This is a genomic window from Streptomyces sp. NPDC001796, assembly GCF_042892355.1.
GTDB lineage: Bacteria > Actinomycetota > Actinomycetes > Streptomycetales > Streptomycetaceae > Streptomyces.
The window spans coordinates 57,672-173,014 of the sequence record NZ_JBIAUC010000001.1; the positions used below are offsets into that span (position 1 = coordinate 57,672).

A 115,343-nucleotide genomic window follows, 5' to 3' on the forward strand; every position below is an offset into this window, starting at 1 on the left:
CCTCGACGAGCGCGTTCGACAGCGTGTCGGACTCCACGACCTGCGCCCACGCCTGCGCCTTGACCGCGGCCGAGGGACGCGCGGCCAGGCAGCGGACCTGATGGCGCTTGCCGGAGGCCGTGTCGTCGCGGGCCAGTTCGGCGGCGAGCACCGACTCGTCGGCGGCCCCGTGCGCGGCCAGCGGCTTCAGGAAGGCCCAGCGCAGCTCCTGGTCCACCTCCAGCCCCTCGATATCGTCCGTGCCGTCCAGCAGACCCCGCAGCAGCCGCAGATCGGTCTCCTGAGAAGCCACCGCGGCGAAGAACCGCGCCCAGGTCAGCTGGTGCTGGCTGCCCGGCTCGGCCTCCCGCAGCTCGCGCAGCGCTCCCTCGGCGAGCAGCCGCCCGCCCGTCTCCCGCCACGCGGGCGCCGCGTAGTACGTCAGCGCGGAGCCGGCCCAGGTGTGCAGCATCTGCAGCACGCCGATGTCGGACTCCCGGCCGGCGAACCGCAGCACCAGGTCGATGAAGTCCCGCGCCGGCAGCAGCGCGTCCCGGGTCAGGTTCCACAGCGCCGACCAGCACAGGGCACGGGCGAGCGGGTCGGTGATGTCGCCGAGACGGTCCTTCAGGGTCTCCAGCGAGGTCTCGTCGAAGCGGATCTTGCAGTACGTGAGGTCGTCGTCGTTGACCAGGACCAGCTCGGGTGCCTCCGACCCCGCGAGCTCACCGATCACCGTCCGCGGGCCGTGCACGTCCGCCTCGGCGCGCGCGTACCGCACGAGCGCGCCGCCCTCGGTGCGGTACAGGCCCACCGCCACCCGGTGCGGCCGCAGCTCGGGATGGGACTCCGCGGCCTCCTGGAGCACCGACAACTCCGTGATCCGCCCGTCCTCGCCCAGCAGCACCTGCGGAGTGAGGGAGTTGACCCCCGCCGTCTGCAGCCAGGAGCGCGCCCAGGACGTCATGTCCCGGCCGCTCGTCTCCTCCAGCACCGACAGCAGGTCGGTCAGGCGCGTGTTGCCGTACGCGTTCCGCTTGAAGTAGCGGCGCGCGCCCTCCAGGAACGCGTCCCGCCCGACGTACGCCACCAGCTGCTTCAGTACGGACGCGCCCTTGGCGTAGGTGATGCCGTCGAAGTTGAGCTTCGCGTCCTGGAGGTCGCGGATGTCCGCGGTGATCGGGTGCGTGGAGGGCAGCTGGTCGGCGCGGTACGCCCACGCCTTGCGGTTGTTGGCGAAGGTGATCCAGCCGCTCGTGAACCGGGTCGCCTCCACCAGCGAGAACGAGCCCATGAAGTCCGCGAAGGACTCCTTCAGCCACAGGTCGTCCCACCAGGCCATGGTCACCAGGTCGCCGAACCACATGTGGGCCATCTCGTGCAGGACCACATTGGCCCGGCGCTCGTACGACGCCTGGGTGACCTTGCCGCGGAAGACGAACTCCTCGGTGAAGGTCACGAGCCCCGGGTTCTCCATCGCGCCGAGGTTGTACTCGGGCACGAAGGCCTGGTCGTACTTGCCGAACGGGTACGGGTAGTCGAAGTGGTCGTGGAAGAAGTCCAGGCCCTGTTTGGTGACCAGGAAGACGTCGTCCGCGTCGAAGTGCCGGGCCAGACCCTTGCGGCACATCGCGCCGAGCGGGATCTCGAGGGTCGTGCCGTCGTCGAGGGTGCGGGTGTAGGTGTCGGTGACGTAGTGGTACGGGCCCGCCACGACGCAGGTGATGTACGTCGAGATCGGCTTGGTCTCCGCGAACCGCCACACCCCGTCGTGCTTCTCGCCGGCGCCGTTGCTCCACACCGTCCAGCCCTCGGGGGCGCGGACCTCGAGGCGGAAGGGGGCCTTGAGGTCGGGCTGCTCGAAGTTCGCGAAGACACGGCGGGCGTCGGCGGGCTCGTACTGGGTGTACAGGTAGACCTCGCCGTCCTCCGGGTCGACGAAGCGATGCAGGCCCTCACCGGTGCGGGAGTAGGCGCACTGGGCGTCGACCACGAGCTCGTTCTCGGCGGCCAGGTCCTCCAGCAGGATGCGGGTGCCGTCGAAGACCTCGCCGGGGTCGAGGTCCTTGCCGTTGAGGGACAGCGCGGTGACGCTCGGGGCGATCAGGTCGGCGAAGCTCGACGTGCCCGGCTCGGCGCAGCGGAAGCGGATCGCGGTGACCGAGCGGAAGGTGCGCGGCTCGGCTTCCGCGCCGTCGGGTGCCTCGCCCACTGCGGAGCGCAGGTCGAGCGACACGTCGTACCCGTCGACGGACAGCAGGGCGGCCCTCTCCTGGGCCTCGTCGCGGGACAGGTTCTCACCGGGCACGGGCGGCACTCCTTGGCGGCTGCTGGGTGGCACGGACAGGACCGATCCTGCCATGCGCCCCTGACCTGGGGCAGCAGGGAATACGGCCGGTGCGCGGGGGAATGACGTGGGCGGCTCACAGGTTGTTGAGGAATGAACGTCCATGTTTCCGAGGAGAGCCATGTCCGAGACCGCGCCCGCTTCCGGCAAGACCCCCGTCGACTTCTGGTTCGACCCGCTGTGCCCCTGGGCCTGGATGGCCTCCCGCTGGGTGCTGGAGGTCGGGAAGGTCCGTGACCTCGAGGTCCGCTGGCACATCATGAGCCTGGCGGTGCTCAACGAGGACAGGATCGACCAACTGCCCGAGGACTACCGGGAGATGCTGGCGACCAAGGCGTGGAAGCCGGTGCGCGTGGTGACGGCGGCGTGGCAGAAGCACGGTGCGGACGTCCTCGGGCCGCTGTACACCGCGCTCGGTACGCGCTTCCACAACCAGGACGAGGGCCCGACGCTCGAGGCGATCGCGGCGGCGCTGGAGGAGGTCGGTCTGCCCGCCGACCTGATCGACTACGCCGAGCAGGAGGACTTCGAGTTCGACGCGCAGCTGCGGGCCTCGCACAAGGAGGGCATCGAGAAGGTGGGCCAGGAGGTGGGCACGCCGGTGATCGCGGTGCCGGGGCCGGACGGGGAGCAGATCGCCTTCTTCGGGCCCGTGGTGACGCCGGCACCGATGGGCGAGGACGCGGTGAGGCTCTGGGACGGGACGCTGGCGGTCGCGTCGGTGCCGGGCTTCTACGAGATCAAGCGGACGCGGACGAAGGGCCCGGACTTCAGCAACCTGTAGTCCTCACGCCGGGTGCCGCCGGGGCCCGGTGGACAGGGCGCCGCAGCCACGTCCGGTGCGGCGCCCTGTCCTGTGTCTAGGACCCCTCCGGCAACGTCGCCCCCGTCCTCCAGTGGTCCTTGCGCTGGATGCGCCGGCAGCCGGGGCGGGCGCAGCGGTGGTAGTCCTTCGCGACGAAGGGGTGCCCCTCCAGGGTCGGCCGGAGGGCCTCCTCGGCCGCCGCCTTCTCCGCGTCCGACTCCAGCTCCCGGAAGTCCTGCATGGTGTCCCCGCAGTTGGGACACCGCCGGTATGCCCGGTAGGTCATGGCTGTCTCCTAGTTGTGCCCGATCACGCCAGTGAGTGCGCCGGGGGCTCCCCGCGCACCCAGCGGCCCACCTCCGCCGCCGCGATCCCGGCCGCCTTCTCGGCCGCCGCGCGGCTCGACCCGCCTAGGTGCGGGGTCAGCACCAGCTGTTGTGCCAGAGCGAGGAGCCGGGAGTCCGGCGGCAGCGGCTCGTGCGCGCACGTGTCGAGGGCCGCCGCCGACAGCTGCCCGCTCTCCAGCGCGTCGCACAGCGCGTCCTCGTCCAGCAGCTCCCCGTCCGCCGCGTTCACCACCACCGCGCCGCGCGGCAGCAGGGCCAGCTCGCGGGCCCCGATCAGGCCCCGGGTCCCGGAGGTGAGCGGGGTGTGCAGGGTGATCACCCGGGAGCGGCGCAGCAGGTCGTCGAGCGAGCCGATCCGCAGCCCGTGCACCTCGCCGCGCACATACGGGTCGTAGACCATCACCCGCGCCCCGAACGCGCACAGCACGCGCGCGACCCGGCTGCCCACCGCGCCATGACCGATCAGGCCCACCGGCAGGTCCTCCAGCTCCGGGCCGGCGTGCTCGTACGTGGGGGACGCGGGGCCCTGCCACCTCCCTTGCCGGGTCAGGAATGCGTGGGCCCGGGGGATGCCGCGCAGGGCGGCCAGCATCAGGCCGAGCGTGAACTCGGCGGTGGCCGCCGCCTCGCCGCCGGGCGCGCGGCACACGCGGACGCCGTGCGCCTTCGCCGCATCGAGGTCGACGTTCACCGGGCCGCCCCGGCACACCACCACCAGCCGCAGCTCCGGCGCGGCGGCCAGCACCCGCTCGGTGACCGGACCGCCGCGGGTGACGAGGACCTGGGCGTCCGCCAGTGCCTTGATCAGCTCCTCGTCGGGGTCGTCCGCGCCCTCTGCGAGCGCCAACTCCCTTACCTCGCAGGGCCGTTCGTTCATCTCGTGGTGTATGGCCGCCGTGATCAGCGACGGCAGGACGAAGCGGTCACCCGCGGCCACCACACGTACCGGGTCGGTCGACTCCATCGGCTCCCCTTCCCGTCCCCGTCCCCTCCTGGGAACGGCTTGTCGACCGAGGGTGATCCCGAGGTGGCGGACCGTCAATCCCACGTGCGACGGAAAGTGGGGCGCAGCGGGATCGCGACGCGCCGGTCCCGGCGTCAGCGCTTGGCGCGCGCCCTCTGCCAGGCGTAGCCGACGGCCGCCAGGAACAGGGTCATCCCGCCCGTCGAGTACAGCTGGACGCGGGTGTCCGGCTGCCGCGCCATCAGCACGAAGATCGCCGCCATACCGGCCAGCGCGAGCCACGTCAGCACGGGGAACGCCCACATCCGCACGACCAGCTTTCCGGGCGTCTCCCGCTCCAGACGGCGGCGCAGACGCAGCTGCGAGACCGCGATGAAGACCCAGACGACCAGGATCACCGCCCCGATCATGTTCAGCAGCCACGGGAAGACGTCGTCCGGCCGCCAGTAGCTCAGCACCACGCACACGAACCCGAAGACCGAGGACGCCAGCACCGCGATCCGCGGGACGCCACCGGAGACCCGGCCCAGCGCCTTCGGGCCCTGGCCGCGCTCCACCAGCGAGTACGCGATGCGCGAGGAGCCGTAGATGTTGGCGTTCATCGCGGACAGCAGCGCGACCAGCACCACCACGTTCATCAGCTGCCCGGCGCCCGGGATGCCCAGGTGGTCGAGGGCGGCCACGTACGGGCCCTTCTCGACGACCTCCTTCGCGTTCCACGGGACCAGCGTGACGATGACCGCCATGGAACCGACGTAGAACACCGCGATGCGCCACATCGCCGTACGCACCGCGCTCGCCACACCCCTGACCGGGTCCTGCGACTCGGCCGCCGCGATGGTGACGGTCTCCAGGCCGCCGTACGCGAACACCGACGCGAGCAGGCCGATGACCAGTCCCTCGCTGCCGTGCGGCAGGAAGTCGGTCAGGTGCGAGGCGCCGGGCGAGTCGGTGCCGGGCAGTACGCCCGCGATCGCCAGCACGCCGAGCACCAGGAACAGCGTGATCGCGCCGACCTTCAGCGCGGCGAACCAGAACTCGAACTCTCCGAAGTTCTTCACGGCGGCCAGGTTCGCCCCGCAGAAGACCACCATGAACAGCGCCACCCACGCCCACTCCGGGGTGCCGGGCAGCCAGCCGGTGACGATCTTCGCGGCGCCGATGCCCTCCAGGCCGACCGCCGTGCACAGCAGCACCCAGAACGACCAGCCCGCGGTGAAGCCCGCCCAGGGGCCGATGGCCCGCTCGGCGTGCGCGGAGAAGGAGCCCGACGAGGGGTAGGCGGCCGACATCTCGCCGAGCATCCGCATCACCAGCATGACGATCAGGCCGGAGACGGCGTACGCGATCACGATCGACGGCCCGGCGGCGGCGATGCCCGCGCCGGACCCGACGAACAGGCCGGCGCCGATCACCCCGCCGAGGGCGATCATCGACAGATGGCGCTGCTTGAGGCCGTGGGAGAGGGAGACGTCGTCGGTCGGCGGCGTCTTCACGGTGGTGCTGCTGGGCATGGGCGCGGCTCGTCCCGTACGTGAGAGGGGCAAAACGCCCACAGTGTGGGCAGCCTCCCCGATCGGACGCAGAGGCTGCCCACTATCCGGACACCGGGTGTACGGCAGGTGACCTGCCGGTTACGCGGCGACCGGTGTGTAGTGCGAGGCGTCACCCTCGATCGAGTAGCTCTCCTTGCCCTCGATGCCGACCGGGACGTCACCGGCGACGGTCACCCGGTGCAGCCGGCGCGGCCGGCCGTCGTAGTTGTCGACGGCGTAGTGCTGGGTGATCCGGTTGTCGAAGAGCACCAGCTCGTTCTCCGCCCAGCGGTGGCGCAGGATGTTCTCCGGGCGGGTGACGTACGCCTGCAGCAGCTCCAGGATCTTGCGGGACTCGCCGATCGACAGGCCCACGATCCGCTGCGCGAACCCGCCGATGAACAGCCCGCGCTCCCCGGTCAGCGGATGGACGCGGACGACGGGATGGGCGGTGCGGTACTTGATCGAGGTGAACTGGGCCCGCTGGGCGGCCCTGTCCTCGTCGATCTCCTCCTCCGGCACCGCGTAGTCGTAGTCGTTGGTGTGCTCGGCCCACAGGGTGTCGGCCAGGCGGCGCAGCGGCTCCGGCAGGTCGCGGTAGGCCGCCGCCGCGTTGGCGATCAGGGTCTCGCCGCCGTAGGGCGGGATCGTGATCGAGCGCAGGGTGCTGGCCTGCGGCGGGTTGAGGACGAAGGTGACGTCGGTGTGCCAGTGGTTGGCGCGGCCCCGCTCGCTGTCCACGGGCAGCACGTTCGGGGCGCCCTCGACGGCGCCGACCGTCGGGTGGGCGGTGGTGAGGTCGCCCAGTCGGCGGGCGAAGGCCTGCTGGCCCTCGTCGTCCAGGTCCCCGGCGTCGAAGACGAGCGCCTTGTGGGCGTTCAGGGCCTCGCGGATCGCGGTGACCTGCTCCTGGTCGAGCGGCTTGGTGATGTCGACTCCGGAGACCCGGGCGCCGATGCGTGCGGTGACCTTGGTGATCTCGATGGACATGGCGGGTCCTTTCAGGCGGTGGCGAGTGCGGGGGACGGGGGTCCCCCCTGTTCGAGCGAAGCCGAGAACTTGGGGGAGTACTGGTTGGCGGGGCGGGGCAGGCCGTAGCGCTCCCGCAGGGTCTGGCGGGGGCCGTACTCCGTGCGCAGCAGGCCGCGGGTGCGCAGGAGGGGTACGACGTGCTCGACGAACGCCTCCAGACCGGAGGGCAGCACGGCGGGCATGATGTTGAAGCCGTCGGCGGCTCCTTGCGTGAACCAGGTCTCGATCTGGTCGGCGACCTGCTCCGGCGTCCCGGCGAAGGTGAGGTGCCCGCGTCCGCCGCCGAGCCGCCCGATCAGCTGCCGTACGGTCAGACGTTCGCGCCGGGCCAGCTCCACGACGAGCGTGTAGCGGCTCTTGGCGCCCTCGATGGCGGACTCCGGCGGCAGGTCGGCGGGGAGCAGGGCGTCCAGCTCGAGCGTCCCGGGCTCCAGGTGAAGCAGGCTCTCCAGGCGGCCCACCCCGTGGTCGTACACGATGTGGTCCTCGAGGAGCTGCTCGGCGGCTCTGGCCTCGGCCTCGGTCGAGCCGAGCACGGGCACGATGCCGGGCAGCACCTTGATGTGGTCGGGGTTCCTCCCCTCCCGCTCGGTGCGGGACTTGAGGTCGGCGTAGAAGGCCTGCGCGTCCTCGATGGTCTGCTGGGCGGTGAACACCGCCTCCGCGTACCGGGCCGCGAACCGCTTTCCGTCCTCGGAGGAGCCCGCCTGCACCAGCAGCGGGTAACCCTGCGGGGTGCGCGGCACGTTGAGGGCGCCGGCGACGCTGAAGTACCTCCCCTTGTGCCGGGGCGGGTGGATCTTGCTGTCGTCGCCCCATACTCCGGCCGCCTTGTCGGCGACGATGGCGTCGTCCTCCCAGCTGTCCCAGAGCTTGAGGGCCACGTCGAGGAACTCGGCGGCTCGGGCGTACCGCTCTGCGTGCGTGGGCTCGGCGTCCAGGCCGAAGTTGCGGGCGGCCTCGGCGCCCGCGGTGGTGACGATGTTCCAGCCCGCCCGGCCGCCGCTGATGATGTCCAGCGAGGCGAACTTGCGGGCCAGGTTGTAGGGGGAGTTGTAGGAGGTGGAGGCGGTGGCGATCAGACCGATGTGCTCGGTGGCCGTCGCCAGCGCGGTCAGCAGGGTGAGCGGTTCCAGGGCGCCGGCCGGCCGCTGGGCGAGGTTGTTCCACAGCTGTGGGCCGTCGGCGAGGAAGAGGGAGTCGAAGGTGCCGCGTTCGGCGATCCGCGCGAGCTCGACGTAGTGCGCGAGGTCGACGTGCGCGTAGGGGTCGCTCTCCGGGAGCCGCCACGAGGCCTCGTGGTGACCGGTGTTCATCAGGAACGCGTTGAGGTGCAGCCGGCGGGTCATGCGTGGTCCTCCGTGACACCGAGGGCGGCCAGCAGCCGCTCGCGGTATTCGCCCAGGACCGGCTCGCGGTAGGAGCGCGGATGCGGGCGGTCGATGGTCAGGTCGAGGCCGATACGGCCCTGGTCCAGGACGAGGACGCGGTCGGCGAGCACGATCGCCTCGTCCACGTCGTGGGTCACGAGCAGTACGGAGGGCCGATGGCGCATCCACAGCTCGCGCAGCAGGTTGTGCATCCTGATCCGGGTGAGTGCGTCCAGTGCCCCGAACGGCTCGTCGGCCAGCAGCAGTTCGGGCTCGCGGACCAGGGAGCGGGCCAGCGCGGCCCGCTGGGCCTCACCGCCGGACAGCTCGCCCGGCCAGGCCCGCTCGCGGCCCTTCAGGCCGACCTCCGCGAGGGCGGTCCGGCCGCGCTCCTCGGCGTCCCTGCCGTCCAGGCCCAGCAGGACGTTGTCCAGTACGCGGCGCCAGGGCAGCAGCCGGGAGTCCTGGAAGACCACCGAGACCCGCTCGGGCGCGGTGAGCTCACCCCATCCGGCCACCCCGTGGTCGAGTCCGGCGACGGCCCGCAGCAGGGTGGACTTGCCCGAGCCGCTGTGGCCGAGGAGCGCCGTGAACTGTCCGGCGGGCAGATCGAGGTCGATGCCGTCGAGGACCGTACGGCCTTCGAACGACCGGGTCAGGCCACGCAGTTGGACGGCGGGCCGGGTCAGCTGCTCAGTGTGCGGCGCCACGACAGCACCCTCCGTTCGACGAGACGGACCACGCTGTCGGAGACCAGGCCGAAGACGCCGTAGATCAGCAGGCCGACCAGGATGACGTCGCTCTGGCCGTAGTTCTGCGCCTGGAACATCATGTAGCCGAGGCCGCTGGTGGCGTTGATCTGCTCCAGGACCACCAGGCCGAGCCAGGAGCCGGTCACGCCGAGCCGGAGCCCCACGAAGAATCCGGGCAGCGCGCCTGGGATCACCACCTGCCGGATGAAGGCGAACCTCGACAGGCCCTGCACTTCGGCGAGTTCGACGTACCGGCTGTCGATGCCGGACAGCGCGGAGTGCGTGTTCAGGTAGATGGGGATGTAGACGACGATCGCGATGATGGCGATCTTGAAGGTCTCGCCGATGCCCAGCCAGAGGATGAACAGCGGGATCAGACCGAGGGTCGGGATCGCCCGGTTGAGCTGCACGGTCCCGTCGATCAGCGCTCCCCCGGCCCGGCTGAGCCCCGAGGCGAGCGCCAGCAGCACGCCCGCGGTCAGGCCGATCGCGAAGCCGTACGCGGCCCGCTGCAGCGAGGTCAGCACGTCCGTGGCCAGCGTGCCGCCCGTCCACAGGTGGCCGGCCGTCCTCAGCACCGTCCAGGGCGCCGGGACGGCACCCGGGTCGAGCGTTCCCGCGGCCGAGGCGGCGGACCACAGGGCGAGCACCACCAGCGGGCCGATGAGCCGGGCGGCGGGCAGGGGACGCCCGGGGGAGAGCCGGCGGCGCCGGCGGATCTGGGGCAGTTCGCCGGCGGCCGTCGCCGCCAAGGCAGTCGTCGTCGTGGTCACGGCGCTCACCTCCGGTACTCCGCAGGTACGGCCTTGGCGGCGATGGACTCGAAGCGGTGGTCGAAGAGCGAGGACACGTCGAACTTCTTCACGAAGCCGCCATCGGCGAGCAGATCGGCGGTCTCCTGCTCCCACTTGATCGCCTCGTCCCAAGCGGGCGGGAACAGCGGCTTGTTGGCGAGCGCGCTGATGGACTTCGCCTGCTCCGGGGTGAGGTTCTGCGTCTTGACGTAGAACTCCTCGTCCCAGACGTCCGGGTGCTCGTACTGCCACACCTGGCCCTGGGCCCACTGGGGGATGTACGCGGCGATCGCGGCGGCCTTGGCCGGGTCGTTGAGCACGGACTGCGGCGCCCACAGCAGGTTCAGCAGGTCGACCACGCCGGTGGTGATGGTGTGGGCGCCCTTGGACCCGTACTGTTTCAGATAGGCGGGTGCCTGGTTGTTGGCGAGCGGAGCCACGTCCACCTGCCCGGACTGCAGGGCGGTGAGGAACTGGTTGCTGGTCAGCGGGACCAGCTTCACGTCGTCGTACTTCAGGCCCGCCTTCTTCAGCGCCCGCAGCAGTACGACGCCCTGCGCCTGGCCCTGGGAGAAGGCCAGCCTCTTGCCCTTGAAGTCCTCGACGGTGCGGATGTCGCTGCCGGGTTTGGTGGCGAAGAGGTAGTTGGGCTTGCGGGTGATGTCAATCGCCACGATCTTCGCGGCGAAGCCCTGGTAGTGCGCCTGGATCGGCGGGATGCCCGCGTTGTTGGCGAGGTCCAGCGACTTGGCGCGGAACGCGTTGATCACGTCGGGGCCGGCCCCGATGTTCACCCAACTCGACACCGTGAACGGCAGCTTGGGCAGCTTCGCCAGCCTGAACTGCAACTGCTGCTGGTTCTGGTACGAGGCGATCTTCAGGCTGGTCCCCGCCGGGACCTTGTCGGCGAGCGGCTTGGTGGCGGCGCCCGTGGTGTCGGCGGCGGCACTGCCGCCCGCGCAGCCGCTGAGCCCGGCCACGGCGGCGGACGCGCCGAGCAGGGAGGTGAGGAACAGGCGGCGGTCGAGACCGGAAACGGATGGAGAAGGCATGGGAGGACTCCCTGGATGCGCGGAGCGGAACAGAGCAGAAAGGCAGGAGGAATCCGGGCGGGCCGCAATGCCGGAAGTGGGGAATCCCGGGCGGGAAAGGTGCCGGAAGAAGTGAACTCACGCAGACGGAAACACGCGCTTCATGCGCGGCAACGTGTCAGCAACAGAGGGTGCGACAGCTCGTGAGCGGGTTCATGAGCAGGATGTTCCCGGCCATGGACGACCCCTGTCAACATTCCGAGTTTCTGAATTAAATAGCCTCAGGTGACGCGCCCAGTGGGTCCCGGAACAGCACGTCGAGAACCACGGAGCCGCCCGCGACCGCAAGCACGGAATCCGGGAAACTGGTCGGCACTACGGCCGCCGCCCGGCGTATTCCGGCCGCTTCCCGCAGCGCGTGCAGGCAGTCCTCGAAGTGCATGACACCCACCTCGGTCACCACCACCGTCTCCGGGTTCAGGACGTCCAGCAGCAGCCCGGCCGCGCGCCCGGTCGTCCGGGCCCGTTCCCTCAGCAGCCGCCGCGCCACCGCGTCCCCGGCGGCCGCCGCGGCCACCACGTGCATCGGGTTCGCCCCGTCGATCACCCCGGCCGCCCGGGCACGTCGGCACAACGTCCGCTCGCTCAGCTCCACTTGCAGGCAGCCGGTACGGCCGCACGCGCACGGCTCGGTGCCGCCCGGCACCGGAAGGTGGGCGATCGCCCCCGCCTGGGAGCGGGGCCCGTGGTGCACCTCGTCGTTGGTGGCGAAGGCCGCGTCGACCACGTTGCCCACGAACAGGTGCAGCACGCTGCGGCTGCCCCGGGCCCGCCCGAACAGCCGCTCGCCGTTGACCAACGCCCGCGCGTGCCCGTCCACATGGACCGGCAGCCCGGTACGGGCCTCGAGCAGCTCCCGCACCGGCACCTCGCGCCAGCCCAGCAGCTCGTGCTCGACCACGGTGCCCGTCTCCCGGTCCACCCAGCCGCCGGCCGCGACCCCGACTCCGAGCGGCGCGCGGCCCGGCGCCTCGGCGAGCAGTGCCGCGAGTCCCTCCGCGGCCCGGGCCAGCACCCAGCCGGGGTCCGTCCGCTCGTGCTTCACCTCCCGCCTGGCCACGACGCGGCCGCGCAGATCGAGCAGCGCGACCGTCGTGTACGGCACGGCCACATGCACCCCGCCGACCACGAACCGCTCGGTGTCGAGATCGACGGGCACATGCGGCCGGCCCACCCCGTTCGAGCGGCGCGGGGCCGCCTCCTCACGGATCAGCCCGAGCCCGGTCAGCCGGGCACAGTGCTCGGTCACGGACGCGGGCGACAGCCCGGTCAGCCGGGCGACGGTGCTGCGCGCCACCGGCCCGTGCTCCAGCACGGACCGCAGTACGACGCTGGCACTGGTGCGCCGCCGGTCGCTGTCGGCGGCACGGGGAACGGGGGAGGCAAGAGTGGATGCCGCGGTACGGGGCATGGAGAACCGTCCTCGGGAACGGGGCCGACACGTCTCGGAAGGCTCGAGGCGCGCCGGAGCCCGCCCCTACACCGGGCGGCGACAGGTGGCCGTGCCCTGGCGTCGCAGGTCGACATAGCGACGCGACGTGAAGTTCCGGGCCTGGGCAACCATGCGTTCGAAGCTAGCAAAACGGCCCACCGCTGCCCAGACGGCGACCGACGGGCGAGACGAGCCCCACGGGGGCTTTGGCGGGACCCTACAGTCACCGGTCGCCACCGGAGCCTGAGCGGAACGCCTTCATCTCAGTGACCGGTCTCACGCCTGACCATGTGTAAGGAGCACCCTTTGTTCGAAACCCACGAAGGCGCCGTTCCACCCTTTGTCGACCGCCGATGGTGATCGGCTCGAGGGAGCTGGGATAGCGTCACGCTGTCCCGACATGTCCACACCACCCCGCGGAGTCCCCATGAGCACCGCCACCGCCACCGCCCGCCCCGGCGCAGTCCTCGCCGACCTGCTGCCGGCGTCCCGCGTCCGTGACGCGGCCCTCGTCGTCGGCGGCGCCGTGCTCACCGGCCTCGCGGCCCAGCTGTCGGTCCCGGTTCCCGGGTCCCCGGTGCCGGTGACCGGCCAGACCTTCGCCGCGCTGCTCGTCGGCACCGCGCTCGGCGCCCGCCGCGGCTTCCTCTCCCTCGCCCTGTACGCGCTCGCCGGTGTGGCCGGCGTGCCGTGGTTCGCGGGCGGCGCCTCCGGCGCGGGAGCCGTCTCCTTCGGCTATGTCATCGGCATGCTGCTCGCCTCGGCGGCCGTGGGCGCCCTGGCCCGCCGCGGCGCCGACCGCTCCCCGCTGCGCATGGCGGGCACGATGATCCTCGGCGAGGCGATCATCTACGCGGTCGGCGTCCCCTACCTGGCCCTGGCGGCCCACCTCTCCTTCTCCCAGGCGGTCGCGGCCGGCCTCACCCCGTTCCTGATCGGTGACGCCCTCAAGGCCGCCCTGGCGATGGGCGCGCTGCCCACCGCCTGGAAGTTCGTCAGCAAGCGCTGACGCCGTGGTTCCTGCGGAAGAGGTTCGCCGGGTCGTACGCCTCCTTCAGCCCGGCGAGCCTCTTCCGCGTCTCCGGGTCGTACAGTCCGGCACCCCGGTCACCGGACCCGAAGGCGAAGTTGAGCGAGCGGCCCAGGCGATCGTCCGCCAGGAGGGCGAACGCCGGGTCCAGTACGGCCCGCGCCCGCTCACGGTCCCCCACGGTCAACAGCCGCAGCAGGAACTGCGCGTCGCGATACGGCACCGCGTTCGGCGCCGGCCGGGACAGCGCCCCGCCCAGGTGATTGACCTGTACGACACACATCAGGCCCGCCTCGGGTCCGGTCCGCTTCAGCAGTTCACCGGCCCGTTCGACGTCCAGCTCCCGCAGCACCGCGCTGTCCCCGTAATAGGTGTGCGGGAAGTCCGGGTCGCTGTGGATGGTGTGGCTCTCGGCGTACGGCATCTCGCACAGCGAGTCCGACAGCACCGGCCCGATCTCCCGCAGGGGGGCCGTGAGCCGTTCGCCGTCGGCGCCCGTGTGGGCGACCCTGATCGACACGAGGTACCGGCCACGCAGGTGCGGCGGCAGCGCGGGCAGGTCCGGGTACGGTACGGCGGCGAAGGACGAGGTCAGCCCGTCCGGCACGGTCCGCGTCCACGCCTCGTACGCGCGCAGCACGGCCGCGGGGTCCACCTCGCGCCCGTCGAAGGCGAGCGAGCCGCCGTACAGCGTCCGCACCGGGACCAGGCCGATCTCCAGCTCGGTCACGATGCCGAAGTTCTGCCCGGCACCGAGCAGCGCCCAGTACAGGTCGGGGTCGGACTCCGGGGTGACATGACGGAGTACGCCGTCGGCGGTGACGATCCGCAGCCACCGCACATGGTCGGCCGCGTACCCGAACTCACGTGCGAGGATGCCGAGTCCGCCGCCCAGGGTGTACGACACCGCGCCCACGCCCGGAGCCGAGCCGTTGAGCGGCGCGAGTCCGTACGGCGCTGCTGCCGCGACCACCTGCCCCCAGCGCACCCCCGCCTGTACGCGGACCGTACGCGCCTCGGGGTCGATGGTGAGCCCGTCCAGCCGCCGGGTCGTGACGAGCAGGCCGCCCTCGTAGCCTCCGGGCAGCCCGTGTCCGGTGGCCTGCACGCCCACCGGCAGGTCTTCGGCGGCCGCGTAGCGTACGGCGGCCACCACGTCCGCGGCCGACCGGACGGCCGCGATCACGGTCGGCCGTTGGGTGAACCCGGTCTGGAATCCGGCGAGTTCGTCGTCGTAACCGGCGTCGCCGGGACGGAGCAGGGGCAGGTCCGCGCGGTTGTCCGTGTAGGTCATGCCACGCATGATGGCCGCATAACCTGACAGGTTCCGTCAGGTTATGCGGCCATGTTCCGAGGGGTTCCGGATCAGCCGATGGAGACCTTGTCGGCCGGCGCCTGGGCGGGGGCGGCCGTGCGGTTGCCCGCGATCCGCTCCTTCACCACGGCGATCACCAGCACCACCGCGGCGACGAGCAGCGACAGCAGCACCGTCTCACGTCCGTCGTGCTCGGTGTCGGTCAGCATGTAGCCGAGGACGAACACGATCAGCGCGGCCGTCGCCCAGGTCAGGTACGGGTACAGCCACATTTTGACGAGCAGCTTTTCCGGCGCCTCGCGCTGGATGATCTTCCGCATCCGCAGCTGCGAGAAGCAGATGACCAGCCACACGAACAGGGCCACCGCGCCACTGGAGTTGACCAGGAAGAGGAAGACCGAGTCGGGGAACTTGTAGTTGAAGAAGACGGCGACGAAACCGAAGACGACCGACGCGACGATCGCGGCCATCGGCACGCCCCGGGACGTGGTCCGCGCGAACGCCTTCGGCGCGTCACCCCGCTGGCCCAGCGAGAAGGCCATCCGGGAGGCGGTGTAGAGCCCGGAATTCAGACAGGACAGCACCGACGTCAGCACGATGACGTTCATGATCTGGCCGGCGTGCGCGATGCCGAGGGAGTCCAGGGCGGCGACGTAGGAGCCCTTGTCCTTGATCGACGGGTCGTTCCACGGCAGCAGCGAGACGACCACGAAGATCGAGCCCAGGTAGAAGACGGCGATACGCCAGATGATGCTGTTCGTCGACTTGGTGACCGCCCGCTGCGGGTCCTCCGACTCGCCGGCCGCCAGCGTGGCGATCTCGCTGCCCATGAAGGAGAACACGACCAGCAGCACACCGGTGAGGATGGCGCCGGGTCCGTGGGGCAGGAAGCCGCCGTGATCGGTGAGGTTGCCCAGGCTCGCCTTGTCGCTGTGGACGCCCGGCAGCACCCCGAAGATGGCGAGGGCGCCGACGACGATGAACGCGCCGATCGCCACGACCTTGATCCCGGCGAACCAGAACTCGAACTCACCGTAGGAGCCGACGGAGACCAGGTTGGTCGCGGTCAGCACGATCATGACGATGAGCGCCCAGCCCCACTGCGGCACGGCCGGGACCCAACCGGAGAGGATCTTGGCGCCCGCGGTGGCCTCCACGGCGAGCACGACGACCCAGAAGAACCAGTACAGCCAGCCGATCGAGAAACCGGCCCAGCGGCCGAGCGCCCGGTCCGCGTGGGCGGAGAAGGAGCCCGAGGTGGGGTTCGCGGCGGACATCTCGCCCAGCATCCGCATCACCAGCACCACAAGCGCGCCGACGAGAGCGTACGAGAGCAGGATGCCGGGGCCGGCGGTGGCGATGCCGGAGCTGGAACCGACGAACAGGCCGGCACCGATGACACCACCGATGGCGATCATCGACAGATGACGGTTCTTGAGTCCTGCCTGGAGACCGCCGCCGGGTTCTCCGGGGCGGCCGGATGCGTTTCCGGCCTGGGTGGGGGTCGGCTGCGAAGTCATAAAGGGTGATTCCTTTGTGCCGGGTGTACGAGAAACAAGAGGGGACACACGTACGGACGGACACCTTCTGCCCCGTACGAGCGGAAGTACGGGGGCTCATACGAGCGGTGTACGAGCCGGTCCAGTGAATCCGAGGCGAACAAATTCGGGAACCTTTGAATCCAGATTGTTACTTGAGGTTTTCTTGAGGTTCTATGGTGTAGCTCACACCTATTCCTGGCCGTCACCCCGCGAGGCCGAGCCGCGACGGACATGACAGACTCGGACCATGCGCGTGTACCTCGGCTCCGACCATGCCGGTTTCGAACTGAAGAACCACCTCGTCGAGTGGCTCAAGGCCGCCGGGCACGAGCCCGTCGACTGCGGGCCCCACATCTACGACGCCCAGGACGACTACCCGCCGTTCTGCCTCCGTGCCGCGGAGCGCACCGCCGCGGACCCGGACGCCCTCGGCATCGTGATCGGCGGCTCCGGCAACGGGGAGCAGATCGCCGCGAACAAGGTGAAGGGCGTGCGGGCGGCCCTCGCCTGGAGCGAGGAGACGGCCTCCCTGGGCCGGCAGCACAACAACGCGAACGTCGTCGCCGTGGGTGCCCGGATGCATACGGTGGAGGAGGCGACCAAGTTCGTCGAGACGTTCCTGAACACGCCGTTCTCGGGCGACGAGCGGCATGAGCGACGCATCGACATGCTGTCCTCGTACGAGACCACCGGCGAGCTGCCGCCGATCCCCCCGCACCACCCGCAGGGCTGAGAACCGGCAGGTCAGGGGCAGGGGCAGGCCAGGGAGCGGTGGTGCTCCCCGGCGGCCCGGTGTTGTGAGAGGTTGAGGGAAGCCGTGCCAGAGGGGCACACCATCCACCGGCTGGCCCGGGACTACGCGGCACGGTTCGCCGGCGGCGCGGTCGCCGTCACCAGCCCCCAGGGAAAGTTCGCCGACGCCGCCGCCCTCCTCGACGGGGTCGAGCTGCACAGCGCCGACGCCCACGGCAAGCACCTCTTCCTCGGCTTCCGCGGCGCCGACTGGGTGCACATCCACCTCGGCCTGTTCGGCAAGGTCACCTTCGGCGACGCCCCCGCGCCCCCGCCCACCGACACGGTCCGGCTGCGTCTGGCGAATCCGACCGCCTACGTCGACCTGCGCGGCCCCACCACCTGCGCGCTGGTCACCGGCGAGGAGAAGGCCGCGGTCCACGGCCGCCTCGGTCCCGACCCGCTGCGCGCCGACGCCGACCCGGAGGCCGCCCACCGGCGTGTCCGCCGCAGTCGCACGAGCATCGCCGCCCTGCTCATGGACCAGAAGGTCATCGCGGGAGTGGGCAACGTCTATCGCGCCGAGGTCCTCTTCCGGCACGGCATCGACCCCTACCGGCCGGGCAGGGACATCACGTCCGCCGAGTGGGGCGCGATCTGGGCCGACCTCGTCGCCCTGATGCGTGAGGGCGTCCGCACCAACCGCATCGACACCGTGCGGCCCGAACACACCCCCGAGGCGATGGGCCGCCCGCCGCGCGTCGACGACCACGGCGGCGAGGTGTACGTGTACCGCAGGGCCGGCCTGCCCTGCCACCTCTGTGGCGGCGAGATCCGCACCGCCGGTCTCGCCGCCCGCAACCTGTTCTGGTGCCCCGGCTGCCAGAGGTCATAGGCCCTCGCAGAGCTCACAGAGCCCTTCGCGACCCGGGCACTAGAACCCGTGCGGCAGCCACGGCGCCACCACCGAGCCGAACGCCAGGGACGCCTCCGCCAGCGCGCCCTGCCGCAGCTCCCGTACCCGCCCGGCCGCGGCCAGCGACGTCAGCGACACCCCGCCCAGATACGCCGCCCCCAGCTCCCGCACGGACAGGGCGAGATCGGCCGCGTCCGTCGTACGCGCGCACGAGGCGCCCTTCGCGTCGCCCGTCAGCCGCCAACGCCCCTCGTTCCAGGGGCAGAAGGCGTCCTCGACCTCGAACACCACGTCCACGGGGGCCTGGTACGTCCGGGCCTCCAGGGCCGCACCGACCTCGACGGGACGCAGATGGAGGGCATCCCTCAGCCGCGGCCGGCACCGCCGGATGTCGGACACCAGGTGCTGCCAGGCGTCGTCGACCGGCCGCGACCGCACGAGCAGCGTCGTCGTCAGGTCCACGCCGAACAGGAAGCGCCACAGCGCCGCGTCCGTCGCCGGGTCGAGCGCGGCCAGGTCCACCAGGGTCACCGTCCCGTCGTGCCCGGCGACCCCCCAGCCGAGCTTGGTGCGGAAGCGGGCGTACCCCGTGATCTCGCCCTCGCGCTCGGCGACCACGCACTGCAGCGCGGACGCCCCGTCCCGCTCGCTCGCCGGGTCCAGCAGCCCCGCCCGCTCCCAGCCGGGCCGCCGCTCCAGCATGCCGGGACGGCCGGGCACCAACCGTGCGTACACCGCCTCACAGGCGTCGAGCACGTCGGCGGGGGCCGCGTACCGCAGCCGTACGTCATCCGTGCCGGCCGGAACGGACAGCTCGACGCGGCTCGTGTCGATCTCGGCGCCCAGCTGGAAGGTCGCCGCGCCGTACCCGAACCGGCCGTAGATCGCGGGCTCGGAGGCGGTGAGCACCGCCAGCGGCTCCCCCCAGGAGCGGACGTCGTCCAGCTGCCGGCGCATCATCGAGGTCAGCACCCCGCGTCGGCGGTGTGTGGCCGCCACGCTCACCATGGTGACGCCCGCGGCGGGGACCGAGGCGCCGCCGGGGACGGTGAGGCGGAAGCTGAAGGCGCCCGCAGTGCCGACACACGTGGTTCCGTCCCATGCGCCCAGGGATCGATCGAATTCGGTGAGTTCGCGATCCAATGCACGCTCTTCGGGTGCTTGGTCCGCGCCGCCGAAGGCCCGGACCAGGTTGTCGTACCACGTATCCCACTCGTCCTGCCGCAGCACGCGCACGTCCGTCGTCATGTGGCATGCCTATCAGGGCAATGCGGGGCGAGCGAGGGAATTTCTCCCGCGTTACGGGGCCCCGCTTCCTGTGAAGTTCAGCGCTCGGACGGGGGACAAGTGGGACCTCCCGTGCCAAGGGGCTGGTCCGATGGATAGGGTCCCGAACAATGGCAGCAGGACGAGGGCGGCGCGCGGCAGCCGAGACGTTCACGGCCCGGTTGAAGAAGCAGTGGCACCGGGCCCGCACCGGCCTGCGCCGATCCGCCGTGGACTACTTCCGCGGGGACGGCTCGGACTGGGTCGCGCTGGCCGGCCTGCTGCTGATGATCCCGCTGATCGCGGCGGTCACCCTGGCCGACCCCGTCTGGTGCTCACCGGCCGTCCTGGTTCTCCCGATCGTCGCCGGCGGCCTGCTGCTGCGCCCGTCCAGTCTGCTCGGCCTGTACGCCGCCGCCGCGACCGCGCTGATCGTCGAGTCCGTCAAACTCGGCCCCTACACCGAGGGGCCGTCGCGGGTCACTCCGGGCATCGTGCTGGTGGTCGCGGCATGCGGCTTCTTCGGCCTGCTGATCGCGCAGTTCCGCAGCCGGGTCGGGGTGCCGTGGCGGCGTGGCGGGACCATGCTCTTCGACCTGCGGGAACGCATCCGGGTCCAGAGCAAGCTGCCGAAACTGCCGCTGGGCTGGCACCGCGAGATGGCGCTCAGACCGGCCGGCGGGCAGTCCTTCTCCGGCGACTTCGTGGTGGCGGCCCGCACCAACGGCGGCCGCACACTGGAGGTCGTCCTCACCGACGTCTCCGGCAAGGGCATGGACGCCGGGTCGCGTGCCCTGCTGCTGTCCGGGGCGTTCGGCGGCCTGCTGGGATCGCTCCCACCGCACGCGTTCCTGCCCGCGGCGAACGGCTACCTCCTCCGCCAGGACTGGGACGAGGGCTTCGCGACCTCCATCCACCTGGTCCTGGACCTGGAGTCCGGCGACTACGAGCTCTATTCCGCCGGGCACCCGCCAGGCCTGCAGCTCAGCGCGGGCAGCGGCCGCTGGGAGGAGAAGGCGGCCGAGGGGCCGCTCCTCGGCGTCTACGACGGCGCCCAGTTCGACTCCGTGAAGGGGACGTTGCGCCCCGGCGACGTGCTGATGCTGTTCACGGACGGCCTGGTGGAGACGTCCGACCGTGACATCGTGGAAGGCATGGACCGCCTCATGGGCGAGGCCGACCGCTATGTGGCGGGCGGCTTCCGCGGCGCGGCCTGGCATCTCATCGAGGCGGTCGCGAAGGACGTGAACGACGACCGGGCGCTGCTGCTGATCTGCCGGGAGGCGGCGACGGCGCAGGCGGTGCGCTGAGGAGGCGCTCCGGGGTCGCGTCCGCGGTGGCCGGCGAGGGTGTACTCCCCGCCCGGCCATGCCAGGTGGTGTGGAAGCAGAGTCGGGGGGATCCCGCCCATGTCGTTCATGACACCGGCCGAGGTCGAGGCCGTCGCCCGCGCCGCGCACTCCGCGCAGAAGGACAAGGCCGGACGGCCCTACGCCGAGCACCTCGCGGCCGTCGCCGAGGGTGTGCGCGCCCGCGGCGGGGGAGACGAACTCGTCGCCGCCGCCTGGCTGCACGACTCCGTGGAGGACGGCGTCCTCAGTGAGGAGTGGCTCGACACCGCCCCCTTGTCCCCCACGACGAAGGCCGTCGTGCGGGCCGTCACCAAGCGGCCCGGCGAGGACCCGCAGGCCTATGCGCGGCGCATTCTCGCCACCCCCGGCGCCCGTCTGGTGAAGGCGGCGGACCTCGCCCACAACGCGGATCCGCAGCGGCTCGCCGTCCTCGACGCCCCCACCGCGGAGCGGCTCACCCGCAAGTACGCCACCATGCGGCAGTACCTCGGCCTCACCGCCGGTGACTGACGGATCGTCAGCAGTGATGGGCGCACGGGGCGGACTGCGGACGTGAAAACGATCACTGTCGATCCGCTGTAGCGATCCCGCGCGATTGCCCTGTGTCGCCACCGGGTTGACCGTGGCGTACCGATCCTCGCTGTGACGAGTTGGCGCCAAGGTGGTCGACGATGCCCCAGCGGCCGCATAGGGCGGGCCGGTTGGTGGCACGATGGTTCTGGCGGGGTGTGCAGGGGACGGCGCCCCGGGCCGGGAGAGCGGACCGACCGAGGGTGTGATCAGTTGTGGCGATTTCGCTGTCAGTGGTGCTGCTGTTGGCGATCATCCTGGTGGTGATGGTCAGGGGGGGATCGATCAAGGCGGGACCGGCGATCGTGGCGATCCTCTTCGGGTTCTTCCTGGCCTCCACCGGCATGGCTCCGTCCATCAACCGCTTCCTGAACTCGATAGCGGACACGATCAACTCGATCCGCTTCTGAGCGCACGGGATCACGCCCGGCATCGGACGGTTCGGCTCCGTGCGGAGTCGGGCTGGTCGGTCCGGGCGACGTCCGCGACCGCCGCCCCGGCGGACGAGCCGCCGATCGCCGATCGGCCGTGACCTGGGCGCGGCGTGCCTGGACGCGCCGTTCCGCGCCGAGGGGGCATCGCCACAGCCGAGGGAGCGTCGCCACAAGGGCACACGGGGGGCACGGACGGCTGCCTCCTGCTCTTTGCGACTTGTTGGCGCCCTTCCCTGTTCAGCCACCGATGGCCGATGGGTACGCTCCACCGCGGTCCCTGGTGATCAGTGCCGGGGCGCGGGAGGGGGGACGATGGTGTACCTGGTGCAGACCGCGTCAGCGGTCGGGTCCGTCGTGGCGGCCGTGACGATCATGCTGGTACGCCGTGAACGGAGCCGGACGGTTTCGAGTCCGGAAGCGAGGCGAATGGAAGCGGCGGCCACCAGAGGTGCCGGCAGCGTGCGCGGCCAGGCACGCGCCTACACACGCTTCGCTCGGCGGTTCTAGCCGCGTCGGTGAAAAAGTTCGCAAGCCGAAGGGGCGCGCGGGGGGACGCCGGACCCGGCAGACCCTCCGGAAACGCTCAGGGCCAGGTCGGAGGAGTGATCCTCCGACCTGGCCCTGAGCCGTCAGAGCGGGCGACGGGAATCGAACCCGCGTAGCTAGTTTGGAAGACTAGGGCTCTACCATTGAGCTACGCCCGCAACACGACGCGCCGCAGGTCACCGACCGCGGCACAGAAGGCATCGTAGCGGGTCGCCCGCCTCGTAGGCCAACGCGTTGGGCTCACACACGCCCTGCGAACAATCCGGCCGACTCGGCCGGGTCCGGGCATGTACCCTACGTGTCGCACCAGACGGGGTGTGGCGCAGCTTGGTAGCGCGTCCGCTTTGGGAGCGGAAGGCCGTGGGTTCAAATCCCGCCACCCCGACCACCGGTCCGGCATGGCCCGGGGCCGACTCACGTGATCGCCTTTGGGGGCGCTCAGTGCCTGCGGTTACTATGCAAGCTGCGCGCCCGTGTGTCTGCACTGCCATGTCTCTCAGGCAGGGGCCCGCGAATCCGCCGAAGGCATGCCCGCCCCTCCGGGTGGCGCAGGCTCGGCAGAACCCCAAGAAGTCAGCCACAAGGAGACCGAACCGTGAAGAGCGCCGTGGAGACCCTGAACCCGACCCGGGTTCGGCTCACTGTTGAGGTGCCCTTCGAGGAGCTCAAGGACAGCCTCGACGCGGCGTACAAGAAGATCAACCAGCAGGTCACGGTGAAGGGCTTCCGCAAGGGCAAGATCCCGGCCCGGGTCATCGACCAGCGGTTCGGCCGTGGCGCCGTGCTGGAGGAGGCCGTCAACGACGCGCTGCCCAAGCTGTACACCGAGGCGGTCAACGAGGCCGAGCTGAACCCGCTGGGCCAGCCCGAGGTCGACATCACCGAGCTGAAGGACAACGAGCTGCTGTCCTTCACCGCCGAGGTCGACGTCCGCCCGACCATCGAGATCCCGGACTTCTCCGGCATCGAGGTCGAGGTCGACGCCGTCGAGGTCACCGACGAGGACATCGAGAAGTCGGTCCAGCAGCTGCGCGACCGCTTCGCTTCCACCTCCCCGGTCGAGCGCGCCGCCGAGGACGGCGACGTCGTCACGATCGACCTGGAGGCCAAGGTCGACGGCGAGGTCCTGGAGGACGGCGTCGCCAAGGACGTCTCCTACACGATCGGCTCCGGTGAGCTGCTGGACGGGATCGACGACGCCGTGAAGGGCCTGTCGGCAGGCGAGGAGGCCACCTTCACCTCCGAGCTGAAGGGCGGCTCGGCGGCCGGCCGGGAGGCCGAGGTGACGGTCAAGGTCACCCAGGTCGCCGCCCGGGAACTGCCGGAGCTCGACGACGAGTTCGCGCAGCTCGCGTCCGAGTTCGACACGCTGGAGGAGCTGAAGGCGGACAGCCGCAAGCGCCTCGAGAACATGAAGCAGTACGACCAGGCCACGCAGGCGCAGGAGCGTGTCCTGGACAAGCTGCTCGAGCTGGTCGAGGTCCCGGTCCCCGAGAAGCTCCTCGAGGACGAGATCAACACCCGTAAGCACAACCTCGAGCACCACCAGCTCGCCCAGATGGGTCTGACCCTCGACCGGTACCTGGAGATCCAGGGCAAGACCGCCGAGGAGTTCGAGACCGAGACGCGCGAGGCCGCGATCAAGGGCATCAAGACGCAGTTCGTCCTCGACGAGCTGGTCAACAAGGAGAAGCTCAACGTCAACCAGGAGGAGCTCACCGAGCACCTCATGCGGCGCGCGGCCTCCTCCGGCATGTCCCCCGACCAGTTCGCCCAGGCGGTCGTCGAGGGCGGCCAGGTCCCGATGCTGGTCGGCGAGGTCGCCCGCGGCAAGGCCCTGGCGCTGGTCGTCGAGGCCGCGACGGTCAAGGACACCAACGGCGAGATCGTCGACCTGGACGACGAGGAGGAGGAGTCGGAGGAGGCGGAGACCTCCACGGACGCCCCCGCCGAGGCCACCGAGGAGAAGCCGGAGGCGTAACCCCCACCGGCACGACAGCGTCGGACGGGCCCAGAGGCGCACGCCTCTGGGCCCGTCGGCGTATACGGAACGGTCACGGTGCGTTCATGAGCGGTCGGGAAGGGGCGCCCCGTCAGGAGTGCGGGGCTGTGACACTGTGCGGCTCCGCCGCGTGGGCGCGATCAGCCGCACACGACCGGCACCGACGCGACGACGACACTCCTCACGGCGACAATGGACTCGGGGCCCGGGGCGGATCGCCGCGACGGCACCTCCGGCACCGGGCCCCTCACGACCAAGCCCCAGCACCACCCCCGTCGGCCCAAGCGGAGCGCATGCGCTCACAGCGAACAGTCCCCTATGCGGGATTCCCCGAAGGGACCCGCGCGTTAGGGTCCATGAATACGAGGGCAGGGGAGTCCCCGAAGCCGCCCCGCAGGGGGTTGGAAGGGGTCCCAAGCCCCAGCAGGACACGTGAGACGGCCCCGTGCCGTCGTAAGACGAGCAGGTGGATACGTGACGAATCTGATGCCCTCCGCCGCCGGCGAGCCTTCCATCGGTGGCGGCCTCGGCGACCAGGTCTACAACCGGCTGCTCAACGAGCGGATCATCTTCCTCGGCCAGCCGGTGGACGACGACATCGCCAACAAGATCACCGCACAGCTGCTGCTCCTTGCCTCGGACCCGGACAAGGACATTTACCTGTACATCAACAGCCCGGGCGGCTCGATCACGGCCGGCATGGCGATCTACGACACCATGCAGTACATCAAGAACGACGTGGTGACGATCGCCATGGGCATGGCGGCCTCCATGGGGCAGTTCCTGCTCAGCGCGGGCACCCCGGGCAAGCGCTTCGCCCTGCCCAACGCCGAGATCCTGATCCACCAGCCCTCGGCCGGCCTCGCCGGCTCCGCGTCGGACATCAAGATCCACGCCGAGCGGCTGCTGCACACCAAGAAGCGCATGGCCGAGCTGACCGCCTTCCACACCGGCCAGTCGGTCGAGCAGATCACCCGGGACTCGGACCGCGACCGCTGGTTCGACGCCCAGGAGGCCAAGGAGTACGGCCTGATCGACGAGGTCATCACCACCGCTGCCGGCATGCCGGGCGGCGGAGGCACCGGGGCGGGCTCGTAAGGGCTCACCGGGTCCGCTCGAGGCCCGACGGCCGCCCAGGCGGGCCGTGAGCCTCTCGCGAGGCCCCAAGGCCTGCGCAGCCGGGCAGCCGGCCGGCCCCCGGACCGGTCGAGCCCGGCCCAGCCGGTCCGCCCGGGCACGTGAGGGCTCCCGGTCCCCGGCACGGCCACAGGCCCCTGCAGGGGCCCGGCCGGCGCCCGAGGACCCCCACCGGTCCCCGGGCCCGGCAGCAGCCGCAGCGGCCGTACAGGACCCACAAGGACCCGAACAGCCCCCAGTGCCCCTCCAGCCCCCAGCCACCGCCCCAGCCCCCTTCAGGAGACACCGTGAACGACTTCCCCGGCAGCGGCATCTACGACCGTATGCGCGCCGAGTACACCGGCCCCGCGGCCGAGTCCCGCTACGTCATTCCGCGCTTCGTCGAGCGCACCTCGCAGGGCATCCGTGAGTACGACCCGTACGCGAAGCTCTTCGAGGAGCGCGTGATCTTCCTCGGCGTCCAGATCGACGACGCCTCCGCCAACGACGTCATGGCGCAGCTGCTGTGCCTGGAGTCGATGGACCCCGACCGTGACATCTCGGTCTACATCAACAGCCCCGGCGGCTCCTTCACCGCGCTCACGGCCATCTACGACACGATGCAGTTCGTGAAGCCGGACATCCAGACGGTCTGCATGGGCCAGGCCGCCTCCGCCGCCGCCGTGCTGCTGGCCGCGGGCACCCCGGGCAAGCGCATGGCGCTGCCGAACGCCCGTGTGCTGATCCACCAGCCCTACAGCGAGACCGGCCGCGGCCAGGTCTCCGACCTGGAGATCGCCGCCAACGAGATCCTCCGGATGCGGACCCAGCTGGAGGAGATGCTGGCCAAGCACTCCACCCAGCCGATCGAGAAGATCCGCGAGGACATCGAGCGCGACAAGATCCTCACGGCCGAGGACGCGTTGCAGTACGGCCTGATCGACCAGATCATCTCGACCCGGAAGATGAACAACACCGCGGTCCGCTGACACGAATCCACGCGATTCGTCACCGGACCTGTATCGTCTGCCGCCCCTTGGCACGGTTTGCCCCGGCTCACGTCGAAGCGAACCGTGCCAAGGGGGGCCCGAACGGGGGGCCCGGCAAGGTACCGTCGACATAAGGCAGCACCAGGAGCCGCTGGACGTAAGGCGTCTCCCAGGCGAAGGGGAAGCACACCGTGGCACGCATCGGTGACGGCGGCGATCTGCTCAAGTGCTCGTTCTGCGGCAAGAGCCAGAAGCAGGTCAAGAAGCTCATCGCAGGCCCCGGTGTGTACATCTGCGACGAGTGCATCGATCTCTGCAACGAGATCATCGAGGAGGAGCTCGCCGAGACGAGCGAGGTGCGCTGGGAGGAGCTTCCCAAGCCCCGCGAGATCTACGAGTTCCTCGAGGGGTACGTGGTCGGCCAGGAGGCGGCCAAGAAGGCCCTGTCCGTCGCGGTGTACAACCACTACAAGCGGGTCCAGGCCGGTGAGAACGGCGGCGCCCAAGGCCGCGACGACGCCATCGAGTTGGCCAAGTCGAACATCCTGCTGCTGGGCCCCACGGGCTCCGGCAAGACCCTGCTCGCCCAGACCCTGGCGCGCATGCTGAACGTCCCGTTCGCGATCGCCGACGCGACCGCGCTGACGGAGGCGGGGTATGTCGGCGAGGACGTCGAGAACATCCTGCTGAAGCTCATCCAGGCGGCCGACTACGACGTCAAGAAGGCCGAGACGGGCATCATCTACATCGATGAGATCGACAAGGTGGCCCGCAAGAGCGAGAACCCGTCGATCACCCGGGACGTCAGCGGCGAGGGCGTCCAGCAGGCCCTGCTGAAGATCCTGGAGGGCACGACCGCCTCGGTCCCGCCCCAGGGCGGCCGCAAGCACCCGCACCAGGAGTTCATCCAGATCGACACGACGAACGTGCTGTTCATCGTGGGCGGCGCGTTCGCGGGCCTGGAGAAGATCATCGAGTCCCGGGCGGGGGCGAAGGGCATCGGCTTCGGCGCCACGATCCGCTCGAAGCGCGAACTGGAGGCCAAGGACCAGTTCGAGGACGTCATGCCGGAGGACCTGGTGAAGTTCGGGATGATCCCGGAGTTCATCGGCCGTCTCCCGGTCATCACCTCGGTCCACAACCTGGACCGCAAGGCGTTGCTGCAGATCCTGGTCGAGCCGCGCAACGCCCTGGTGAAGCAGTACCAACGGCTCTTCGAACTCGACGGTGTGGAGCTGGACTTCGAGCGCGAGGCGCTCGAAGCGATCGCCGACCAGGCGATCCTGCGCCAGACGGGCGCCCGTGGTCTGCGCGCCATCATGGAGGAGGTCCTCCAGGCGGTGATGTACGAGGTCCCGTCCCGCAAGGACGTGGCCCGCGTCGTCATCACCGCCGACGTGGTGCTCCGCAACGTCAACCCGACCCTGATCCCGCGCGACGCGCGCGGGCGCGGCCCGGGCGAGCAGAAGACGGCGTAGCCGCCACCCCGTACACACGGTGAAGGGGCCCCGGTCAACCGACCGGGGCCCCTTCACCGTTGCGGCGTACGGCGACGTCAGGCCTTGACGCGCACGTCGTTGCGGAGCTTGCGGGTGATGTCGGCCGCGGTGTCCTTCGACACGTCGGCCGCGTTGTTGCCCGGGGAGACCATGGCCATCGTGCTGTAGTCGGCCCAGGCGCAGAACCAGTCGGTCTGCTGCTGCTTGGTGAGCTGGTTGGTCCCCTTGGCCGCCTGGCACTTCATGACCGCGCCGTCGATGTCGACCGACTCGGGCTCGCCGACCAGCTCGCTCCTGCCCGCGGCACTGCTGCCGGAGGAGTTCTTCTGGAAGTCCTTCTTGATCTGGGCGAAGTACGCGTCCAGAGACGCCTTCGGATCGGCGATCTTGCCGTAGGCCCCGATGAGCGTGACGCCCTTGGCCGTGAGCAGCTTGGACTTGTCGGGCAGGGTCGAAGGATCGTTCGGGTCGTAGTTGCTCAGGTCGGCCGTCGAGTAGGCGCCGAAGACGGCGGTGCCGTTCTTGACGCCGCTCTTCTCCAGGTCCTTGGCGGTGTTGGAACTGGTGTCGCGGGTGTCGCCCTCCTTGGTCGCCCGGGTGTACTCGCCGAGCACCTTCTGCGGCGTCGTCAGCTTGTGAGGACCGTCGTCCGCGAGACCGGACGACCCGGCGCCGCCGATGACGAAGTACGCCCCCACCGCGATCGCCGCCACCACCGCCACCGCGCCGATGATCAGCCCCGTCTTCTTACGGCCATCCCCCGGGACCGGCGGCTGCGGAACGCCGTAGGGCTGCTGCAGACCGTATGGCGGCTGGCCGTACGGAGGCTGCTGCTGTGCGTAGGGCGGCTGCGGCTGCTGCTGGGCGTACGGGTTCTGCTGGGGCGGGGCACCCTGCGGGGGCTGCTGGGGGTAGCCGTAGCCGGGCGCCTGCGGGGGCTGCTGGGGGTAGCCGTAGCCGGGCTGGGGCGGGGGTGCCTGCGGCGGCTGGCCGTAGGGGCCCGGCTGACCGTACGGCCCCGGCTGCCCCTGCCCCGGCTGACCGTACGGTCCGGGCTGCTGGGGCTGCCCGCCGTACGGGCCCGGCTGGTTGTAGCTCATGTTCTGGGTTCCCCTCCAGACGCTTGTGTGGCCCTGACATCCTGGCGCAGGCCGGGGAACGCCGGGTCCCCGGGGCGCTCGCCGTTACGAAAGAATCGCGTTTCGGGACGGGGCGGTGACACCTCTAAACTGACCCCCGTGACCGAGAACGCTCAGCAGCAGCCATCAGCGCCCGACACCGAACTGCCGACCCAGTACGCGCCGGCCGATGTAGAGGGGCCGCTGTACGAGCGCTGGGTAGAGCGCGGTTACTTCGAGGCGGACGCCAAGAGCGACAAGCCGGCGTACACCATCGTCATCCCGCCGCCGAACGTCACCGGCTCGCTCCACCTGGGCCACGCCTTCCAGCACACGCTGATGGACGCCCTCACCCGCCGCAAGCGCATGCAGGGCTACGAGTCGCTGTGGCTGCCCGGCATGGACCACGCCGGCATCGCCACCCAGAACAAGGTCGAGCAGCAGCTCGCCGAGGAGGGCAAGTCCCGCCACGACCTGGGCCGCGAGGAGTTCGTCGAGCGCGTCTGGCAGTGGAAGGAGGAGTACGGCGGCAAGATCCTCGGCCAGATGCGCCGCCTCGGTGACGGCGTCGACTGGTCGCGCGAGCGCTTCACCATGGACGAGGGCCTGTCCAGGGCCGTCCAGACCATCTTCAAGAAGCTCTACGACGACGAGCTGATCTACCGCGCCGAGCGCATCATCAACTGGTGCCCGCGCTGTCTGACGGCCATCTCGGACATCGAGGTGGAGTACCAGGAGGACGACGGCGAGCTCGTCTCCATCAAGTACGGCGAGGGCGACGAGACCCTCGTCGTCGCCACCACCCGCGCCGAGACCATGCTCGGTGACACGGCCGTCGCCGTTCACCCCGACGACGAGCGCTACCGGCACCTGGTCGGCAAGCGCATCAAGCTGCCGCTGACCGACCGCTCCATCCCCGTCGTCGCGGACACGCACGTCGACCCCGAGTTCGGTACCGGCGCCGTCAAGGTCACTCCGGCCCACGACCCCAACGACTTCGCGATCGGGCAGCGCCACGGCCTGGAGTCCATCACGGTCATGGACGAGCGCGCCGTCATCACCGCGCACGGCCCCTTCCAGGGCCTCGACCGCTTCGAGGCGCGCAGCGCCATCGTCGCCGCCCTGCGCTCGCAGGGCCGGATCGTCGCCGAGAAACGGCCGTACGTCCACTCCGTGGGTCACTGCTCGCGCTGCAAGACCACCATCGAACCGCGGCTGTCGATGCAGTGGTGGGTCAAGGTCGGCCCGCTGGCCAAGGCCGCGGGTGACGCCGTCCGCGACGGCCGGGTGAAGATCCACCCCGAGGACATGTCGAAGCGGTACTTCGACTGGGTCGACAACATGCACGACTGGTGCATCTCGCGCCAGCTGTGGTGGGGCCACCGCATCCCGGTCTGGTACGGCCCGGACGGCGAGGTCGTCTGCGTCGGACCGGACGAGGAGCCGCCGGCCGACGAGGGCTGGCGCCAGGACACCGACGTCCTCGACACCTGGTTCTCCTCCGGCCTGTGGCCGTTCTCCACCCTCGGCTGGCCCGAACAGACCGAGGACCTGCGGAAGTTCTACCCGACCGACGTCCTGCTCACCGGCCACGACATCATCTTCTTCTGGGTTGCCCGGATGATGATGTTCGGCCTGTACGCCATGGACGGCGAGGTCCCCTTCAGGACCATCGCCCTGACCGGTCTGGTCCGCGACGAGCGTGGCAAGAAGATGTCCAAGTCGTTCGGGAACGTCGTCGACCCGCTGGACTGGATGGACAAGTACGGCTCCGACGCCGTCCGCTTCACCCTGGCCCGCGGCGCCAACCCCGGCACCGACGTGCCGATCGGCGAGGACTGGGTCCAGGCGTCCCGTAACTTCGCCAACAAGATCTGGAACGCGACCCGTTTCGCGCTGATGAACGGCGCGACGATCGAGGGGCCGCTGCCCGCCCCGGAGCAGCTGTCCGCCACCGACCGCTGGATCCTGTCCCGCCTGAACAAGACCGTCGCCGAAGTCGACGCGTTCTACGAGGACTTCCAGTTCGCGAAGCTCAGCGACGCCCTGTACCACTTCGCGTGGGACGAGGTCTTCGACTGGTACGTCGAGCTGTCCAAGACGACGTTCCAGGCGGGCGGTGCCGCCGCCGAGGCGAGCAAGCGCGTCCTGGGCGAGGTCCTGGACGTCACGCTGAAGCTGCTGCACCCGGTGGTCCCGTTCGTCACCGACACCCTGTGGACCACCCTCACGGGCGGTGAGTCGGTCGTCGTCGCCGAGTGGCCCCAGGACAGCGGCTTCCGTGACCCGGCGGCCGAGAAGGAGATCGAGACCCTCCAGTCGGTGATCACCGAGGTCCGCCGCTTCCGCGCCGACCAGGGCCTGCAGCCGGGCCAGCGCGTCCCGGCCCGCCTGACCCTGGACGGCACGGCGCTCGCCCCGCACGAGGCCGCCATCCGTCAGCTGCTGCGCCTGCAGCCGGAGGGTGAGGGCTTCACGGCCACGGCGACCCTGCCGGTGGCGGGGGCCACGGTGGCGCTGGACCTGTCCGGCACCATCGACGTGGCGGCCGAGCGGAAGCGTCTCGCCAAGGACCTCGCCGCCGCCGAGAAGGAGAAGGCCCAGGCCACGGCGAAGCTGGGGAACGACGCGTTCCTGGCGAAGGCGCCGGAGAACGTGGTGGAGAAGATCCGCACGCGGCTCGCCAAGGCCGAGGAGGACATCGCCCGGATCCAGGCGCAGCTGGAGCGGTTGCCGCAGGCGTAGCGCTTCCGCGCAGCCGCGGCGAAACCCACCTTCGGGCACCCAAGGCCCCCGGAACCCCAAGGCTCCGGGGGCCTTGACGTCCGGTTGTCACTGCTCCTCCGTAGACTGGCCCCGTGAGTGACCTGCCCCCGCGCGACCCCAACGAGAGCGATCCCTTCGAGCAGATCGTCGAGGCCGAGACCGACCGCGACCCCGATCTCGCAGTGATCGAGGCCGGCAGCCGAACCCTGCGCACCCAGGGCGGCCCGCCGCAGGCCGACGTGCCCACGCGACCCGAGGACCCCGAGGTCGACAAGGCCCTGCGCGAGGTCGAGGCCGAGCTGGCCACCCGCTGGGGCGAGACCAAGCTGGAGCCGTCCGTCAGCCGTATCTCCGCGCTGATGGACGTACTGGGGGAGCCGCAGCGCTCGTACCCCTCCATCCACATCACGGGCACCAACGGCAAGACCTCCACCGCGCGCATGATCGAGGCCCTTCTCGGCGCCTTCGAGCTGCGCACCGGCCGGTACACCAGCCCGCACGTCCAGTCGATCACCGAGCGCATCAGCCTGGACGGCGCCCCGATCTCCGCCGAGCGGTTCGTGGAGACGTACCAGGACATCAAGGCGTACATCGAGATGGTCGACGCCTCGCAGGAGTACCGGCTGTCCTTCTTCGAGGTGCTCACCGGCATGGCGTACGCCGCCTTCGCGGACGCGCCCGTGGACGTCGCGGTCGTCGAGGTCGGCATGGGCGGCAGCTGGGACGCCACCAACGTGATCGACGGGGACGTCGCCGTCGTCACCCCCATCGACCTGGACCACACCGACCGGCTCGGCTCCACGCCCGGCGAGATCGCGGGTGAGAAGGGCGGGATCATCAAGTCCGACTCCACCGTCATCCTCGCCCAGCAGCCGGTCGACGCGGCCCAGGTGCTGCTGAAGAAGGCCGTGGAGGTGGACGCGACCGTGGCCCGTGAGGGGCTGGAGTTCGGGGTCGTGTCGCGGCAGGTCGCGGTCGGCGGGCAGCTGCTCACGCTGCGCGGTCTCGGCGGCGAGTACGACGAGGTGTACCTGCCGCTGCACGGCGCCTACCAGGCCCACAACGCCGCCGTGGCGCTCGCCGCGGTCGAGGCGTTCTTCGGCGTCGGCTCCCAGCGCCCCGAGCCTCTGGACATCGACACGGTCCGCAAGGCCTTCGCGTCGGTGTCGTCCCCGGGCCGCCTGGAGGTCGTACGGCGCTCCCCGACGATCGTCCTGGACGCCGCCCACAACCCGGCGGGCGCCCGGGCCACCGCGGAGGCGGTGAGCGAGGCGTTCGACTTCAGCCGGCTGATCGGGGTCGTGGGGGCGAGCGGCGACAAGAACGTACGGGGGCTGCTCGAGGCCTTCGAGCCGATCTTCGCCGAGGTCGTGGTCACCCAGAACTCCAGCCACCGTGCGATGGATGCGGACGAGCTGGCCGCGATCGCCGTGGAGGTCTTCGGCGAGGAGCGCGTCCAGGTCGAGCCGAGGCTGCCGGACGCGCTGGAGGCCGCGATCACACTGGCCGAGGAGGAGGGGGAGTACGCGGGCGCCGGCGTGCTCGTCACCGGTTCCGTCATCACCGTCGGCGAGGCCCGACTGCTGCTGGGGAAGGGCTGACGTCTCGTGCGTACGCTGTGTGCTTCGACTCTGATCGGCGAGTTCTTCGTCATCGGTTTCGCCGGGCTGGTCGCCATGAAGGACCCGGGCCTGTCCACGGGCACCGTGTGGACGGTCAGCGGGATCGCGATGGTGCTCAGCATCCTGCTGTGCGGCATGATCACCCGGCCCGGCGGGGTCCAGCTGGGCTGGGCGCTGCAGATCGCGCTGATCGCCGCCGGGTTCTTCGTGCCGACGATGTTCTTCATGGGCGCGGTCTTCGCCGCCCTGTGGTGGGCGTCGGTCCACTACGGGCGGAAGATCGACGAGGCGAAGGCCCGCTTTTCGGCCGAGGGCGGCCAGAACAGCCCGTCCGGCGCCTGAGGAATTCGAGGACGAGGCCGGTCAGGCCGAAAGCGGGGCCCGGGGGCGCAGTCCCCGGTCGGCCACCGCACCAGAGGGCACCTGACGCTGCGTAACGTCCACCCAGGACCGCCCTGTAACCTCTACGCACCGAAAACCTTGGTAAAGGAGCCCTCTCGTGACCTCGCGCACCCTCGTCCTCCTCAAGCCCGACGCCGTTCGTCGCGGGCTGATCGGCGAGATCATCGGCCGTATCGAGCGCAAGGCCGGCTGGACCATCAGCGCGCTGGACATGCGCACCCTGGACCAGGACACGCTGGAGCAGCACTACGGCGAGCACAAGGGCAAGCCGTTCTACGAGCCGCTGGTGGAGTTCATGGCATCCGGGCCGGTCGTCGCGCTCGTCGTCGAGGGCGAGCGGGTCATCGAGGGCGTGCGCGCGCTCGCCGGAGCCACCGACCCCCTCGTCGCCGCCCCGGGCTCGATCCGCGGCGATTTCGGGGTGATCGTCCGCGAGAACCTCATCCACGCCTCCGACTCCGAGGAGTCCGCCGAGCGCGAGCTGAAGATCTTCTTTCCCGGGCGCTTCTGAGCTCAAGAATGATGAACTTCCGAAGCCGTCTTGTGGATGATTTCTGAGGGTTTGTCACGTCACCCGGATGCCGTAACGGCCCTACCGGGATTCCCGGCCCCGGAAACCCCGTCGAACCTTGGCATATGCGGTGCGTTCGGGGGAACGGCTACCTCCGAACGCCCGTCTCCAGAAGCGAGGCGACGCGTCATCTGCTGACAATGGCGGAGACCCTCGCGCAGTGTTTCGTGCAGGCGAGACTACGATGTAAGCCTTCACGTCACAGCACCCACTTCGCCGCCCCGATGAAAGCTGTCCAACGGTCCACTTGGGGAGGCCAGACGAATCCTGATGGGGAACTCAATGTCGTTCATCGGCCGTGACATGGCTGTCGACCTCGGGACCGCCAACACGCTGGTGTACGTCAGGGGTCGCGGGATCGTACTCAACGAGCCGTCCGTCGTCGCGATCAACACCAACACCGGTGGCATCCTCGCGGTCGGCGCGGAAGCGAAGAAGATGATCGGCCGGACGCCGGGCAACATCGTGGCCGTGCGCCCGCTGAAGGACGGCGTGATCGCCGACTTCGAGATCACCGAGCGGATGCTCCGCTACTTCATCCTGAAGATCCACAAGCGGCGGTATCTGGCTCGTCCACGGGTCGTCGTCTGTGTGCCCTCGGGCATCACGGGCGTTGAACGCCGGGCCGTCATCGAGGCGTCCTCCCAGGCCGGCGCCCGCCAGGTGCACATCATCGAGGAGCCCATGGCCGCCGCCATCGGCTCCGGCCTGCCGGTCCACGAGGCCACGGGCAACATGGTGGTGGACATCGGCGGCGGCACCACGGAGGTCGCGGTCATCTCGCTCGGCGGCATCGTCACCGCCCAGTCCATCCGCGTCGCGGGCGACGAACTGGACAACGCGATCATCCAGTACGTCAAGAAGGAGTACTCGCTCCTCCTCGGTGAGCGGACGGCCGAGCAGATCAAGATCACGATCGGTTCGGCGTACGACCTCGACACTGACGAGCACACCGAAATCCGCGGCCGGGACCTGGTGTCCGGGCTGCCCAAGACCGTGGTCATCTCGGCGGCCGAGGTCCGCAAGGCCATCGAGGAGCCGGTCAACGCGATCGTGGACGCGGTCAAGACGACCCTCGACAAGTGCCCGCCGGAGCTGTCCGGCGACGTCATGGACCGCGGGATCGTCCTGACCGGCGGCGGCGCCCTGCTGCGCGGCCTCGACGAGCGGCTGCGCCGGGAGACCGGCATGCCGATCCACATCGCCGAGGACCCGCTGGACAGCGTGGCGCTCGGCTCCGGCAAGTGCGTCGAGGAGTTCGAGGCGCTCCAGCAGGTGCTGGACGCCCAGCCCCGCAGATGACGCGACGCGCCGACTCCGCCGTACGAGACCATCTGTGCTCGTGCGGCGGATCGTTGATATAGAGGCATGAGCCTCTGATCGCCAGCAACAGAATCACCCATACCGAACCTCCCATCCCCAACCTCCCATCCGACGAGGAAGGCACGGCCGCCGCACGTGAGGGACACACGAGAGAGCCGGCTGCTCCTGGTGCTGCTGATCGCCATCGCGTTCGCTCTGATCACGGTGGACATCCGCGGTGGCCAGGACTCACCGGTCGAAGGTGCCCGTCAGGCCGCCGCCACGGTCTTCGGCCCGATCGAGAACGGGGTGTCGTCCGCCGTCGACCCCGTCGGCAACGCGATCGCGGCCGTACGCGACTCCGGCAGCCGGCACGACCGCATCGCCCAACTGGAGCACGACAACGCGGCCTTGAAGGCGAAGCTGGGCAGCGACGACCGCAACCGCAGCCGGCTCAAGCAGCTCGACAAGATGATCCGGGTGGCGGGCGAGGGCCAGTACGGCATCAAGGGCGCGGAGGTCATCGGGATAGGAGCGGCCCAGGGCTTCTCCTGGACCGTCACCATCGACGTGGGCGCGAACGACGGCATCAAGCGCGACATGACCGTCCTCAACGGCGACGGGCTGGTCGGCCGTGTCACCACCGTCGGCCCCGACACCTCGACGGTGCTGCTGGCCAACGACCCCGACTTCACCGTCGGCACCCGGATGGAGGGCAGCGACGAACTCGGGTTCGCCTCCGGGCAGGGCGACCGCCCGCTGCGCGTGCAGCTCCTCAACGCCAAGGCGGACGTGAAGAAGGGCGACCGTCTGGTCACCTTCGGCTCCGAGGCCGACAGACCGTTCGTGCCGGGCGTCCCGGTCGGCGTGGTCTCCCGGGTCGACCCCTCCGGCGGTGACCTGACGCGCACGATCTACGTGACCCCGTTCGTGTCCTTCACCAAGCTCGATGTCGTCGGCGTCGTCGTCCAGGCGCCGAAGAAGGACCCGCGCGACACCGTCCTGCCACCGAAGCCCCAGCCGACGCCCACGCCGACCGTGACCGTCACCGTCACCCCCTCGGCCTCCGCCGACGGCGGGCAGCAGACGCCCTAGGAGCCGAACCTGATGCGCCTCAACCGGATGCTGCTCGCCACCCCCCTGGTCCTCGTCGCCCTGGTGATCCAGGTGAGCGTCCTCGCCCGTCTGCACCTGCCCGGCGCCGTCCCGGACCTGGTGCTGCTGACCGTCGTCGGCCTCGCCCTGGTCTACGGCCACGTCGGCGGCTGCCTCGTCGGCTTCGGCGCCGGCCTGCTCTCCGACCTGGCCCCGCCCGCCGACCACGCCGCCGGCCGCTACGCACTCGTGCTGTGCGTCATCGGCTACCTGGCCGGACTCGCCAAGCCGGAGAACGGCCGCCTGAAGTCCGCCAGCGGCCCCATGGCCGTGGTGGTCGCCGCCGCCATCGGCTCCACCCTGCTGTACGCGGGCGTGGGCGCCCTCGTGGGCGACACCGCCGCCCGCCATGTGGGCCTGCCGAGCCTGCTGTTCACCGCCGCGCTGTACGACCTGCTGCTCGCGCCCTTCGTGGTCCCAGGGCTCATGGCCCTGGCCCGCCGCGCCGACAACGACCCGCTCGCCGAGACCAACTCCGCCAAGGCGGCCGACGTCTCCTCCGGCTGGCTGTCCTCCGGAACCGGGCTGCGCATCGGCAGCCAGCGCAGCGGCCTGAGGGTCAGAGCCGCGAAGGCCCGGGTGGCCCGCGCGGGACGCATCAAGGGGGTCAAGCGGCTGTGACGACAGGACCTCGGCCGCACAGGTCGACCGTGTACTCATATGACGTGTACGTGCGCTGAGAGGGGGCGGCAGCAGTGACCAACGCCCACCCGTCGCCCACCACCACCCTCAACGGAATGGGCTGCGCCCATGACTAACATTCCTGAGACCGGGCGGACTCCACGTGTCCAGATCCGGCTCGTCGTCATCCAGATCCTCGTTCTCTCCCTTCTCGGCACCCTCGGCGGCCGACTGTGGTACCTGCAGATCCGCGAGGGCGCCCAGTACCAGAAGGAGGCGTCCGGCAACCACGTCCAGCAGGTCGTCCAGCCCGCCGTACGCGGGGAGATCCTGGACGCGCGCGGAGTCCCGCTCGCCGACAACGAGACCAAGCTCGTCGTCTCCGCCTCCCGCACCGACCTGATGAAGATGAAGGACGGCGGCAAGGCCGTCCTGACCAAGCTGGCCGGTGTCCTCGGCATGAAGCCCCAGGACGTGATGGACAAGGTCCGGCTGTGCGACGCCAAGACGCCCCAGCCCTGCTGGAACGGCTCCCCGTACCAGCCCATCCCCATCACCGACGAGGCCACGCCCCGGCAGGCGATGCAGATCCGCGAGCGCTCCGAGGACTTCCCCGGCATCACCGCCGAGCCGGAGGCCGTGCGCCGCTACCCGAGCCCCGGCGAGGCCAACACCGCGCAGGTGCTCGGCTACCTCTCGCCCGTCACGGACCAGGAGATCCAGCAGGCGAAGAACACCGACTCCCCGTATCTGCGCTCCGACATGGTGGGCCGTTCCGGGCTCGAGCGCCAGTACGACGCGGCGCTGCGCGGGAAGGCCGGCGTCACCCGCTACGAGGTCGACAACCTCGGCCGGGTCATCGGCAAGGCCAAGTCGGACGCCGCTGAACCTGGCTCCAACCTGGTCACCAGCATCGACGCCCGGGTGCAGCGGGTCGCCGAGTACGAGCTGGACCGGGCGATGAAGGTCGCCCGCACCCAGTTCGACAAGAACACCGGGGAGAACTACAAGGCCGACTCCGGCGCCGTCGTCGTGATGGAGGCCAGGACCGGCCGCGTCGTCGCCATGGCGTCCGCCCCGACGTACGACCCGAACGTGTGGGTCGGCGGGATCTCCGCCAAGGACTACAAGAAGCTCACCGGCAAGGACTCCGACTACCCGTTGCTGAACCGGGCCATCCAGGGCCAGTCCGCGCCCGGCTCCACCTTCAAGGTGGTCTCCACGGCCGCCGCGATCCAGGCCGGCTACGACTTCGACGGCCACTACCCGTGCACCAGCTCCTACTCGGTCGGCGGCCAGGTCTTCAAGAACTTCGAGGGGGAGAACTTCGGCCCGATCTCGCTCGGCCGCGCCCTCGAGGTCTCCTGCGACACCGTCTTCTACGGCCTCGCGGACAACGAGTGGAAGAAGGACGGCGGTATCAACCCCAAGAAGGGCCAGCCCAAGGACTGGTTCTTCAAGACCGCCCACCAGTTCGGCCTCGGCAAGCCCACCGGCATCGACCTGCCCAACGAGGTCTCCGGCCGCGTCCCCGACCGCGAGTGGAAGCAGAAGTACTGGGAGGCCAACAAGGACGCCTGGTGCAAGACCGGCAAGAAGGACGGCAGTTACGTCGAGAAGATCGCGTACGAGAACTGCCTCGAGGGCAACAAGATGCGCGAGGGTGACGAGATCAACTACTCGATCGGCCAGGGCGACACCCTCCTGACCCCGATCCAGGAGGCCGTCATGTACTCGGCGATCTCCAACGGCGGCACCCTGTGGGACCCGACCATCGGCAAGGCGATCATCAGCCCCGACGGCAAGAAGGTCACCGAGATCAAGCCCAGGTCGCACGGCAGGCTGCCGATCGACGCCAAGACGCGGGACGTCATGGAGGAGGCCCTCGCGGGCGTCGTCACCCGCGGTACCGCCGCCTGGAAGTTCGGCGGCTGGCCGCAGGACAAGATCCCGCTGCACGCCAAGACCGGTACCGCCGAGGTCTACGGCAAGCAGACCACGTCGTGGCTGGCCACGTTCTCCAACGACTACGCGGTCGTGATGACGATCTCCCAGGCCGGTACCGGTTCCGGCGCCTCCGGTGAGGCCGTCCACAACATCTACAACGCGCTGTACGGCGTGCAGTCCGACGGCTCGATCGACAAGAAGAAGGCGCTGCTGTACACCCCGCAGCAGGGCCTGCCCAAGATCCAGCCCGACGGCTCGATCGTCGCCCCCAAGATCGAGAAGTACGACCCGAGCGCCAACCAGGCGAGCCCGTCGCCCGGGCAGACGGCGCCCACCGACAATCCGCCGGCCACCGCGCCGTCGCCGACCGCGAGCAACCGCAACACCCGACGGCGCACGGGCCGCCCGAAGAAGAGGCGGAGGATCCTCACGTGACCGGAGCGAACAACTTCTCCGTCTCCGGGTACGGGCCCGAGCGGGCCGGCTGGACGCGGATCTTCGCCCGCGACGGCCTGGCCCGCCGCCTCGACTGGCCGATACTGCTGTCGGCCCTGACCCTGTCCCTGATCGGCACGGCCCTCGTCTACTCGGCCACCCGCAACCGCACCGAGATCAACCAGGGCGACCCGTACTACTTCCTGATCCGGCACCTGATGAACACCGGCATCGGGATCGCCTTGATGATCGGCACGATCTGGCTCGGCCATCGCACCCTGCGCACCGCCGTGCCGATCCTGTACGGCATCTCGCTGTTCATGGTGCTGCTGGTGCTCACGCCGCTCGGCGCCACCATCAACGGCAACCGCAACTGGATCGTCTTCGGCGGCGGCTTCTCCCTCCAGCCCTCCGAGTTCGTGAAGATCACGATCATCCTGGGCATGGCGATGCTGCTCGCGGCGCGGGTCGACGCGGGCGACAAGCCGTACCCCGACCACCGGACCGTGGCGCAGTCCCTGGGCCTGGCCGCCGTCCCCATGATGATCGTCATGCTCATGCCGGACCTCGGCTCGACGATGGTCATGGCGGTCGTCGTGCTGGGGGTGCTGCTCGCCTCCGGCGCCTCCAACCGCTGGATCTTCGGCCTGCTCACCGCAGGCGCCGTCGGCGCGGTCGCCGTCTGGCAGCTGCACATCCTGGACGAGTACCAGATCAACCGCTTCGCCGCCTTCGCCAACCCCGACCTCGACCCCGCGGGCGTCGGCTACAACACCAACCAGGCACGCATCGCGATCGGCTCCGGCGGACTGACCGGTGCGGGACTGTTCCACGGCTCCCAGACCACGGGCCAGTTCGTGCCCGAACAGCAGACCGACTTCGTCTTCACGGTCGCAGGAGAGGAGCTGGGCTTCCTGGGCGCCGGCCTGATCCTCGTCCTGCTCGGCGTCGTCCTGTGGCGGGCCTGCCGGATCGCCCGCGAGACGACCGAGCTGTACGGCACGATCGTCGCCGCCGGCATCATCGCCTGGTTCGCCTTCCAGTCCTTCGAGAACATCGGCATGACCCTCGGCATCATGCCGGTCGCGGGCCTGCCGCTGCCGTTCGTGTCCTACGGAGGCTCCTCGATGTTCGCCGTCTGGATAGCGGTGGGACTGCTGCAGTCGATCCGGGTGGAGCGGCCGATGTCTGCGTAGGCCTCCGGCGGTCGGGCCGGTTGTCCGGTGCGGGCCGGTGGGGGCGGCCGTCCCCGAGGGCTCGGCCACCAGGCCCCCATCGGCCTGAACGGTCTCGTCCTCGACCGCCGCACGGGCTCAGGGGACCCCTGCCATCCCGCACCGATTCCCACTAGATTCGCGTCATGGCGGACACCAAGCGTGAGATCGAGCGCAAGTACGAGGCCGCAGCCGGCGACCGACTGCCCGACCTGACCGGCGTCGCGGGCGTCTTCGCCGTCGTCGACAAGGGCGTCGCCGAACTCGACGCCACCTACTACGACACGGCCGACGAACGCCTGGCCCGCGCCCGTCTGACCCTGCGCCGCCGCACCGGAGGCGACGACGCCGGGTGGCACCTCAAGCTGCCGGTCGCCGACGGCGTCCGCGACGAGATCCGCGCCCCGCTCTCCGACACCGTCCCCCGCTCCCTGTCCGCCCTCGTCCGCTCCCGCGTCCGCGACACCCCACTTATCCCCCTCGTACGCCTGCGCTCCGCCCGCCACGTCCGCCACCTCGTCGACGCCGACGGCGCCCTGCTCGCCGAGGTCAGCCTCGACCACGTCCGCGCCGAGCGGATCGGCGGCGGCACCGGCTCCGCCGCCTGGACCGAGATCGAGGTCGAACTCGCGGACGACGGCGACCCCCGCTTCCTCGACAAGGTCGAGAAGAGACTCCGCAAGGCCGGAGTGCACCGCTCACCGTCCCACTCCAAGCTCGCCAGGGCACTGCAGGAGACCGGCGGGCGCTCCGGGACCGGTGAGCAGCTCCCACCGGCCACCGCGGGCGACCACGTCCTCGCCTACGTCCGCGCCCAACGGGACGCGATCGTCGCCCTCGACCCCGCGGTACGCCAGGACGTCTTCGACTCCGTGCACGCCATGCGCGTGGCCACCCGCCGGCTGCGCAGCACACTCCGTTCCTACGCCAAGGTCCTCGACCCCGCCGTCACCGCCCCGATCGCCGACGAGCTGAAGTGGCTGGCCGGCGAGCTGGGCGTGGACCGCGACCAGGAGGTGCTGACCGAACGCCTGACGGCCGCCGTCGCCGCCCTGCCCCACCACCTGGTCGTCGGCCCGGTCCGCGGCCGGCTGCGCACCTGGTCCCGCGCGGGGCGCGGCGGCTCCCGGCGCCGGCTGATCGCGGTCCTGGACAGCGAGCGCTACCTGCGGCTGCTGGACGCGCTGGACACCCTGATCACCGACCCGCCCCTGCTGAAAGCGGCCGCCGGGAAACCGTCCAAGGTGATCGCCAAGGCCGTACGGAAGGACGTCCGCAAGGTCGCCGACCTGATCGGTCAGGCCCTGGACCAGCCACCGGGCACCGACCGCGACCTCGCCATCCACGAGGCCCGCAAGAAGGCCAAGCGCACCCGGTACGCCGCCGAGGCCGCCGCACCCGCCCTGGGCGGACCCGCCGAATCCCTGGCCACGGCGATGAAGTCCCTGCAGACCCTGCTCGGCGACCACCAGGACAGCGTGATGACCCGGATCGCCCTGCGGGAGCTGTCGGCACAGGCACACACGGCGGGGGAGGAGACGTTCACCTACGGCGTCCTGTACGGCCGCGAGGAACAGCGCGCGGCAGCGGCGGAGGCGGCGCTGCCGGAGGTGTGGCGGGCGGTGGAGGCGGAAGCGGACGTCTGAGCGGATGCAGGTCTGCCCGGGGCCCGGCCGAGGCGGGACGGGCCGACGGGCGCCTGCGGCCCTGCCCCGCGGGCGTCCGAGGAGGCGTCCCGGCCGCGTTAGGCTAGATGGTCACCCCTGTCAGTACCGTCCAGCTCACGAAAGTCGCGAGATGTCTGCCGAAGCCGCCGTATCGGTGTTCCCGCAGCTCGAAGCTCTGCTGCCGCACGTGCAGAAGCCGATCCAGTACGTGGGCGGCGAGCTGAACTCCACCGTCAAGCCGTGGGACGAGTGCGACGTCCGCTGGGCGCTGATGTACCCCGACGCCTACGAGGTCGGGCTGCCCAACCAGGGCGTCATGATCCTCTACGAGGTCCTGAACGAGCAGCAGGGCGTCCTCGCCGAGCGCACCTACAGCGTCTGGCCGGACCTGGAGGCGCTGATGCGGGAGCACGACGTCCCGCAGTTCACCGTCGACAGCCACCGCCCGGTGAAGGCGTTCGACGTGTTGGGCATCAGCTTCTCCACGGAGCTGGGCTACACGAACATGCTGACGGCCCTGGACCTCGCCGGCATCCCGCTGGAGTCCAAGGACCGGACCGTCGACGACCCGATCGTCATGGCGGGCGGCCACGCGGCCTTCAACCCCGAGCCGATCGCCGACTTCATCGACTGCGCGGTGATCGGCGACGGCGAGCAGGCCGTCCTCGAGATCAGCAAGATCATCCGCGCCTGGAAGGAGGAGGGCCGCCCCGGCGGCCGCGAGGAACTCCTCTTCCGCCTGGCGAAGACCGGCGGGGTGTACGTCCCGGCGTTCTACGACGTCGAGTACCTCCCCGACGGCCGTATCGCCCGCGTGGTCCCCAACCGCTCCGGCGTCCCGTGGCGCGTGTCGAAGCACACGGTCATGGACCTCGACGAGTGGCCCTACCCCAAGCAGCCGCTCGTCCCGCTGGCGGAGACGGTCCACGAGCGCATGTCGGTCGAGATCTTCCGGGGCTGCACCCGGGGCTGCCGCTTCTGTCAGGCGGGCATGATCACGCGACCGGTCCGCGAACGCTCCATCACGGGCATCGGCGAGATGGTCGACAAGGGCCTGAAGGCCACGGGCTTCGAAGAGGTGGGCCTCCTCTCCCTGTCCTCGGCGGACCACTCGGAGATCGGCGACATCGCCAAGGGCCTGGCGGACCGCTACGAGGACGACAAGATCGGCCTCTCGCTCCCCTCCACCCGCGTGGACGCCTTCAACATCGACCTGGCGAACGAGCTCACCCGCAACGGCCGCCGCTCGGGCCTGACCTTCGCCCCGGAGGGCGGCTCGGAACGCATCCGCAAGGTCATCAACAAGATGGTCTCGGAGGAAGACCTCATCCGCACGGTCGCCACCGCCTACGGCAACGGCTGGCGCCAGGTGAAGCTGTACTTCATGTGCGGCCTGCCGACGGAGACCGACGAGGACGTCCTCCAGATCGCCGACATGGCGACACGAGTGATCCAGAAGGGCCGCGAGGTCTCGGGCTCCAACGACATCCGCTGCACGGTGTCGATCGGCGGTTTCGTCCCCAAGCCCCACACCCCCTTCCAGTGGGCGCCCCAGCTCTCCGCCGAGGAGACGGACACGCGCCTGGAGAAGCTGAGGGACAAGATCCGCGGCGACAAGAAGTACGGCCGCTCGATCGGCTTCCGCTACCACGACGGCAAGCCCGGCATCGTCGAGGGCCTGCTGTCGCGCGGCGACCGCCGGATCGGCGCGGTGATCCGCGCGGTGTACGACGACGGCGGCCGCTTCGACGGCTGGCGCGAGCACTTCTCCTACGACCGCTGGATGGCGTGCGCGGAGAAGGCGCTGGCCCCCTACGGCGTGGACGTCGACTGGTACACCACCCGAGAGCGCACCTACGAGGAGGTCCTCCCCTGGGACCACCTCGACTCGGGCCTCGACAAGGACTGGCTCTGGGAGGACTGGCAGGACGCCCTCGACGAGACGGAGGTCGAGGACTGCCGGTGGACGCCTTGCTTCGACTGCGGGGTGTGCCCGCAGATGGACACGGCCATACAAATCGGCCCGACCGGCAAGAAGTTGCTGCCTCTGACGGTCAAGAACGCAGGTCAGGCGCCGGCTTCGAGTGGTCACACGCACTGAGGCGAGCGAGGCACTCGATCGGGTGATGGAGGCGCCGGCGGGGACGGGTGAGGACGAAGTGGTTGCCGCGTTGGCTGCCGTCGGCGTTTCGATTCGTCGGCAGCCGACGACGCAGGGTGGGCGCCGGACGCCTCTGCCGGGGCCTGGAGGCCCCGGAAGCATCCACTCTGAGGTGGAGTGGGTGTAGTCCGCCGTAGGCCTGACCTGGCGACCACACGAGTTGTCCGCTCCAAGGAGTGGGTCTGAGGGCCAGCGGCCTGGGCCACGGCCGTACACGGTGACGTTCGCCCGAGTGGATGGTCTCGACCCACGTGGTGTCCTGTGGCTTCCCGGCGTGGGTTTCAGCGTCGAACCATCCGCGAGCCGGAGATTGCGACAAGGATCGCGGCGAGGGTGACAAGGCCGACGAGCACGGTGACTGTGGGCCAGACCCTGAGCGCGCCGGCTGTGAGGAGCGGCGGGATGGTCATGCCGGCGTAGGCGATGAGGAAGATGCCGGCGAGCGCCTCGCCTCGACGCTCCGCATCCGCGACCGCGGCGACGGTGCCGAGGGCGGCTCGGAACAGGATGCCGATCCCTGCGCCCGCGACCCCGCCGCCGATGAGGAAGAGCGGAAGTGAGGCGACGACGGCGGCAACGCCGATGCTCACGAGCCCGAGCGCGGCGAGTGCGATGGCGAGCCCGATCTGAGGGCGCATCGCCAGCCGCACGGTGAGGATCTGTGCGAGGGCTGCCGCCATGAAAACGACGAAGGGCGACAGGCCGGCGAGTAGGTGCGAGTGCAGCCCGAGGAGACCGACGAGGAAGGTCGAGGACAGTCCCATGAAGGTGCCGAACACTGCGAACGCGCCGAACGCCGCCGCTCCGGCCGCCCAGAACGCGCCCCTCCCCGCCGCCGGCACTGCGACGCGCTGCGGCCGGTAGGCGGGGCGCTCCTCGCGGCGCTCAACCGTCTCGGGAACGAAGGCGACCAGGATCCCTTCGACGACCAGGAGGATGGCGAAGGCCACGTAGGGGGCGATGAGCGGTCGCGTGGACCAGGTCGCGATGAGCCCGCCGATCAGCGGGCCTAGGCCGATGCCGCCGAGGTTTGCGAAGGTCGACACAAGGGCGACGCGACCTTTGGCGTGGTGGGCCGCCGCACCGAGCTCGGAGAGGTGCGCGGTCGCCGTGGCGGTGAGGATGCCGATGCCGAGTCCGCTGATGAGGCGGGCGACGATGAGGCCGGCGACGTCGTTCCAGACGAGGAAGAGGATCGCGGCCAGCAGGTTGACGAGCAGCGAGCCGAGGATCACGCGTCGGCGTCCCAGCCAGTCGGAGACATGGCCCGCGAGATACAGGCTCAGCATGACCCCGACCGCGTATGCGCCGAAGATGATGGTGAGGACGATCGTCGGAAAGCCGTCGCGCTGCTGGTAGATCGCGTAGAGGGGCGTCGGGACGGCGCAGAACGCGAGCTCGGTGCTGAAGGCGAGCGCGATGATCCAGAACCCCGCCCCATGGGGAAGTCGTTCGGCGGCTGGAGGTCCGGGCCGGAGCAGCAGTTGTCGTCATTTCTCCATGCTCGACAGCTCAGGTCATCGCGTCCAACGCATACTCTTGGTCACAGTTATCGACGTGACCGATGGTGCCGGGAGACAGAGAAATGGAGACCCGACTGGTCGAGTACGCGATCGCGGTCGCCGACGAGCTGAGCTTCACCCGTGCCGCGCAACGCGTCTACGCAGCACAGTCGACCGTCTCCGCCGGCGTTCGGGCGCTGGAACGAGAGCTCGGCACTGCGCTCTTCGAGCGAGACCAGCGAGGGGTGCGGATCACCGCCGCCGGAGAGGCGGTGCTGCCTGCGCTTCGCGCGCTCGCCGACGCCGAGGCGCGCGCCCGCACCGCAGCCGACCCGCGAGGCGAACTGCGGGGCGAACTGCGCATCGGGGTGTTCTCCAGCGTGAGCTACCTCGCGATCCCGCGCGTCATCGGCGCCTTTCACCGCGAACACCCGCTCGTCGACCTACGGCTGCGCGCGTCTTCGTCCGGCTCGGCGGAGCTCGCCGACGCCGTGCGGCGGGGGCGGCTCGATCTCAGCTTGTACGGGCTGCCGGCGGCCACCGCGGGCCCAGGCCTTGCCGTGCACCGGCTCGCCACAACGCCCTACGCGGTCATCCTCCCGGCCGACCATGAACTCGCATCACGCGCGGGACTGGCGCTGAAGGACCTCGCGAATGAGCGCTTCGTGCACGCGCCTGTCGGTTTCGGCAACCGGGACGTCCTCGACGCCGCGCTCGGCGCACGCGGGGTGGTGCGCGACGTCGCAATCGAGGCGACCGAGACCAGCTCGATCCCGGTTTTCGTCGCCAACGGCCTCGGCATCGCGCTGCTTCCCGAACTGCTGATCCCGCCAAGCGAAGGCATCGCAGTCGTCCCTCTGAACGAGCGCATCGACTGGGAGTTCAACGTCGTGACGCGGACCTCGACCGGCGAAGCCACCGCGGCTCTGCTCGAGCAGTTGCTCGCGGCCTATTGACCCCTGTTCCCAGCGCGTTCAGCTCGTCAGGGGCGATAGAGGAGCGCCGTGACGATCCGACGAAAGCCCGCCCGGATGTCGTCGTCGCTTCGCCCCCAGGGGATGAGGTTGTCGCCGCGCCGGGCCCGTCCGCATCCGATCGGTTCAGACGCCGCCGGAGCCCGGGCCGTAGAGCGCGGCGATGTCCTCGGACCTCGCCCACCGGCTGTAGGTGGGCGACTGGGGCCAGCCCTCGGGTGAGTCCTGCCATTCCTCCTGCCGCCCGTACGGCAGGATGTCGATCAGCGCGAAGGTGTGGCTGAGCTGCTCGGTACCCCGACCGCTGGTGTGCCAGGTGCGGTAGACGGTGTCGCCGTCGCGCAGGAACACGTTGACCGCGAATCCTCCCTCGGGAGGTGCGCCGACATCGGCCCCGAATGAGCTGTTGGCAGTCGAATACCACGGCATCCGGTTGCCGACCCGCTGCTTGTAGGCGAGTGCCTCTTTGATCGGGCCCTGGGTGACGATGACGAATCGCGCGTCGTAGTTGTCCAGGAACTCCAGGCGGGTGTACTGCGAGGTGAACCCCGTGCACCCCGGGCACTGCCATTCTTTGCCGGGGAACCACATGTGGTTGTAGACGATCAGTTGCGTCTTGCCTTCGAAGACGTCCGCCAGCCGAACAGGGCCGTCCTCGCCCTCCAGGGTGTAGTCGGGCATCTCGACCATCGGCAGGCGACGGCGCTCGGCGGCGATGGCGTCGAGCTCCCGTGTCGCGGCCTTCTCCCGGGCACGCAGTGCCTCGAGCCGGCGTTCCCAGGTCGCCGCGTCGACGACGGGCGGTAGTGCGTGGCTGGTCATGGTCCCCTCACAGAGTTCGTGCGCAGCTTTCGCTTGTCCAGAGGTAGACCTTACGAGGCTCCGGAACTCATCGGTCGCCGGCGAACCGTGAGAGTTTCCCCGTTGGACGGATCTCCGCCGGCTCACCGCCCGGCGGGGCCCGCGCGCCGAGCGAGCGCCGGGCGCGTGGCCCCGGTGGCGGTGGCGGCCTGGAGGATCAGGTCGGCGACGGCGTCGGGACGGGCGATCAGGGACACGTGGCAGGTGTCGACCTCCACGGTGTGGGAGCGGGCGCGCTTGGCCTCGAAGCGTTCCTGATCCGGGCTGATGGTCATGTCCTGCCGGCTGACGAGGGCCCAGGACGGGATGTCCCTCCACGCCGCGACCTTCGCCTTCTCCGAGAACGCGGTGGTGGCCACGGGCCGCTGGGTGACCGCCAGCAGGTTCGCCTCGCTCACAGGCAGGCAGGCGGCGAAGACCGGGTGCACCTTGTCCCGCTTGAGGTACAGGTCGGTCCCGCTGACGCCGCCCGCCCGGTAGGGCACGGATGTGGTGGCGGTGCCGAGGGCGCTGGGGTAGCCGGCGGACAGCGACATGCCGCTTTCGCCCACGTCGGGCATCAGCGCCGAGATGTACACCAGGGACTTCACCTGGGGGTTGCCGGCTGCGGCCGTGCTGATCACGGCACCGCCGTAGGAGTGGCCGGCCAGCACGACGGGGCCCTTGACGCTCTTGAGCACCGAGGCGATGTAGGTGGAGTCGCTGTACAGCCCGCGCAGTGGGTTGGCCGGGGCCATGACCGTGTAGCCGCGGCGCTCCAGCAGCTCGATCACCCCTTTCCAGCTGGAGCTGTCGGCGAAGGCCCCGTGCACCAGCACGATGGTGGGCTTGGTGCCGGTCGCGTCACTGTCCGCGGCGGCCGGGACCGCCGTGACCGCGCACAGGGCGGCGACGGCGCATCCCGCCGCCGCGCGCAAGCGCCCTGTGCGATGACGTATGCCATGGACCGCGGTTGCTGTCATGCCGCTCTCGCTTCCTCTGTTTCCTCCGGCGGTATGCACCTCAGCGTTCATGAATCGGCGCTGTCGAGCCGCTCATCCGGTGCAATCGGGTGAAACCGGCCGACTCGGGCAGTTCGTCGAGCGATACGTTCCTGCCGCGCGTTCACGGCGATGGCAGGCACGACGCTGTGCGACCCCGGTCTGCAGTCCATGAGGGAACGACGGGAACACACCATGTGCGGGTGGCACGAGGCGGATGGCTGGGGCAAACCCCCGTAGAGACCGGCACGTTGGCCGGATGGGAAGGGCGGTGGTGATCCGCGAGGCTCCTCGGTATGAAGCAGACCAGCAGCACAAGAGCCGTATGGACCGCCGTGTCCGCCGCCCTTCTCTGTCTCGCCGCCCCGCTGACCGCCTCGACGTCCGCATCCGCATCAACCGGGGCCCCCTCCTTGAACTGGACCAGGTGCGAGGGCAGTGGCCTCGATTCCCGGCAGCGGTGTGCGTCCGTCGAGGTGCCGATGGACTACGCCGATCCCGGTGGCCGGAAGATCGGCGTCGTCGTCTCCCGCATCCCCAGCGAGAAGCCGTCCGCCCGCCGCGGCGTACTGCTGCTGATCCCCGGCGGTCCCGGCGGCTCCAGCCTCGGCGACCCCTCGGGCAAGGGGCAGAAGCTGCCGCAGGACGTGCGGGACTCCTACGACCTGGTCGGTTTCGCCCCGCGCGGGCTCGCACCCTCCACCTCCGTCAGCTGCGGCCTCGACCATGGCGACCTCGCCCTGTCGAAGCTGCGGCCCTGGCCCGCCCCGGACGGGTCGGTCACCGGGAACACGGCCACCGCCCGGCGGTTGGCGGACGCCTGCGCGCGCAACGGCGGTGAGCTGATCCGGCACATCAGCACGGTCGACGAGGCGCGCGACATCGACGGCATCCGCGCCGCGCTCGGCGAGCGCAGGCTCTCCGCGTGGGGTGTCTCGTACGGTACGTACGTCGGCGCCGTCTACAGCCAGTTGTTCCCGCAGCGCACCGACCGTGTCGTGCTCGACAGCAACGACGATCCCGACCCCGCCAGGGTCTCCCGTGCCTGGCTCGCCGCGTACGAGACCGGCGTCGAGGACACCTTCCCCGAGTTCGCCGGGTGGGCCTCGGCGCCCGGCAACCCGGACCGGGTGGCCACGACGGCGGCAGCGGTGCGGCCGCTGTTCCTGCGTCTCGCCGCAACGCTCGACCGTGCACCGATTCCCTGGCCCGGTGCCAACCCCGAGGAGCTGAACGGCAACGTGCTGCGCCAGACGATGCTCGACAGCCTCTACGCGCCCGGTCGCTTCCCCGCCCTGGCGAAGCTGATGCTGGCCGCCCGGAACGGGACCGTGCCGCCCGCCCCGACGGCGCAGCCCGACCCGGTGCTGCAGAACGTGACCGCCGTCAGCGCCGCGACCATGTGCAACGACGTGGCCTGGCCCAGGTCGGCGGCCGCGTACCGGAACGCCGTCGCCGTCAGCCGCCGGGAACACCCGCTGACCGCCGGCATGCCCAGGAACGCGACGGTCTGTGCCGCCTGGCCGTACCCGCCGCAGCAGGCGCCGGTACGGATCACTGCGCGGGGGCCGTCCGGCATCCTGCTCGTGCAGAACGCCCACGACGTCGCCACCCCGCTGAGCGGCGCACTGAAGCTCCGGGAGGCGTTCGGGGCGCGTGCCGTCATGGTGACCGTCGACTCCACCGGCCACGGCGCCTACCTGGCCAACGGGAACGCCTGCGGTGACCGCGTCGTCTCACGCTTCCTGGCGACCGGAGAGCGTCCCGGCCGGGACGTACGCTGCGGCACCGCACGCCGACCGGGGGACTGACGGCGGACGGTACGGGCCCCTGTGCGGCCGGGGCCTCACCGCGCGGAGTCCGTACCGCGCCGTGGCCCGTACGTGTGATCTTTTACGGTCGCCACGGCGGGATTCTTCCGGGCGGCACGGCCGGGCACCGGAGTCAACGGAGCCCGGCGGGAACGTATCGGCCGCCCGGCACGTAGTCTAGGTAGGAGTACCACCGCTCTCACGAAGGACTGAACGACACTGGGCAAGCGACAGCCCGAAGGCCCGCCGCCCGCACCCGCGGTGCAGCGCATTCGACTGCGCTACACCAAGCGCGGCCGCCTCCGGTTCACCAGCCACCGTGACTTCCAGCGCGCCTTCGAGCGTGCGTTGCGCCGTGCCGAGGTGCCGATGGCGTACTCGGCGGGGTTCACGCCGCATCCGAAGGTGTCGTACGCCAATGCCGCACCCACCGGCACGGGCAGTGAGGCGGAGTACCTGGAGATCGCGCTCACCGAGGCGCGCGACCCGGAGCGGCTGCGCGTCCTCCTCGACGAGTCGTTGCCCGCCGGGCTGGACATCGTCGAGGCGGTCGAGGCCCGCACGTCTGGGCTCGCCGACCGGCTGACGGCCTCCGTCTGGGAGCTGCGGCTGGACGGTGTGGACCCGGCGGAGGCGGAGCGAGCCGTCGCGGCCTTCGACGCGGCCGAGAGTGTCGAGGTCCAGCGCCTGACCAAGAACGGCATGCGCACCTTCGACGCCCGTCCCGCCGTCGCGAGCCTTGAGCGCGTGGAAGCGCACAGTTCGCCGGCTGATAGGCCGAGCGACCAGCCCTGTGCGATACTGCGGCTGGTTGTTCGGCACGTGACGCCTGCCGTACGACCCGACGACGTCCTGTCCGGTCTCCGCGCCGTGGCCGACCTGGCGCCGCCGGTCCCCGCAGCGGTGACCAGGCTGGCGCAGGGGCTGTTCGATGAAGAGACCGGCACGGTGACCGACCCGCTCGCGCCCGACCGCGAGGCAGCAGCGACCGAGCCGCATCCGGCCGCCGCCACTGCCGCCGCGACGGCGCCGGCGTAAGGAAGGTCCCGCGCAGGGACGTACGTCGTAGCGCCGCCCTCGTACTCGGGAGCCACCTGGGTCGGGCAGCGCACCGACCAGAAGACTTTCGCCAGGCCGTGCACAACAAGGAGTACGGAACCGGCGAGACAGGACACAGAGAGCTCCCGTGCGGCGCCCGCGCCCCGGACGGCGGCACCGCGCACAGCGCGAGCCGCGGACGTCAACGGCGATCCATGCCGGACCAGGCGCGGCGCCCGGGAGCCTGACGGGAGAAACGCCCGCATGCTCGAACCGACCGAACCCACCGAGGGTTCCGAGAACAACACCCCCAGCGACACCCTGCCGCCGCGCCGTCGGCGCCGCGTCGCCTCGCGCCCGGCGGGCCCGCCGGGCGCCGACGCCGTGACCGGCGAGGTCACGGTGCCCGATCCCGCGAGCGGGGCCGGGCCGGCCATACCGGCGGAGGCGGAGCCCGCGACCGCTGGGACAGAAGAGATCGAGGAGGCCGGGGCGGTGGCCGAAGGCGCCGTTTCCGGTACCGCCGAAGCCGAGCCCGCCTCCGACGAGGCGCCCGCTCCGGCTCGTGCGCGTCGTCGTGCCACGCGTCGTGCGTCGGCGCCGGCAGGAGCGCCCGCGACCGCGGAGGCCGTGGAGGTCGTCGTGCCCGCCGGTGGCGACACCGCCGAGTCGCCCGCGGCCCCCGAGGCCGAGGAGGAGCCGGTCGCCGAGGAGGCGCCCGCTCCGGCTCGTGCGCGTCGTCGTGCCACGCGTCGTGCCTCGGCGCCCGCCGGAGCGCCCGCGGTGGCCGAGACCGTCGAGGTCGTCGTACCCGCCGGTGGGGACGGTGGCGAGGCCACCGAGGAAGCGCCCGCGGAGCCGGTCGCCGAGGAGGCGCCCGCTCCGGCTCGTGCGCGTCGTCGTGCCACGCGTCGTGCCTCGGCGCCCGCCGGAGCGCCCGCTCCCACCGAGGCCGCGGAGCCGGAGGCGGCCCCCGAGGCCGAGACGAAGGCGGCCGAGCAGGCACCCGCCGAGGAGTCCCAGGCCCCCGCCGCCGAAGAGCCCGCCCCCCGCCGTACCCGTCGCCGTGCCACCCGTCAGGTGTCCGCTTCGGCCGCCGCGCCCGAGGGCGCCGCCGATGAGGCCCCGCAGGCCGAGGCCGCCGGCGCGAGCGAGAAGGCAGAGGCCGTCGAGGAAGGCGCCCACGCTCCCGCCTCCGCGCCCACCCCCGCCGCCGCTGCCGAAGCCGAGCCGGTCGCCGAGGAGGCCGCCCCGCGTCGTCGCCGTCGCGTCGTCCGCAGGGCCGCCGGCGGCTTCTCCGAGCCCGCGCAGCCCGCCTCGGGCGCCGACGATGCGGCCGAGGCCGCGCAGCGGCCCGCACGACCCGCCGTGCCCGTGTTCCAGGCGCCGGTGTTCACCGAGCCGATGTTCCAGACTCCGGAGCGGGCCGCCGCTGCCGCTGCCGCCGAGGCGGCGGAGCAGGAGGAGGCCGCCGAGGAGGAGACCGCCGGTGCCCGCCGCCGCCGTCGCCGCCGGGGCGGTGACGAGGAGCCCGTGGCCGTGACGCCCGAGACCGCCGACGAGGCCGAGGAGCCCGAGGAGGCGGAGGAGTCCGCCGAGGGCGAGGAGGCCGAGGAGACCGGTTCGCGCCGTCGCCGCCGCCGTGGTGGCCGCCGTCGTCGCCGTGGCGAGTCCGCCGAGGCCGAGGGCGAGGCCGAGGAGGGCGAGGAGACCGAGGAACTCGCCGCCGAGCAGGCCGCGCAGGACGCCGAGGACACCGCCGAGCAGGTCGAGGAGGACGACGAGGAGGCCCAGGAGCACGCCGAGGACACGGCGGCCTCCAGCAGCACCAGCCGTCGCCGTCGCCGTCGCCGCCGCCGGGCCGGTGACGTGCTCGTCGACAACGAGCCGACGTCCGACGACCCGGAGCGCACCGTCGTCAAGGTCCGCGAGCCGCGCAAGTCCGCCGAGCCGTCCGACGAGGTGCAGTCCATCAAGGGCTCGACCCGCCTGGAGGCGAAGAAGCAGCGCCGCCGGGAGGGCCGCGAGCAGGGCCGCCGCCGCGTCCCGATCATCACCGAGGCCGAGTTCCTGGCCCGCCGAGAGGCCGTCGAGCGTGTGATGGTCGTCCGGCAGAACGGCGAGCGCACGCAGATCGGCGTCCTCGAGGACGGTGTGCTCGTCGAGCACTACGTCAACAAGGAGCAGTCGACCTCGTACGTCGGCAACGTCTACCTGGGCAAGGTCCAGAACGTGCTGCCGTCGATGGAGGCCGCCTTCATCGACATCGGCAAGGGCCGCAACGCGGTGCTCTACGCCGGTGAGGTCAACTTCGAGGCGCTGGGCATGGCCAACGGCCCGCGCCGCATCGAGTCCGCCCTGAAGTCCGGGCAGTCGGTCCTCGTGCAGGTGACCAAGGACCCGATCGGCCACAAGGGCGCCCGCCTGACCAGCCAGGTCTCCCTGCCGGGTCGTTACCTCGTGTACGTCCCCGAGGGCTCGATGACCGGTATCAGCCGCAAGCTGCCCGACACCGAGCGGGCCCGGCTGAAGACCATCCTCAAGAAGATCGTCCCCGAGGACGCGGGCGTCATCGTGCGCACCGCCGCCGAGGGCGCCAGCGAGGAGGAGCTGCGCCGGGACGTCGAACGGCTCCAGGCGCAGTGGGAGGAGATCCAGAAGAAGTCGAAGAACGGCAACGCGCCGACGCTGCTGTACGGCGAGCCGGACATGACCGTCCGCGTCGTGCGCGACATCTTCAACGAGGACTTCTCCAAGGTCATCGTCAGCGGTGACGACGCCTGGGAGACGATCCACGGATACGTCTCGCACGTCGCGCCGGACCTCGCGCCGCGCCTGCAGAGGTGGACCAGCGAGGTCGACGTCTTCGCCACGTACCGGATCGACGAGCAGCTCGCCAAGGCGCTGGACCGCAAGGTGTGGCTGCCCAGCGGCGGTTCGCTGGTGATCGACCGGACCGAGGCGATGGTCGTCATCGACGTCAACACCGGCAAGTTCACCGGTCAGGGCGGCAACCTCGAGGAGACCGTCACCAGGAACAACCTGGAGGCGGCCGAGGAGATCGTCCGCCAGCTGCGGCTGCGCGACCTCGGCGGCATCATCGTGATCGACTTCATCGACATGGTGCTGGAGTCCAACCGGGACCTGGTGCTGCGGCGCCTGCTGGAGTGCCTGGGCCGGGACCGCACGAAGCACCAGGTCGCCGAGGTGACCTCGCTGGGCCTCGTCCAGATGACCCGGAAGCGGGTCGGACAGGGACTGCTGGAGTCGTTCTCCGAGACCTGCGTGCACTGCAACGGCCGTGGCGTGATCGTGCACATGGACCAGGCGGCCGCAGCCGGCGGAGGCAAGCGCAGGAAGCGCGGCCGGGGCGGCGCCGAGGCCGAGGCCGAGCCCGAGACGCACGAGGCGGTCGCGGCCGAGGCCGAGGAGGCCGTCGAGGTCACGGTCGCCGAGGAGCCCGAGGTCGCGGTTCCGGCGGCGCTGTCGGAGTCGGCCGTGACGGAGTCGCTGATGGACTCGGTCGCGCCGGACGAGGAGCTGTACAGCAGCGTCGCCGAGGCGGAGGCCGCCGCGTCCCGGGGCCGTTCGCGGCGCCGGGTGAGCCGGCGGGCGTCGGCTCCCGCGGGTGCCCCGCGGACCGAGGAGCGGGCGCCGAAGTCCCGTACGGACGAGCGCGCACCGAAGTCGCGGTCCGAGGCGGAGGCGGAGCCGGTGGCGGCCGAGGACCCGGTCGTCGAGGCGCCCGCGCCCGTCGAGGAGGAGGCCGCGCCCAAGGGCCGTACGCGCCGTCGGGCGACCCGCAAGGTGTCGGCGCCGGCCGGTTCGCCCGCCGAGACCGTGGTGACGGTCCCGGAGGCCGCGCCGCAGCCCGCCGAGGAGCCGGAAGCCCAGGCCCCGGCCGAGCCCGTGGCGGAGGAGGCCGCCGAGCCGGCCGAGGCGCCCGTGGAGAGCGCGGCCCCGGTCCGTCCGCGCCGCCGCGCCGTCCGCAAGTCCACGGCGCCGACGTCGTCGCAGGAGACGGCGGTCGTGGTCGTCCCGTCGGCGGCGGAGGCCCCGGCGGAGCAGACCGAGGCCCCGGCGGAGGGCGAGCCGGAGACGGCGGCGCCCGCCAAGAAGGCGGCCCGCAAGACCGCCAAGAAGGCGACGGCGAAGAAGGCGGCCACCAAGAAGACGGCCGCCAAGAAGACTGCCGCGAAGAAGACCGCCGCGAAGAAGACGACCGCCAAGAAGGCGGCGGCCAAGAAGACGGCGGCGGCCGAGCAGTCGGCACAGCCGACCGTTTCGGCCACCACGGAGGACTGACCCTCCGACGCGTCGGCACACACACGACGGCGGCCCGCCCGGATCTCTCCGGGCGGGCCGCCGTCGTGTGTGCAGGAGTGGCGCACAGGACCCGGTTTGACCCTTCCCGACCCGGCCCCGTAACCTTGACCGTCGGCGTGTCCACTGATGCGCCACATCCCCGTAAACCTCTTCCTCCCGGACGCGGGCCGCAAGGACCGGCCGGGAGAGGTCGCTCGCGCGTTTCGCAGGGCGGCTGGCCTGCGGGGGTGCCGTTCCCGAGCGAGAGAGTGAGTTCCGCGTGTACGCGATCGTGCGCAGCGGTGGTCGCCAGCACAAGGTTGCTGTCGGCGACATCGTCGAGGTTGACAAGATTTCCACCGCCAAGGTCGGCGACACGGTCGAGCTCTCGACCCTGCTCGTGGTCGACGGCGACTCCGTGACCAGCGACCCGTGGGTGCTGGCCGGCATCAAGGTCCAGGCTGAGGTCGTGGACCACCACAAGGGCCAGAAGATCGACATTCTGCGCTACAAGAACAAGACCGGTTACCGCCGTCGCCAGGGCCACCGCCAGCAGTACACGGCGATCAAGGTCACCGAGATCCCCACGGCTGCGAAGTAAGGGACTGAGAACAGATGGCACACAAGAAGGGCGCATCGTCCACCCGGAACGGTCGCGACTCCAACGCCCAGCGGCTCGGCGTGAAGCGCTTCGGCGGTCAGGTCGTCTCCGCGGGTGAGATCCTGGTCCGCCAGCGCGGCACCCACTTCCACCCGGGCGCGGGCGTCGGCCGCGGCGGCGACGACACGCTGTTCGCGCTGCAGGCCGGTTCGGTGCAGTTCGGCACCCACCGTGGCCGCAAGGTCGTGAACATCGTTCCCGTCGCCTGAATCTCCTGATTCACGGCTACGACCGAACGTTCAGCGAGGCGGACCTCACTTCCCGGTCGGGAAGGCGGGTCCGCCTTTCGCTTGTTGGACAGCTGTCGGACAGCACACACCCCGTACGTTTTCTGGAGGCACTGAACCATGACCACCTTCGTGGACCGCGTCGAACTGCACGTCGCCGCGGGTAACGGAGGCCACGGCTGTGCCTCCGTCCACCGTGAGAAGTTCAAGCCGCTCGGCGGCCCCGACGGCGGCAACGGCGGACGCGGCGGCGACGTCATCCTCACCGTCGACCAGTCGGTCACCACGCTGCTCGACTACCACCACTCCCCGCACCGCAAGGCCACCAACGGCAAGCCCGGCGAGGGCGGCTTCCGCTCCGGCAAGGACGGCCAGGACCTCGTCCTGCCGGTCCCCAACGGCACGGTCGTGCTCGACAAGTCGGGCAACGTGCTGGCCGACCTGGTCGGCCACGGCACGTCGTACATCGCCGCCCAGGGCGGCCGCGGCGGCCTCGGCAACGCGGCGCTGGCCTCGGCCCGCCGCAAGGCGCCCGGTTTCGCGCTGCTCGGCGAGCCCGGCGACGTGCAGGACATCGTGCTGGAGCTGAAGACCGTCGCGGACGTGGCCCTCGTCGGCTACCCGAGCGCGGGCAAGTCCTCGCTCATCTCCGTGCTGTCCGCCGCCAAGCCGAAGATCGCCGACTACCCGTTCACCACCCTCGTCCCGAACCTGGGCGTGGTCGCCACGGGCTCGACCGTGTACACCATCGCCGACGTTCCCGGGCTCATCCCGGGCGCCAGCCAGGGCAAGGGGCTGGGCCTGGAGTTCCTGCGGCACGTCGAGCGGTGCAGTGTCCTCGTGCACGTGCTGGACACGGCCACGCTGGAGTCCGACCGCGACCCCGTCTCCGACCTCGACGTCATCGAGGAGGAGCTGAGGCAGTACGGCGGCCTCGACAACCGTCCGCGGATCGTCGTCCTCAACAAGATCGACGTGCCTGACGGCAAGGACCTCGCCGAGATGGTGCGGCCCGACCTCCAGGCCCGCGGCTACCGCGTCTTCGAGGTCTCCGCGGTGGCGCACACCGGGCTGAAGGAGCTGTCGTACGCCCTGGCCGACCTGGTCGCGAAGGCGCGTGCCGCCAAGCCGAAGGAGGAGGCGACCAGGATCGTCATCCGGCCGAAGGCCGTCGACGACGCGGGCTTCACCGTCACGCGCGAGGCCGACGGGCTCTTCCGCGTGCGCGGCGAGAAGCCGGAGCGCTGGGTGCGCCAGACCGACTTCAACAACGACGAGGCCGTGGGCTACCTCGCCGACCGGCTGGGCCGCCTCGGCGTCGAGGAACAGCTGATGAAGGCGGGCGCGAAGGCCGGGGACGGCGTCGCCATCGGACCCGAGGACAACGCGGTCGTCTTCGACTGGGAGCCGTCGGTGATGGCCGGCGCCGAGATGCTCGGGCGGCGTGGCGAGGACCACCGGTTCGAGGGCGTACGGCCTGCCGCGCAGCGGCGCAAGGAACGACAGGCCGAACGCGACGAGGCGGAGCAGGACTTCGACGACTTCGAGCCGTTCTGACAGCCGTGGGCAGCCGGGGCTCGGCCCCAGGCTGCCCACGGGGCTGCCCTGCCCCACTCCTGGTCGTCCTGGTCCCGCCCTGCCCCGATCAGCCCAGGGCCCGCTGCACCGGGGAGCCTGCCGATGTCCACGAGACCACCGACACCGGAGCTCGCCCTGCGGCCGGTGTGACGTCTCGGTGACCGGATCCGGGGGCTCTGGTCACCGTCCGCTTCCTGGACCGGTGCGCGGCACCCGTGCGTCTTCGCGTAGATTGCCGGACGGGAGCGGGTATAAGCGTGCGAGGGGAAGAACAGCAGGTGGCAGGCGCAAGGCAGGCCGTGCAAGAGGCCCACAGGATCGTCGTCAAGGTGGGCTCCTCCTCACTGACCACAGCCGCGGGCGGGCTCGACGCAGACCGGGTCGACGCCCTCGTCGACGTGCTCGCCAAGTACCGAAAGCAGGGGGTGGCCCGAGGGGCCTCCGTTGAGGGTGGTGGTGGGAGACGGGCGGTCGGAGCGGAGAGGGAGGTCGTCCTCGTCTCCTCCGGCGCCATCGCCGCCGGCCTCGCGCCTCTCGGCCTGCGCCGCCGCCCCCGCGACCTGGCCCGCCAGCAGGCGGCCGCCAGCGTCGGCCAGGGCCTCCTGGTCGCCCGTTACACGGCCTCCTTCGCCCGCTACGGCATCCGCGTCGGCCAGATCCTGCTGACCGGCGACGACACCAGCCGTCGCGCCCACCACCGCAACGCCTCCCGCACCCTCGACAAGCTTCTCGCGATGGGCGCGCTGCCGGTCGTCAACGAGAACGACACCGTCGCCACCGACGAGATCCGCTTCGGCGACAACGACCGCCTCGCCGCGCTCGTCGCCCACCTCGTCCACGCCGACCTGCTGGTCCTGCTGTCGGACGTGGACGGCGTCTACGACGGGGACCCCAGCAAGCCCGGTACCTCCCGGATAGCGGAGGTGCACGGCCCTGAGGACCTGGCGCACGTGGAGATCGGCAGCGCGGGCAAGGCCGGCGTCGGCACCGGCGGCATGGTCACCAAGGTGGAGGCGGCCCGCATCGCGGCGGCGGCCGGCATCCCCGTGGTGCTCACCTCCGCCGTGCACGCCGCCGACGCCCTCGCGGGCCGTGACACCGGCACGTACTTCCACCCCACCGGCAAGCGCTCCGCCGACCGGCTGCTGTGGCTGCAGCACGCCTCCGCCCCGCAGGGCGCCCTCACCCTCGACGACGGTGCCGTGCGCGCCGTCGTCGAGGGCCGCAAGTCGCTGCTGCCCGCCGGTATCGCCGCGGTCGAGGGCGACTTCAGCGCAGGCGACCCCGTCGAACTGCGTGACAGCGAGGGGCGGGCGGTCGCGCGCGGGCTCGTCAACTTCGACGCCAAGGAGATCCCCCGGCTGATCGGCCGCTCGACCAGGGAACTGGCGCGAGAACTGGGCCCCGCCTACGAACGCGAGGTCATCCACCGGGACGACCTGGTCGTCCTGCACCCGTGAAGCCGTAAGCCCGCGTTCCGCGCGTCCGCGAGAGGCCGAAAGTCCCGCCCCGCGGGCCCGTCCGGTGAGGGACGTTCCGCAAAACCGCCCCACGGGCCCGCGCGGCCTGCTCCACTGGGTCTCTGGGACCCGGTCGCCCGACCGGGTCCCTGGCACCCAGTCCGCACGAGCACCGCGTAAGGAGGCCGTCGTGAGACGAGTGCGCCCGGGGGCGGCATCCCGCGGTGGTGGCACCTCCGGTGCCTCCCGGGGCGGCGGCCAGCGCAGGGCCGACGAGCAGCGCGCGCTGACCAGCGTCCCGGCCGGTGAGGCGTACCAGGAGACCGGCGCTCACCAGGAGCCCGGGGAGATGCCCCGGCTGTGGCACGTCACGCTCAGCGTCTCGGGCGAGGAGGCCCCGCTGAAGGAGGTGCGGCGCTCCCTCGAACAGCTGGCCAACGACCACCCCTTCCTGCTGACCAGCCGCTACGCGTGCGACCACGCCGAGATCCGTTACTGGGAGGAGGCCCGCGACCTGCACGACGCCGCCGCGGTCGCGCTGCGCCTGTGGGGCGAGCACCGGCAGAGCGCGGGGCTGCCGCCCTGGGAGATCGTCGGCCTGGAGGTCGTCGACCGGGACACGTACCACCAGCGGGTCACCGAGGGATACGGCCCGCCACCGGCCACCCCGGTCGGAGTTCACCCGTTTTGAGCGCGTCTCGTTGTGTGGGACGAGCCCTGAACGGGGATGTCCGGCGCACTACGCTTCCCTCATGACCACGCTCTCGCCGTACGACTCCATGTCCCCGGTGGCCCAGGCCGCCTATCGTGCCAAGGCCGCCGCCGCAGACCTCGCGCCGCTGCCGCGGTCCGAGAAGGACGACGCGCTGCTCGCCATGGCGGACGCGCTGGAGGTCCGGACGAGCGAGATCGTCGAGGCCAACGCCAAGGACATCGCCAAGGCCCGCGAGGCCGGCACCAGCGAGGCGATCATCGACCGGCTCACCCTCACCCCCGAGCGGGTCCGGGCCATCGCCTGCGACGTCCGGGACGTCGCCGCCCTGCCGGACCCGGTGGGCGAGGTCGTCCGCGGCTCCACGCTGCCCAACGGCATCGACCTGCGCCAGGTCCGCGTCCCGCTCGGCGTGGTCGGGATCATCTACGAGGCCCGGCCGAACGTGACCGTCGACGCCGCCGCCCTGTGCCTGAAGTCCGGCAACGCGGTCCTGCTGCGCGGCTCGTCCTCCGCCTACGAGTCGAACACGGCGCTCGTACGGGTGCTGCGCGACGCCGTGGGCGGCGCCGGGCTGCCGGCCGACGCCGTCCAGCTCGTGCCCGGCGAGAGCCGTGAGTCGGTGCGCGAGCTGATGCGCGCCCGTGGTCTCGTCGACGTGCTCATCCCGCGCGGCGGCGCCTCGCTGATCCGTACGGTCGTCGAGGAGTCCACGGTCCCGGTGATCGAGACCGGCACCGGCAACTGCCACGTCTACGTCGACGCCCAGGCCGACATCGACATGGCGATCGACATCCTGATCAACTCCAAGGCGCAGCGGCCGAGCGTCTGCAACGCCGCCGAGACGCTGCTGGTCCACCAGGACATCGCCCCCGAGTTCCTGCCGCGCGCCCTGGACGCCCTCGCGGAGGCCGGGGTCACCGTGCACGCCGACGAGCGCGTGATGGCGTACGCGAAGGACTCCCGGGCCACGGTGGTCGAGGCGACGCCCGACGACTGGGACACCGAGTACCTGTCGTACGACATCGCCGCCGCGGTGGTGGACTCCCTGGACAAGGCCGTGCAGCACATCCGGCTGTGGAGCTCCGGCCACACCGAGGCGATCGTCACCACCTCGCAGCAGGCCGCCCGCCGATTCACCCAACTGGTCGATTCGACGACGGTCGCGGTGAACGCCTCGACGCGCTTCACGGACGGCGGCCAGTTCGGCTTCGGCGCGGAGATCGGGATCTCCACCCAGAAGCTGCACGCCAGGGGGCCGATGGGCCTGCCGGAGCTGACCAGCACCAAGTACATCGTCACCGGCGACGGGCACGTCCGTCGCTGAGCGAGCGCTCGTCCCGGACGGCGGTGACCGCTCCCGGCACCCCCTGAGGACCGTCTCGCCAGGCGGATGAATTTCCATACCGTCTGCCCAAATTGACCCCCCAGGTCTACTCTGGATCCGTGCCGGAGGACTTGGGGGGCACGCCGTTCGCTGACGGCCCGGAGCCCGACGACGACCGCGACCGCGGAGCGATGGACGAAGAGTTCGCCTCCGCGGTCTTCGACGAGGCCTGGATACGGGCCGCCGTGGTCCATGAGCCGACGGCCGTGGAGAGACTTCTCGCCGCCGCCCAGGCCCGCGCCGACGCCCAGGAGGCGGAGGCGCGCCGAGCGCGCGGCAGGGCCGCACGGGGCGACGACGAGCGCTACGACGACGGATTCGGTCCCGACGACGGCTTCGGCCACGGCCTGGACCCCGACGACCTGGACGACATGGACGTCCTGGACGGCCGCTACGGCACCACGGGCCCCTTCGGCAGGGCCTACGGCAAGGGCGCCCGCTGGCACCGCCCGGTCGCCTGGATGCTCGCCCTCGTGATGGGGATCGGCATGGTCGCCCTGGCCTTCACCGCGGTGTACCGGGGCGGATCCTCCGGTCGTCAGGACCAGCTCCCGACGCCCGCCTCGACCGGTCTGGAACAGGGCCAGGAAGCCGGCACGGGCATCGTTCCCTCGGCCTCCGCCGATTATTCGCCCCCGGCGTTCTCCGCGGTGCCGCGCACACCCTGACCCCCGAACCGGGCGTTCCACAAGCTCACGGGCGATGCGCACAACCGCCTCGGCCCAGGGTTCGACAACCGTTCGAAAACCTGGTGAGGACCTGTCAGAACTTGTCGTGTACCAGGGCGTTTACCCGGGCTCCCGGAGACCTACTCTGAAGATATGGGCGGGCCTGGAGACCCACCCGAGGGGCTGCCCGAGGGTGCTCCCAGCGGTGGTGAGGACGAGTACCGATCCGTCGTGTTCGACGAGTCGTTCGTCCGGGCTGCCCGCCTCCAGGAGTACTCCGCCCAGGAGCGGATGGGCGACCACGCCCCCGCCGTGCGCCGGCGCCCGCTCCTGCACCGCGCACTGCCCAGACAGGCGCTGATCCTCGTCCTGCTCCTGGCCGTCGCCTTCGCCACCGCGGTCTACATGGGCGTGCGCCATCCGTACCAGGCGCCCAGGGCCCAGACCGTCGAACCGCTGCGCATGACGGTGATACCGCTGGCCCCGCAGTCCGGCGTACCCGGCGCCACGGACCCCGAGGCGCTGTACGCGCACAGCCCCGCTGCCCAGTTCCGCGTAGGCGCCCAGGGCATCACCTTCCCCGCCGCCCGGCGTACCGCGCACTTCTCCGAGAGCCAGGTCTACGCCGCCCTGACCAACGCGAAGAACTACCTGGTCGCGTCCTCGCTCGACCCGGCCGTCCTCACCGGCGGCGCCGTGCGCCCGGTGCGCCTGCTGCTCGATCCGCAGCAGCTCGACCAGTTCGACCAGAGCTTCTCCCACCCGGCCTCGGACGGGCGGCACGCGGCCACCGGCTGGCTGGTCCGCTTCGATCCCTTCCGCGCCCGGCTGGCCGACCAGAACATCCGGGTCCGGGGCACGCTCCAGGCCACCGAGGCCGACTCCGAAACGCTGGAGGTCAGCGCCGACCACACCGTGGTGTACGCGCTGAAGCCGGCCGGCTCCGACGCCAGGGCGAAGGCGTCGCTTTTCACCGTGCGCCGCGAGCTGACCTTCCGCTTCGACCGTGACGACCTGCGCCTGAACCAGGCGGAGCTGGTCGCCGCCTACGTCCAGGCCGGACCGCTCGCCTGCGCCGAGGACACCGCGACCCACCTCCGGCCGCTGCTCGCCGGTCAGACCGCCAAGGCGGGCGGCCCGGCCGGTACCGACCCCTTCGCGGCGGGCAGCGCGACGGCCCTGTGCGGCACGCTGTCGGCGAGCGCGGAACCGAGGGTGTAGGGACCGCCCGCCGGGCCCGTCACCCCGCGCCCGGCCCGCCCGGTGGCGGGGGACGTCAGCTCCTGCCGCAGGGGCCTCTCGTCAGTTCTTGCCGTAGGGGCTTTCGTCGTCCGGGTGGCTGTCGTCCTGCTCGCGCGGCGCGTCCTTGGGACCGCCCGCGAAGCCCGCGAAGCCGCGCCGCACCCGGTCGCCGAGGTCGCCGGCGCCGTCCGCGAGGTCGTTGACCAGCTTCATCAGCGGGTCCTTGGACTGCCTGACCTCGTTCGCGTAGCTCGCCGCCGACTGCCGGAACGAGTCCGACACCGAGGTGTCCCCGTCGTCGCTGCGCCGCGGGTAGTGACCGTCCATGATCCGCTGGTGGTCACGGGAGGCGGCCCACTTCTTCAGCTCGGCCGCGCGGACCGTCGTGAAGGGGTGCGTACGCGGCAGCACGTTGAGGATCTTGAGCACGGAGTCGCGCAGATCGCCGCCGGCCTCGTACTCCTCGGCCTGCTCGAGGAACGCGTCCACGTTCATCTCGTGCAGATGGTTGCCACCCGCCATCTTCATCAGCCCGCGCATCGAGGCCTGCAGATCCTGCCCGACCAGCAGACCGGCCCGGTCGGCCGACAGCTCCGACTTGCGGAACCACTCCCGCAGCGCGGTCACGATCGCCATGATCGCGAGGTTGCCCAGCGGGATCCAGGCGACCCGGAGCGCGAGGTTGGTCAGGAACAGCAGGATGGTCCGGTAGACGGAGTGGCCCGAGAGCGCGTGCCCGACCTCGTGCCCGACGACCGCCCGCATCTCCTCCTCGTCCAGCAGCTCCACGAGTCCGGTCGTCAGCACGATGATCGGCTCGTCGAGGCCGATGCACATCGCGTTCGGCTGCGGATCCTGCGTGACGTACATCGGCGGGACCTTCTCCAGGTCCAGGATGTAGCAGGCGTCCCGCAGCATGTCGTTCAGGTGGGGGAACTGCGCGTCCGAGACCCGCACCGAGTCGGAGAGGAACAGCAGCCTGAGGCTGCGCTCGGGCAGCAGACCGCTGAGGGCCTTGAAGACCGTGTCGAAGCCGCTCAGCTTCCGCAGGGCCACCAGGGCCGAACGGTCCGCCGGGTGTTCGTACGCACGCGAGGAGATCCCCGGAAAACGCCTGCGCTGCCTGCTCGGCACCTGCTCGTGACCGTTCTGGCCCTGACCGTCGTCGGACATGCGTTCCCCCATGTGTCTGATGGCTCACTGTGTGCGGCCCGCGCGATGCGCCCCCGAAGCGGTGTCCAGCCTAGGCGGAGATACCGTGACAGGGCAGCAAACCGTAAGGAGCGATCTCATGGAGCACATCAGCGCCGCCTGGCTCACCGAGGCAGCGACGGCCGCCGGCCGACAGGGCTCGGGCAACCTGCTCCGAGTCGTCCTGATCGTGATGGTCGTCGGCTGCGTCCTGACCGGCTGGTTCCTGCTGCGGGGATACAAGCGCAAGGACTGACCCGGGCGCCGCGCGGGGGCGCCGGGCGGGGCGGGAGCCGCCGGTCCGGGCCCACCCGGCGCCGGTGGTCCGCGTACAACGGCGGAGTCGGCGTGATGCCCGGGAACGCGCCCGCATACGATGAGCCGACGTCTTTATCCCGCCCACACCGGATAGGTACTGCCGAAGATGAGCTTCCACAGCACCGCTGCCCAGTTGGCCACCCTCGCCGAGGGCGAAGGCGAGCGCCACGCGAGCATCAGCCCCTTCATGACCGGCGGAGGCGCCCTCGTCATCCTCCTCCTGCTGCTGTGGATCACCACCCGCTTCAACCGCGACCGCTGAGCCGAGGCCAGGAGCCCGGCCGGGCCGCTCGCGGGGGCCTCCGGGCCGGTGCCCGGCGGCCGGGCCGGTAGGGTCTGCACGCATGGGAGAGCAGCACACACCCACCGGTCCGGCGAAGGGCACGGCACCCGGCCCCGGCAGCGGGCCGTCGAACCCGGGCACGCGCCGCCTCGGCGTCATGGGCGGAACGTTCGATCCGATCCACCACGGTCACCTGGTCGCGGCCAGCGAGGTCGCCGCCCAGTTCCACCTCGACGAGGTGGTCTTCGTGCCCACCGGCCAGCCGTGGCAGAAGACCGACCGCAAGGTCAGCCCCGCGGAGGACCGCTATCTGATGACGGTCATCGCGACCGCCGAGAACCCCCAGTTCTCGGTGAGCCGCATCGACATCGACCGCGGCGGCCCCACCTACACCACGGACACACTCCGTGACCTGAAGGCTCTCAACCCCGACACCGACCTCTTCTTCATCACCGGCGCCGACGCGCTCAGCCAGATCCTCACCTGGCGTTACACGGACGAGTTGTTCTCCCTGGCCCACTTCATCGGCGTCACCCGCCCCGGTCACACCCTCGCGGACCCGGGTCTGCCCGAGGGCGGCGTCTCGCTCGTCGAAGTTCCCGCGCTCGCCATCTCGTCCACAGACTGCCGTGCGAGAGTCGCCAAGGGCGAACCCGTCTGGTATCTGGTGCCGGACGGCGTCGTGCGCTACATCGACAAACGGCAGCTGTACCGCGGCGAGTGAGCCGAGAGGGGCACCGGTGAACGACCGATACGACGGATACGCGGGCGGAGACCAGTACGAGCTCGTCGGCTATGACGAGTTCGGGCAGCCTGTGTACCGACAGGTGCCCGCGCAGCGGACCCCGCAGGGCTACGACCCGTACGGCACACAGCCCGACCAGCAGCACCAGGGCTACGGCTACGACCCGTACGCGACCGGCACCCAGCAGTCAGTGGGGCCTTACCACACCGGCCAACAGCAGCCCGTGTCCTCCCATGACACCGGCCAGCAGCACCCCGCCGCCCCTTACGACCCCTACGCCCCGTACGGCACGACGTCCGCCGCCGGCCACGACCCCTACGGCAGGGCCGCGACCAGTGGTCAGCAGCCGCGCGTCACCGAACAGACCGCCTACATCCCGCACCAGGCCGGCCCTGCCGACAGCGCCCCGGGTCAGGCGCCCGGGACCGGCTTCGCCGACGACGACACGCCCGCAGGCGGCGAGACTGCCGGGAAGGAGCCGCGCGGCGACCGCGACTACCGCACCGAGCAGTTCTCCTTCATCGAGGAGCCCGACGGCGACTCCGAGGACGTCATCGACTGGCTGAAGTTCACCGAGAACCGCACCGAGCGCCGCGAGGAGGCCCGCCGCCGCGCCCGCAGCCGGATCATCGCCCTGGCCGTCGTGCTCGCCCTGGTGGCGGTCGGTGGCGTCGGCTACCTGTGGTACGCGGGCAAGCTGCCCGGCCTCTCCTCCGGCGGCAAGTCCGGCACGACGACGACGGTCGCGACCGCCCAGAACCGCGACGTGATCGTCGTCCACCTGCACAACACCAAGGGCGGCGGTACCTCGACCGCGCTGCTCGTCGACAACACCACCATCAAGCAGGGCGCCACCGTCCTGCTGCCCAACTCCCTCGCCCTGACGTCGGACGACGGCAGCACGACCACGCTCGCCAAGTCGGTCGCCGACGACGGCTCCTCCGGCACCAGCGACGCCATCGACTCGGTCCTCGGCACCAGGATCGAGGGCACCTGGCGCCTCGACACCCCCTACCTGCAGAACCTCGTCGAACTCGTCGGCAACATCGAGGTCGACACCAACGCCGACGTCCCCGACCCCGGCACCAAGAAGAAGGGCGGCGCGCCCCTCGTGCACAAGGGGCAGGGCCAGACGCTCAGCGGCACGATGGCCGTCGCCTACGCCACCTACCGCGCCACCGGGGAGTCCCAGGACGCCCAGCTCGAGCGGTTCGGCCAGGTGATGCAGGGGGTGCTGCGCAAGATGTCCTCCGACCCGCAGGCCGCGACGACCACCGTGCAGACGCTCGCCCAGATCCTCGACCCCTCTCTGACCGACAAGGACCTCGGCAGCTTCCTGGCCAAGCTGGCGGACCACGCCAAGGACGGCGCCTACAAGACCGCACTGCTGCCGGTCCAGTCCGACGGCACCATCGGCCAGAAGGCCACCGAGACCGTGGTCAAGACGCTGCTCGGCGGCACCGTGAAGAGCCCCCAGGCCGGTGACGCCGTCCGGGTCGGCATCAAGAACGCCACCGGTTCCCGGACCGCCGCCGAGCAGGCCCGTGTCGTCCTCGTCAACGGTGGCTACACCTCCGTCGACGCCGGCACCGGCCCAGCCCAGGCCACCTCCCGGGTGACCTACGCCGACGACGGCGACAAGCAGAACGCCATCGAGGTCGCCAAGACCCTCGGTCTGCCCACCAGCGCCGTCCAGAAGGGAACGGGCGCCTCGAACGCGAACGTGTCGGTCGTGCTCGGCAAGGACTTCAAGCCGTCCTCGTGACGCGGGCCACACCCTGGCCGCCGGGGCGTGCTCCATTAATCACATGGGGTGCCCTCGGCGGTCCGTGAGACCCTTGAGGTATCACTGACCGCCGACGGAAAGCCTTGTAGTGACCGCCACGGACCGCTCTCTGGAACTCATCAACACCGCCGCCCAGGCGGCCGCCGACAAGCTCGCGCACGACATCGTCGCCTATGACGTCAGCGACGTGCTGTCCATCACGGACGCCTTTCTTCTGGCATCGGCCCCCAACGACCGCCAGGTCAAGTCGATCGTCGACGAGATCGAGGAGCGGCTGCTGAAGGAACTCGGCGCCAAGCCGGTACGCCGCGAGGGCGACCGCGAGGCCCGCTGGGTGCTCTTGGACTACGTCGACATCGTGGTGCACGTCCAGCACAGCGAGGAGCGCGTCTTCTACGCCCTGGAGCGGCTGTGGAAGGACTGCCCCGAGCTGGACCTGCCGTCCGACGCCAAGGCCACCCGCGGCAAGGCCGCGGAGCACGCCAGGCTGCAGGCCGCCCAGGACGCCGCCGAGCTGGACGCGGAGCTGGGCGGGGAGCTGCGGTGACGGCAGCGGGCACCGACACGGGGAAGAAGGGACGGGGGCGCCGGATCATCCTGTGGCGCCACGGCCAGACGTCCTGGAACGTGGAGCGCCGCTTCCAGGGCTCCACGGACGTCGAACTGACCGAGACGGGCATCGGCCAGGCCCGCCGCTCCGCGCGCCTGCTCGCCTCGCTGAAGCCGGACGCCATCGTCGCCTCCGACCTCAGGCGCGCCGCCGCCACGGCCGCCGAGCTGGCCACGCTCACCGGCCTGGAGGTCACCCTCGACGAGGCCCTCCGCGAGACGTACGCGGGCGTCTGGCAGGGGCTGACCCACGAGGAGATCATCGCCCGGCACGGCGAGGAGTACGCCGCCTGGAAACGCGGCGAGCCCGTCCGCCGCGGCGGTGGCGAGCTGGAGACCGAGGTCGCCGACCGGGCCGCCCCCGTGGTGCTCCGCCATGCCGAGAAGCTTCCCGTGGACGGCACGCTCGTGGTGGTCAGCCACGGAGGGACGATCCGCACCACCATCGGCCGTCTGCTCGGCCTGGAGGCCCACCACTGGGAGAGCCTCGGCGGTCTCTCCAACTGCTGTTGGTCCGTCCTCGGGGAAGGCACCCGCGGCTGGCGCCTCCTCGAACACAACGCGGGCACCCTGCCCGAACCGGTCCTCGGCGACGACGACTGAGCGGTCCCGCCGGTGCCCCGGACCCGGATTTCACTTTCTGGCAGGTCGCAGGCTAAAGTTCTTCTTGTTCGCCCCGCCGAGCGGGGCGAAACACCATGCGGCTCCGCCGCGTGGCATGAGGGGCTATAGCTCAGTTGGTAGAGCGCCTGCATGGCATGCAGGAGGTCAGGAGTTCAATTCTCCTTAGCTCCACGGATCGGCACTCCATTGAGTTGTCAAAGATCGTGATCAGGATCCCGTCCCGTCAAGGGGCGGGATTTTCTGTGTTCCACGTGCGGACGGCCTCCGCGGCCTCCGCGGCCGGCACTCCGGCATTCCGTCGATCGACAGCGACAGCGGCAGTGAGGTCATCCTCAGCTCTCCCACCGTCTTGTGACGGAAGGTCTTCACCCGCGGCCCGGGCGGGGTCACCTCGCCGGGACCGCGGTGTTCACGGCCGCCTCGCCGACGTGCGGACCGGCCCGGGGAACGGGGGAGTTGATCGGCTTCCGGCTGGTGCAGGGCGCGGGTCGGCCGTGATGATCCCGCAGGCGCTCGGCCTGATCCGGCGTCACTTCACCGGGCAGGCGCGGGCGAAGGCGCTCGGGGCCTACTCCGCCGTCCTGGCCACCGGTGCGGCCGCCGGGCAGGTGCTCGGCGGGGTCCTGGTCGGCGCCGGCCTGGTCGGCGCCGACCTGTTCGCCGGGGTCGGCCTCGTGCTCCACGGCGGGAGCCACGGGGGGCCGGGCTGTACACGGCCTGCGCGGGCGTCGGGGCAGGCCTTGCGCTCGCCTTCAGCCCCACCCGGACCGGGGCCCTCGCCACCGTGCGGCCAAAGGACGCGGCCGACGCCGGCGGCCTGCTCGCCGCGCCACCGGCTCGGTCAGGTGATCGGTGTGGCGGCCTTCGGCGCACTCTTCCTGAACCGGCTTGAGTCACTGGGGGCCCCTGGGGCGTATACCTCTTCGGACGCGCTCCTCGTGTGCATGTACGCGCTGGCCGCGACGGCCACGCCGGGTGCCGTGTCCGGACTGGTACGAAGGCGTCGCTGACCGTATTGGTCCGGCCGTGGCAGAATCAAACGGCCGGAAGGGGGCGCGGCCCGACGGGAGGGAGTAGCGATGCCAGGGAGCATCCGCGGGGAGGTCCACGATCTTCTCGCAGTGGCGGTGACACGTCGGAATGCCACCCTCCTCGACTGCCCCTCGTGCGGCTCGTCCCACGTCGCCCAGGTGCTCGGCGACAACGGCGGCATCTCCTACGTGTGCACGGCCTGCGGCCACAGCTGGAGCTGATCGATGGGTGCACACAGGCGGAAGTGCGACTGGTGCGGCAGCGGCACGCCGATCGTCCGTGACATGGAGCCGGTCAACCCGGACTACCAGTACTGGTGCGAGGAATGCGCACGCGCGCTGATCATAAAAGGCGACCCGATCGAGACCTACCGGGAGCTGGAGGGCGAGCCGATCTACGGCCGCCTCCTGGACGAGCACTGCACGCTCAAACGCTTCTACTCGTTCGCCACGGCCTGACGCGGGGGGCGCGGGAAACGATTTGGTGTTCCACCCGGTGGACCGTGTAATGTTGGCGTCGCCGCCGGGGAAACCGGGCGGCAAGGTCGATACGCGGTTCTGCCGCGTGGCCGCAAGGGGCTATAGCTCAGTTGGTAGAGCGCCTGCATGGCATGCAGGAGGTCAGGAGTTCAATTCTCCTTAGCTCCACAGAAGTTGAAGGCGGTTCATCCGAGGGATGGGCCGCCTTCGTCGTGCGTTCGGCGTAGACGGCCGCGGACACCCGTGCGCGCGGGGAGGACGGCTGCGCATGCTGGGAGGACGGTCCGCGTACGCAGGTGCGAGCAGACGAAACGGCGGGCCACCGAGTGAGGGTGGCCCACCGTCCGTGTGGTCAGCGCCCGAGAGCCCGGTCAGCGCCCGAGGGCCCGGCGCCCGCGGCCCTGCGACAGCACCGGCAGGTTGCTGCGCGACGGCGGGCCGGACCGGGTGTCCTCCTCGATCCGCAGCGCGAGCGCCGGGCAGCGGCGCACGGCGCGCAGGGCCTTCGCCTCCGCGTACAGCGGCACCGGTGCCTGGGCGACCGTGGGGAAGCCGTCGGCGCCCAGTTCGAAGACCTCCGGGAGGATGTCCGCGCACAGTCCGTGGCCGCGGCACAGGGTCCAGTCCACGTAGATCTTCTGCCGGCTGGCCCCCGCCTCCGGCTCGGCCTGTCCGCCGCCCGGGATGCCCGTCGGGGCCCTGCCGCCCTCGAACAGCGGCAGCACACCCTCCACGGGCCTGCCGCAGCCGTTGCCGAGGACGTGCGCGGCCAGGTCGTCCGTGAACGCCTTGATGGTCGATTCCAGGAACATCGCCGAGCCGTCCGGGTGCGAGCACGCGCCGCGCCTCTTCACGGCCTTGGCGACCTGCTTGAGGGCCTCCAGGGCGGCCGGACCGCCGCCGTTGAGGATGTCCTCCATGCCGCGGGCCGCGGCGGGCAGCCCCAGGTAGCAGGGTCCGCACTGGCCCGCGCTCTCCTCGGCCAGCCACTTCGCCACCTGCAGGGACTCGCCGAGCGGGCAGGTCTCCTGGCTGATCGGCAGGATCGCGCCGGCGCCGAGCGAGCCGCCGACGGCGTCCAGGGAGTTGCGCGAGACGACCGCCTCGTTGACGGTCGTCGCGTCGATCCACTTGCCGTGGTAGCCGCCGGTCAGCACGCCCTGCGGGACCGGCGGGGCGCCGGCCAGCTGGAGCACGTACCGCAGCGGGACGCCCGTGGGGACCTCGATCACCATGGGGCGGTTGACCGCTCCGGACACGGTGAGCATGACGGTGCCGGGCTCGTCGTACAGGCCGGTGTTGCAGTAGCGCTCGGCGCCGATGCGCGCGGCGATCGCCAGCTGGGCGAACGTCTCGGCGTTCGACAGCAGCGTGGGCGCGCCGCCGACCCCGCTCTGCGAGGCGCTGGTCTTGCGCCCCGGAGGGATCGCCGGGCCGCCGTCGATCGAGCGGATCAGCGAGGCGGCGGCTCCGGTGACCATGCGCACCGGATTGCGCTGCACGCGCGCGCGGATGGGCGCGCCGCGCCGGTCGCTCAGCCCGCGCTCGGCCAGCGCCTGCTCCATCGACCGCTCGGTCGAGGCACGTGTCACCCCGACGACGAGCTGGCGGGCGCCCAGGGCCTCCGCGACCAGCAGGGCGCCGTCCAGGATGAGGTGCGGGGCACGGTTGATCAGCACCGTGTCCTTGCGGCAGGCGGGCTCGTCCTCGCTTCCGTTGACGACCACGACCGGCCGGATGCCGCGGCGGATCGCGGACTCGGCGACCGAGCGCAGCTTCTTGTGGAAGGGGAAGCCGGCGCCGCCGCGCCCCTTGAGGTTGATCTGCTCGGCGAGCTGTGCGAGCTGCTCTCCGCCCATCGGCTCGAGCGGGCCGTGCACCTTGAGGTGCATCGGCAGGTCGAGTCTCTCGACAAGGTCGAAGCCCGACGTGAGCTGCGGAAGCCCGACCACCCGGACTTCTGGGACGTCGGGCAGGGCCTCGTTCACTTAAAGCCTCCGGAAGGCGCGTTCCAGGGTTCGCCGGCTCCCGGCGTGTCGAAGGCGCCGGGGAGCGTTTCCGCTGCGGGACCGCTGTTGTACGTGTTGTTCGAGTTGTACGTGCCGAACGGTACGTTCGTCTCACCGGTGTCGTACATCTCACTCGCGCCGTACCCGTTGTATCCCGGATTCCCATAGGCCGGGATGGTGTATCCGGTGTCCTGGAGCGGGTCGTACGCGGAGGGAGGCGCCTCCCCGACCGGCGGCGGTGACGGGATCGGCCAGCTGCCCGAGGTGCTGCCGCCGGCGTCGACGCGCGGCATGGCCTCGGTGGCCTGTGTGTCGAACAGGTCCATGCGCTGGGTCGCGTCCGGCGTCATCGGCGTCTGCGCGCGCGGGGCGGCCGACGTGGCCCGGTAGGCGGCCGCGAAGCCGTTGCCGGGCTCCGGGGCCATGGTGCGGGCCGCGGGAGCCTCGTACAGGGGCGTCGAGGGCTGCGGGGGGACCACACCCTCCCAGCCGCCGGCGCGGTCCGCCGAGCGCCCCGAGAAGCCCGCCAGGGTGGCTGCCGCCTCCGCGTTGCGGGCGCGGCTCGCGTCCAGTCCTTCGCGTCCCGCCATGTCGCCGCCGCCGATGATCGCGAAGACCCTGTCGGCCACCTTGCGCTTGAACGGGCGCGGCGCGGCGCGCAGGGCCAGCGCCGCCATGACCCCGAGCAGGCAGAGCTCGTAGGACACCATGAAGAACGGCTTCGCCGCGCGTCCCGCGTACAGGCCGTGCACCAGCGCGGCGCACCAGGACGGGTAGGCCAGCATGTGCATCGCCCGCCAGCGCGCCGCGACCGGCGCCGGGGTCGCGAAGTTGCTGCGCAGCGCGCCGGTGATACCCACGAAGATCATGAGGAGGCCGGCCAGGGAGCCGAGGCCGATGAGACCGGCCGATCCGCTGACGCCGAGGCTGAAGGGGATCAGTGCGGCGATCAGGACCGTGTGTTCGAGCGCGATCTTGACCGTGACGTGCACCAGGAGGAACGCGATCGAGGCCACCGCGGTCGTCCGGTGGACGGCCTGCGCCACGATCCGCTGGCGGGTGTTGAGGAAGATCCGGTCCTGGGCGACGAGCCCCCAGATCACGGAGCAGCTGAGGGAGACGAGCGAGAGCACGCCCGCTCCGAAGTTGAGGAAGTCCCGGACTGCGTTCCCGCCGGACAGCACGATGACGGGTATGAGCAGCAGCACCACAGCCGACGCCACACCGTAGGCCGAGCGGCCCGGCTTGGGGAGCGAGCTGTTACTACGTGGAGGGTTCATGGGGGCAACTCCGAACAGTTTCGGGAAGGCGGTCCCGCTGCCGCACTCTAGGTGGCTCCAAACCGAGCGGTACGTGGTTTCAGTTATTGCGCTGTTATCAAAGGACGACGGCATGGGTGCGATGTCCGATTAGCTGCTGTTACGCGAAGTAATATTTGAACTCGATTCAGCCTTTCGTGAGGTTCGCCACCTGACCGTCGATGTCTGAGTACGGCTGCGATCGGTGTTGGGTTCATCCGGTTCGCTCCGAGTCCGGTCCGACTCGGGTCCGAGTCCGATCCGGGTCGGCCCGGGTCGGACCAAGCTCGGCCCGGGTCGGACCAGGGTCGTCTCCAGGTCGGCCCCGGGTCCGCTGCCGGGGTGCCTCCGGTTGCCCGTCGCGGTGCGCTCGGGCGCTGCGGTACCCTGACGCCATGCGTGCCGTACGCCTTCTGCTTAGCGAGCCGCGCTGATCAGTCCCGACCGCCGGCCCATCGGGTGGTCGGAATCGGCGCGGCGACCCCTCCTGTGCGAGGGGCTTTTTCATTTCCGCTGGCAGAGACGATCTATGGAGCTTTGAGGATCATGAGCGAGACGAACCCCGCTGCCGCCGCCGTGCCGGCGGAGGCCGCGCCGCACCGCTACACGGCCGCTCTGGCGGCCGAGATCGAGGCACGCTGGCAGGACTTCTGGGACGCCGAGGGCACCTATGAGGCGCCGAACCCGAGCGGGGACCTGGCAGGCGATCCCGAGCTGGCCGCCAGGCCCAAGAAGTTCATCATGGACATGTTCCCGTACCCCTCGGGTGCCGGACTGCACGTCGGCCACCCCCTGGGGTACATCGCCACCGACGTCTTCGCCCGGTTCCAGCGCATGACCGGCCACAACGTCCTGCACACCCTGGGCTTCGACGCCTTCGGCCTGCCCGCCGAGCAGTACGCCGTGCAGACCGGCACGCACCCGCGCGTGTCCACCGAGGCCAACATCGAGAACATGAAGTCCCAGCTGCGCCGGCTGGGCCTGGGCCACGACAGGCGCCGGTCGTTCGCCACGATCGACCCGGACTACTACAAGTGGACCCAGTGGATCTTCCTGCAGATCTTCAACTCCTGGTACGACGAGGAGGCCCGCAAGGCCCGCCCGATCTCCCAGCTGATCGCCCAGTTCGAGTCGGGTGAGCGGGCGATTCCGGGCACCACGCGCGCGTGGAACGAGCTGAGCGCCGCCGAGCGCGCCGACGTCCTGGGCGAGTACCGACTGGCCTACGCCTCCGACGCGCCCGTCAACTGGTGCCCCGGCCTGGGCACGGTCCTGGCCAACGAGGAGGTCACCGCCGAGGGCCGCTCCGAGCGCGGCAACTTCCCCGTCTTCAAGGCCAAGCTGCGCCAGTGGAACATGCGCATCACCGCCTACGCCGACCGGCTGCTGGAGGACCTGGAGGAGCTGGACTGGCCCGAGGCGATCAAGCTGCAGCAGCGCAACTGGATCGGCCGCTCCGAGGGCGCCCGCGTCGACTTCCCGATCGACGGCGAGACGATCACGATCTTCACCACGCGCCAGGACACCCTGTTCGGCGCCACCTACATGGTGCTGGCGCCCGAGCACCCGCTGGTCGAGAAGTTCACCCCCGAGGCATGGCCCGAGGGCACGCACGAGGTGTGGACCGGCGGCCACGCCACGCCCGCCGAGGCCGTCGCCGCCTACCGCGCCCAGGCCGCCTCCAAGTCCGACGTCGAGCGGCAGGCCGAGGCCAAGGACAAGACCGGCGTCTTCACGGGCGCGTACGCGACCAACCCGGTCAACGGCGAGAAGATCCCCGTCTTCATCGCCGACTACGTGCTGATGGGCTACGGCACCGGCGCGATCATGGCCGTCCCGGCGCACGACAGCCGCGACTTCGCCTTCGCGCGCGCCTTCGAGCTGCCGATCCGCTGCGTCGTGGAGCCCACCGACGGCCGCGGCACCGACCCGTCGACGTGGGACGACGCCTTCGTCTCCTACGACGCGAAGATCGTCAACTCCTCCGGTGACTCGGTGAAGCTGGACGGTCTGGGCGTCGCCGACGCCAAGGCGCGCATCACCGAGTGGCTGGAGCGCAAGGGCATCGGCGAGGGCACGGTCAACTTCCGCCTGCGCGACTGGCTGTTCAGCCGCCAGCGCTACTGGGGCGAGCCCTTCCCGATCGTCTACGACGAGGACGGCGTCGCCCACGCGCTGCCCGAGTCGATGCTGCCGCTGGAGCTGCCCGAGGTCGAGGACTACTCGCCGCGCACCTTCGACCCGGACGACGCCGACACCCAGCCCGAGACCCCGCTGTCGCGCAACGAGGAGTGGGTCAACGTCACCCTGGACCTGGGCGACGGCCCGAAGAAGTACCGCCGCGAGACCAACACCATGCCCAACTGGGCCGGTTCCTGCTGGTACGAGCTGCGCTACCTGGACCCGCACAACAGCGAGAAGCTGGTCGACCCGGCCATCGAGCAGTACTGGATGGGCCCGCGCGAGGGCATGCCGCACGGCGGCGTCGACCTGTACGTCGGCGGCGCCGAGCACGCAGTGCTGCACCTGCTGTACGCGCGCTTCTGGTCCAAGGTGCTGTACGACCTGGGGTACGTCTCCTCCGCGGAGCCGTTCCACAAGCTGTTCAACCAGGGCATGATCCAGGCCTACGTCTACCGCGACAGCCGTGGCATCGCGGTGCCGGCCGCCGAGGTGGAGGAGCGCGACGGCGCCTACTACTACCAGGGCGAGAAGGTCACCCGCCTGCTGGGCAAGATGGGCAAGTCCCTGAAGAACGCGGTCACTCCGGACGAGATCTGCGCCGAGTACGGCGCGGACACCCTGCGCCTGTACGAGATGGCGATGGGCCCGCTGGACGTGTCGCGGCCGTGGGACACGCGCGCGGTGGTCGGCCAGTTCCGGCTGCTGCAGCGGCTGTGGCGCAATGTCGTCGACGAGGCCACCGGTGAGGTCACCGTGGTCGACGCCGAGCCGGACGAGGACACCCTGCGCGCCCTGCACAAGGCCATCGACGGCGTGCGCCAGGACCTGGAGGGCCTGCGCTTCAACACGGCCATCGCCAAAATCACCGAGCTGAACAACCACCTGACCAAGGCCGGAGGGGCGGTGCCGCGCTCGGTCGCCGAGTCGCTGGTTCTGCTGATCGCTCCGCTGGCCCCGCACATCGCCGAGGAGCTGTGGCGCAGGCTGGGCCACACCGACTCCGTCGTCCACCAGGACTTCCCGGTCGCCGACCCCGCCTACGTCGTGGACGAGACCGTGACCTGCGTGGTCCAGGTCAAGGGCAAGGTCAAGGCTCGCCTGGAGGTTCCGCCGTCGATCTCCGAGGAGGAACTGGAGAAGGTGGCGCTGGCCGACGAGAAGGTGGTCGCGGCCCTGGGCGGCGCAGGGATCCGCAAGGTGATCGTGCGCGCGCCGAAGCTGGTGAACATCGTGACGGCATAGCGGCCGTCGCCGTCGGGCGGTCGATGCCGCTCTTGTCGGGGTAGTCCCCTACGGGCAGGTTCGGGGTTCTTCCGGAACCCTGGGCCTGCCCGTTGCGTTTACCGTGGAAGAGCGGTGAGCAGCCGCCCGGCCGACCGGAGGAGGAGCGTTGTGGAAGCCGTTCTGACCGTCATCGCGCTCCTGTTCGTGCTGTGCCTGGTCCTCGGCGTGTATGCGACGGTGAAGGCGGTCGGCGCGGCGAAGCGCGGCGTGGACCGTACGATCGCGCAGGCCCGCCGCACGGTGGAGGACACGACCCTGCGTGCCAGGACCCTCACCCAGCCCGGTCCGGCGGGTGAACTCGCCGAGCTGCGGCTGAGGCTGCGCACCTCGATGCGCGCGACTCAGGACGCCCTCCACGCGGGCGTCACCGAGGACGAGTCGCTGAAGGAGGCGCTGGGCCTGTTCAAGCGCCTCAGCGCGCACGGACACGAACTGGACGCCGAGCTGCGGCGCCTGGAGACGGAGCCGGACCGCCAGGCGCTGGTCTCCCGGCTGCCCGAGCTGCGTGAACGAACCGAGCGCGTCACCCGGTCGGCGGACTCGCTGCGCTGGGCCGCCCATGACAGGGCACGCCGGTTCGCGGACGACGACCTGGACGCGCTGAGCGCCCAGATCGACGTGGAGGCGGGCGCCCTGCGCCACTGGACCAGAGAGCAGCCGACGGGGCCCGCCCCGTCCTGGCCGGAGGCTCCGGCGCCGCAGGACGCGGCCTCCTCCCGGACCTGGCCGGAGACACCCGGGTCGCGTGCGGCGCGGGAGCAGACCCGGCCGGCGCTCGGCCCGCGCACCCAGCGGCCCGTGTACCCCTGGCAGAGGAAGCCCCGCCCCGAGAGCACCCGGTGACCCCTCCACGGACCGTCCAGGTCGGCGGGGTCGGGCTGCCACCGGCGCGTTCCGGCAGGTAACCTCCAGCTCATGTCCCGCCATGTCGCGATCGTCACCGATTCAACGGCCTACCTGCCGCCGCGGACGATGGAGCGCCACGGCATCACCGCGGTGCCCCTGACCGTGGTCCTCGGCGACCAGGCACTCGAAGAGGGCACCGAGATCTCCGCCCGCTCCCTGGCCCAGGCCTTGCAGAAGCGGCGGCCCGTCACCACCTCCCGGCCCAGCCCCGAGCTGTTCGCGGACACTTACCGCAAGATCGCCGCTACGGGGGCGACCGACATCGTCTCGCTGCATCTGTCCTCGGAGTTCTCCGGCACGTACGACGCCGCGGTGCTCGCCGGGCGCCAGGCTCCCGTGCCGGTGCGCGTGGTCGACACCGGGATGGTCGCGATGGCTCTCGGCTTCTGCGCGGTGGCCGCCGCCCAGGCCGCGGAGGCGGGCGGCACGGTCGACGACGCCGTCGCGGCGGCGGAGAAGCGGGCCGCGGACACCTCCGCGTACTTCTATGTCGACACCCTGGACTATCTGCGGCGCGGCGGCCGGATCGGCGCCGCGCAGGCGCTGCTCGGCTCGGCGCTCGCGGTGAAGCCGCTGTTGCAGCTGAACGGCGGCCGTATCGAGTTGCTGGAGAAGGTGCGCACGGCGTCCAAGGCCATCGCCCGCCTGGAGGAGATCGTCGCCGAGCGCGCCGGCAACGGGCAGGTCGACATCGCGGTCCACCATCTCGCCGCGCCCGAACGGGCGTCGGCGCTCGCCGACCGCCTGCGCGCACGGGTGCCCGGGCTGGCCGACCTGCATGTGAGCGAGGTCGGGGCGGTGATCGGGGCGCACACGGGACCGGGTCTGCTGGGGGCCGTGGTGTCGCCTCGGTGACGGGGGCACACCGGTACCCGGGGCGATGGTGACTCATGTGGGTGACGGAGTTATCCACAACTGGTCAGTAATCCCCGGGAATTGACCAAGATCATCGCGGGTTCGGGTTTTGCCCGATCCTCGGCGCATGGCACTTCGATCACATTCACGTACAACCGCTGCCACAAGCGGTCCCGGTCGCGGCCCCGGTTCCGACGGCCGCGCCCACCACCGTCCGCGCCATCCGCGGGCGCACGCCCGACGGCACCAGCCCTCGGCTGCTGACGCGCTGCGCCTGCGTGCGGAGGCACTCTTCGCGGAACGCGCGCAGGCACGCCTCGCCGAAGGAGCAACGCAACGACAGGCGTGGGGAAACGGGCCGCCGGGGGCGGACCGGGACGTCGGGGAGCCACGGGCGGCCATGTCGGCGGGGAGCGGGAGCGCCCGTCCGAGCGGACCGGCTGCCGTCGGGGACATGGACGCACCCGAGCCCGCCACGCCAGGCGGCGCCTGGCGTGAGCGGGTCGTCCCTGCGCTGCGCGAGCGGCTGCCGTTGTGGCTGCAGGCCAGGTGCGGGCTGGAGCGGAGGAGTGTGGCCGCGCTGGGCGTACTCCTGCTGGTGGCCGTGGTCTTCGCCGCGCAGCACTTCTGGACCGGCCGGACCGAGCCGGTACGGGCGCCCGAGGTGGTGCGGGCGGCGGCGCCCTACGGGACGGCGGGAGGCGAACGCACAGCGGAGTCGGGTGCCTCGAGGGGACCGCATGCGATGGGACCGCAGGCGACGGGACCGCAGGCGACAGGCGGCACCGGAGCGGGGACGGGGGTCGCCGTGGTGGTGGATGTCAGTGGCAAGGTGCGCAACCCCGGGCTGCAGAGGCTGCCGGCCGGGTCACGGGTGGCGGACGCCCTGCGGGCGGCGGGCGGAGTACGCCCGGGCACCGACATCGACGGCCTAAACCGCGCCCGCCTCCTGGTGGACGGCGAGCAGATCGTGGTGGGCGGTCCGGCCCCGGCGCCGGGGACTGGCCCGGCCCTCCCGGCGGCCGGCGGATCGGCCGCTCCCGGCACCCCGGTCTCCCTCAGCACCGCGACGGTGGACCAGCTCGACGCGCTGCCCGGGGTGGGGCCCGTGCTGGCCCAGCACATCGTCGACTACCGGTCCCAGCACGGCGGTTTCCGCTCGGTCGACGAGCTCCGGGAGGTCAACGGCATCGGCGAACGCCGTTTCGCCGACCTACGGAACCTCGTACGGCCATGAGGCCGCCGAAGCAACCCGGCGCGGAAGGGTCGAAGGCGCCACCGGGGGATGTCCGCAGTCCGCTGGGTGATCCCCACCCCAGGCAGGAGGGGCCGGCGGATCTCCGGCTGGTGGGGCCCGCGTTGGGGGCCTGGGGCACGGCCGCTTGGGCTCTGGACGCGCCGGCCGCCTGGGTCGTCGGTGTGGCCGTCGGCTGTCTTGTGACGGCCGGTGGGCTGTTGGTGCTGCGGTGGGGAGGCGCCGGCGGCGGGCTTGGGGCCGGAGGCCCGCGGTCGGCGGTGTCGGTCGCCGCCGTGCTGCTCTGCGTCGCCGCTGCCGCCGCCTCCGCCGGGCTCCATGGCGCGGATCTGCGACGGGGGCCGGTTCCCGCTCTGGCACGTCAGTACGCCGAGGTGAGCGCGGAGGTCGAGGTTTCCTCCGATCCACGGCTCACCCGGCCCAGGATCAAGGGCGATCACGCCACGGCTGCCGCCGTTCTGCTCGACGCCGAGATGCGGCGCCTGACGAAGGCCGACGGGACCGCGGTCGCAACACGGACGCCCGTGCTGCTGGTCGTCGACCCGCGCACCCGCGGGGTGGAGCCCGGGCGGTCACCGTGGCTTGCGCTGCTGCCCTCGACGCGGGTGCACGTGGCGGGCAGGCTGGCACCCCCGCTGACCGGAGGTGACCGCGTCGCCGCCGTGGTGCGCGTCCGGGACGGGGGACCACCCGACGTCGTGCGCGAGCCCTCGGCGGCGCAGCGATGGGCGGGGCGGTTGCGCGCGGGGCTGCGGGAGGCGACCGACGGGCTGGGCCCGGACGCGCGGGCGCTGCTGCCGGGGCTGGTCGTGGGCGACACCTCACGAGTCGGCCCAGAGCTGGACGACGCCTTCAAGGAGACGGATCTCGCGCATCTGCTCGCCGTGAGCGGAGGCAACTTCACGCTCGTGCTGGCCCTGTTCATCGGCCCGGCCGGACTGGCGCAGCGAGCCGAGCGCCGAGGACTCGCACCGCTGCTCGGCATCCCGCTGCGGGGTACGGCGCTGCTGGGCGGCGTGCTCACCCTCGGCTTCGTGGTCGTGTGCCGCCCCGACCCGAGCGTGCTGCGGGCCGCGGCCTGTGGGACGCTCGCGCTGCTCGCACTCGCCACCGGGCGCCGCAGATCCCTGCTTCCCGCGCTGGCCGCGGCGGTCCTGCTGCTGGTGCTGTACGACCCCTGGCTCGCACGGGGCTACGGCTTCCTGCTGTCCGTGCTGGCCACCGGGGCGCTGCTGACGGTCGCCCCCCGCTGGAGCGCGGAGTTGCGGCGACACCGGGTGCCGCCCAGGCTCGCCGAGGCGCTGGCCGCCGCGGCCGCGGCCCAGGCGCTGTGCGCACCGGTCGTCGCGGTGCTGTCGGCGCGGGTGAGCTTGGTCGCGGTGCCGTGCAACCTGCTCGCGGAGCTCGCGGTGGCGCCGGCCACGGTGCTCGGGTTCGCGGCGCTGGCGGTGGCTCCGGTGGCTCTGCCGGTCGCCAAGGCACTGGCGTGGTGCGCGGGTTGGCCGGCCGGGTGGATCGCCGGCATCGCGCGCACCGGGGCGTCGTTGCCGGGCGGCGCGGTGGACTGGCCCGGCAGCTGGACGGGGGCGCTGCTGCTGGCAGCCGCGACGGCGATGGTCCTGCTCGTCTGCCGGCGGCTGCTGAGGCACCCCTGGCTGACCGGTGCCTGTGCCGTGGTGCTGCTGCTCGTGGTGGTGCAGCCGCCCCCTCTGGCCCGGGTGATCACCGGATGGCCGCCGCCGGGCTGGCGGTTCGCGATGTGCGACGTGGGGCAGGGTGACGCGACCGTGCTGGCGGCGGGCGAGGGCACGGCGGTGGTCGTGGACGCGGGGCCCGATCCGGCGCTGGTCGACCGGTGTCTGACCGTGCTCGGCGTCAGCCGGGTCGCGCTGCTCGTGCTGACCCACTTCCACGCCGACCATGTGGCGGGGCTCCCCGGAGTGCTGCGCGGGCGTGCGGTGGCGGCGATCGAGACGACCGGCTTCGACGAGCCACCGGACCAGGCCGCGTTCGTGCGCGCTCAGGCGGCCGCCCGGCACATTCCGGTGACGCGCGCCGTCGCCGGGGAGGCCCGGCGCACCGGGGAGCTCGACTGGCGGGTGCTGTGGCCTCCCCCGAGCTCTCGGCTTCCCTCGAGCAGGGAGGTGCCCCCGTCGGATCCCGTCCCGCCCCCCGGCGGACCGAACGACGCGAGCGTGGCGCTCTTCGTGCGGTCGGCGGGGCTGACCCTGCTGCTGCTCGGGGATCTCGAACCACCGGCCCAGCAGGCGCTGCTGAGATCCCCGGCCGGGGCGGAACTGGGACCCGTGGACGTCCTCAAGGTCGCTCATCACGGGTCGGCCCACCAGGACCCGGAGTTCATGAGCAGGGTGGCGCCGCGGCTCGCGCTGATCTCATGCGGCAGGGACAACCCCTATGGTCATCCGGCGCCGAGCACGGTCGCGGCGCTGCGGGACGAAGGTGCGCTGGTGCTGCGCACGGACCAGGACGGCGCGATCGCCGTCGCAGGGGCGGACGGGAGGCTGAGTGTGGCGAGAGACTGAGGGCATGGACTCCGCACAGGTTGACGCCTACCTCCGCAGGATCGGGGCGCAGCACCCCGCCTGGCCCACCGGCGATGTACTGCGCGAGCTGCATCTGCGCCATCTGAGGACCGTGCCGTTCGAGAACCTGTCGATCCACCTCGGCGAGAAGATCGTGCTGGAGGAGGAGCGGCTGCTGGACAAGATCGTGGGGGCGCGCAGGGGCGGCTTCTGCTACGAACTCAACGGCGCGTTCGGGGCGTTGCTGGCCGCGCTCGGCTTCGATGTCACGCTGCTCGCCGGAAGGGTCTACGACGACGAGGGGCGGCTCGGGATTCCTTACGACCATCTCGCGCTGCGGGTAAGGACGGTGGACGGCGGCGACTGGTTGGCGGACGTCGGGTTCGGTGCGAACAGCCATTTTCCGCTGGCGTTCCGGGAGCGGGGCGAGCAGCGGGACCCGGCCGGGGTGTTCCGGGTGGTCGAGGCCGGGGCGGATGCGGCGGGGGCGCGGGGAGGCGGCGGTTCGGCCGAGTTCGAGGACCTGGACGTGATGCGGGAGGGCAGGCCCCAGTACCGGCTGGAGGTGCGGCCGCGGGCGCTCGGGGACTTCAGGGCCGGGGCCTGGTGGCACAGCACGTCGCCCGAGTCGCACTTCGTGCGGTCGCTGGTGTGCTCGCGGGTCACGGAGGACGGCGGGCGGATCACGCTCAGTGGCAGCCGACTGACGGTGACGACCTCGGACGGGCGGAAGGAGGTGGCGGAACTGGCGAGTGAGAAGGAGGTGCTGGAGGTCTACCGGGAGCGGTTCGGGGTCGAGCTGGACCGGGTGCCCACGCTGCGGGAGGCGGGCCGAAGCGGCTGATCCGAACCGGGTGCAGCCGACGGGGCCTCTGGTCGCGTCGCCGGTGCCCGACAATGGGCCTCGTGAGTGATGTGAGACATGTGCTGGTGCTGCCGGACCGTGATGCCGCGGAGGAGGCGGCGCAGGCGCTGGGGGAGCGGTTCGGGCTGGAGGAGGAACCGCGGATCGTCCGGGATGCCCTGGCCGGCGAGGACGACGCCGAGGACGCGCAGTGGCTGGTGGTGCTGCGGGACGAACAGCGGCTGCTCGACCCGGAGCGGCTGGACGCGTTCGCGGGGGAGTGGGACGGGTGGCGGGAGGAGCCGTGACCCTCCCGGCGGCGGCCGCGGGCACCCGTTGTCAGTGGCGCGTGGGATGCTGTCCGTGATGGCCAAGAAGACCGCGAATGACGACCCTCTCGCCCCCGTCACCCTTGCCGTGGGCCAGGAGGACCTCCTGCTCGACCGTGCCGTGCGGGAGGTGGTGGCCGCCGCCCGGGCCGCCGACGCCGACACGGACGTACGGGATCTGACTCCGGACCAGTTGCAGCCCGGCACGCTGGCCGAGCTGACGAGTCCGTCGCTCTTCGCCGAGCGCAAGGTCGTGGTCGTACGCGACGCACAAGATCTCCCGGCCGACACGATCAAGGACCTCAAGGGGTACTTCGCCTCGCCTGCCGAGGAGATCACCCTCGTGCTGCTGCACGCGGGCGGCGCCAAGGGCAAGGGCCTGCTCGACGCCGCGCGCAAGGCGGGCGCCCGGGAGGTGGCGTGCCCGAAGATGACGAAGCCGGCGGACCGGCTGGCGTTCGTGCGCGGCGAGTTCCGCACGCTGGGGCGTTCGGCGACGCCCGAGGCGTGCCAGGCGCTGGTCGACGCGATCGGCAGCGACCTGAGGGAGCTGGCGTCCGCGGTGGCGCAGCTCACCGCGGACGTCGAGGGCACGATCGACGAGGTGGTGGTCGGGCGGTACTACACCGGGCGGGCCGAGGCCTCCAGCTTCACGGTCGCGGACCGGGCGGTCGAGGGGCGGGCGGCGGAGGCGCTGGAGGCACTGAGGTGGTCGCTGGCGACGGGCGTGGCGCCGGTGTTGATCACGAGCGCGCTGGCGCAGGGTGTGCGGGCGATCGGGAAGCTGTCCTCGGCCCGGGGCGGTCGCCCCGCGGACCTCGCCCGGGAGCTGGGCATGCCGCCGTGGAAGATCGACCGGGTCCGGCAGCAGATGCGGGGCTGGACGCCGGAGGGGGTCGCTGTCGCGCTGCGTGCGGTGGCCGAGGCGGACGCGGGCGTGAAGGGCGGCGGGGACGACCCGGAGTACGCGCTGGAGAAGGCCGTGGTGACGATCGCCCGGGCGGCGCGGTCCCGGGGGCGCGGATAGCGGGCGGCCCGCCCGCCAGATGCCGCCGTGGCTTCCGATGCCGCCGTGGCTCCCCTTCGCCGACTGGCTGCCCGTGCTCGGCCGGCTCCTCATACCGAAGGCCCCGCCGCCCGTCCTGGGGAAGGACGGGCGGCGGGGCCTTCGGTTCAAGCAGTTGAGTCCGTACCCGCGTGGCGAACGCAGGCCGCGTACGGACTCGGGTGCCGGTCGGGAGCGGATGAGAGAGGGCCCGCTCTGGGTCCTTCCGGCGGTTGGATCAGTTCAGATCAAAGGAGGGCGTCAGCCCTTGAGGGTCGCGACCTTGGTGGCCAGCGCCGACTTCTTGTTGGCGGCCTGGTTCTTGTGGATGACGCCCTTGGAGACGGCCTTGTCGAGCGCGCGCGCGGCGGCGCGCTGGAGCTCGGTGGCCTTCTCGACGTCGCCCGCGGCAGCGGCCTCGCGAGCCTTGCGGATCGCGGTCTTGAGCGAGGACTTGACGGCCTTGTTGCGCAGGCGCGCCTTCTCGTTCGTCTTGTTCCGCTTGATCTGGGACTTGATGTTCGCCACGAATGAGCCTTTACAGGTTCAGGCACGCGAGACTGGACGTCCCACGCGCCGGTGATTTCTTGAAGACGTGCCTCGCGCTGAGAGGGCAGGAGACACAGCCACCCAGGCTACCAGTCGCCCTCCGGCCCGCCCAAACCGGCCGCGAGTCCTGCCCTGGCCACCCGTTCCACCGCCTCACGCACGGCCCAAACCGGTCGTAGCCCCGCGCGCGTGGGACCATGGAGGCTACGTATCGATCCGACCCGAGACCGCAGACACTGCGGACGCCTCAAGAATCAGGACCCTGCGTGCCCGCGATCCCTAGCCATGTGCCCGAGCCGAGCCGTACCGACCCGGCTCTGATCCGCAATTTCTGCATCATCGCGCACATCGACCACGGCAAGTCCACGCTCGCCGACCGGATGCTCCAGTTGACCGGTGTCGTCGAGCAGCGGCAGATGCGCGCTCAGTACCTCGACCGCATGGACATCGAGCGCGAGCGCGGCATCACGATCAAGTCACAGGCCGTGCGGCTGCCCTGGGCCCCCACCCACGATCCGGGCAACACGCACATCCTGAACATGATCGACACCCCGGGGCACGTCGACTTCACCTACGAGGTCTCGCGGTCCCTCGCCGCCTGCGAGGGGACCATCCTCCTCGTCGACGCCGCCCAGGGCATCGAGGCGCAGACCCTCGCCAACCTCTATCTGGCGATGGAGAACGACCTCACGATCATCCCGGTCCTCAACAAGATCGACCTGCCGGCCGCGCAGCCGGAGAAGTTCGCCGAGGAGCTCGCCAACCTCATCGGCTGTGATCCCGGCGACGTGCTGAGGGTCTCCGCCAAGACCGGTCTCGGCGTCGAGGCGCTGCTGGACAAGGTCGTCGAGCAGATCCCGGCCCCGGTCGGCGTGGCCGACGCGCCCGCGCGCGCGATGATCTTCGACTCCGTCTACGACTCCTACCGCGGCGTCGTCACCTACGTCCGTGTCGTCGACGGGCAGCTCAACAAGCGCGAGCGCATCCGGATGATGTCCACCGGCGCCACCCACGAGCTGCTGGAGATCGGTGTCAACTCGCCCGAGATGCTCGGTGCCGACGGCCTCGGGGTCGGTGAGGTGGGTTACCTCATCACCGGGGTGAAGGACGTCCGCCAGTCCAAGGTCGGTGACACCATCACCAGCCAGGTCAAGGGCGCCGAGAAGCCGCTGGGCGGCTACAAGGACCCCAAGCCCATGGTCTTCTCGGGTCTGTATCCGCTCGACGGTTCCGACTATCCCGACCTGCGCGAGGCCCTGGACAAGCTCCAGCTCAACGACGCCGCCCTCGTCTACGAGCCGGAGACCTCCGCCGCCCTCGGCTTCGGCTTCCGGGTCGGCTTCCTCGGACTGCTGCACCTCGACGTGATCCGCGAGCGGCTCGAGCGCGAGTTCGGGCTCGACCTGATCGCCACGGCGCCCAACGTGGTCTACCGCGTGATCATGGAGGACGGCACCGAGCACACGGTCACCAATCCGAGCGAATTCCCCGAGGGCAAGCTCGCGGAGGTGTACGAGCCGGTCGTACGGGCCACGATCCTCGCGCCCACCGAGTTCATCGGCGCGATCATGGAGCTGTGCCAGACCCGTCGCGGCGCTCTCCTCGGCATGGACTACCTCTCCGAGGACCGCGTCGAGATCCGCTACACGCTGCCGCTCGCCGAGATCGTCTTCGACTTCTTCGACCAGCTGAAGTCCAAGACGCGCGGGTACGCCTCCCTGGACTACGAGCCCACGGGAGAGCAGTCCTCCAGCCTGGTCAAGGTGGACATCCTGCTGCACGGCGACAAGGTCGACGCCTTCTCGGCGATCACCCACAAGGACCAGGCGTACGCGTACGGCGTCCGGCTCGTCGCCAAGCTGAAGGAACTCATCCCGCGGCAGAACTTCGAGGTGCCGGTGCAGGCCGCCATCGGCTCCCGCGTGATCGCCCGCGAGACCATCCGCGCCATCCGCAAGGACGTCCTCGCCAAGTGCTACGGCGGTGACATCTCCCGTAAGCGGAAGCTGCTGGAGAAGCAGAAGGAGGGCAAGAAGCGGATGAAGATGGTGGGTTCCGTGGAGGTTCCGCAGGAAGCCTTCATCGCGGTGCTCTCCAGCGATGACAGCGCGGGGTCGAGCAAGGGCAAGAAGTAACCCGGGTCTCCCACGGTGACCCCGGCAAACCGGGCGGTACGGGGCCCGTCGTGTGAAAGCGCGGCGGGCCCCTGTGCGTGCGCCCGGTCGCTCTGTGTACGAAACGACAGGCCACCGCCCCTTACGAACCGGCCGGTCGGGCTTTACTCTGATGCCTGCTCGAGGGTTACTCGTGAGTTAAACAAAAGGTCTCGAGTGACCGCAGCCGCAACGATCCAGCAGCAATGAGCCAGCCAGCCGCACCGCCGCGGGCCCCGGAGGATGTCGTGAGCGACACACAGACTTTGATCGAGAACCGTCCGCCCTCCGTGGCGGCGCTCTTCCTGGAGCGCGTGGCGGCCACGCCGGACGCCGAGGCCTACCGCTACCCCGTACCCCCGGCCTCCGGCGAGGGCCCCGACGACTGGAAGTCGCTGAGCTGGGGCGAGGCCGCCGAGCGGGTCCACGCGATCGCGGCCGGGCTCATCGAACTGGGCGTCCAGCCCGAGCAGCGCGTCGCTCTCGCCTCATCCACCCGGGTCGAGTGGATCCTCGCCGACCTCGGCATCCTGTGCGCCGGTGCCGCCACGACCACCATCTATCCGCAGACCAACGCCGAGGAGTCGGCCTTCATCCTGTCCGACTCCCAGAGCAAGGTCCTCGTCGCGGAGAACGCCGAGCAGCTCGCCAAGGCACAGCAGAAGCGCGACGAGCTGCCCGCTCTGACCCACATCGTGGTGATCGACCCGGCGGGCGCCGAGACCGGCGACGGGGTGCTCACCCTGGCCGAACTGGAGCAGCGCGGCGCCGCCTACCTGGAGAAGCACCCCGAGCTGATCAAGGAACGGGTCGGCGCGATCACCAAGGACCAGCTCGCCACGCTCATCTACACCTCGGGTACCACCGGCCGCCCCAAGGGCGTGCGGCTGCCGCACGACAACTGGGCGTACATGGCGAAGGCGATCGCCGCGACCGGGCTGCTCGGTCCCGAGGACGTGCAGTACCTGTGGCTGCCGCTCGCCCACGTCTTCGGCAAGGTGCTCACCTCCGGTCAGATCGAGGTCGGGCACGTCACCGCCGTCGACGGCCGCGTCGACAAGATCATCGAGAATCTGCCGGTCGTCCAGCCGACGTACATGGCCGCCGTGCCGCGCATCTTCGAGAAGGTCTACAACGGCGTCGCGGCCAAGGCCCGCGCGGGCGGACCGGCCAAGTACAAGATCTTCCAGTGGGCGGCCGAGGTGGCCCGCGAGTACGCCAAGGTCTCGCAGGACAACTTCCGCCGCACCGGCACCCACGCCGTGCCGTTCGGCCTGGGCGCCAAGCACAAGGTCGCGGACACCCTCGTCTACGCCAAGATCCGTGAGGCGTTCGGCGGCCGGCTGCGCGCCTGCGTCTCCGGCTCGGCCGCCCTCGCGCCCGAGATCGGGTACTTCTTCGCGGGCGCCGGCATCCACATCCTGGAGGGCTACGGCCTCACCGAGTCCTCCGCGGCCTCCTTCGTCAACCCCGGCGAGGCCTACCGCACGGGCACGGTCGGCAAGCCGCTGCCCGGCACGGAGGTGCGCATCGCGGACGACGGCGAGATCCTGCTGCGCGGCCCCGGCATCATGGAGGGCTACCACGGGCTGCCCGAGAAGACCGCCGAGGTGCTGGAGCCGGACGGCTGGTTCCACACCGGTGACATCGGCGAGCTGTCGCCCGACGGGTACCTGCGCATCACCGACCGCAAGAAGGACCTCATCAAGACCTCCGGCGGCAAGTACATCGCGCCCGCCGAGGTCGAGGGACAGTTCAAGGCGGTGTGCCCGTACGTCTCCAACATCCTCGTGCACGGCGCCGACCGTAACTTCTGCACCGCGCTCATCGCGCTCGACGAGGTCGCGATCCTGGAGTGGGCGAAGGAGAACGGCCTGGAGGGCAAGTCCTACGCCGACGTCGTGGCCGCCCCGCAGACGGTCGAGATGGTCGACGGCTATGTCAAGCAGCTCAACGAGGGCCTCCAGCGCTGGCAGACCATCAAGAAGTTCCGGCTGCTGCCGCGCGACCTCGATGTGGAGCACGGGGAGATCACGCCCAGCCTGAAGCTGAAGCGGCCGGTGGTCGAACGGGAGTACAAGCACCTGATCGACGAGATGTACGCGGGGACGCGCGAAGCGTAGGGGTGTCAGGGCGCCTGGCCCCCGGCCGCCCACCGCTGTAACTCCCGGACCCGGCGCCGTAGTTCCGCCGGGTCCGGGGGTTCGTCCGCCGACAGGCGTTCCTCCAGCTCGGCCAGGCCCTCCCGCAGCCGCTCCAACCGCCTGCTCTTGCGGTACAGGTCGAGGAACACCGTCACCTTGGCCCGCAGCACCCATGGATCGAACGGTTTCGTCAGATAGTCCGCGGCCCCCGTCGCGTACCCCCGGAAGGCATACCCGGCCTCCGCGTCCGAGCCGGTCAGGAAGACGATCGGGACGTCCTTGGTCCGGTCCAGACGTTTGATGTGCGCGGCCGTCTCGAAACCGTCCATGCCCGGCATGCGGATGTCCAGCAGGACCACCGCGAACCGGCGCTCCAGCAGCGCCTTCATCGCCTCCTCGCCCGAACGCGCCCGCACCAGCGGCTCGTTGAGCGAGCGGAGCACGGCCTCCAGCGCGGTCAGGTTGTCCTCCATGTCGTCGACGAGGAGGATGCCGGCGCTGTCCTCGGACGCTTTCTCAGTAGGCATGCCCTGCTCGAATCTGTCCGTCTTCGACCACATGCGTAGCACGGTTCTCACTCATGGCGGGCCACTTCGGTAACTCGGTGCTTATGAGCGGGGTCAGTCTGTCACCCTGTCCGCATCGCCACAGGCTCATTCGACCGAACTGCCCGGGGAGCTGTCCATGGGGCCCATTCCCACCCAACGGGAGACCGCCTCCCGCGCCCCCGACGTGCTCGAGTCAGCAGGTCTGCGCACGTTGGTGCGAGTGACGCTGCCCGGCAGCCCGCTCGCCGCCGGCAACGCCCGCCGGCTCCTGCGCGGTGCCCTCAGCGAGTGGCGCCGGGCCGCCGAGGCCGACGCCGTCACCGAGCGGCCGTCCGACGACGCCCTGCTCGTCGTCAGCGAACTCGTGACCAACGCCGTCGTGCACGCCGGCACGGATGTCGAGCTGGTCTGCCGCCTCATGGACGCGCAGGGCGAGTCGCCCGGGATCTTCGTCGAGGTCTCCGACCACCACCCCTCCCGCGCCGTACGGGACGACGGCTCCGACCGCCCGTACGGCATACCGGAGTACGGGCGCGGACTGCGCCTCGTCTCCTCCCTCTCCACGGCCTGGGGAGTGACCTACCGCACCGGCGCCAAGACCGTCTGGGCGCTGGTTCCCCTGCACGCCGCACTGGACGCCCAGGACGGGGTCGAGGGGTACGCCGGAGACAGCGCCCTGGGACGCGGGCTGAGCCCGGCCGAGATACTCGGGCCCGAACTGTCCGCGTTCGCCGAGCCCGGGCGCGGCCAGCACGACCGGGAGTGGCGGGGCCGCGGTGCGCTGTCCTTCCTGGCCGAGGCGTCCGACCTGCTCGCCGGGCAGCTCGACGAGGACCTGGTCGCCGCGCTGACCGGGCAGCTGATCGTGCCCCGGCTCGCCGACTGGTGCGCGGTGTGGCTGGAGGACGAGGCGACCGGCTGGCGTGGCCCGTCGGCGCCGGGCGCGGCCGGGCCCCGGCTCGCCCGCGTCTGGCACGGCAGCGAGAACCGCATCGAGGAACTGCGCCGGGCCCTGGAGAAGGACCCGCCCCGGCTGCCCGAGTCGGTGCGTTCCCGGGCGGTGCCCGTGCCCTGGCCCGGCGAGGCGCTGGGCCCGCGGGGCACGACCGGCGCGGCGCTCGCCTACCGGCTGATCGCGGGCGGGCGGCCGCTCGGGACGCTCGTCATCGGGCGGGCCGGGTTGCTGCGCTTCCCCGACGAGATCACCGGACTCGTCGAGGACCTCAGCCGCCGGGTGGCGCTGGCCATCGGGGCGGCCCGGCAGTACGCGCGCCAGGCCACCATCAGCCGGGTGCTCCAGCGCGGGCTGCTGCCGGGGGCGGTCGCCGAGATCCCCGGGGTGAGCAGCGCACTTGTGTACGAGCCGTGCGACATGGGCGGACCGAGCGGTGACTTCTACGACATCTTCCCCGCCGGCCAGGGACGGTGGTGCTTCGCGCTCGGCGATGTCCAGGGCAAGGGACCGGAGGCCGCGGTCGTGATCGGGCTCGCCCGGCCCTGGCTGCGGCTGCTGGCCCGCGAGGGCTACGACGTCCCCGACGTCCTGGACCGCCTCAACCAGCTCCTGCTCGACGACGCCACGGAGGCGTCCGACGCGGCGGCGCGGGCGCTGGTCGCGGCGGGCACACCGATGCCGGTCGCCGAGGAGGTTCCCCACGCCCGCTTCCTCTCCCTCCTCTACGGGGAACTGGTCCCCTTCGACGGTGGAGTGCGCTGCACGCTCGCGTCGGCCGGGCATCCGCTGCCGCTGCTGCTCGGCCCGGACGGTGACGTACGGGCCGTGGCCCAGCCGCAGACGCTGCTGGGGGTCGTCGAGGACGAGACGTACACGTGCGAGACCTTCGATCTGCGCTCCGGCGACACGCTGCTGTGCGTCACCGACGGGGTGACCGAGCGGCGCAGCGGGTCCCGCCAGTTCGACGACGGCGACGGGCTCGCGGCGGCCCTGGCGGGCTGCGCCGGGATGAACGCCGAGCTGGTCGCCGAGCGGATCAGGACGCTGGTGCACGAGTTCGGGGCAAGGCCTCCGGAGGACGATCTGGCGCTGCTGGTGCTGCAGGCGGAATGAGGACCTCTGGGGGATGAGGACCTCTGGGGGAATGAGGACTCTGGCGGGATGAGGACCTCTGGGGGAACGAGGATCTCTGCGGAATGAGGACTTCTGGCAGTACGGGACAATGGAGGACATGCCTTCCGCACTCCCCGACGGCGAACCGGTCCCCGACGACGGCGCGCTGCCCGCGCACGCGCTCACCGGGCCCGCCGAGCGCCCCCTCGGGTTCTACCTCCATGTGCCGTACTGCGCGACGCGCTGCGGCTACTGCGACTTCAACACGTACACGGCGACGGAGCTGCGGGGCACGGGAGGCGTCCTCGCCTCCCGGGACAACTACGCGTCGACCCTGATCGACGAGGTCCGCCTGGCCCGCAAGGTGCTGGGCGACGACCCTCGCGAGGTGCGCACGGTCTTCGTCGGGGGCGGTACTCCGACGCTGCTGGCCGCGGACGACCTCGTACGGATGCTGGGGGCGATCCGCGACGAGTTCGGCCTCGCGGAGGACGCGGAGGTGACCACGGAGGCGAACCCGGAGTCGGTCGATCCGGCGTATCTGGCCACCCTGCGCGAGGGCGGCTTCACCCGGATCTCCTTCGGCATGCAGAGTGCCCGCCCGCACGTCCTGAAGATCCTCGACCGCACGCACACCCCGGGCCGTCCCGAGGCGTGCGTGGCCGAGGCGCGAGCGGCGGGCTTCGAACACGTGAACCTGGACCTGATCTACGGCACACCGGGGGAGTCGGACGACGACTGGCGGGCCTCCCTGGAGGCGGCGCTGGGGGCGGCCCCGGACCACATCTCGGCGTACGCGCTGATCGTGGAGGAGGGCACGCAGCTCGCGCGCCGCATCCGCCGCGGCGAGATCCCGATGACCGACGACGACGTGCACGCGGACCGCTATCTGATCGCCGACGAGGTGCTGGGGTCGGCGGGCTACGACTGGTACGAGGTCTCCAACTGGGCCACGTCGGCCGCCGGCCGCTGTCTGCACAACGAGCTGTACTGGCGCGGCGCGGACTGGTGGGGTGCGGGTCCGGGTGCGCACAGCCACGTGGGGGGCGTCCGCTGGTGGAACGTGAAGCATCCGGGGGCGTACGCGGCGGCGCTGGCGGCCGGGCGGTCGCCGGGGGCCGGGCGGGAGGTCCTGTCGGAGGAGGACCGCCGGGTGGAGCGCATCCTGCTGGAGCTGCGGCTGCGGGAGGGGGTGCCGTTGGCCCTGCTGCGGGAGGAGGGGCTCGCGGCTTCCCGCCGGGCGCTGGGAGAGGGGCTGCTGGAGGCGGGGCCGTACGAGGAGGGGCGGGCCGTGCTCACGCTGCGGGGGCGGCTGCTGGCGGACGCGGTGGTGCGGGACCTGGTGGACTGATCACTCCCGAGGCCTGTCGGGAAGGGAGAGCACGCCGACTACCAGCGCCGGCAGATCACCAAGTTCGGGGCGCCGCTGCCGGTGGAGGATTTGGACTCGAACTGGACACCACCGGGTTCGGAACGTTCCCCGGCGTCAAGCCCCACCGCTCCCCGTAACGAAGTCGATCAACTCCTCCACCCTCCCCAGCAACTCGGGCTCCAGATCCTTGTAAGACCGGACCCGCTTCAGGATCGCCTGCCAGACCGCGCCGGTGTTGTCCGTCGGCCACCCCAGTGCCCGGCACACCCCCGTCTTCCAGTCCTGCCCGCGTGGGACCTTCGGCCACCGCTCGATCCCCAGGGACGCCGGCTTCACCGCCTCCCAGATGTCGATGTACGGGTGCCCGACCACCAGCGCGTGCTCACTCGTCACCGACTGCGCGATCCGCCACTCCTTCGTACCCGGCACCAGGTGGTCCACCAGGACGCCGAGCCGCGCGTCCGGGCCGGGAGAGAAGGACTCCACGATCGACGGCAGGTCGTCGACGCCCTCCAGGTACTCCACCACCACGCCCTCGATGCGCAGGTCGTCGCCCCAGACCTTTTCCACCAGTTCCGCGTCGTGGCGGCCTTCCACATAGATGCGGCCTGCGCGGGCCACCCTCGCGCGCGCCCCCGGAACGGCCACCGAGCCCGACGCCGTACGCGTGGGGCGCACCGGCGCCTTCCCGGCAGGACGCACCAGGGTCACCGTCCTGCCCTCCAGCAGGAAACCCCCCGGCTCCAGCGGAAACACCCGGTGCTTCCCGTAGCGGTCCTCCAGCGTCACCGTGCCCGCCTCGCAGCGGATCACCGCGCCGCAGAACCCCGTGCGCGGCTCCTCCACCACCAGACCGGGGTCCGCCGGGACCTCCGGGACGGGCTTCGGCTTCTTCCACGGCGGGGTCAGGTCCGGAGAGTACTGGCGCATTCGGATGACGATAGGAGAAGGCAACCGCGAGGTCCCACGACACGCCGGGATTCGCTACGACACGGCGAAACGCGCCGCCAGCTCGTCCCGCTGCGCCCGTACGAACCCGGCGTCCACCACCGCCCCGTGCCCCGGCACGTACACCGCGTTCTCGCCGCCAACCTCCAGCAGCCGGTCCAGGGCCGCAGGCCAGTGAGAGGGGATCGCGTCCGGGCCCGCCTGCGGCTCGCCGGACTCCTCCACCAGGTCCCCGCAGAACACCACTTCCGGCTCCCCGGGGTCCCCGGGCACGAACACCACAAGATCGTGGGCCGTGTGGCCCGGCCCCACGTTCGCCAGCAGCACCTGCACCCCGCCCAGGTCCAGCGTCCACTCGCCCGAGACCAGGTGGCGCGGGCGGACCAGCGCGTCCGCCGCCTCGGTGGCCCGAGCGGGATCCAGACCGTTGCGCACCGCGTCCGCGATCAGTTCCGCCCGCCCGTGGGCCAGCACCCCGTCGACGCCCACCGCACCGAACACCTCCGCGCCCGCGAACGCCGCCGCCCCGAAGACATGGTCGAAGTGCGGATGGGTGAGCGCGAGATGCGTCACACGCCGGTCTCCGCCGAGCGGCTCCAGCAGCCGCTCCGCCGCGCCGCGCAACCGCGCGCCCTCGGCCAGGCTCGACCCGGCGTCCACCAGCAGCGCCGCGTCATCGCCCACCACCAGCCCGGCCGTGCAGTCCCAGACCGGAAGCCTGGCCCGCCCCACGCGCGCACTGAGCTCCTCCCACCCGGACCCTTCCCACAACACCGTCATACGGCGACGCTATCCGCGGGTGCCCGACCCGGCAGGACAGGCCGGTACAGGTCGGTACACCTCGGCACGGCACCGGCGCTCGCCCTTGCCGGGTGTGTACCCGACAGCCGTACACTGGGCCGGGGAATGCTGGCACTCGCAAGTGCAGAGTGCCAGGGGAAAGCGCCAAGGGGACATGACCGCTGGAGGTGTGCGCGATGCTCAGTGAACGCAGGCTCGAGGTGCTGCGCGCCATCGTCCAGGACTACGTCGGCACCGAGGAGCCGGTGGGTTCCAAGGCCCTGACCGAGCGGCACAACCTCGGCGTCTCCCCGGCCACCGTCCGCAACGACATGGCCGCGCTGGAGGAGGAGGGGTACATCGCCCAGCCGCACACCAGCGCCGGACGCATTCCCACGGACAAGGGCTACCGCCTCTTCGTCGACAAGCTCGCGGCCGTCAAGCCGATGAGCCCGCCCGAGCGCCGCGCGATCCAGAACTTCCTGGAGGGCGCCGTCGACCTCGACGACGTGGTGGCGCGCACGGTGCGGCTGCTCGCACAGCTCACCCGGCAGGTCGCCGTGGTGCAGTACCCGTCGCTGACACGTTCGACCGTGCGCCACGTGGAACTGCTGTCGATGGCGCCCGCGCGTGTGATGCTCGTGCTGATCACCGACACCGGCCGGGTCGAGCAGCGCATGATCGACTGCCCGGCGCCGTTCGGTGAGACGTCGCTCGCGGACCTGCGCGCTCGGCTCAACAGCCGGGTCGCAGGCCGCCGCTTCGCGGACGTCCCGCAGCTCGTGCAGGATCTGCCCGAGGCGTTCGAGGAGCCGGAGGACCGCGGCACGGTCTCGACGGTTCTCTCCACCCTCCTCGAGACGCTCGTGGAGGAGACCGAGGAGCGGCTGATGATCGGCGGCACCGCGAACCTGACGCGCTTCGCGCATGACTTCCCTCTCACCATCCGCCCCGTCCTGGAGGCGCTGGAGGAGCAGGTCGTGCTCCTCAAACTGCTGGGTGAGGCGAAGGATCCGGCCATGCGGGTACGTATCGGTCATGAGAACGCGCACGAAGGACTCAACTCCACGTCCATCGTCTCCGTGGGCTACGGTTCGGGCGGCGAGGCAGTAGCGAAACTCGGCGTGGTCGGACCGACCCGCATGGATTACCCGGGAACGATGGGAGCGGTACGAGCGGTGGCACGGTACGTCGGACAGATCCTGGCGGAGTCGTAAGTGGCCACGGACTACTACGCCGTACTCGGCGTGCGCCGCGACGCGTCGCAGGAAGAGATCAAGAAGGCGTTCCGCCGGCTCGCCCGCGAGCTGCACCCGGACGTCAATCCCGATCCGAAGACGCAGGAGCGGTTCAAGGAGATCAACGCCGCGTACGAGGTGCTCTCGGACCCGCAGAAGAAGCAGGTCTACGACCTCGGCGGCGACCCGCTGTCCCAGTCGGGCGGCGCCGGCGCGGGCGGCTTCGGCGCGGGCGGCTTCGGCAACTTCTCCGACATCATGGACGCGTTCTTCGGCACGGCGTCGCAGCGCGGTCCGCGCTCGCGCACCCGCCGGGGCCAGGACGCGATGATCCGGCTCGAGGTCGAGCTGGACGAGGCGGCCTTCGGCACGACGAAGGACATCCAGGTCGACACGGCCGTCGTCTGCAACACCTGCAACGGCGAGGGCGCCGCGCCCGGTACGTCCGCGCAGACCTGTGACATGTGCCGTGGTCGCGGTGAGGTCTCGCAGGTCACCCGGTCCTTCCTGGGCCAGGTCATGACCTCCCGGCCGTGCCCGCAGTGCCAGGGCTTCGGCACGATCGTCCCGAACCCGTGCCCGGAGTGCGCCGGTGACGGGCGGGTGCGCTCGCGCCGCACGCTCACCGTGAAGATCCCGGCCGGTGTCGACAACGGCACCCGGATCCAGCTCGCGGGCGAGGGCGAGGTCGGCCCCGGCGGCGGTCCGGCCGGCGACCTGTACGTCGAGATCCACGAGCTGCCGCACAAGACCTTCCAGCGCCGCGGCGACGATCTGCACTGCACGGTCACCATCCCGATGACGGCGGCGGCCCTCGGCACCAAGGTGCCGCTGGAGACGCTGGACGGCCTGGAAGAGGTCGACATCCGTCCCGGTACCCAGTCCGGGCAGTCGATCCCGCTGCACAACCGCGGTGTCACGCATCTGCGCGGCGGTGGCCGGGGCGACCTGGTCGTCCATGTGGAGGTCCAGACGCCCACCAAGCTGGACCCGGAGCAGGAGCGACTGCTGCGCGAGCTGGCGAAGCTGCGCGGCGAGGAGCGGCCGCAGGGTCAGTTCCAGCCGGGGCAGCAGGGGCTGTTCTCGCGGTTGAAGGACGCGTTCAACGGGCGCTGACGGTGTCGGCCCCCGGCGCTGGACGGGCGTCCGGCGCCGGGGTGGCCGTCCCTTGAGCTGCCTTCGAACTGTTCTCTTTCCTCCGGCGTATGCCACAGGAACGGTGGATTCGGACTTGTTCGAAGGACGTGACAACATGCCGTCATGTCCTCCCTGACCGATCTCCTCCCACACCCGATCGTGCAGGCCCCCATGGCCGGCGGCGTCTCCGTGCCGCAGCTCGCCGCCGCCGTGTCCGAGGCCGGTGGCCTGGGGTTCCTCGCGGCCGGGTACAAGACCGCCGACGGGATGTACCAGGAGATCAAGCAGCTCCGCGGGCTGACCCACCGCCCCTTCGGCGTGAACGTGTTCATGCCGCAGCCGGAACATCCCGGTGCAGCCACCGGCTCCACCGGAGCGGCCGGTGCCGCGCGGCCCTGTGCGGCCGCCGTCGAGGTCTATGCCAACCAGCTCGCCGGTGAGGCCACCTGGTACGAGACCGAGCTCGGCGACCGCGACAGCGGCCGTGACGACGGCTACGACGCCAAACTCGCCGTCCTCCTGGACGACCCGGTCCCGGTCGTCTCCTTCCACTTCGGGGTCCCGGCCCCGGACGTCCTGGAGTCCCTGCGTCGGCTGGGCACCCTCACCCTGGTCACCGCGACCACCGCCGAGGAGGCCCTCGCCGTGCAGGAGGCCGGCGCGGACGCGGTGATCGCGCAGGGCGTCGAGGCCGGCGGCCACCAGGGCACCCATCGGGACAGTCAGGAGAACGACGGCGCCGGCATCGGGCTGCTCTCGCTGCTCGCCCAGGTCCGCGAGACCGTGAGCATCCCGGTCGTCGCCTCCGGAGGCATCATGCGCGGCAGCCAGATCGCCGCCGTCCTCGCCGCGGGGGCGAGCGCCGCTCAGCTCGGCACCGCGTTCCTCGCCACGCCCGAGTCCGGTGCCCACCCCGCGCACAAGCAGGCGCTGACCGACCCCCACTTCGTCCGCACCGAGCTGACCCGGGCGTTCTCCGGACGCCCGGCCCGCGGTCTGGTCAACCGGTTCATGCGCGAACACGGCCCCTACGCGCCCGCCGCGTACCCCGAGGTCCACCACCTCACCTCCCCCCTGCGCAAGGCGGCCGCCAAGGCCGGTGACGCGCAGGGCATGGCCCTGTGGGCGGGCCAGGGCCACCGCCTGGCGCGGGACCTGCCCGCCGGCCGGCTGGTGGAGGTGCTGGTCGCGGAACTTCAGGAGGCGGCGACAGCGTTGCCGGCGGGAGGTGCGGGGCGATGACGGCGCCGGTGTTCGTGGTGGAGGACTTCCGCGCCGGTCCCGCGGGCCGGTACGTCCTCGACGGCCCCGAGGGACGCCATGCGGTGTCCGTGAAGCGGCTGCGCCCGGGGGAGACCGTCGTGCTGACCGACGGCGCCGGGCGGTGGGCGGAGTGCGAGGTCCTCGACACCGAGGGCAAGGACCGACTGGTCGTGCACATGCACGGGGTGAACGAGGAGCCCGTGGAGTCTCCCCGTATCACCGTCGTCCAGGCCCTCCCCAAGGGCGACCGCGGTGAGCTGGCCGTGGAGACCATGACCGAGGTCGGCGTCGACGCGATCGTCCCCTGGCAGGCCTCGCGGTGCATCACCCAGTGGAAGGGCGACCGCGGGCTGAAGGCGCTCGGCAAGTGGCGGGCCACCGCCCGCGAGGCGGGCAAGCAGTCGCGCCGGGTGCGCTTCCCGGAGGTCGCGGACGCGGCGACCACCAAGCAGGTTGCCGCACTTCTCGCCAAAGCCGACTTCGCCGCCGTGCTCCACTCGGACTTCGAGTACGGCAGCGAGCCGCTCGCCACCGCCCAACTGCCCGCCGAGGGCGAGATCGTGCTGGTCGTCGGGCCCGAAGGCGGCATCTCCTCCGAGGAGTTGGCGCTGTTCCGGGGGGCCGGTGCGAAGGCGTACGTCCTCGGGCGTAGCGTCCTTCGTACATCGACCGCCGGCACCGCGGCGGCCGCGCTGCTGCTCGGCCGCACGGGCCGCTGGTCCTGACGCACGGATCTCCAACGGATCCATCGAGCCACCGGGGGAACGCCATGGAACTCGCCCAGGTGCGGCTGCTGGTCACGGACTTCGCGGCCTGCTACCGCTTCTACGCCGACGTGCTCGGTCTCAAGCCGCAGTCGGGCGCGGCCGACGGGCCGTACGAGAAGTTCAGCCCGGCCACCGGATCCGCGGGCATCGCGCTGCAGGACCGGGCGATGATGGCCCAGGTCCTCGGCGAACTGGGCGACGAGGCAACCGGCCACCGCTCGCTGGTGGTGCTGCGCGTGGACGACCTGGACGCGTACTGCGCCGAGATCACCTCCCGCGGCGCGACCCTGCTGCACGGCCCGGCCGCCATGACCGACCGTATGCGCGTCGCCCACCTGAAGGACCCCGAGGGCAATCTGGTGGAACTTCAGCAGTGGCTGCTGCTGCGCGGCTGACGGCGGGGCGCTCGCGTGACCGTATGCGCTCTACCGTCGCCGCCGCGGGAGTGGCACGCTGCCCTTCATGGGGGCATTGCGGCGCATTGGGCGACGGCCCGGGTCACGGCGGCTCGCCGCGGTCACCGGCCTCGCGGTGGTGGCCGTGGGCGGAGCCGTGGCGTGCCAGCCCGGTGATCTCAGCTCAGCGTCGGTGGCGTACACCACGGACCAGACCGCCACCAAGGAACTGGAGCGGCAGCATGTGAAGGTGCGCTGGCTGAGCTGCTCGGGCGACTACGGCAGCAGCAGAGCGGGCACGTCCGGTACGGCTCCCTCGGCGAGCGAGAGCGCCGTCGTCACCGTCGACTGCAAGGGGCAGACGGACGACGGCAAGGACATCACCGTCAAGGGCCGGATCACCCGCGCCGTCGACGGCAGGTGCGTCCGCGGGGACCTCAGGGCCACCGTGGGCGGCAGGGAGGTGTTCCACGTCAGCGGCCTGGGCGACTGCCGGGGCAGCACGCCCAGCGCGCCCGCCGGCCGCCCGACCGGCCCCGGGCAGCCCGGGCCCACGGTCACGGTCACCGTCACCAGGACCATCTGGTGCCAGGGCGACCCCACCTGCTGGCCGGTTCAGGGCAAGTGACGGACGCGAGCGGCGTGGTGACGGACGCGAGCTGGGCGGGCATGGCGACAGGTAAGTGGGAAAACCCCCTGTTCGGGTACGCGCTCGCTGCTTAGGGTGACCTGGTGACTCAGTCCGCATCGCCCGCGTATCTCCGATTCCCGCATCTGCACGGCGAGTTGGTCGCCTTCACCGCCGAGGACGACGTCTGGGTCGCCCCACTCGACGGCGGCCGCGCCTGGCGGGTCAGCGCCGACAACATACCCGTGAACCACCCCCGCATCTCCCCGGACGGCACGACCGTCGCCTGGACCTCCACCCGCGACGGCGCCCCCGAGGTGCACATCGCGCCGATCGAGGGCGGCCCCGCCAAGCGCCTCACCCACTGGGGAAGTGTGAAGACCCAGGTGCGCGGCTGGACCCCCGACGGGGACGTGCTCGCGCTCAGCGCGGTCGGCCAGGCCTCCTTCCGCCGCACCTGGGCGCACGCCGTACCGCTCGACGGGGGACCCGCGACCACGCTGCCGTACGGGCCCGTCGGCGACGTCGCGTACGGGCCGCACATCGTGCTGCTGTCCGCCGGGGCCCGCGAAGCCGCCCTCTGGAAGCGGTACCGGGGCGGCACCGCAGGCAAGCTGTGGATCGACCGTGAGGGCGACGGCGAGTTCGTACGGCTGCACGAGGACCTGGACGGCAACATCGAGTACCCGTCGTGGGTGGGGGACCGTATCGTCTTCCTCTCCGACCACGAGGGCGTCGGGGCGCTGTACTCGTCGCTCGCCGACGGCTCCGACCTGCGGCGGCACACGCCCGCCGGGCGTGGGGGAGAAGCCGGGAGCGGGGGAGGCTTCTACGCCCGGCACGCGGCCACCGACGGCACCCGGGTCGTGTACTCCTCCGCCGGCCGGCTGTGGATCCTCGACGACCTCGACGGCGCCGAGCCCAGGCCGCTCGACATCCGGCTCGGCGGGCAGCGCGTGGACCTCCAGCCGTATCCGGTCGACGCCTCCCGCTGGTTCGGGGCCGCCTCGCCCGACCACACCGGGCGCGGCAGCGCCGTCTCGGTGCGCGGTGCCGTCCACTGGGTGACCCACCGCTCGGGGCCCGCCCGCGCGCTCGCCGCCGAGCACGGCGTGCGCGCCCGGCTGCCGCACACCTTCCGCGCGGACGGCGAGGAGTGGGTGGTGTGGGTGACGGACGCGGAGGGCGACGACGCGCTGGAGTTCGCGCCCGCCACCGGCCTAGCCCCCGGCGCCGTCCCCCGACGGCTCGCCGCCGGCCGGCTCGGGCGGGTGCTGGGGCTCGCGGTGTCGCCCGACGGCAGCAAGGTGGCCGTCGCCGCGCACGACGGGCGGGTGCTGCTCGTCGAACGGGACAGCGGCGAGGTGCGCGAGGTCGACCGCAGCGAGGACGGGGAGGCCAGCGGGCTCGTCTTCGCACCCGACTCGGCGTGGCTGGCCTGGTCGCACCCCGGGCCGCGCCCGCTGCGCCACCTGAAACTCGCCAACACGGCCGACCTGTCGGTGACCGAGGCGACCCCGCTGCGGTTCCGGGACTACGCGCCCGCGTTCACCCTGGACGGCAAGCATCTCGCGTTCCTCTCGGCGCGCTCCTTCGATCCGGTGTACGACGACCACGTCTTCGACCTCGCCTTCGTGGGCGGCTCCCGGCCGTACCTGATCACGCTCGCCGCGACCACCCCGTCCCCGTTCGGGCCCCAGCGGCACGGCCGCCCCTTCGAGACGCCCGACAAGGACGAGACACCCGACAGCGAGGGCGCGCCGACCACCCGCGTCGACCTGGAGGGCCTCGCCGACCGGATCGTGCCGTTCCCGGTGGAGGCCGCGCGCTACTCGGGGCTGCGCGCCGCCAAGGACGGGGTGCTCTGGCTGCGGCACCCGGTGCGCGGCGTCCTCGGCGCCTCCCGCGCCACGCCCGACGATCCCGACCCCAGGAGCGAGCTGGAGCGGTACGACCTGGTCCAGCAGCGCATCGAGCACCTCGCCCCGGACGCCGACCACTTCTCGGTCACCGGCGACGGCAAGCGGGTGCTGCTGTGGACCGACGGCAAGCTCAAGGTCGTCCCCAGCGACCGGCGCGCCCCGAACGACGACGACTCCGACGCGAACATCACCGTCGACCTGTCGCGCATCCGGCAGACCGTCGATCCGGCGGCCGAGTGGCGGCAGATGTTCGACGAGACCGGCCGGATCATGCGGGACAACTTCTGGCGGCCCGACCTGGGCGGCGTCGACTGGGACGGCGTACTGGACCGGTACCGGCCGGTGCTCGAGCGGGTCGCCACCCATGACGACCTGGTCGACCTGCTGTGGGAGGTGCAGGGCGAGCTGGGCACCTCGCACGCGTACGTCCTTCCCCACGGCTACGGCCCGGGCCAGGACCGACGGCAGGGACTGCTCGGCGCCGACATCTCCCGGCACGCGGACGGCAGCTGGCGCGTCGACCGGGTGCTGCCCACGGAGACGTCCGACCCCGACGCCCAGGCACCGCTGGCGGCGCCCGGGGTGGCGATACGGGCCGGTGACGCGATCGTCGCGGTCGGCGGGCGGCCGGTGGATCCGGTGACCGGACCCGGGCCGCTGCTGGTGGGGACGGCCGGCAAACCGGTGGAGCTGACGGTCTCGCCTGCGGGCGGGGGCGATCTCCGGTACGCCGTCGTCGTCCCGATCGCCGACGAGGAGCCGCTCAGGTACCACGCGTGGGTGGCGGACCGGCGGGCGTACGTGCACGAGAGGTCCGGCGGTCGGCTCGGGTATCTGCACGTGCCGGACATGCAGGCGCCCGGCTGGGCGCAGATCCACCGCGACCTGCGGGTCGAGGTCGCCCGGGAGGGGCTGATCGTGGACGTCCGGGAGAACCGGGGCGGCCACACCTCCCAGCTGGTCGTGGAGAAACTGGCGCGGCGGATCGTGGGCTGGGACCTGCCGCGCGGGCTGCGGCCGTACAGCTACCCGGAGGACGCGCCGCGCGGGCCCGTCGTCGCGGTCGCCAACGAGTTCTCCGGCTCGGACGGCGACATCGTCAACGCGGCCATCAAGGCGCTCGGCATCGGCCCGGTGGTCGGGACCCGGACGTGGGGCGGTGTCATCGGGATCGACAGCAAGTACCGGCTGGTCGACGGCACGCTGGTGACCCAGCCCAAGTACGCCTTCTGGATGGAGGGGTACGGGTGGGACGTGGAGAACCACGGCGTCGATCCCGACGTCGAGGTGGTCCAGGCCCCACAGGACCACGCGGCGGGCCGCGACGCGCAGTTGGACGAGGCGATCCGCCTGGCGCTGGCGGCACTGGAGGAACGTCCGGCGAAGCAGCCCCCGGAGCTGCCGGCACTGTGATCCGGCGTCCCGCGCCGGAAGGGCGGCGGATGCCTTCCCCCCGCTCGCCCCTCCGGGGCGGGCGGGGGCAGAGTGCCGATAGCATGCGTCGTAGTGATCAGTCCGTGTGAGGAGGCACGCATGGCGGGAGAGCCGCAGGACGACTGCCTGTTCTGCAAGATCGTCGCGGGGCAGATCCCGGCGACGATCGTCCGGGAGACCGACACCACCGTCGCCTTCCAGGACATCAACCCCCAGGCGCCGACCCATGTGCTGGTCATCCCCCGGGTGCACCACCGGGACATCGCCGCCCTCGCCGCCGCCGAACCGGCCATCACCGCCGACGTGCTCCACGAGGCCGGCGAGGTCGCGGCACAGGAGAAGCTCGACAGCTACCGCGTCGTCTTCAACACCGGCAGCGGCGCCGGCCAGACCGTCTGGCACGCGCACGCCCACGTCCTGGGCGGCCGCGGCCTGCAGTGGCCCCCCGGGTAAGGCGCCGTGTCCGTACGCGAACTGGTCGTCCTCGGCACCGCGAGCCAGGTCCCGACCCGGCACCGCAACCACAACGGCTACCTGCTGCGCTGGGACGGCGAGGGCATCCTCTTCGACCCCGGCGAGGGCACCCAGCGGCAGATGCTGCGCGCCGGGGTCGCCGCCCACGACCTGCACCGGATCTGCGTCACACACTTCCACGGCGACCACTCGCTGGGCCTCGCCGGCGTCATCCAGCGCATCAACCTCGACCAGGTGCCCCACCGGATCACCGCGCACTACCCGAAGTCGGGCCGGCGGTTCTTCGAGCGGCTGCGCTACGCGACGGCGTACCGCGAGACCGTCTCCCTGACCGAGGCGCCGGTCGACGCGGACGGGCCCCTCGCCGTGACTCCCGCGTACACGCTTCAGGCCCGTCGGCTCTCCCACCCGGTCGAGTCCTACGGCTACCGGATCATCGAGCCGGACGGACGCCGCATGCTGCCCGAACGGCTCGCGGCGCACGGCATCGAGGGCCCCGACGTCGGACGGATCCAGCGGGAGGGTTCTCTCGGGGGCGTGTCGCTGGAGGAGGTCAGCGAGGTGCGGCGCGGGCAGCGGTTCGCGTTCGTCATGGACACCCGGCTGTGCGACGGCGTCCACGCCCTCGCCGACGGCTGCGACATGCTCGTCATCGAGTCGACCTTCCTGGACGAGGACGCCCGGCTCGCCGACGAGCACGGGCATCTGACGGCCGGACAGGCCGGACGTGTCGCCGAGGAAGCGGGAGTGCGGCATCTCGTCCTCACCCACTTCAGCCAGCGCTACACCGAGCCGGACGAGTTCGAACGGCAGGCGCGTGCCGCCGGTTTCCAGGGAGAGCTGACCGTGGCGCACGACCTGATGCGGGTGCCGGTTCCGAAACGGCGGTAAAGCCCCCGTACGATGCTTCGATGCCCCTCCCGAAAGCTGAACTGCACCTGCACATCGAAGGCACCCTGGAGCCCGAGCTGGCCTTCGAGCTGGCCGCTCGCAACGGTGTGAAGCTGCCCTACGCCGACACCGGCGAACTGCGCGCGGCCTACGCCTTCGAGGACCTCCAGTCCTTCCTGAACCTGTACTACGAGCTGATGGCCGTCCTGCGCACCGAGCGGGACTTCGAGGACCTCGCGAACGCCTATCTCGCGCGCGCCGCCGCGCAGGGCGTGCGGCACGCCGAGATCTTCTTCGATCCGCAGGCCCACACCGCCCGCGGCGTGGACATGGGCACGGTGGTGGAGGGGCTGTGGCGCGCGCTCGGCCGCAGCGAGCAGAACCACGGGGTCTCCACTCAGCTGATCATGTGCTTCCTGCGGGACGAGTCCGCCGAGTCGGCCATGGAGACGCTCGAAGCGGCGAGGCCGTACCTCGACCGGATCACCGGTGTCGGTCTCGACTCGGCCGAGGTCGGCCACCCGCCGGTCAAGTTCCGCGAGGTGTACGAGGCCGCCGCCGCCCTGGGCCTCAGGCGTGTGGCGCACGCAGGTGAGGAGGGACCGCCGGAGTACATCACCGAGGCCCTCGACGTGCTCGGTGTCGAGCGCGTCGACCACGGGCTGCGCTGCATGGAGGACCCGGCGCTGGTCGAGCGGCTCGTGACGGAGCGGATCCCGCTGACCCTGTGCCCCCTGTCGAACGTCCGCCTGCGCGCCGTCGACACCCTGGAGGAGCACCCGCTGCCGGCCATGCTCGACGCCGGGCTGCTGTGCACCGTCAACTCCGACGACCCCGCCTACTTCGGCGGCTACGCCGGCGACAACTTCGACGCCGTCCGCACGTCCCTGGGGCTCGGCGAGGAACGGCTGCGCGAGCTGGCCCGCAACTCCTTCCTCGCGTCCTTCCTGGAGCACGACGAGGAGCGACGGGCGCGCTACCTCGCCGAGGTGGACGCGTACGCGTTCTCGTAGGCGCCGGGTACGTCCACGACCGGTGCGCCGCCCCCGAGTTCTTCGAGCCGGGGGGAACGCCACCCACGGCGCACCGCGGCCGGCCGCGGCGTGCGGCCCCCGGTGCGCAGGGCGACCGCGGTCAGCGGGAACGCGATCGCGAGCAGCCCGGCGGCGAGGATCGCGCCCATCGCCGGGAACCCCGCCTGCGCGGACAGCACACTGCCGGTCAGGGGGCCCGCCGCCGTGCCGAGCGAGGACGCGGAGCCGACGAGGACGGCCCACCGGCCGCGCCCGTCGAGGGAGGCGGCGAGGCCGATCAGATACGACAGCACGATCGGGTAGAGCGTGTTCCAGGCGATCTCGCCGGTCGCGAAGGTGCCGAGCCCGGTCGCGGACGCGCTGACCACGATGCAGCCGGCGATGAGCACGGTGCCCGCGCCGATGGGCAGCGCACGGCCGAGGCGTGGGCCGAGGGCGCCCGCGCCCATCACGCCGAGCAGCCCGGCGCCGAGCGCGACCGCGAAGACCGCGCCGACGGTGACCTCCGTGAGGTGAGCCTGGGTGAGGCCGATGCGTCCGCTGACGCCCCACAGGGAGTTCTGGGCGAGGGACCAGCACAGGATGCCGGCGGCCAGGACCAGTCCCGAGCGCGGATGCGGCAGCCGGCCGCTCTCGTGGGCGGGCGTGGTGGCCGGGCCGTCGGAGGTGAGGCGGCCGGTCGTGGGCCACACCAGCAGCGCGGTGAGCGCGATCGCGGCGAGCGGGAGGCCGTGGCCCGGGCCGAGGTGGGGGACCGTCAGGTAGACGGCGCCCGCGAGCGCGGAGACCCCGAACAGGCCGAGAGTGGAGGCACGGTGGGGGTCGTGCTGGGCGGCGATACCGGTCGCGGCGACCGTGGTGACGGTCCCCGAGCCGAACCCGCCGACGACCGCCCCCGCGACGACCACGGGGATGCTGTGGCTCAGGGCGGCGGTGCCGTAGCCGGCGGCGGCGCACAGGAGACCGGCGCGGGCGAGGCGGCGGGGGCCGATGCGCCGGACGTGCGCGGCGAGGACGAACCCCGCGGTGGCCGAACTCAGCAGCAGGGCACTGCCGATGGAGCCGGCCTCGGTGGCGGAGAGCGGAAGACCGGAGTCGAGCCTGCCGACGGTGGTGGGCAGCAGGTAGGAGGCGAGGTACCCGGCCGCGAAAAGGGCGACCAGGGGCCAGGGCGGGGCGGTGCGGGAGGACACGGGCGTTCCAGGGCGTGCGAAAAGAGCGGCTCAGAAAGGAGGGAGGGGCGCCGTCCGTCGAACGACAGGAACGTGCGGGGTATTTGTATCAAGCACGCGGTTCGAGAAGAAGCGCAGAGTGTGTGATGTGGGTCACTTTCAGGTTTGACCCTGATGGGGGCGGGTAGCGGCAGCCGCTCTCTTTTTCGTCCGCGGCTCTCAGCGCCAGTGCGGAGCGCCCGCGCCGCCCACCGTGGCACCTTCGATCCGGGCCCGGATCTCCCGCATCACCGCCACGATCCGCTCCTCGTGACCCTGCGTCAGCCGGGCCACCGGCACCGAACAGCTGATCGCGTCCTGTGCCGGGGTGTCGTAGCGCAGGGCGAAGCCGAAGCCCGTGATGCCGACGACGCTCTCCTCCCGGTCGATGGAATAGCCCCGCTCGCGCGTGGCGGCGAGGTCCGTCAGCAGGGACTCCCGCGTCGTGTGCGTGTTCGCGGTCAGGGGCTCGAACGGCCCGTGTGGCACAGCCTCGTCCGGCCGTTCCGCCAGCAGTGCCTTGCCGAGCGCGCCCGCGTGCGCGGGCAGCCGCCGGCCCACCCGGCTGATCGTGCGCAGGTATTCGTGCGACTCGCGCGTCGCCAGATACGCCACGTCCCCACCGTCCAGCCGTCCCAGGTGGATCGTCTCACCGAGCGCCTCCGACGCCTCGTCCAGATAGGGGCGGACGGTGCGCACGCGTGGGTCGGAATCCAGGTAGCTCGTGCCCGTCAGCAGCGCGTGGATGCCGATGCCGTACAGCGAGCCGGTGACGTCGGTCCGCACCCAGCCCCGCGAGATCAGGGTCTGCAGCAGGGCGTACATCGAGCTGCGCGGTACGCCGAGCTCGTCCGCCAGCTCCTGCAGTCGTGCCGGACGGTCGCCGCGTGCGGCGAGTAGCTCGAGCAGCTCCACCGTGCGTGCGGCCGACTTGACCTCGCGGACGCCCCCTGTGTCGGACATGCGGCGATGGTAATGCGGCGGGCGGTGCGGCACTTCGGTCGCGGTGCGGGCATTGACGGGTCTCCGTTCGTCTATCTAACCTTCATCTTCATACGTGGATGGCGTCCGGGTGGGGAGATGAACAGGGTGAGCGGCGGTTCGGACACGGAGGCCGTGGCACGGCGGCTGCGGGACGGTATGGCGCGCGGGATCCTGTCGTTCCCGCTCACGAGCTTCCACGACGACGGCTCCCTCGACCTCGAGGGCTTCCGCGCCCATGTCACGGCGCAGCTCGCCACCGGCCCCGGCGCAGTCTTCCCCGCCTGCGGCACCGGTGAGTTCTTCTCCCTGGACGAGGACGAGTACGGGCAGGTGGTCGCCGCGGCGGTGGAGGCCGCCGGGGGCTCCGTGCCCGTCGTCGCGGGCGTCGGCTACGGCTGGGCGCAGGCCGCGCGGTTCGCGCGGATCGCCGAGGACGCCGGCGCCGACGCGCTGCTCGTCCTGCCGCACTACCTGGTCGCGGCCCCGCAGGACGGGCTCGTCGCCCAGCTCGAGCACCTCGCCGCCCGCACCCGGCTGCCGCTGATCGCCTACCAGCGCGGTCAGGTCGCCTACGGACTTCAGGCGTTCCGGCGCATCACCGAGATCCCCGGCGTCATCGGCCTCAAGGACGGCCACAGCGACCTCGACCGGCTGCAACGGCTCACCCTCGCCGCGCCCGAGGGCTTCCTGTTCTTCAACGGCGCCGCCACGGCGGAGGTCCAGGCCCGCGCGTACGCCGCCGTGGGCGCCCCCGCCTACTCCTCCGCCGTCCACGCCTTCGCCCCCGAGATCGCGGTCGCCTTCTTCATCTCGCTGCGCGCCGGAGACGACGCCACGGTGGACAAGCTGCTGCGCGACTTCTACGTCCCGCTCGTCGCGCTGCGCGACCGGGTGCCCGGATACGCCGTGTCGCTGGTCAAGGCCGCCGCCCGGCTGCGCGTCCGCCCCGTGGGACCCGTGCGCGCCCCGCTCACCGAGCCGTCGGCCGCCGATCTGGCCGACCTGAAGGACCTGCTGACCGCCGGACTCGACCTCGTAGGAGCCGCCCTGTGACCGGCGACCTGACCGTCTGCGAGGTGCGGCTGACCCCGATCCTGGTCGCCGACCCGCCCCTGCTGAACACCCAGGGCGTCCACCAGCCGTACACGCCCAGGCTGATCGTCGAGGTGGTGACGGCCGACGGCACCAGCGGCGTCGGCGAGACCTACGGCGACACCAAGTACCTGGAACTCGCCCGGCCCATCGCCGACAAGCTGATAGGCCGTCAGGTGTCCGACGTCAACGGCCTGTTCACGGTCGCGGAGGACGTGGCCGTCGACGGCTCCCGGGCCTCCGGCCGGCTCGACGTCGGCGGACTGCGCGGCGTCCAGACGAGCGACAAGCTGCGCCTGTCCGTCCTCTCCGCCTTCGAGGTCGCCTGCCTCGACGCGCTCGGCAAGGCGCTCGGGCTGCCCGTGCACGCGCTGCTCGGCGGCAAGCTGCGCGACGAGGTCGAGTACAGCGCGTACCTGTTCTACAAGTGGGCCGGCCACCCCGAGGGCGTGGCGGGCGAGCGGGACGACTGGGGTGCCGCGCTCGACCCGGCGGGGGTCGTCGCCCAGGCGCGGAGGTTCAAGGAGCGGTACGGCTTCACGTCCTTCAAGCTCAAGGGCGGGGTCTTCCCGCCGGATGAGGAGATCGCCGCGATCCGAGCGCTCGCCGAGGCGTTCCCCGGGCATCCGCTGCGCCTGGACCCCAACGGCGCCTGGTCGGTGGAGACCTCGGTGAAGGTGGCCGGGGAACTGCGCGACGTGCTCGAGTACCTCGAGGACCCGGCCCTCGGCACGCCCGCCATGGCCGAGGTCGCCGCGCGGACCGGGGTGCCGCTCGCCACCAACATGTGCGTGACCACGTTCGAGGAGATCAAGGAAGCGTTCACGCAGGGCGCCGTGCAGGTGGTGCTCTCCGACCACCACTACTGGGGCGGACTGCGCAACACGCGCGAACTGGCCGCGATCTGCCGCGCGTTCGGGGTCGGGGTGTCCATGCACTCCAACACGCACCTCGGCATCTCGCTGGCCGCGATGACCCATGTCGCCTCCACCGTGCCGGGCCTGCACCACGCCTGCGACACCCACTACCCGTGGCAGTCCGAGGACGTCGTCACCGAGCGCGTCGCCTTCACCGGCGGCCGGGTCGCCGTACCCGACGAGCCCGGGCTCGGCGTCACACTGGACCGCGATCGGCTGGCCGCGCTGCACGAGCGCTGGCTCGCCGACGACGGCGGCCTGCGCGACCGCGACGACGCGGCGGCGATGCGGGTGGCGGACCCGGGGTGGGTGACGCCGACGGTGCCCCGCTGGTAGCGGACCGCGAGCCTGGCGGGCGCGGTCCGCGCGCCCGCCGGTGGCCGGTGGCCGGCCGCCGGTCGCCGACGCCGGCGGGTGCGGGCGACCGGCCCGCCGGGGCGACGCTTGGTGCACACTGGCTGGATCAGCACCACGCCAGGGAGCGCACCGTGACCGCGTCCATCGGAGAGGGACCACACCGCCACCACGCCCACGTCGACCCCCTTGCCGCGCTGCGCGCGCCCGGCGACCCGCCCTGGGACGTCTACCTCACGGGGACCGTCTTCCTCGACATCATCTTCACCGGCCTCGACTCCGCCCCGGTGCGCGGCACCGAGACCTGGGCGCGGGGCATGGGGTCGAGCCCCGGTGGCGTCGCCAACATGGCCACCGCGCTGGCCCGCCTCGGCCTGCGGACGTGCCTGGCGGCGGCCTTCGGTGACGACCACTACGGCGAGTACTGCTGGGACGAGTTGAAGGAGGGCGAGGGCATCGACCTCTCGCCCTCCCGCAAGGTTCCCGGCTGGCACTCCCCGGTGACCGTCTCCATGGCCTACGAGGGCGAGCGCACCATGGTCTCCCACGGCCACGAGCCGCCGCCGGAGGAGTCCTCCCGCCCGTCGCCCACCACCACCCTCAACGGACGCCCTCCGGGCGAAGACCTTTTCGCCTGCCCGCCGCGCGCCCGGGCCGCGGTCGCCTCGCTGACGCCGGGCAGGCGCGAGCCGTGGATCGCGGAGGCCGCGAAGCAGGGCACACGCATCTTCGCCGACGTCGGCTGGGACGAGACCGGGGCGTGGGACCCGGCGGGGCTGGCCGACCTCGAACACTGCGAGGCGTTCCTGCCGAACGCCGAGGAGGCCATGCGGTACACACGCACGGACTGCCCGCGCGCCGCCGCGCACGCGCTCACCGAGTACGTGCCGCTGGCCGTGGTCACTCTCGGCGCGGAGGGGGCGTACGCCGTGGACGGGCGCACCGGGGAGAGCGCGGGCGTGCCCGCGATCGCCGTGGAGGCGCTGGACCCCACGGGGGCGGGTGACGTCTTCGTGGCGGGTTTCGTGACCGGCACGCTGGCGGAGTGGCCGCTGGCCGACCGCCTCGCCTTCGCCGGTCTGACGGCGGCGCTGTCCGTCCAGGAGTTCGGCGGCTCGCTGTCGGCGCCCGACTGGTCGGAGATCGGGGCGTGGTGGCGCAAGGTCCAGTCCTACGAGAACCAGGACCCGGCGGCCCTGACCCGCTACGCGTTCCTGGAGGGCCTGGTCCCGGAGGATGACATCGAAGCGTGGCCGCGCCGCCGCGCCGTCCCGACGATCGGCTTCCGCCGACCGGGGTGACGCTCGCGGCGGGCGCGAGGAGCTCTCAGAAGCCCAGCCGACGCAGCTGCTTGGGGTCCCGTTGCCAGTCCTTCGCCACCTTCACATGGAGGTCCAGGAACACCGGCGTCCCCAGCAGCGCCTCGATGTGCTTGCGGGACTTGATGCCGACTTCCTTCAGCCGCTTGCCCTTGGGCCCGATGATGATCCCCTTCTGGCTCGGCCGCTCGATGTAGACGTTCGCGTGGATGTCCAGCAGCGGCTTGTCCGCCGGACGGTCCTCGCGCGGCAGCATCTCCTCCACCACCACCGCGATCGAGTGCGGCAGCTCGTCCCGGACGCCCTCCAGCGCCGCCTCACGGATCAGCTCCGCCACCATGACCTGCTCCGGCTCGTCCGTCAGGTCGCCCTCGGGATACAGCGCCGGCCCCTCGGGCAGCAGCGGGATCAGCAGGTCCGCCAGCAGGTCCACCTGCTTGTTCGCGGTCGCCGACACCGGGACGATCTCCGCCCACTCGATCCCCAGCTCCTCACCCAGCCGGTCGATCGCGATGAGCTGCTCGGCCAGGGCCTTGGAGTCCACCAGGTCCGTCTTGGTGACGATCGCGACCTTCGGGGTCTTCCTGATCCCCGCCAGTTCCTTCGCGATGAAGCGGTCCCCGGGACCGATCTTCTGGTCGGCGGGCAGACAGAAGCCGATCACGTCGACCTCCGCCCACGTCGTGCGCACCACGTCGTTCAGGCGCTCGCCCAGCAGCGTGCGCGGCTTGTGCAGGCCCGGCGTGTCCACCAGGATCAGCTGCGCGTCCGGCCGGTGCACGATGCCCCGCACCGTGTGCCGCGTCGTCTGCGGCCGGTTCGAGGTGATCGCCACCTTCTGCCCGACCAGAGCGTTCGTCAGGGTGGACTTGCCCGCGTTGGGACGGCCCACGAAACAGGCGAAGCCCGCCCGGTGGACGGCCTCGGTGGGCTCGGATGGCTGGGTGCGCACGCTCATGGCGCCCATTCTCCCTGATCCACGGAGCCCCTCCGCACGCCCGGCCGCGCCCCGGACCCCGCGCGCACTCCGGTGAGATTCCGGAAACCTTCCCGCAACACGAAACGTCACGGAAACACACCTGTACGCGACAGGAAACGATCGCCGGTGACCCTCGGACGAGCCCCCGCACCTAGGAGAGCCCGTGACCCTGGCAGCGAACCACATCGACACCGGCGACACCGCCTGGCTGCTCGCCGCCACCGCCCTCGTGCTGCTGATGACCCCCGGCCTCGCCCTCTTCTACGGCGGCATGGTCCGCACGAAAAGCGTGCTCAACATGCTGATGATGAGCTTCGTGTCGATCGCCCTGGTCACGGTGGTGTGGCTGGCCTGCGGCTACTCCCTCGCCTTCGGCGACGACGCGTTCGCCGGTCTGATCGGCGGGCTGAAGCACTCCGGCATGGCGGGCCTCGGCCCGGACAGCCTCCACGGCACCGTGCCCACCCTCCTCTTCGCCACCTTCCAGCTCACCTTCGCGATCATCACCGCCGCCCTGATCAGCGGCGCGATCGCGGACCGTGCGAAGTTCGGCGCCTGGCTGGTCTTCGTGCCCGTCTGGGCCCTGCTGGTATACGTTCCCGTCACCCACTGGGTGTGGGGTCCGGGTGGCTGGATCCTGGACAGGCTCGGCGCCCTCGACTTCGCGGGCGGCCTGCCCGTCGAGATCACCTCCGGCGCGTCCGGACTGGCGCTGTGCCTGGTCCTCGGCCCGCGTCTGGGCTTCAAGAAGGACTCCATGCGTCCCCACAACCTGCCCATGGTGGTGCTCGGCGCCGGTCTGCTGTGGTTCGGCTGGTTCGGCTTCAACGCCGGTTCGGCCCTCGGCGCGAACGGCCTCGCCGCTGCCGCCTTCCTCAACACCCTCGCCGCCGGCTGCACCGGCCTGCTCGGCTGGCTCTTCGTCGAGCAGAAGCGCGACGGGCACCCGACCACGCTGGGCGCCGCCTCCGGCGCGGTCG

Annotated in this window: 95 protein-coding genes, 4 tRNA genes and 2 pseudogenes (2 of these 101 cut by a window edge); 72 read left to right on the plus strand and 29 right to left on the minus strand. The window is 71.3% G+C overall.

What is annotated here, in order from left to right; translation table 11 throughout:
- Positions 1-2,287 carry the 5' portion of an aminopeptidase N gene (pepN, locus tag ACFYZE_RS00240; RefSeq protein WP_388986181.1) on the minus strand. 299 nt of this gene lie to the left of the window's left edge, so only the first 2,287 of its 2,586 coding nucleotides appear in the window; it begins with the start codon at positions 2,285-2,287; its stop codon lies beyond the left edge, outside the window.
- A 160-nt stretch (positions 2,288-2,447) separates the two neighbouring features.
- Here pepN and ACFYZE_RS00245 point away from each other — a divergent pair, with 160 nt between their 5' ends.
- Positions 2,448-3,110: a DsbA family protein gene (locus ACFYZE_RS00245; RefSeq protein WP_388986184.1), complete on the plus strand. Its 663-nt coding sequence runs from the start codon at positions 2,448-2,450 to the stop codon at positions 3,108-3,110.
- A gap of 76 nt (positions 3,111-3,186) precedes the next feature.
- Here ACFYZE_RS00245 and ACFYZE_RS00250 read toward each other — a convergent pair whose 3' ends face one another.
- The 9 genes from ACFYZE_RS00250 to ACFYZE_RS00290 all read right to left on the minus strand — a co-directional run bounded on the left by ACFYZE_RS00250 (position 3,187) and on the right by ACFYZE_RS00290 (position 12,427).
- Positions 3,187-3,417 carry a hypothetical protein gene (locus ACFYZE_RS00250; protein WP_388986187.1) on the minus strand — a complete coding sequence of 77 codons (231 nt, stop codon included), beginning with the start codon at positions 3,415-3,417 and terminating at the stop codon, positions 3,187-3,189.
- Between the two features lie 23 nt (positions 3,418-3,440).
- A complete protein-coding gene (locus ACFYZE_RS00255; protein WP_388986190.1) occupies positions 3,441-4,442 on the minus strand; it encodes an NAD(P)-dependent oxidoreductase in 1,002 nt (333 codons plus the stop codon).
- A 134-nt stretch (positions 4,443-4,576) separates the two neighbouring features.
- The gene (locus ACFYZE_RS00260; RefSeq protein ID WP_388986193.1) at positions 4,577-5,956 is read right to left on the minus strand and encodes an amino acid permease; all 1,380 of its coding nucleotides are present in this window, start codon (positions 5,954-5,956) and stop codon (positions 4,577-4,579) included.
- A gap of 120 nt (positions 5,957-6,076) precedes the next feature.
- Entirely contained in the window at positions 6,077-6,967 is an 891-nt protein-coding gene (locus tag ACFYZE_RS00265) for a TauD/TfdA dioxygenase family protein (protein WP_388986197.1), read from the minus strand.
- An 11-nt stretch (positions 6,968-6,978) separates the two neighbouring features.
- Positions 6,979-8,358, minus strand: coding sequence for an LLM class flavin-dependent oxidoreductase (locus ACFYZE_RS00270; protein WP_388986200.1), 1,380 nt, complete (start codon positions 8,356-8,358; stop codon positions 6,979-6,981).
- Entirely contained in the window at positions 8,355-9,089 is a 735-nt protein-coding gene (locus ACFYZE_RS00275) for an ABC transporter ATP-binding protein (RefSeq protein WP_388986203.1), read from the minus strand. Before ACFYZE_RS00275 ends, ACFYZE_RS00270 begins: the two co-directional genes overlap by 4 nt.
- Positions 9,065-9,913 carry an ABC transporter permease gene (locus ACFYZE_RS00280; protein ID WP_388986206.1) on the minus strand — a complete coding sequence of 283 codons (849 nt, stop codon included), beginning with the start codon at positions 9,911-9,913 and terminating at the stop codon, positions 9,065-9,067. The genes ACFYZE_RS00275 and ACFYZE_RS00280 overlap by 25 nt, the downstream gene beginning before the upstream one ends.
- Positions 9,910-10,977: an ABC transporter substrate-binding protein gene (locus ACFYZE_RS00285; protein ID WP_388986209.1), complete on the minus strand. Its 1,068-nt coding sequence runs from the start codon at positions 10,975-10,977 to the stop codon at positions 9,910-9,912. The genes ACFYZE_RS00280 and ACFYZE_RS00285 overlap by 4 nt, the downstream gene beginning before the upstream one ends.
- A 250-nt stretch (positions 10,978-11,227) precedes the next feature.
- Complete coding sequence (locus ACFYZE_RS00290) at positions 11,228-12,427, minus strand: ROK family protein (RefSeq protein WP_388986212.1); 1,200 nt, start codon at positions 12,425-12,427, stop codon at positions 11,228-11,230.
- A gap of 448 nt (positions 12,428-12,875) precedes the next feature.
- Between ACFYZE_RS00290 and ACFYZE_RS00295 the strand changes: the two genes are divergently transcribed.
- Entirely contained in the window at positions 12,876-13,457 is a 582-nt protein-coding gene (locus ACFYZE_RS00295) for a biotin transporter BioY (protein ID WP_388986215.1), read from the plus strand.
- Here ACFYZE_RS00295 and ACFYZE_RS00300 read toward each other — a convergent pair.
- Together ACFYZE_RS00300 and ACFYZE_RS00305 are read right to left on the minus strand one after the other, a co-directional pair.
- Positions 13,444-14,781: an FAD-binding oxidoreductase gene (locus ACFYZE_RS00300; RefSeq protein ID WP_388986218.1), complete on the minus strand. Its 1,338-nt coding sequence runs from the start codon at positions 14,779-14,781 to the stop codon at positions 13,444-13,446. The two genes, ACFYZE_RS00295 and ACFYZE_RS00300, sit on opposite strands and share 14 nt — an antisense overlap.
- 62 nt (positions 14,782-14,843) lie before the next feature.
- The gene (locus ACFYZE_RS00305; RefSeq protein ID WP_388986221.1) at positions 14,844-16,313 is read right to left on the minus strand and encodes an amino acid permease; all 1,470 of its coding nucleotides are present in this window, start codon (positions 16,311-16,313) and stop codon (positions 14,844-14,846) included.
- 268 nt (positions 16,314-16,581) lie between these two features.
- Between ACFYZE_RS00305 and ACFYZE_RS00310 the strand changes: the two genes are divergently transcribed.
- Positions 16,582-17,067, plus strand: a complete 486-nt coding sequence (locus ACFYZE_RS00310) for a ribose-5-phosphate isomerase (protein WP_388986225.1) — start codon at positions 16,582-16,584, stop codon at positions 17,065-17,067.
- Between the two features lie 84 nt (positions 17,068-17,151).
- Positions 17,152-17,961, plus strand: coding sequence for an Fpg/Nei family DNA glycosylase (locus ACFYZE_RS00315; protein ID WP_388986228.1), 810 nt, complete (start codon positions 17,152-17,154; stop codon positions 17,959-17,961).
- Between the two features lie 39 nt (positions 17,962-18,000).
- Here ACFYZE_RS00315 and ACFYZE_RS00320 read toward each other — a convergent pair whose 3' ends face one another.
- Entirely contained in the window at positions 18,001-19,230 is a 1,230-nt protein-coding gene (locus ACFYZE_RS00320; RefSeq protein WP_388986231.1) for a GNAT family N-acetyltransferase, read from the minus strand.
- 149 nt (positions 19,231-19,379) lie between these two features.
- On the opposite strand from ACFYZE_RS00320, the gene ACFYZE_RS00325 reads away from it, so the two are divergent.
- From ACFYZE_RS00325 to ACFYZE_RS00335, 3 genes are all read left to right on the plus strand, one after another.
- A complete protein-coding gene (locus tag ACFYZE_RS00325; protein WP_388986234.1) occupies positions 19,380-20,558 on the plus strand; it encodes a PP2C family protein-serine/threonine phosphatase in 1,179 nt (392 codons plus the stop codon).
- Between the two features lie 99 nt (positions 20,559-20,657).
- Positions 20,658-21,110, plus strand: coding sequence for an HD domain-containing protein (locus tag ACFYZE_RS00330; RefSeq protein ID WP_388986237.1), 453 nt, complete (start codon positions 20,658-20,660; stop codon positions 21,108-21,110).
- Between the two features lie 275 nt (positions 21,111-21,385).
- The gene (locus ACFYZE_RS00335; protein ID WP_103842525.1) at positions 21,386-21,580 is read left to right on the plus strand and encodes a hypothetical protein; all 195 of its coding nucleotides are present in this window, start codon (positions 21,386-21,388) and stop codon (positions 21,578-21,580) included.
- Positions 21,581-22,237: 657 nt separating this feature from the next.
- Here ACFYZE_RS00335 and ACFYZE_RS00340 read toward each other — a convergent pair.
- Positions 22,238-22,308, minus strand: a tRNA-Gly gene (locus ACFYZE_RS00340).
- Positions 22,309-22,461: 153 nt separating this feature from the next.
- Here ACFYZE_RS00340 and ACFYZE_RS00345 point away from each other — a divergent pair.
- The 5 genes from ACFYZE_RS00345 (at position 22,462) to clpX (ending at position 27,735) form a co-directional block, all read left to right on the plus strand.
- Positions 22,462-22,538, plus strand: a tRNA-Pro gene (locus tag ACFYZE_RS00345).
- Positions 22,539-22,745: 207 nt separating this feature from the next.
- Positions 22,746-24,131, plus strand: a complete 1,386-nt coding sequence (gene tig / locus ACFYZE_RS00350) for a trigger factor (RefSeq protein ID WP_388986241.1) — start codon at positions 22,746-22,748, stop codon at positions 24,129-24,131.
- A 507-nt stretch (positions 24,132-24,638) separates the two neighbouring features.
- Positions 24,639-25,250, plus strand: coding sequence for an ATP-dependent Clp protease proteolytic subunit (locus ACFYZE_RS00355; RefSeq protein WP_181139167.1), 612 nt, complete (start codon positions 24,639-24,641; stop codon positions 25,248-25,250).
- Positions 25,251-25,576: 326 nt separating this feature from the next.
- The gene (locus ACFYZE_RS00360) at positions 25,577-26,257 is read left to right on the plus strand and encodes an ATP-dependent Clp protease proteolytic subunit (RefSeq protein ID WP_103842517.1); all 681 of its coding nucleotides are present in this window, start codon (positions 25,577-25,579) and stop codon (positions 26,255-26,257) included.
- Between the two features lie 191 nt (positions 26,258-26,448).
- Positions 26,449-27,735 (plus strand): ATP-dependent Clp protease ATP-binding subunit ClpX, encoded by a 1,287-nt coding sequence (gene clpX / locus ACFYZE_RS00365; RefSeq protein WP_200417377.1) that lies wholly within the window; start codon positions 26,449-26,451, stop codon positions 27,733-27,735.
- A 77-nt stretch (positions 27,736-27,812) separates the two neighbouring features.
- On the opposite strand, the gene ACFYZE_RS00370 is transcribed toward clpX, so the two are convergent.
- The gene (locus ACFYZE_RS00370) at positions 27,813-28,856 is read right to left on the minus strand and encodes a hypothetical protein (protein ID WP_388986246.1); all 1,044 of its coding nucleotides are present in this window, start codon (positions 28,854-28,856) and stop codon (positions 27,813-27,815) included.
- Positions 28,857-28,994: 138 nt separating this feature from the next.
- On the opposite strand from ACFYZE_RS00370, the gene ACFYZE_RS00375 reads away from it, so the two are divergent.
- From ACFYZE_RS00375 to ACFYZE_RS00425, 11 genes are all read left to right on the plus strand, one after another.
- Positions 28,995-31,619: a valine--tRNA ligase gene (locus tag ACFYZE_RS00375; RefSeq protein ID WP_388986249.1), complete on the plus strand. Its 2,625-nt coding sequence runs from the start codon at positions 28,995-28,997 to the stop codon at positions 31,617-31,619.
- A 113-nt stretch (positions 31,620-31,732) separates the two neighbouring features.
- Positions 31,733-33,241 (plus strand): bifunctional folylpolyglutamate synthase/dihydrofolate synthase, encoded by a 1,509-nt coding sequence (locus ACFYZE_RS00380; protein WP_388986252.1) that lies wholly within the window; start codon positions 31,733-31,735, stop codon positions 33,239-33,241.
- A gap of 6 nt (positions 33,242-33,247) precedes the next feature.
- Complete coding sequence (locus ACFYZE_RS00385; protein ID WP_388986255.1) at positions 33,248-33,604, plus strand: DUF4233 domain-containing protein; 357 nt, start codon at positions 33,248-33,250, stop codon at positions 33,602-33,604.
- Between the two features lie 157 nt (positions 33,605-33,761).
- The gene (ndk, locus tag ACFYZE_RS00390) at positions 33,762-34,175 is read left to right on the plus strand and encodes a nucleoside-diphosphate kinase (RefSeq protein ID WP_388986258.1); all 414 of its coding nucleotides are present in this window, start codon (positions 33,762-33,764) and stop codon (positions 34,173-34,175) included.
- 342 nt (positions 34,176-34,517) lie between these two features.
- On the plus strand, positions 34,518-35,537 hold the full coding sequence (locus ACFYZE_RS00395) for a rod shape-determining protein (protein ID WP_103845224.1): 1,020 nt from the start codon (positions 34,518-34,520) through the stop codon (positions 35,535-35,537).
- A 156-nt stretch (positions 35,538-35,693) separates the two neighbouring features.
- Entirely contained in the window at positions 35,694-36,632 is a 939-nt protein-coding gene (mreC, locus tag ACFYZE_RS00400; protein ID WP_388986261.1) for a rod shape-determining protein MreC, read from the plus strand.
- Positions 36,633-36,644: 12 nt separating this feature from the next.
- On the plus strand, positions 36,645-37,313 hold the full coding sequence (gene mreD, locus ACFYZE_RS00405) for a rod shape-determining protein MreD (RefSeq protein ID WP_388986264.1): 669 nt from the start codon (positions 36,645-36,647) through the stop codon (positions 37,311-37,313).
- Between the two features lie 129 nt (positions 37,314-37,442).
- Positions 37,443-39,695: a penicillin-binding protein 2 gene (gene mrdA, locus ACFYZE_RS00410; protein WP_388986268.1), complete on the plus strand. Its 2,253-nt coding sequence runs from the start codon at positions 37,443-37,445 to the stop codon at positions 39,693-39,695.
- On the plus strand, positions 39,692-40,891 hold the full coding sequence (gene rodA, locus ACFYZE_RS00415; protein ID WP_388986271.1) for a rod shape-determining protein RodA: 1,200 nt from the start codon (positions 39,692-39,694) through the stop codon (positions 40,889-40,891). The genes mrdA and rodA overlap by 4 nt, the downstream gene beginning before the upstream one ends.
- Positions 40,892-41,055: 164 nt before the next feature.
- Positions 41,056-42,555, plus strand: coding sequence for a CHAD domain-containing protein (locus tag ACFYZE_RS00420; protein WP_388986274.1), 1,500 nt, complete (start codon positions 41,056-41,058; stop codon positions 42,553-42,555).
- A 151-nt stretch (positions 42,556-42,706) separates the two neighbouring features.
- Positions 42,707-44,677, plus strand: a complete 1,971-nt coding sequence (locus ACFYZE_RS00425; RefSeq protein ID WP_388986277.1) for a TIGR03960 family B12-binding radical SAM protein — start codon at positions 42,707-42,709, stop codon at positions 44,675-44,677.
- A 341-nt stretch (positions 44,678-45,018) separates the two neighbouring features.
- On the opposite strand, the gene ACFYZE_RS00430 is transcribed toward ACFYZE_RS00425, so the two are convergent.
- Positions 45,019-46,221: an MFS transporter gene (locus tag ACFYZE_RS00430; protein WP_388987898.1), complete on the minus strand. Its 1,203-nt coding sequence runs from the start codon at positions 46,219-46,221 to the stop codon at positions 45,019-45,021.
- 101 nt (positions 46,222-46,322) lie between these two features.
- Here ACFYZE_RS00430 and ACFYZE_RS00435 point away from each other — a divergent pair, with 101 nt between their 5' ends.
- Positions 46,323-47,195 carry a LysR family transcriptional regulator gene (locus tag ACFYZE_RS00435; RefSeq protein WP_388986279.1) on the plus strand — a complete coding sequence of 291 codons (873 nt, stop codon included), beginning with the start codon at positions 46,323-46,325 and terminating at the stop codon, positions 47,193-47,195.
- Positions 47,196-47,339: 144 nt separating this feature from the next.
- On the opposite strand, the gene ACFYZE_RS00440 is transcribed toward ACFYZE_RS00435, so the two are convergent.
- A complete protein-coding gene (locus tag ACFYZE_RS00440; protein WP_388986282.1) occupies positions 47,340-48,035 on the minus strand; it encodes a DUF899 domain-containing protein in 696 nt (231 codons plus the stop codon).
- Positions 48,036-48,157: 122 nt separating this feature from the next.
- On the minus strand, positions 48,158-49,036 hold the full coding sequence (locus ACFYZE_RS00445) for an alpha/beta fold hydrolase (RefSeq protein WP_388986285.1): 879 nt from the start codon (positions 49,034-49,036) through the stop codon (positions 48,158-48,160).
- A gap of 314 nt (positions 49,037-49,350) precedes the next feature.
- On the opposite strand from ACFYZE_RS00445, the gene ACFYZE_RS00450 reads away from it, so the two are divergent.
- The 11 genes from ACFYZE_RS00450 to ACFYZE_RS00500 all read left to right on the plus strand — a co-directional run bounded on the left by ACFYZE_RS00450 (position 49,351) and on the right by ACFYZE_RS00500 (position 64,122).
- Positions 49,351-50,865 carry an alpha/beta hydrolase gene (locus ACFYZE_RS00450; RefSeq protein WP_388986289.1) on the plus strand — a complete coding sequence of 505 codons (1,515 nt, stop codon included), beginning with the start codon at positions 49,351-49,353 and terminating at the stop codon, positions 50,863-50,865.
- Positions 50,866-51,126: 261 nt separating this feature from the next.
- Positions 51,127-51,903: a TIGR03936 family radical SAM-associated protein gene (locus ACFYZE_RS00455; RefSeq protein WP_388986292.1), complete on the plus strand. Its 777-nt coding sequence runs from the start codon at positions 51,127-51,129 to the stop codon at positions 51,901-51,903.
- A gap of 264 nt (positions 51,904-52,167) precedes the next feature.
- Entirely contained in the window at positions 52,168-56,208 is a 4,041-nt protein-coding gene (locus ACFYZE_RS00460; RefSeq protein ID WP_388986295.1) for a ribonuclease E/G, read from the plus strand.
- Positions 56,209-56,488: 280 nt separating this feature from the next.
- Complete coding sequence (rplU, locus tag ACFYZE_RS00465; RefSeq protein ID WP_004001309.1) at positions 56,489-56,809, plus strand: 50S ribosomal protein L21; 321 nt, start codon at positions 56,489-56,491, stop codon at positions 56,807-56,809.
- Positions 56,810-56,823: 14 nt separating this feature from the next.
- Positions 56,824-57,078: a 50S ribosomal protein L27 gene (rpmA, locus tag ACFYZE_RS00470; protein ID WP_014672692.1), complete on the plus strand. Its 255-nt coding sequence runs from the start codon at positions 56,824-56,826 to the stop codon at positions 57,076-57,078.
- Between the two features lie 138 nt (positions 57,079-57,216).
- Positions 57,217-58,653 (plus strand): GTPase ObgE, encoded by a 1,437-nt coding sequence (obgE, locus tag ACFYZE_RS00475; RefSeq protein ID WP_388986300.1) that lies wholly within the window; start codon positions 57,217-57,219, stop codon positions 58,651-58,653.
- Between the two features lie 299 nt (positions 58,654-58,952).
- Positions 58,953-60,134: a glutamate 5-kinase gene (proB, locus tag ACFYZE_RS00480; protein WP_388986302.1), complete on the plus strand. Its 1,182-nt coding sequence runs from the start codon at positions 58,953-58,955 to the stop codon at positions 60,132-60,134.
- 190 nt (positions 60,135-60,324) lie between these two features.
- Positions 60,325-60,825, plus strand: coding sequence for a hypothetical protein (locus ACFYZE_RS00485; RefSeq protein WP_388986305.1), 501 nt, complete (start codon positions 60,325-60,327; stop codon positions 60,823-60,825).
- A 61-nt stretch (positions 60,826-60,886) separates the two neighbouring features.
- Positions 60,887-62,173 carry a glutamate-5-semialdehyde dehydrogenase gene (locus ACFYZE_RS00490; RefSeq protein ID WP_388986308.1) on the plus strand — a complete coding sequence of 429 codons (1,287 nt, stop codon included), beginning with the start codon at positions 60,887-60,889 and terminating at the stop codon, positions 62,171-62,173.
- Positions 62,174-62,265: 92 nt separating this feature from the next.
- Positions 62,266-62,901, plus strand: coding sequence for a hypothetical protein (locus ACFYZE_RS00495; protein ID WP_388986311.1), 636 nt, complete (start codon positions 62,266-62,268; stop codon positions 62,899-62,901).
- 153 nt (positions 62,902-63,054) lie between these two features.
- Positions 63,055-64,122 carry a hypothetical protein gene (locus ACFYZE_RS00500; protein ID WP_388986314.1) on the plus strand — a complete coding sequence of 356 codons (1,068 nt, stop codon included), beginning with the start codon at positions 63,055-63,057 and terminating at the stop codon, positions 64,120-64,122.
- Positions 64,123-64,203: 81 nt separating this feature from the next.
- Here ACFYZE_RS00500 and ACFYZE_RS00505 read toward each other — a convergent pair whose 3' ends face one another.
- Positions 64,204-65,316 (minus strand): M48 family metallopeptidase, encoded by a 1,113-nt coding sequence (locus tag ACFYZE_RS00505; RefSeq protein WP_388986317.1) that lies wholly within the window; start codon positions 65,314-65,316, stop codon positions 64,204-64,206.
- A 118-nt stretch (positions 65,317-65,434) separates the two neighbouring features.
- On the opposite strand from ACFYZE_RS00505, the gene ACFYZE_RS00510 reads away from it, so the two are divergent.
- The 7 genes from ACFYZE_RS00510 to ACFYZE_RS00540 all read left to right on the plus strand — a co-directional run bounded on the left by ACFYZE_RS00510 (position 65,435) and on the right by ACFYZE_RS00540 (position 69,870).
- Entirely contained in the window at positions 65,435-65,590 is a 156-nt protein-coding gene (locus ACFYZE_RS00510; protein ID WP_388986320.1) for a hypothetical protein, read from the plus strand.
- 168 nt (positions 65,591-65,758) lie between these two features.
- Positions 65,759-65,914, plus strand: a complete 156-nt coding sequence (locus tag ACFYZE_RS00515) for a hypothetical protein (protein ID WP_181923042.1) — start codon at positions 65,759-65,761, stop codon at positions 65,912-65,914.
- Between the two features lie 82 nt (positions 65,915-65,996).
- Complete coding sequence (nadD, locus tag ACFYZE_RS00520) at positions 65,997-66,659, plus strand: nicotinate-nucleotide adenylyltransferase (RefSeq protein WP_388986324.1); 663 nt, start codon at positions 65,997-65,999, stop codon at positions 66,657-66,659.
- Between the two features lie 16 nt (positions 66,660-66,675).
- The gene (locus ACFYZE_RS00525; RefSeq protein ID WP_388986327.1) at positions 66,676-68,445 is read left to right on the plus strand and encodes an LCP family protein; all 1,770 of its coding nucleotides are present in this window, start codon (positions 66,676-66,678) and stop codon (positions 68,443-68,445) included.
- A gap of 109 nt (positions 68,446-68,554) precedes the next feature.
- Positions 68,555-69,013 (plus strand): ribosome silencing factor, encoded by a 459-nt coding sequence (gene rsfS / locus ACFYZE_RS00530; protein ID WP_388986330.1) that lies wholly within the window; start codon positions 68,555-68,557, stop codon positions 69,011-69,013.
- Positions 69,010-69,678: a histidine phosphatase family protein gene (locus tag ACFYZE_RS00535; RefSeq protein WP_103844812.1), complete on the plus strand. Its 669-nt coding sequence runs from the start codon at positions 69,010-69,012 to the stop codon at positions 69,676-69,678. Before rsfS ends, ACFYZE_RS00535 begins: the two co-directional genes overlap by 4 nt.
- 119 nt (positions 69,679-69,797) lie before the next feature.
- Positions 69,798-69,870, plus strand: a tRNA-Ala gene (locus tag ACFYZE_RS00540).
- Positions 69,871-69,906: 36 nt separating this feature from the next.
- Here the strand turns inward: ACFYZE_RS00540 and ACFYZE_RS00545 are convergent.
- Positions 69,907-70,095: pseudogene (locus ACFYZE_RS00545) on the minus strand (hypothetical protein); the annotation flags it as partial.
- Between ACFYZE_RS00545 and ACFYZE_RS00550 the strand changes: the two are divergent.
- The 4 genes and pseudogenes from ACFYZE_RS00550 to ACFYZE_RS00565 form a co-directional block, all read left to right on the plus strand.
- Positions 70,078-70,709, plus strand: a pseudogene (locus ACFYZE_RS00550) (MFS transporter); the annotation flags it as partial. The pseudogenes ACFYZE_RS00545 and ACFYZE_RS00550 overlap by 18 nt on opposite strands.
- A gap of 69 nt (positions 70,710-70,778) precedes the next feature.
- Positions 70,779-70,952 carry a hypothetical protein gene (locus ACFYZE_RS00555; RefSeq protein ID WP_388986333.1) on the plus strand — a complete coding sequence of 58 codons (174 nt, stop codon included), beginning with the start codon at positions 70,779-70,781 and terminating at the stop codon, positions 70,950-70,952.
- Between the two features lie 3 nt (positions 70,953-70,955).
- On the plus strand, positions 70,956-71,189 hold the full coding sequence (locus ACFYZE_RS00560) for a hypothetical protein (protein WP_016643127.1): 234 nt from the start codon (positions 70,956-70,958) through the stop codon (positions 71,187-71,189).
- A gap of 116 nt (positions 71,190-71,305) precedes the next feature.
- Positions 71,306-71,378: transfer RNA gene (locus ACFYZE_RS00565), tRNA-Ala, on the plus strand.
- Positions 71,379-71,581: 203 nt separating this feature from the next.
- On the opposite strand, the gene ACFYZE_RS00570 is transcribed toward ACFYZE_RS00565, so the two are convergent.
- Positions 71,582-73,198 carry an NADH-ubiquinone oxidoreductase-F iron-sulfur binding region domain-containing protein gene (locus ACFYZE_RS00570; protein ID WP_388986336.1) on the minus strand — a complete coding sequence of 539 codons (1,617 nt, stop codon included), beginning with the start codon at positions 73,196-73,198 and terminating at the stop codon, positions 71,582-71,584.
- On the minus strand, positions 73,195-74,499 hold the full coding sequence (locus tag ACFYZE_RS00575) for a cytochrome b/b6 domain-containing protein (protein ID WP_388986339.1): 1,305 nt from the start codon (positions 74,497-74,499) through the stop codon (positions 73,195-73,197). The genes ACFYZE_RS00570 and ACFYZE_RS00575 overlap by 4 nt, the downstream gene beginning before the upstream one ends.
- Positions 74,500-75,063: 564 nt before the next feature.
- Between ACFYZE_RS00575 and leuS the strand changes: the two genes are divergently transcribed.
- From leuS to holA, 8 genes are all read left to right on the plus strand, one after another.
- A complete protein-coding gene (leuS, locus tag ACFYZE_RS00580) occupies positions 75,064-77,943 on the plus strand; it encodes a leucine--tRNA ligase (RefSeq protein WP_388986342.1) in 2,880 nt (959 codons plus the stop codon).
- Positions 77,944-78,093: 150 nt separating this feature from the next.
- Positions 78,094-78,828 carry a hypothetical protein gene (locus ACFYZE_RS00585; protein ID WP_388986345.1) on the plus strand — a complete coding sequence of 245 codons (735 nt, stop codon included), beginning with the start codon at positions 78,094-78,096 and terminating at the stop codon, positions 78,826-78,828.
- A gap of 72 nt (positions 78,829-78,900) precedes the next feature.
- Positions 78,901-79,746 carry a DegV family protein gene (locus tag ACFYZE_RS00590; protein ID WP_388986348.1) on the plus strand — a complete coding sequence of 282 codons (846 nt, stop codon included), beginning with the start codon at positions 78,901-78,903 and terminating at the stop codon, positions 79,744-79,746.
- A gap of 127 nt (positions 79,747-79,873) precedes the next feature.
- The gene (locus tag ACFYZE_RS00595; protein WP_388986351.1) at positions 79,874-80,983 is read left to right on the plus strand and encodes a helix-hairpin-helix domain-containing protein; all 1,110 of its coding nucleotides are present in this window, start codon (positions 79,874-79,876) and stop codon (positions 80,981-80,983) included.
- Positions 80,980-83,544, plus strand: a complete 2,565-nt coding sequence (locus tag ACFYZE_RS00600; protein ID WP_388986354.1) for a ComEC/Rec2 family competence protein — start codon at positions 80,980-80,982, stop codon at positions 83,542-83,544. The genes ACFYZE_RS00595 and ACFYZE_RS00600 overlap by 4 nt, the downstream gene beginning before the upstream one ends.
- A 4-nt stretch (positions 83,545-83,548) precedes the next feature.
- Positions 83,549-84,388, plus strand: coding sequence for an arylamine N-acetyltransferase (locus ACFYZE_RS00605; protein WP_388986356.1), 840 nt, complete (start codon positions 83,549-83,551; stop codon positions 84,386-84,388).
- Between the two features lie 62 nt (positions 84,389-84,450).
- Positions 84,451-84,696: a hypothetical protein gene (locus tag ACFYZE_RS00610; protein ID WP_388986359.1), complete on the plus strand. Its 246-nt coding sequence runs from the start codon at positions 84,451-84,453 to the stop codon at positions 84,694-84,696.
- A gap of 58 nt (positions 84,697-84,754) precedes the next feature.
- Positions 84,755-85,744: a DNA polymerase III subunit delta gene (gene holA, locus ACFYZE_RS00615; RefSeq protein ID WP_388986361.1), complete on the plus strand. Its 990-nt coding sequence runs from the start codon at positions 84,755-84,757 to the stop codon at positions 85,742-85,744.
- Positions 85,745-86,023: 279 nt separating this feature from the next.
- Here the strand turns inward: holA and rpsT are convergent, their stop codons facing one another.
- Positions 86,024-86,290: a 30S ribosomal protein S20 gene (gene rpsT, locus ACFYZE_RS00620; RefSeq protein ID WP_200417332.1), complete on the minus strand. Its 267-nt coding sequence runs from the start codon at positions 86,288-86,290 to the stop codon at positions 86,024-86,026.
- A 287-nt stretch (positions 86,291-86,577) separates the two neighbouring features.
- On the opposite strand from rpsT, the gene lepA reads away from it, so the two are divergent.
- Together lepA and ACFYZE_RS00630 are read left to right on the plus strand one after the other, a co-directional pair.
- The gene (lepA, locus tag ACFYZE_RS00625; protein ID WP_388986364.1) at positions 86,578-88,446 is read left to right on the plus strand and encodes a translation elongation factor 4; all 1,869 of its coding nucleotides are present in this window, start codon (positions 86,578-86,580) and stop codon (positions 88,444-88,446) included.
- Positions 88,447-88,712: 266 nt separating this feature from the next.
- Positions 88,713-90,587, plus strand: coding sequence for an AMP-dependent synthetase/ligase (locus ACFYZE_RS00630; protein WP_388986367.1), 1,875 nt, complete (start codon positions 88,713-88,715; stop codon positions 90,585-90,587).
- Between the two features lie 5 nt (positions 90,588-90,592).
- On the opposite strand, the gene ACFYZE_RS00635 is transcribed toward ACFYZE_RS00630, so the two are convergent.
- On the minus strand, positions 90,593-91,135 hold the full coding sequence (locus ACFYZE_RS00635; protein WP_388986370.1) for a two-component system response regulator: 543 nt from the start codon (positions 91,133-91,135) through the stop codon (positions 90,593-90,595).
- Between the two features lie 157 nt (positions 91,136-91,292).
- Here ACFYZE_RS00635 and ACFYZE_RS00640 point away from each other — a divergent pair, with 157 nt between their 5' ends.
- Together ACFYZE_RS00640 and hemW are read left to right on the plus strand one after the other, a co-directional pair.
- Positions 91,293-93,224, plus strand: a complete 1,932-nt coding sequence (locus ACFYZE_RS00640; protein WP_388986373.1) for a SpoIIE family protein phosphatase — start codon at positions 91,293-91,295, stop codon at positions 93,222-93,224.
- Positions 93,225-93,342: 118 nt separating this feature from the next.
- Positions 93,343-94,575 carry a radical SAM family heme chaperone HemW gene (hemW, locus tag ACFYZE_RS00645; RefSeq protein WP_388986377.1) on the plus strand — a complete coding sequence of 411 codons (1,233 nt, stop codon included), beginning with the start codon at positions 93,343-93,345 and terminating at the stop codon, positions 94,573-94,575.
- A 135-nt stretch (positions 94,576-94,710) separates the two neighbouring features.
- On the opposite strand, the gene ACFYZE_RS00650 is transcribed toward hemW, so the two are convergent.
- On the minus strand, positions 94,711-95,526 hold the full coding sequence (locus tag ACFYZE_RS00650; RefSeq protein ID WP_388986380.1) for a DUF3097 domain-containing protein: 816 nt from the start codon (positions 95,524-95,526) through the stop codon (positions 94,711-94,713).
- A gap of 54 nt (positions 95,527-95,580) precedes the next feature.
- Positions 95,581-96,324, minus strand: a complete 744-nt coding sequence (locus ACFYZE_RS00655) for an MBL fold metallo-hydrolase (RefSeq protein ID WP_388986383.1) — start codon at positions 96,322-96,324, stop codon at positions 95,581-95,583.
- A gap of 197 nt (positions 96,325-96,521) precedes the next feature.
- Between ACFYZE_RS00655 and hrcA the strand changes: the two genes are divergently transcribed.
- The 10 genes from hrcA to ACFYZE_RS00705 all read left to right on the plus strand — a co-directional run bounded on the left by hrcA (position 96,522) and on the right by ACFYZE_RS00705 (position 107,486).
- Positions 96,522-97,541 (plus strand): heat-inducible transcriptional repressor HrcA, encoded by a 1,020-nt coding sequence (gene hrcA, locus ACFYZE_RS00660; RefSeq protein ID WP_388986386.1) that lies wholly within the window; start codon positions 96,522-96,524, stop codon positions 97,539-97,541.
- Positions 97,542-98,678 carry a molecular chaperone DnaJ gene (gene dnaJ / locus ACFYZE_RS00665; RefSeq protein WP_388986389.1) on the plus strand — a complete coding sequence of 379 codons (1,137 nt, stop codon included), beginning with the start codon at positions 97,542-97,544 and terminating at the stop codon, positions 98,676-98,678.
- Between the two features lie 144 nt (positions 98,679-98,822).
- Positions 98,823-99,941, plus strand: a complete 1,119-nt coding sequence (locus tag ACFYZE_RS00670; protein ID WP_388986392.1) for a nitronate monooxygenase — start codon at positions 98,823-98,825, stop codon at positions 99,939-99,941.
- Positions 99,938-100,687 carry a 16S rRNA (uracil(1498)-N(3))-methyltransferase gene (locus ACFYZE_RS00675; protein ID WP_388986394.1) on the plus strand — a complete coding sequence of 250 codons (750 nt, stop codon included), beginning with the start codon at positions 99,938-99,940 and terminating at the stop codon, positions 100,685-100,687. Before ACFYZE_RS00670 ends, ACFYZE_RS00675 begins: the two co-directional genes overlap by 4 nt.
- Positions 100,688-100,731: 44 nt before the next feature.
- Positions 100,732-101,124, plus strand: a complete 393-nt coding sequence (locus ACFYZE_RS00680; RefSeq protein ID WP_388986397.1) for a VOC family protein — start codon at positions 100,732-100,734, stop codon at positions 101,122-101,124.
- 67 nt (positions 101,125-101,191) lie between these two features.
- Positions 101,192-101,752 carry a hypothetical protein gene (locus ACFYZE_RS00685; RefSeq protein WP_388986400.1) on the plus strand — a complete coding sequence of 187 codons (561 nt, stop codon included), beginning with the start codon at positions 101,192-101,194 and terminating at the stop codon, positions 101,750-101,752.
- Positions 101,753-101,856: 104 nt separating this feature from the next.
- Entirely contained in the window at positions 101,857-105,087 is a 3,231-nt protein-coding gene (locus ACFYZE_RS00690; protein ID WP_388986403.1) for a S41 family peptidase, read from the plus strand.
- A 120-nt stretch (positions 105,088-105,207) separates the two neighbouring features.
- Entirely contained in the window at positions 105,208-105,561 is a 354-nt protein-coding gene (locus tag ACFYZE_RS00695) for a histidine triad nucleotide-binding protein (protein ID WP_388986406.1), read from the plus strand.
- 6 nt (positions 105,562-105,567) lie between these two features.
- The gene (locus tag ACFYZE_RS00700; protein ID WP_388986409.1) at positions 105,568-106,473 is read left to right on the plus strand and encodes a ribonuclease Z; all 906 of its coding nucleotides are present in this window, start codon (positions 105,568-105,570) and stop codon (positions 106,471-106,473) included.
- A gap of 20 nt (positions 106,474-106,493) precedes the next feature.
- Complete coding sequence (locus ACFYZE_RS00705; protein WP_388986412.1) at positions 106,494-107,486, plus strand: adenosine deaminase; 993 nt, start codon at positions 106,494-106,496, stop codon at positions 107,484-107,486.
- On the opposite strand, the gene ACFYZE_RS00710 is transcribed toward ACFYZE_RS00705, so the two are convergent.
- Complete coding sequence (locus tag ACFYZE_RS00710) at positions 107,450-108,700, minus strand: MFS transporter (protein WP_388986415.1); 1,251 nt, start codon at positions 108,698-108,700, stop codon at positions 107,450-107,452. The two genes, ACFYZE_RS00705 and ACFYZE_RS00710, sit on opposite strands and share 37 nt — an antisense overlap.
- A 198-nt stretch (positions 108,701-108,898) precedes the next feature.
- Positions 108,899-109,681: an IclR family transcriptional regulator gene (locus tag ACFYZE_RS00715; RefSeq protein WP_388986418.1), complete on the minus strand. Its 783-nt coding sequence runs from the start codon at positions 109,679-109,681 to the stop codon at positions 108,899-108,901.
- Positions 109,682-109,798: 117 nt separating this feature from the next.
- Here ACFYZE_RS00715 and ACFYZE_RS00720 point away from each other — a divergent pair, with 117 nt between their 5' ends.
- The 3 genes from ACFYZE_RS00720 to ACFYZE_RS00730 all read left to right on the plus strand — a co-directional run bounded on the left by ACFYZE_RS00720 (position 109,799) and on the right by ACFYZE_RS00730 (position 113,366).
- A complete protein-coding gene (locus ACFYZE_RS00720) occupies positions 109,799-110,755 on the plus strand; it encodes a 5-dehydro-4-deoxyglucarate dehydratase (RefSeq protein WP_388986421.1) in 957 nt (318 codons plus the stop codon).
- Positions 110,752-112,047, plus strand: a complete 1,296-nt coding sequence (locus ACFYZE_RS00725; RefSeq protein ID WP_388986424.1) for a glucarate dehydratase family protein — start codon at positions 110,752-110,754, stop codon at positions 112,045-112,047. Before ACFYZE_RS00720 ends, ACFYZE_RS00725 begins: the two co-directional genes overlap by 4 nt.
- A gap of 152 nt (positions 112,048-112,199) precedes the next feature.
- Positions 112,200-113,366 carry a carbohydrate kinase family protein gene (locus ACFYZE_RS00730; RefSeq protein ID WP_388986427.1) on the plus strand — a complete coding sequence of 389 codons (1,167 nt, stop codon included), beginning with the start codon at positions 112,200-112,202 and terminating at the stop codon, positions 113,364-113,366.
- Between the two features lie 25 nt (positions 113,367-113,391).
- Here ACFYZE_RS00730 and era read toward each other — a convergent pair whose 3' ends face one another.
- Positions 113,392-114,342 carry a GTPase Era gene (era, locus tag ACFYZE_RS00735; protein WP_200417311.1) on the minus strand — a complete coding sequence of 317 codons (951 nt, stop codon included), beginning with the start codon at positions 114,340-114,342 and terminating at the stop codon, positions 113,392-113,394.
- A gap of 184 nt (positions 114,343-114,526) precedes the next feature.
- Here era and ACFYZE_RS00740 point away from each other — a divergent pair, with 184 nt between their 5' ends.
- On the plus strand, positions 114,527-115,343 hold the 5' portion of the coding sequence (locus tag ACFYZE_RS00740; RefSeq protein ID WP_388986430.1) for an ammonium transporter. It continues 494 nt past the right edge of the window; the window shows 817 of its 1,311 coding nt (coding positions 1-817); the start codon lies at positions 114,527-114,529; the stop codon falls past the right edge of the window.

What these genes read in the sequence shown, in the direction of transcription:
- ACFYZE_RS00250 (WP_388986187.1), bottom strand. Translation starts at nt 3,417, where the DNA reads ATGACCTACCGGGCATACCGGCGGTGTCCCAACTGCGGGGACACCATG.
- obgE (WP_388986300.1), top strand. Translation starts at nt 57,217, where the DNA reads ATGACCACCTTCGTGGACCGCGTCGAACTGCACGTCGCCGCGGGTAAC.
- ACFYZE_RS00290 (WP_388986212.1), bottom strand. Translation starts at nt 12,427, where the DNA reads ATGCCCCGTACCGCGGCATCCACTCTTGCCTCCCCCGTTCCCCGTGCC.
- ACFYZE_RS00670 (WP_388986392.1), top strand. Translation starts at nt 98,823, where the DNA reads ATGTCCTCCCTGACCGATCTCCTCCCACACCCGATCGTGCAGGCCCCC.
- leuS (WP_388986342.1), top strand. Translation starts at nt 75,064, where the DNA reads ATGAGCGAGACGAACCCCGCTGCCGCCGCCGTGCCGGCGGAGGCCGCG.
- ACFYZE_RS00575 (WP_388986339.1), bottom strand. Translation starts at nt 74,499, where the DNA reads ATGAACCCTCCACGTAGTAACAGCTCGCTCCCCAAGCCGGGCCGCTCG.
- ACFYZE_RS00370 (WP_388986246.1), bottom strand. Translation starts at nt 28,856, where the DNA reads ATGAGCTACAACCAGCCGGGCCCGTACGGCGGGCAGCCCCAGCAGCCC.
- ACFYZE_RS00510 (WP_388986320.1), top strand. Translation starts at nt 65,435, where the DNA reads ATGGAGCACATCAGCGCCGCCTGGCTCACCGAGGCAGCGACGGCCGCC.
- ACFYZE_RS00590 (WP_388986348.1), top strand. Translation starts at nt 78,901, where the DNA reads ATGTCCCGCCATGTCGCGATCGTCACCGATTCAACGGCCTACCTGCCG.
- ACFYZE_RS00560 (WP_016643127.1), top strand. Translation starts at nt 70,956, where the DNA reads ATGGGTGCACACAGGCGGAAGTGCGACTGGTGCGGCAGCGGCACGCCG.
- ACFYZE_RS00245 (WP_388986184.1), top strand. Translation starts at nt 2,448, where the DNA reads ATGTCCGAGACCGCGCCCGCTTCCGGCAAGACCCCCGTCGACTTCTGG.
- ACFYZE_RS00295 (WP_388986215.1), top strand. Translation starts at nt 12,876, where the DNA reads ATGAGCACCGCCACCGCCACCGCCCGCCCCGGCGCAGTCCTCGCCGAC.
- ACFYZE_RS00675 (WP_388986394.1), top strand. Translation starts at nt 99,938, where the DNA reads ATGACGGCGCCGGTGTTCGTGGTGGAGGACTTCCGCGCCGGTCCCGCG.
- ACFYZE_RS00605 (WP_388986356.1), top strand. Translation starts at nt 83,549, where the DNA reads ATGGACTCCGCACAGGTTGACGCCTACCTCCGCAGGATCGGGGCGCAG.
- ACFYZE_RS00640 (WP_388986373.1), top strand. Translation starts at nt 91,293, where the DNA reads ATGGGGCCCATTCCCACCCAACGGGAGACCGCCTCCCGCGCCCCCGAC.
- ACFYZE_RS00685 (WP_388986400.1), top strand. Translation starts at nt 101,192, where the DNA reads ATGGGGGCATTGCGGCGCATTGGGCGACGGCCCGGGTCACGGCGGCTC.
- ACFYZE_RS00715 (WP_388986418.1), bottom strand. Translation starts at nt 109,681, where the DNA reads ATGTCCGACACAGGGGGCGTCCGCGAGGTCAAGTCGGCCGCACGCACG.
- rpmA (WP_014672692.1), top strand. Translation starts at nt 56,824, where the DNA reads ATGGCACACAAGAAGGGCGCATCGTCCACCCGGAACGGTCGCGACTCC.
- ACFYZE_RS00255 (WP_388986190.1), bottom strand. Translation starts at nt 4,442, where the DNA reads ATGGAGTCGACCGACCCGGTACGTGTGGTGGCCGCGGGTGACCGCTTC.
- ACFYZE_RS00285 (WP_388986209.1), bottom strand. Translation starts at nt 10,977, where the DNA reads ATGCCTTCTCCATCCGTTTCCGGTCTCGACCGCCGCCTGTTCCTCACC.
- ACFYZE_RS00325 (WP_388986234.1), top strand. Translation starts at nt 19,380, where the DNA reads ATGGCAGCAGGACGAGGGCGGCGCGCGGCAGCCGAGACGTTCACGGCC.
- ACFYZE_RS00265 (WP_388986197.1), bottom strand. Translation starts at nt 6,967, where the DNA reads ATGTCCATCGAGATCACCAAGGTCACCGCACGCATCGGCGCCCGGGTC.
- ACFYZE_RS00555 (WP_388986333.1), top strand. Translation starts at nt 70,779, where the DNA reads ATGCCAGGGAGCATCCGCGGGGAGGTCCACGATCTTCTCGCAGTGGCG.
- ACFYZE_RS00300 (WP_388986218.1), bottom strand. Translation starts at nt 14,781, where the DNA reads ATGCGTGGCATGACCTACACGGACAACCGCGCGGACCTGCCCCTGCTC.
- holA (WP_388986361.1), top strand. Translation starts at nt 84,755, where the DNA reads ATGGCCAAGAAGACCGCGAATGACGACCCTCTCGCCCCCGTCACCCTT.
- ACFYZE_RS00600 (WP_388986354.1), top strand. Translation starts at nt 80,980, where the DNA reads ATGAGGCCGCCGAAGCAACCCGGCGCGGAAGGGTCGAAGGCGCCACCG.
- ACFYZE_RS00705 (WP_388986412.1), top strand. Translation starts at nt 106,494, where the DNA reads ATGCCCCTCCCGAAAGCTGAACTGCACCTGCACATCGAAGGCACCCTG.
- mrdA (WP_388986268.1), top strand. Translation starts at nt 37,443, where the DNA reads ATGACTAACATTCCTGAGACCGGGCGGACTCCACGTGTCCAGATCCGG.
- nadD (WP_388986324.1), top strand. Translation starts at nt 65,997, where the DNA reads ATGGGAGAGCAGCACACACCCACCGGTCCGGCGAAGGGCACGGCACCC.
- ACFYZE_RS00435 (WP_388986279.1), top strand. Translation starts at nt 46,323, where the DNA reads ATGGAGACCCGACTGGTCGAGTACGCGATCGCGGTCGCCGACGAGCTG.
- ACFYZE_RS00655 (WP_388986383.1), bottom strand. Translation starts at nt 96,324, where the DNA reads ATGACGGTGTTGTGGGAAGGGTCCGGGTGGGAGGAGCTCAGTGCGCGC.
- ACFYZE_RS00450 (WP_388986289.1), top strand. Translation starts at nt 49,351, where the DNA reads ATGAAGCAGACCAGCAGCACAAGAGCCGTATGGACCGCCGTGTCCGCC.
- ACFYZE_RS00330 (WP_388986237.1), top strand. Translation starts at nt 20,658, where the DNA reads ATGTCGTTCATGACACCGGCCGAGGTCGAGGCCGTCGCCCGCGCCGCG.
- ACFYZE_RS00720 (WP_388986421.1), top strand. Translation starts at nt 109,799, where the DNA reads ATGAACAGGGTGAGCGGCGGTTCGGACACGGAGGCCGTGGCACGGCGG.
- era (WP_200417311.1), bottom strand. Translation starts at nt 114,342, where the DNA reads ATGAGCGTGCGCACCCAGCCATCCGAGCCCACCGAGGCCGTCCACCGG.
- ACFYZE_RS00500 (WP_388986314.1), top strand. Translation starts at nt 63,055, where the DNA reads ATGGGCGGGCCTGGAGACCCACCCGAGGGGCTGCCCGAGGGTGCTCCC.
- ACFYZE_RS00270 (WP_388986200.1), bottom strand. Translation starts at nt 8,358, where the DNA reads ATGACCCGCCGGCTGCACCTCAACGCGTTCCTGATGAACACCGGTCAC.
- ACFYZE_RS00490 (WP_388986308.1), top strand. Translation starts at nt 60,887, where the DNA reads ATGACCACGCTCTCGCCGTACGACTCCATGTCCCCGGTGGCCCAGGCC.
- ACFYZE_RS00310 (WP_388986225.1), top strand. Translation starts at nt 16,582, where the DNA reads ATGCGCGTGTACCTCGGCTCCGACCATGCCGGTTTCGAACTGAAGAAC.
- hemW (WP_388986377.1), top strand. Translation starts at nt 93,343, where the DNA reads ATGCCTTCCGCACTCCCCGACGGCGAACCGGTCCCCGACGACGGCGCG.
- ACFYZE_RS00395 (WP_103845224.1), top strand. Translation starts at nt 34,518, where the DNA reads ATGTCGTTCATCGGCCGTGACATGGCTGTCGACCTCGGGACCGCCAAC.
- hrcA (WP_388986386.1), top strand. Translation starts at nt 96,522, where the DNA reads ATGCTCAGTGAACGCAGGCTCGAGGTGCTGCGCGCCATCGTCCAGGAC.
- ACFYZE_RS00355 (WP_181139167.1), top strand. Translation starts at nt 24,639, where the DNA reads ATGCCCTCCGCCGCCGGCGAGCCTTCCATCGGTGGCGGCCTCGGCGAC.
- ACFYZE_RS00695 (WP_388986406.1), top strand. Translation starts at nt 105,208, where the DNA reads ATGGCGGGAGAGCCGCAGGACGACTGCCTGTTCTGCAAGATCGTCGCG.
- mreD (WP_388986264.1), top strand. Translation starts at nt 36,645, where the DNA reads ATGCGCCTCAACCGGATGCTGCTCGCCACCCCCCTGGTCCTCGTCGCC.
- ACFYZE_RS00680 (WP_388986397.1), top strand. Translation starts at nt 100,732, where the DNA reads ATGGAACTCGCCCAGGTGCGGCTGCTGGTCACGGACTTCGCGGCCTGC.
- ACFYZE_RS00260 (WP_388986193.1), bottom strand. Translation starts at nt 5,956, where the DNA reads ATGCCCAGCAGCACCACCGTGAAGACGCCGCCGACCGACGACGTCTCC.
- ACFYZE_RS00635 (WP_388986370.1), bottom strand. Translation starts at nt 91,135, where the DNA reads ATGCCTACTGAGAAAGCGTCCGAGGACAGCGCCGGCATCCTCCTCGTC.
- ACFYZE_RS00650 (WP_388986380.1), bottom strand. Translation starts at nt 95,526, where the DNA reads ATGCGCCAGTACTCTCCGGACCTGACCCCGCCGTGGAAGAAGCCGAAG.
- ACFYZE_RS00595 (WP_388986351.1), top strand. Translation starts at nt 79,874, where the DNA reads ATGGCACTTCGATCACATTCACGTACAACCGCTGCCACAAGCGGTCCC.
- ACFYZE_RS00445 (WP_388986285.1), bottom strand. Translation starts at nt 49,036, where the DNA reads ATGACAGCAACCGCGGTCCATGGCATACGTCATCGCACAGGGCGCTTG.
- ACFYZE_RS00505 (WP_388986317.1), bottom strand. Translation starts at nt 65,316, where the DNA reads ATGTCCGACGACGGTCAGGGCCAGAACGGTCACGAGCAGGTGCCGAGC.
- ACFYZE_RS00305 (WP_388986221.1), bottom strand. Translation starts at nt 16,313, where the DNA reads ATGACTTCGCAGCCGACCCCCACCCAGGCCGGAAACGCATCCGGCCGC.
- ACFYZE_RS00440 (WP_388986282.1), bottom strand. Translation starts at nt 48,035, where the DNA reads ATGACCAGCCACGCACTACCGCCCGTCGTCGACGCGGCGACCTGGGAA.
- ACFYZE_RS00515 (WP_181923042.1), top strand. Translation starts at nt 65,759, where the DNA reads ATGAGCTTCCACAGCACCGCTGCCCAGTTGGCCACCCTCGCCGAGGGC.
- ACFYZE_RS00320 (WP_388986231.1), bottom strand. Translation starts at nt 19,230, where the DNA reads ATGACGACGGACGTGCGCGTGCTGCGGCAGGACGAGTGGGATACGTGG.
- ACFYZE_RS00460 (WP_388986295.1), top strand. Translation starts at nt 52,168, where the DNA reads ATGCTCGAACCGACCGAACCCACCGAGGGTTCCGAGAACAACACCCCC.
- ACFYZE_RS00420 (WP_388986274.1), top strand. Translation starts at nt 41,056, where the DNA reads ATGGCGGACACCAAGCGTGAGATCGAGCGCAAGTACGAGGCCGCAGCC.
- ACFYZE_RS00425 (WP_388986277.1), top strand. Translation starts at nt 42,707, where the DNA reads ATGTCTGCCGAAGCCGCCGTATCGGTGTTCCCGCAGCTCGAAGCTCTG.